Annotated in this window: 92 protein-coding genes, 1 tRNA gene and 3 pseudogenes (2 of these 96 cut by a window edge); 66 read left to right on the top strand and 30 right to left on the bottom strand. The window is 43.3% G+C overall.

Annotated features, from left to right (window positions below):
* The 9 genes from KSX81_RS11845 to KSX81_RS11805 form a co-directional block, all read left to right on the top strand.
* Nucleotides 1-809 carry the 3' end of a RagB/SusD family nutrient uptake outer membrane protein gene (locus KSX81_RS11845; RefSeq protein WP_004298770.1) on the top strand. Its footprint begins 1,003 nt before the window's first position, so 809 of the gene's 1,812 nt are visible here — the last part of the coding sequence; its start codon lies off the left edge, out of view; it ends in the stop codon at nt 807-809.
* Nucleotides 810-829: 20 nt separating this feature from the next.
* Nucleotides 830-2,644 carry a heparinase II/III family protein gene (locus KSX81_RS11840; RefSeq protein WP_004298772.1) on the top strand — a complete coding sequence of 605 codons (1,815 nt, stop codon included), beginning with the start codon at nt 830-832 and terminating at the stop codon, nt 2,642-2,644.
* A 24-nt stretch (nt 2,645-2,668) separates the two neighbouring features.
* Complete coding sequence (locus KSX81_RS11835; protein ID WP_217725587.1) at nt 2,669-4,600, top strand: heparinase II/III family protein; 1,932 nt, start codon at nt 2,669-2,671, stop codon at nt 4,598-4,600.
* 15 nt (nt 4,601-4,615) lie between these two features.
* A complete protein-coding gene (locus tag KSX81_RS11830) occupies nt 4,616-5,797 on the top strand; it encodes a glycoside hydrolase family 88 protein (protein ID WP_004322632.1) in 1,182 nt (393 codons plus the stop codon).
* A gap of 12 nt (nt 5,798-5,809) precedes the next feature.
* Entirely contained in the window at nt 5,810-6,283 is a 474-nt protein-coding gene (locus tag KSX81_RS11825; RefSeq protein ID WP_004316116.1) for a hypothetical protein, read from the top strand.
* A gap of 29 nt (nt 6,284-6,312) precedes the next feature.
* Entirely contained in the window at nt 6,313-8,352 is a 2,040-nt protein-coding gene (locus tag KSX81_RS11820) for a fimbrillin family protein (RefSeq protein WP_004322631.1), read from the top strand.
* A gap of 809 nt (nt 8,353-9,161) precedes the next feature.
* The gene (locus tag KSX81_RS11815) at nt 9,162-9,356 is read left to right on the top strand and encodes a helix-turn-helix domain-containing protein (protein WP_004298788.1); all 195 of its coding nucleotides are present in this window, start codon (nt 9,162-9,164) and stop codon (nt 9,354-9,356) included.
* An 11-nt stretch (nt 9,357-9,367) separates the two neighbouring features.
* A complete protein-coding gene (locus KSX81_RS11810) occupies nt 9,368-9,691 on the top strand; it encodes a HipA N-terminal domain-containing protein (protein ID WP_004298791.1) in 324 nt (107 codons plus the stop codon).
* Nucleotides 9,692-9,693: 2 nt separating this feature from the next.
* Nucleotides 9,694-10,704, top strand: a complete 1,011-nt coding sequence (locus KSX81_RS11805) for a type II toxin-antitoxin system HipA family toxin (RefSeq protein WP_004322628.1) — start codon at nt 9,694-9,696, stop codon at nt 10,702-10,704.
* Between the two features lie 87 nt (nt 10,705-10,791).
* Here the strand turns inward: KSX81_RS11805 and KSX81_RS11800 are convergent, their stop codons facing one another.
* Complete coding sequence (locus KSX81_RS11800) at nt 10,792-11,703, bottom strand: helix-turn-helix domain-containing protein (protein ID WP_004322625.1); 912 nt, start codon at nt 11,701-11,703, stop codon at nt 10,792-10,794.
* Between the two features lie 223 nt (nt 11,704-11,926).
* On the opposite strand from KSX81_RS11800, the gene KSX81_RS11795 reads away from it, so the two are divergent.
* The 3 genes and pseudogenes from KSX81_RS11795 (at nt 11,927) to KSX81_RS11785 (ending at nt 17,604) form a co-directional block, all read left to right on the top strand.
* Nucleotides 11,927-13,033 (top strand): efflux RND transporter periplasmic adaptor subunit, encoded by a 1,107-nt coding sequence (locus tag KSX81_RS11795; RefSeq protein WP_004313771.1) that lies wholly within the window; start codon nt 11,927-11,929, stop codon nt 13,031-13,033.
* A gap of 14 nt (nt 13,034-13,047) precedes the next feature.
* A pseudogene (locus tag KSX81_RS11790) lies at nt 13,048-16,227 on the top strand (efflux RND transporter permease subunit).
* 12 nt (nt 16,228-16,239) lie between these two features.
* A complete protein-coding gene (locus KSX81_RS11785) occupies nt 16,240-17,604 on the top strand; it encodes an efflux transporter outer membrane subunit (RefSeq protein WP_004322621.1) in 1,365 nt (454 codons plus the stop codon).
* Between the two features lie 158 nt (nt 17,605-17,762).
* On the opposite strand, the gene KSX81_RS11780 is transcribed toward KSX81_RS11785, so the two are convergent.
* Nucleotides 17,763-19,442, bottom strand: a complete 1,680-nt coding sequence (locus KSX81_RS11780) for a SulP family inorganic anion transporter (RefSeq protein WP_004298804.1) — start codon at nt 19,440-19,442, stop codon at nt 17,763-17,765.
* 249 nt (nt 19,443-19,691) lie between these two features.
* Here KSX81_RS11780 and rbr point away from each other — a divergent pair, with 249 nt between their 5' ends.
* The 4 genes from rbr to KSX81_RS11760 all read left to right on the top strand — a co-directional run bounded on the left by rbr (nt 19,692) and on the right by KSX81_RS11760 (nt 23,424).
* Nucleotides 19,692-20,270: a rubrerythrin gene (rbr, locus tag KSX81_RS11775; protein WP_004298806.1), complete on the top strand. Its 579-nt coding sequence runs from the start codon at nt 19,692-19,694 to the stop codon at nt 20,268-20,270.
* A 153-nt stretch (nt 20,271-20,423) separates the two neighbouring features.
* Nucleotides 20,424-21,269 carry a DNA adenine methylase gene (locus KSX81_RS11770; RefSeq protein WP_004298811.1) on the top strand — a complete coding sequence of 282 codons (846 nt, stop codon included), beginning with the start codon at nt 20,424-20,426 and terminating at the stop codon, nt 21,267-21,269.
* A complete protein-coding gene (locus tag KSX81_RS11765) occupies nt 21,262-22,575 on the top strand; it encodes a type II restriction enzyme (RefSeq protein WP_004298814.1) in 1,314 nt (437 codons plus the stop codon). Before KSX81_RS11770 ends, KSX81_RS11765 begins: the two co-directional genes overlap by 8 nt.
* A gap of 9 nt (nt 22,576-22,584) precedes the next feature.
* On the top strand, nt 22,585-23,424 hold the full coding sequence (locus KSX81_RS11760; RefSeq protein WP_004298816.1) for a DNA-methyltransferase: 840 nt from the start codon (nt 22,585-22,587) through the stop codon (nt 23,422-23,424).
* A 200-nt stretch (nt 23,425-23,624) separates the two neighbouring features.
* Here KSX81_RS11760 and KSX81_RS11755 read toward each other — a convergent pair whose 3' ends face one another.
* From KSX81_RS11755 to nadB, 8 genes are all read right to left on the bottom strand, one after another.
* Nucleotides 23,625-27,578, bottom strand: a complete 3,954-nt coding sequence (locus KSX81_RS11755) for a hybrid sensor histidine kinase/response regulator transcription factor (protein WP_004298818.1) — start codon at nt 27,576-27,578, stop codon at nt 23,625-23,627.
* Nucleotides 27,579-27,692: 114 nt separating this feature from the next.
* Nucleotides 27,693-29,396: a hypothetical protein gene (locus KSX81_RS11750; RefSeq protein ID WP_004322616.1), complete on the bottom strand. Its 1,704-nt coding sequence runs from the start codon at nt 29,394-29,396 to the stop codon at nt 27,693-27,695.
* Nucleotides 29,397-29,455: 59 nt separating this feature from the next.
* The gene (locus KSX81_RS11745; RefSeq protein WP_004322614.1) at nt 29,456-31,009 is read right to left on the bottom strand and encodes a RagB/SusD family nutrient uptake outer membrane protein; all 1,554 of its coding nucleotides are present in this window, start codon (nt 31,007-31,009) and stop codon (nt 29,456-29,458) included.
* Nucleotides 31,010-31,033: 24 nt separating this feature from the next.
* A complete protein-coding gene (locus KSX81_RS11740; RefSeq protein WP_004322613.1) occupies nt 31,034-34,099 on the bottom strand; it encodes a SusC/RagA family TonB-linked outer membrane protein in 3,066 nt (1,021 codons plus the stop codon).
* A 17-nt stretch (nt 34,100-34,116) separates the two neighbouring features.
* Nucleotides 34,117-35,850 (bottom strand): hypothetical protein, encoded by a 1,734-nt coding sequence (locus tag KSX81_RS11735; protein ID WP_004298826.1) that lies wholly within the window; start codon nt 35,848-35,850, stop codon nt 34,117-34,119.
* Nucleotides 35,834-37,096 (bottom strand): MFS transporter, encoded by a 1,263-nt coding sequence (locus tag KSX81_RS11730; RefSeq protein ID WP_004298829.1) that lies wholly within the window; start codon nt 37,094-37,096, stop codon nt 35,834-35,836. Before KSX81_RS11730 ends, KSX81_RS11735 begins: the two co-directional genes overlap by 17 nt.
* Entirely contained in the window at nt 37,096-38,154 is a 1,059-nt protein-coding gene (locus KSX81_RS11725) for a glycoside hydrolase family 130 protein (RefSeq protein ID WP_217725588.1), read from the bottom strand. The genes KSX81_RS11730 and KSX81_RS11725 overlap by 1 nt, the downstream gene beginning before the upstream one ends.
* A gap of 364 nt (nt 38,155-38,518) precedes the next feature.
* Nucleotides 38,519-40,090: an L-aspartate oxidase gene (nadB, locus tag KSX81_RS11720; RefSeq protein WP_004298834.1), complete on the bottom strand. Its 1,572-nt coding sequence runs from the start codon at nt 40,088-40,090 to the stop codon at nt 38,519-38,521.
* A gap of 106 nt (nt 40,091-40,196) precedes the next feature.
* Here nadB and KSX81_RS11715 point away from each other — a divergent pair, with 106 nt between their 5' ends.
* The 4 genes from KSX81_RS11715 to dacB all read left to right on the top strand — a co-directional run bounded on the left by KSX81_RS11715 (nt 40,197) and on the right by dacB (nt 44,686).
* Complete coding sequence (locus KSX81_RS11715) at nt 40,197-40,607, top strand: PH domain-containing protein (protein ID WP_004298836.1); 411 nt, start codon at nt 40,197-40,199, stop codon at nt 40,605-40,607.
* A 13-nt stretch (nt 40,608-40,620) separates the two neighbouring features.
* The gene (gene lpdA / locus KSX81_RS11710) at nt 40,621-41,964 is read left to right on the top strand and encodes a dihydrolipoyl dehydrogenase (protein WP_004298839.1); all 1,344 of its coding nucleotides are present in this window, start codon (nt 40,621-40,623) and stop codon (nt 41,962-41,964) included.
* Between the two features lie 64 nt (nt 41,965-42,028).
* Nucleotides 42,029-43,231: a TlpA family protein disulfide reductase gene (locus KSX81_RS11705; RefSeq protein WP_052587931.1), complete on the top strand. Its 1,203-nt coding sequence runs from the start codon at nt 42,029-42,031 to the stop codon at nt 43,229-43,231.
* Between the two features lie 48 nt (nt 43,232-43,279).
* The gene (gene dacB / locus KSX81_RS11700) at nt 43,280-44,686 is read left to right on the top strand and encodes a D-alanyl-D-alanine carboxypeptidase/D-alanyl-D-alanine-endopeptidase (protein WP_004298842.1); all 1,407 of its coding nucleotides are present in this window, start codon (nt 43,280-43,282) and stop codon (nt 44,684-44,686) included.
* A 315-nt stretch (nt 44,687-45,001) separates the two neighbouring features.
* On the opposite strand, the gene KSX81_RS11695 is transcribed toward dacB, so the two are convergent.
* Together KSX81_RS11695 and KSX81_RS11690 are read right to left on the bottom strand one after the other, a co-directional pair.
* Nucleotides 45,002-46,501, bottom strand: a complete 1,500-nt coding sequence (locus tag KSX81_RS11695; RefSeq protein WP_004298843.1) for an acetyl-CoA hydrolase/transferase family protein — start codon at nt 46,499-46,501, stop codon at nt 45,002-45,004.
* A 136-nt stretch (nt 46,502-46,637) separates the two neighbouring features.
* Entirely contained in the window at nt 46,638-47,099 is a 462-nt protein-coding gene (locus KSX81_RS11690; protein WP_049701489.1) for a hypothetical protein, read from the bottom strand.
* A gap of 336 nt (nt 47,100-47,435) precedes the next feature.
* Between KSX81_RS11690 and miaB the strand changes: the two genes are divergently transcribed.
* Entirely contained in the window at nt 47,436-48,809 is a 1,374-nt protein-coding gene (miaB, locus tag KSX81_RS11685; protein WP_004298847.1) for a tRNA (N6-isopentenyl adenosine(37)-C2)-methylthiotransferase MiaB, read from the top strand.
* 173 nt (nt 48,810-48,982) lie between these two features.
* On the opposite strand, the gene KSX81_RS11680 is transcribed toward miaB, so the two are convergent.
* Entirely contained in the window at nt 48,983-49,696 is a 714-nt protein-coding gene (locus KSX81_RS11680; RefSeq protein WP_004298849.1) for a S24 family peptidase, read from the bottom strand.
* A gap of 464 nt (nt 49,697-50,160) precedes the next feature.
* Between KSX81_RS11680 and KSX81_RS11675 the strand changes: the two genes are divergently transcribed.
* The 20 genes from KSX81_RS11675 to folK all read left to right on the top strand — a co-directional run bounded on the left by KSX81_RS11675 (nt 50,161) and on the right by folK (nt 67,860).
* Entirely contained in the window at nt 50,161-50,481 is a 321-nt protein-coding gene (locus KSX81_RS11675; protein WP_004298851.1) for a hypothetical protein, read from the top strand.
* Nucleotides 50,469-51,359: a DUF4373 domain-containing protein gene (locus tag KSX81_RS11670; protein WP_004298853.1), complete on the top strand. Its 891-nt coding sequence runs from the start codon at nt 50,469-50,471 to the stop codon at nt 51,357-51,359. Before KSX81_RS11675 ends, KSX81_RS11670 begins: the two co-directional genes overlap by 13 nt.
* Nucleotides 51,360-51,481: 122 nt before the next feature.
* Complete coding sequence (locus KSX81_RS11665) at nt 51,482-52,000, top strand: HU family DNA-binding protein (RefSeq protein WP_217725589.1); 519 nt, start codon at nt 51,482-51,484, stop codon at nt 51,998-52,000.
* Nucleotides 52,001-52,090: 90 nt separating this feature from the next.
* On the top strand, nt 52,091-52,558 hold the full coding sequence (locus KSX81_RS11660) for an N-acetylmuramoyl-L-alanine amidase (protein WP_004298857.1): 468 nt from the start codon (nt 52,091-52,093) through the stop codon (nt 52,556-52,558).
* Between the two features lie 144 nt (nt 52,559-52,702).
* Nucleotides 52,703-52,798 carry a smalltalk protein gene (locus KSX81_RS11655; protein ID WP_005681936.1) on the top strand — a complete coding sequence of 32 codons (96 nt, stop codon included), beginning with the start codon at nt 52,703-52,705 and terminating at the stop codon, nt 52,796-52,798.
* 123 nt (nt 52,799-52,921) lie between these two features.
* On the top strand, nt 52,922-54,880 hold the full coding sequence (locus tag KSX81_RS11650; protein ID WP_052587932.1) for a hypothetical protein: 1,959 nt from the start codon (nt 52,922-52,924) through the stop codon (nt 54,878-54,880).
* 13 nt (nt 54,881-54,893) lie between these two features.
* Nucleotides 54,894-56,054 (top strand): hypothetical protein, encoded by a 1,161-nt coding sequence (locus tag KSX81_RS11645; protein ID WP_138274374.1) that lies wholly within the window; start codon nt 54,894-54,896, stop codon nt 56,052-56,054.
* A complete protein-coding gene (locus KSX81_RS11640) occupies nt 56,023-58,662 on the top strand; it encodes an RHS repeat domain-containing protein (RefSeq protein WP_105096231.1) in 2,640 nt (879 codons plus the stop codon). The genes KSX81_RS11645 and KSX81_RS11640 overlap by 32 nt, the downstream gene beginning before the upstream one ends.
* Nucleotides 58,659-58,937 (top strand): JAB-like toxin 1 domain-containing protein, encoded by a 279-nt coding sequence (locus KSX81_RS11635; RefSeq protein ID WP_004298867.1) that lies wholly within the window; start codon nt 58,659-58,661, stop codon nt 58,935-58,937. Before KSX81_RS11640 ends, KSX81_RS11635 begins: the two co-directional genes overlap by 4 nt.
* A 15-nt stretch (nt 58,938-58,952) precedes the next feature.
* Nucleotides 58,953-59,513, top strand: a complete 561-nt coding sequence (locus KSX81_RS11630) for a hypothetical protein (protein ID WP_004298868.1) — start codon at nt 58,953-58,955, stop codon at nt 59,511-59,513.
* Nucleotides 59,514-59,550: 37 nt separating this feature from the next.
* A complete protein-coding gene (locus KSX81_RS11625; RefSeq protein ID WP_004298870.1) occupies nt 59,551-60,150 on the top strand; it encodes a JAB-like toxin 1 domain-containing protein in 600 nt (199 codons plus the stop codon).
* Nucleotides 60,150-61,310 carry an Imm65 family immunity protein gene (locus tag KSX81_RS11620; protein ID WP_004298872.1) on the top strand — a complete coding sequence of 387 codons (1,161 nt, stop codon included), beginning with the start codon at nt 60,150-60,152 and terminating at the stop codon, nt 61,308-61,310. The genes KSX81_RS11625 and KSX81_RS11620 overlap by 1 nt, the downstream gene beginning before the upstream one ends.
* A 327-nt stretch (nt 61,311-61,637) precedes the next feature.
* Nucleotides 61,638-62,363 carry a hypothetical protein gene (locus KSX81_RS11615; protein ID WP_217725590.1) on the top strand — a complete coding sequence of 242 codons (726 nt, stop codon included), beginning with the start codon at nt 61,638-61,640 and terminating at the stop codon, nt 62,361-62,363.
* Nucleotides 62,364-62,579: 216 nt separating this feature from the next.
* Entirely contained in the window at nt 62,580-63,479 is a 900-nt protein-coding gene (locus tag KSX81_RS11610; protein ID WP_004298876.1) for a methyltransferase domain-containing protein, read from the top strand.
* A gap of 3 nt (nt 63,480-63,482) precedes the next feature.
* Nucleotides 63,483-64,364, top strand: coding sequence for a cell division protein FtsX (locus tag KSX81_RS11605; RefSeq protein WP_117513332.1), 882 nt, complete (start codon nt 63,483-63,485; stop codon nt 64,362-64,364).
* Between the two features lie 113 nt (nt 64,365-64,477).
* A complete protein-coding gene (locus KSX81_RS11600) occupies nt 64,478-64,720 on the top strand; it encodes a DUF3098 domain-containing protein (RefSeq protein ID WP_004298881.1) in 243 nt (80 codons plus the stop codon).
* A gap of 2 nt (nt 64,721-64,722) precedes the next feature.
* Complete coding sequence (locus KSX81_RS11595) at nt 64,723-65,577, top strand: undecaprenyl-diphosphate phosphatase (protein WP_004322592.1); 855 nt, start codon at nt 64,723-64,725, stop codon at nt 65,575-65,577.
* Complete coding sequence (gene truB / locus KSX81_RS11590) at nt 65,577-66,299, top strand: tRNA pseudouridine(55) synthase TruB (RefSeq protein ID WP_004298886.1); 723 nt, start codon at nt 65,577-65,579, stop codon at nt 66,297-66,299. Before KSX81_RS11595 ends, truB begins: the two co-directional genes overlap by 1 nt.
* Before the next feature lie 17 nt (nt 66,300-66,316).
* On the top strand, nt 66,317-67,375 hold the full coding sequence (gene queA, locus KSX81_RS11585; protein ID WP_004298889.1) for a tRNA preQ1(34) S-adenosylmethionine ribosyltransferase-isomerase QueA: 1,059 nt from the start codon (nt 66,317-66,319) through the stop codon (nt 67,373-67,375).
* Nucleotides 67,375-67,860 carry a 2-amino-4-hydroxy-6-hydroxymethyldihydropteridine diphosphokinase gene (gene folK, locus KSX81_RS11580; RefSeq protein ID WP_004298891.1) on the top strand — a complete coding sequence of 162 codons (486 nt, stop codon included), beginning with the start codon at nt 67,375-67,377 and terminating at the stop codon, nt 67,858-67,860. The genes queA and folK overlap by 1 nt, the downstream gene beginning before the upstream one ends.
* On the opposite strand, the gene KSX81_RS11575 is transcribed toward folK, so the two are convergent.
* Nucleotides 67,835-68,023 (bottom strand): hypothetical protein, encoded by a 189-nt coding sequence (locus tag KSX81_RS11575; protein ID WP_004302899.1) that lies wholly within the window; start codon nt 68,021-68,023, stop codon nt 67,835-67,837. The two genes, folK and KSX81_RS11575, sit on opposite strands and share 26 nt — an antisense overlap.
* Nucleotides 68,024-68,253: 230 nt before the next feature.
* On the opposite strand from KSX81_RS11575, the gene metK reads away from it, so the two are divergent.
* The 11 genes and pseudogenes from metK to KSX81_RS11520 all read left to right on the top strand — a co-directional run bounded on the left by metK (nt 68,254) and on the right by KSX81_RS11520 (nt 77,503).
* Nucleotides 68,254-69,546 (top strand): methionine adenosyltransferase, encoded by a 1,293-nt coding sequence (metK, locus tag KSX81_RS11570; RefSeq protein WP_004298895.1) that lies wholly within the window; start codon nt 68,254-68,256, stop codon nt 69,544-69,546.
* Between the two features lie 180 nt (nt 69,547-69,726).
* Nucleotides 69,727-71,392, top strand: a pseudogene (locus KSX81_RS11565) (tetratricopeptide repeat protein).
* Between the two features lie 126 nt (nt 71,393-71,518).
* Complete coding sequence (locus tag KSX81_RS11560) at nt 71,519-71,890, top strand: DUF3244 domain-containing protein (RefSeq protein WP_004298899.1); 372 nt, start codon at nt 71,519-71,521, stop codon at nt 71,888-71,890.
* Between the two features lie 503 nt (nt 71,891-72,393).
* Nucleotides 72,394-72,981 carry a TIGR00730 family Rossman fold protein gene (locus KSX81_RS11555; protein ID WP_008646994.1) on the top strand — a complete coding sequence of 196 codons (588 nt, stop codon included), beginning with the start codon at nt 72,394-72,396 and terminating at the stop codon, nt 72,979-72,981.
* Nucleotides 72,978-73,811, top strand: coding sequence for a DUF4271 domain-containing protein (locus KSX81_RS11550; RefSeq protein WP_004298903.1), 834 nt, complete (start codon nt 72,978-72,980; stop codon nt 73,809-73,811). The genes KSX81_RS11555 and KSX81_RS11550 overlap by 4 nt, the downstream gene beginning before the upstream one ends.
* 4 nt (nt 73,812-73,815) lie before the next feature.
* Nucleotides 73,816-74,562 (top strand): uroporphyrinogen-III synthase, encoded by a 747-nt coding sequence (locus KSX81_RS11545; RefSeq protein WP_004298905.1) that lies wholly within the window; start codon nt 73,816-73,818, stop codon nt 74,560-74,562.
* A 5-nt stretch (nt 74,563-74,567) separates the two neighbouring features.
* On the top strand, nt 74,568-74,957 hold the full coding sequence (gene rnpA / locus KSX81_RS11540; RefSeq protein WP_004298908.1) for a ribonuclease P protein component: 390 nt from the start codon (nt 74,568-74,570) through the stop codon (nt 74,955-74,957).
* A complete protein-coding gene (gene yidD / locus KSX81_RS11535) occupies nt 74,954-75,229 on the top strand; it encodes a membrane protein insertion efficiency factor YidD (protein WP_004298909.1) in 276 nt (91 codons plus the stop codon). The genes rnpA and yidD overlap by 4 nt, the downstream gene beginning before the upstream one ends.
* Before the next feature lie 24 nt (nt 75,230-75,253).
* Complete coding sequence (locus KSX81_RS11530; RefSeq protein WP_004298911.1) at nt 75,254-75,946, top strand: TatD family hydrolase; 693 nt, start codon at nt 75,254-75,256, stop codon at nt 75,944-75,946.
* A gap of 86 nt (nt 75,947-76,032) precedes the next feature.
* Complete coding sequence (tyrS, locus tag KSX81_RS11525; protein WP_004298913.1) at nt 76,033-77,325, top strand: tyrosine--tRNA ligase; 1,293 nt, start codon at nt 76,033-76,035, stop codon at nt 77,323-77,325.
* Nucleotides 77,326-77,432: 107 nt separating this feature from the next.
* Nucleotides 77,433-77,503: transfer RNA gene (locus KSX81_RS11520), tRNA-Gln, on the top strand.
* Between the two features lie 572 nt (nt 77,504-78,075).
* On the opposite strand, the gene KSX81_RS11515 is transcribed toward KSX81_RS11520, so the two are convergent.
* Genes KSX81_RS11515 through KSX81_RS11505 form a run of 3 tightly spaced genes read right to left on the bottom strand, consistent with a single transcriptional unit; the run spans nt 78,076 to nt 85,165 of the window.
* A complete protein-coding gene (locus KSX81_RS11515; protein ID WP_004296868.1) occupies nt 78,076-80,181 on the bottom strand; it encodes a sensor histidine kinase in 2,106 nt (701 codons plus the stop codon).
* 27 nt (nt 80,182-80,208) lie between these two features.
* Entirely contained in the window at nt 80,209-81,798 is a 1,590-nt protein-coding gene (locus KSX81_RS11510) for a RagB/SusD family nutrient uptake outer membrane protein (protein WP_004296869.1), read from the bottom strand.
* 4 nt (nt 81,799-81,802) lie between these two features.
* On the bottom strand, nt 81,803-85,165 hold the full coding sequence (locus tag KSX81_RS11505) for a SusC/RagA family TonB-linked outer membrane protein (protein ID WP_004296870.1): 3,363 nt from the start codon (nt 85,163-85,165) through the stop codon (nt 81,803-81,805).
* 429 nt (nt 85,166-85,594) lie between these two features.
* On the opposite strand from KSX81_RS11505, the gene kduI reads away from it, so the two are divergent.
* From kduI to KSX81_RS11490, 3 genes are all read left to right on the top strand, one after another.
* The gene (gene kduI / locus KSX81_RS11500) at nt 85,595-86,437 is read left to right on the top strand and encodes a 5-dehydro-4-deoxy-D-glucuronate isomerase (protein ID WP_004324192.1); all 843 of its coding nucleotides are present in this window, start codon (nt 85,595-85,597) and stop codon (nt 86,435-86,437) included.
* A gap of 40 nt (nt 86,438-86,477) precedes the next feature.
* Complete coding sequence (locus KSX81_RS11495) at nt 86,478-87,281, top strand: gluconate 5-dehydrogenase (protein WP_004296873.1); 804 nt, start codon at nt 86,478-86,480, stop codon at nt 87,279-87,281.
* Between the two features lie 258 nt (nt 87,282-87,539).
* Nucleotides 87,540-88,781: a DUF4861 domain-containing protein gene (locus KSX81_RS11490; RefSeq protein WP_217725591.1), complete on the top strand. Its 1,242-nt coding sequence runs from the start codon at nt 87,540-87,542 to the stop codon at nt 88,779-88,781.
* 241 nt (nt 88,782-89,022) lie between these two features.
* Here KSX81_RS11490 and KSX81_RS11485 read toward each other — a convergent pair whose 3' ends face one another.
* The 7 genes from KSX81_RS11485 to KSX81_RS11455 all read right to left on the bottom strand — a co-directional run bounded on the left by KSX81_RS11485 (nt 89,023) and on the right by KSX81_RS11455 (nt 96,667).
* Complete coding sequence (locus tag KSX81_RS11485) at nt 89,023-89,493, bottom strand: lipocalin family protein (protein WP_004307810.1); 471 nt, start codon at nt 89,491-89,493, stop codon at nt 89,023-89,025.
* Nucleotides 89,494-89,542: 49 nt separating this feature from the next.
* A complete protein-coding gene (locus KSX81_RS11480) occupies nt 89,543-90,262 on the bottom strand; it encodes a hypothetical protein (protein ID WP_004302923.1) in 720 nt (239 codons plus the stop codon).
* Between the two features lie 105 nt (nt 90,263-90,367).
* Entirely contained in the window at nt 90,368-91,003 is a 636-nt protein-coding gene (locus tag KSX81_RS11475; protein WP_004296878.1) for an outer membrane beta-barrel protein, read from the bottom strand.
* Nucleotides 91,004-91,023: 20 nt separating this feature from the next.
* A complete protein-coding gene (locus tag KSX81_RS11470; protein ID WP_004296879.1) occupies nt 91,024-91,515 on the bottom strand; it encodes a hypothetical protein in 492 nt (163 codons plus the stop codon).
* Between the two features lie 99 nt (nt 91,516-91,614).
* Entirely contained in the window at nt 91,615-91,845 is a 231-nt protein-coding gene (locus KSX81_RS11465; RefSeq protein WP_004296881.1) for a hypothetical protein, read from the bottom strand.
* 685 nt (nt 91,846-92,530) lie between these two features.
* Nucleotides 92,531-93,145, bottom strand: coding sequence for a polysaccharide deacetylase family protein (locus KSX81_RS11460; RefSeq protein ID WP_004296883.1), 615 nt, complete (start codon nt 93,143-93,145; stop codon nt 92,531-92,533).
* Nucleotides 93,146-93,253: 108 nt separating this feature from the next.
* The gene (locus KSX81_RS11455) at nt 93,254-96,667 is read right to left on the bottom strand and encodes a DUF2723 domain-containing protein (RefSeq protein ID WP_217725592.1); all 3,414 of its coding nucleotides are present in this window, start codon (nt 96,665-96,667) and stop codon (nt 93,254-93,256) included.
* Nucleotides 96,668-96,918: 251 nt separating this feature from the next.
* Between KSX81_RS11455 and KSX81_RS11450 the strand changes: the two genes are divergently transcribed.
* From KSX81_RS11450 to KSX81_RS11400, 11 genes and pseudogenes are all read left to right on the top strand, one after another.
* Entirely contained in the window at nt 96,919-97,461 is a 543-nt protein-coding gene (locus KSX81_RS11450; RefSeq protein WP_004296886.1) for an RNA polymerase sigma-70 factor, read from the top strand.
* Between the two features lie 57 nt (nt 97,462-97,518).
* Nucleotides 97,519-98,532 carry a FecR family protein gene (locus KSX81_RS11445; RefSeq protein WP_217725593.1) on the top strand — a complete coding sequence of 338 codons (1,014 nt, stop codon included), beginning with the start codon at nt 97,519-97,521 and terminating at the stop codon, nt 98,530-98,532.
* Between the two features lie 221 nt (nt 98,533-98,753).
* Nucleotides 98,754-102,098 (top strand): TonB-dependent receptor, encoded by a 3,345-nt coding sequence (locus tag KSX81_RS11440; protein ID WP_217725594.1) that lies wholly within the window; start codon nt 98,754-98,756, stop codon nt 102,096-102,098.
* An 18-nt stretch (nt 102,099-102,116) separates the two neighbouring features.
* Nucleotides 102,117-103,718 (top strand): RagB/SusD family nutrient uptake outer membrane protein, encoded by a 1,602-nt coding sequence (locus KSX81_RS11435; protein WP_217725595.1) that lies wholly within the window; start codon nt 102,117-102,119, stop codon nt 103,716-103,718.
* 64 nt (nt 103,719-103,782) lie between these two features.
* Nucleotides 103,783-104,736 carry a glycoside hydrolase family 18 gene (locus tag KSX81_RS11430; protein ID WP_217725596.1) on the top strand — a complete coding sequence of 318 codons (954 nt, stop codon included), beginning with the start codon at nt 103,783-103,785 and terminating at the stop codon, nt 104,734-104,736.
* Between the two features lie 53 nt (nt 104,737-104,789).
* The gene (locus KSX81_RS11425) at nt 104,790-106,430 is read left to right on the top strand and encodes a BT_3987 domain-containing protein (protein WP_052587858.1); all 1,641 of its coding nucleotides are present in this window, start codon (nt 104,790-104,792) and stop codon (nt 106,428-106,430) included.
* Nucleotides 106,431-106,634: 204 nt separating this feature from the next.
* A pseudogene (locus KSX81_RS11420) lies at nt 106,635-106,933 on the top strand (ORF6N domain-containing protein); the annotation flags it as partial.
* Between the two features lie 125 nt (nt 106,934-107,058).
* Nucleotides 107,059-108,324 (top strand): DUF1735 and LamG domain-containing protein, encoded by a 1,266-nt coding sequence (locus KSX81_RS11415; RefSeq protein WP_217725597.1) that lies wholly within the window; start codon nt 107,059-107,061, stop codon nt 108,322-108,324.
* 536 nt (nt 108,325-108,860) lie between these two features.
* Nucleotides 108,861-109,178 (top strand): helix-turn-helix domain-containing protein, encoded by a 318-nt coding sequence (locus KSX81_RS11410; protein WP_217725600.1) that lies wholly within the window; start codon nt 108,861-108,863, stop codon nt 109,176-109,178.
* A 35-nt stretch (nt 109,179-109,213) separates the two neighbouring features.
* Nucleotides 109,214-109,546, top strand: a complete 333-nt coding sequence (locus tag KSX81_RS11405; protein WP_004296693.1) for a hypothetical protein — start codon at nt 109,214-109,216, stop codon at nt 109,544-109,546.
* Complete coding sequence (locus KSX81_RS11400) at nt 109,543-110,181, top strand: nucleotidyl transferase AbiEii/AbiGii toxin family protein (RefSeq protein ID WP_004296694.1); 639 nt, start codon at nt 109,543-109,545, stop codon at nt 110,179-110,181. The genes KSX81_RS11405 and KSX81_RS11400 overlap by 4 nt, the downstream gene beginning before the upstream one ends.
* 73 nt (nt 110,182-110,254) lie before the next feature.
* On the opposite strand, the gene KSX81_RS11395 is transcribed toward KSX81_RS11400, so the two are convergent.
* From KSX81_RS11395 to purD, 6 genes are all read right to left on the bottom strand, one after another.
* Nucleotides 110,255-111,028, bottom strand: a complete 774-nt coding sequence (locus KSX81_RS11395) for a metal ABC transporter ATP-binding protein (protein ID WP_004324203.1) — start codon at nt 111,026-111,028, stop codon at nt 110,255-110,257.
* 37 nt (nt 111,029-111,065) lie between these two features.
* Entirely contained in the window at nt 111,066-111,995 is a 930-nt protein-coding gene (locus tag KSX81_RS11390) for a metal ABC transporter solute-binding protein, Zn/Mn family (RefSeq protein ID WP_004324204.1), read from the bottom strand.
* A 44-nt stretch (nt 111,996-112,039) separates the two neighbouring features.
* Nucleotides 112,040-112,786 (bottom strand): tRNA (5-methylaminomethyl-2-thiouridine)(34)-methyltransferase MnmD, encoded by a 747-nt coding sequence (gene mnmD, locus KSX81_RS11385; RefSeq protein WP_032842846.1) that lies wholly within the window; start codon nt 112,784-112,786, stop codon nt 112,040-112,042.
* Nucleotides 112,787-112,847: 61 nt separating this feature from the next.
* Nucleotides 112,848-113,327, bottom strand: a complete 480-nt coding sequence (locus KSX81_RS11380; RefSeq protein ID WP_004296698.1) for a YqaA family protein — start codon at nt 113,325-113,327, stop codon at nt 112,848-112,850.
* Nucleotides 113,312-114,322 (bottom strand): hypothetical protein, encoded by a 1,011-nt coding sequence (locus KSX81_RS11375; RefSeq protein WP_217725598.1) that lies wholly within the window; start codon nt 114,320-114,322, stop codon nt 113,312-113,314. The genes KSX81_RS11380 and KSX81_RS11375 overlap by 16 nt, the downstream gene beginning before the upstream one ends.
* A 235-nt stretch (nt 114,323-114,557) precedes the next feature.
* Nucleotides 114,558-115,343 carry the 3' portion of a phosphoribosylamine--glycine ligase gene (gene purD, locus KSX81_RS11370; RefSeq protein ID WP_004296700.1) on the bottom strand. 489 nt of this gene lie beyond the right edge of the window, so 786 of the gene's 1,275 nt are visible here — the last part of the coding sequence; the start codon falls outside the window, past its right edge — the gene reads right to left on this strand; the stop codon is at nt 114,558-114,560.

The raw sequence follows: 115,343 nt of genomic DNA, 5'->3' as shown, positions 1-115,343 counted from the left end.
GTGAAATCTTTTTCTGCCGTGACGGATTGGAATCCATGTCCTCACAAAAAAATGCCCTTATCAAACGGGTAGGCGAAGATATCTATCAGAAATATTACCTCAACAGTGGTAATGAAGCCCGTATCAAAAAGGCGTATGACAACCGTGACCCGCGTCTGCAACAGACCGTCGTCACTCCTTATGTGCCGGTGGACTGCTACAAGCCTAATTATGCAGGAGATGCCAACCAGATCGGTAAACAACTCCGTTGGCCGTTGAAGGAACAGGGAACGAATGGCGGAGACTTCTGGCTCGATAAACGTACTTCTGCTTTCTACTGCTATCGCAAGTACAATGAGTTTGAGAAAGGCCGTTTGATTAGCCGGAGCCGTTGCCATACCGACTGGCCGTTGATTCGCTATACCGATGTACTGTTGCAGTATGCCGAAGCATTGGCACAGACCGATCAGCTGGGAGAAGCCATCCGCCTGGTGAATAAAGTACGTACCCGTGCCCACATGCCCGCACTGACAGAGGGCGGAAGTGGTCCGTGCGCAGTGAACGGAAAAGAAGACATGCTCGAAAGGATACGTTACGAACGTCGCGTGGAATTCTGCCTGGAGGGAATTAACTTCTTCGACGAAGTACGTTGGGGAACCTACAAAGAAACCAAATTCCAGGGAAAAGACGTGAATGGCGGCAAGTCCTGGTGGGGCGATATGGTAGAGTATAACTGGTATTATGCCGATTATATATGGCCGTGGACTGCTCCTATCGTTGAAACGCAAAAGAACCCGAACCTGACTAAACGAAGCGGTTGGGCGTATTAATCATAAAGATTTGAATAAGGATGAAGAAAATACTTTTACTATTACTCATTTTTGTATCCGGTTGCACGGGTGTAGTTGCGCAACAGTTTGATTATGGCAAGATAGCGCCTCATCCCCGGTTGTTATTGCCGGCGGGAGGAGAAGAAGCCATCAGGAAAGCCATTGCGGAGTATCCCCCGTTGGCCACTGTTCACCAGCGGATCATGGAACTTTGCGACCGGACACTTACGGAACCACCTGTGGAACGTATCAAGGAGGGCAAACGCCTGCTGGCGATTTCGCGCATCGCATTGAAGCGTATCTATTACCTCTCATACGCTTACCGTATGACGGGAGATAAGAAATATGCTCACCGTGCGGAACAGGAGATGCTGGCCGTCAGTCGTTTCACCGACTGGAACCCCACTCATTTCCTGGATGTGGGTGAGATGGTAATGGCATTGGCTATCGGTTATGACTGGCTGTACGATTCTTTGCAGCCCGACACCCGCCGGGTAGTGCGCGAAGCAATCATCGCGAAAGGCTTCGACGCGGCAAAGAACACCCGTCATGCCTGGTTCTATACAGCTAAGAACAACTGGAATTCCGTATGTAATAGTGGATTGGCGTATGGCGCGCTGGCTCTTTTTGAAGAGGTTCCGGAAGTATCGAAAGGCATCATTGAGAAATGCATGGAGACAAATCCGAAAGCGATGGTAGGTTATGGCCCCGACGGAGGTTATCCCGAAGGGTTCGGATATTGGGGGTACGGAACAAGTTTTCAGGTAATGCTCATTGCTGCGCTCGAAAGTGCTTTCGGCACAGACAATGGGCTCTCCCAAGCCCCCGGCTTCATGGAGTCTGCCCGTTTCATGCAGTATATGACGGCTCCGGGTGGAGACTGTTTCTGTTTCTCGGATTCTCCGGTAGAGGCGGAGTGCAACATGATGATGTTTTGGTTTGCAGGCAAAGCGAAAGACCTTTCCCTGTTGTGGATCGAACGTCAGTATCTCGACCGGCCGGATATGCCGTTTGCCGAAGACCGTTTACTGCCCAGCCTGATGGTGTTCTGTTCGCAGCTCGATTTGAAGAATATCGGCAAGCCGAAGAAAAACTTCTGGTTCAGTCGCGGAGATACACCTGTGTTTATCTACCGTGGCGGATGGGACAGCAAGGAAGATACCTATCTGGGAGTGAAAGGCGGTTCGCCCTCTACCTCTCATGCGCACATGGATGCCGGTTCATTTATCTTCGAGAGAGACGGGGTGCGTTGGGCGATGGACTTGGGTATGCAGAGTTACATCACGCTCGAAAGTAAGGGAGTAGACCTGTGGAATATGTCGCAGAACGGACAACGCTGGGAAGTATTCCGGCTAAGCAATATCGCTCACAACACCCTGACGATTAACGGCGAACGCCATTTGGTAAAGAGTAATGCTCCGATCACCCGTACTTTCGAGTCGAAGAAACAGAAAGGGGCGGAAGTAGACCTGTCGAGTGTGTTTGCCAACAGCGTAAAGAAAGTCGTCCGCACCGTGATATTGGATCAGAAAGACCATCTGGAAGTAACCGACCGGTTGGAGACGGGGGACAAGGAAGCTGCCGTATCCTGGATAATGGTCACTCCGGCGGAAGCCAAAATAACGGGCAAGAACCGGATGGAATTAACCAAAGACGGACAACGGATGCTATTGACGGTAGATGCCGATACGGAAGTAGAAATGAAAACCTGGTCGAACGTGCCCCCGCATGAATATGATTTCCGCAATCCGGGAACCATCCGCGTGGGCTTTGAGACGGTGATTCCTGCCAATCGTGCCTCGCAACTGAAAGTACGACTTATTCCTTTGAAGTAGTAATACAAATAAATTCATTGAACCATGAAAACGATTCTTTTTAAAACAATCATCATAGCTTTCTTTGTAGGAACAGCCGTTAGTTGTTCCGATGAAGATGAGAACAGATTCCGTCCGGGATCTACCCATGAGAAACCGAATCCCACGGAGCCGGAGGGCGGACTGGATTATTCCAAACTGACTGCGGACAATCATCCCCGCCTGTTGATGAACGCCGAGGCCTTCACTGCGTTGAAAGCCAAAGTGGATGCCAATTCGAGTGCCAATCTGACCTTGCTCCATAATACCATTATGGGAGTGTGCAACAGCAAAGGGATGAACGCCACGGCACTGACTTATAAATTGGATGCCAGCAACAAACGTATTCTCGATGTATCCCGCGATGCGTTACTGCGTATTTTCACCTGTGCTTATGCCTACCGGATGACCGGCGATACCAAATACCTGACTAAAGCGGAAACGGATATGAACGCTGTCTGCAACTTTCCCGACTGGAATTCGAAACGTCACTTTCTCGATGTGGGCGAAATGGCTACGGCTGTTGCGTTCGGCTACGACTGGCTCTACAACGAACTAAGTGCAGCCACCCGTACGAAAGCGGCCAACGCACTGTTGAAGTTTGCCTTCCAACAGGCGCAGAACAAGAACTGGAACCTCAACTTCTACGAAGCCACCAACAACTGGAACCAGGTTTGTAATGGCGGACTGGTCTGTGCGGCACTGGCTTCTTATGAAAACAATCCTTCCGAAGCAAAGGACATGATTGAAAAGGCATTGGAATCCAACAAACCTGCATTGGAAGTGATGTATTCTCCCGACGGCAACTATCCGGAGGGCAGCGGTTACTGGTGTTACGGCACGCTCTATCAGGTATTGATGCTTGCCGCCCTCAACAGTACGCTCGGTACGGATAACGGGCTTTCCGATACACCGGGATTCTCCAAGACGGCAGAATATATGCTGTATATGACAGGCTTGAACAGCAAGTTCTTTAATTATTCCGACTGTGCTCCCTCCTCTACTGCGGCATTGGCTTCGTGGTGGTTTGCCGATAAATACAGTAATCCATCCTTATTATATAATGAACTGAAAATGCTGAAGAACGGTGAATACGCTTCCTGTGCCGAAAACCGCCTGTTGCCGATGATTATGGCGTTTGCCAATAATCTGAATCTGGACGCAATCTCCGCTCCTTCCAATAAACTATGGAGTGGAAAAGGGGAAACGCCCGTGGTGATGGTACATACCGACTGGACATACACCGATACGGACAAATACCTCGGAATCAAAGGCGGCAAGGCAGGTTCGAGCCACGGACACATGGATGCCGGTTCGTTTGTATACGACGCGTATGGAGTGCGCTGGTCGATGGATTTCGGTCTGCAAAGTTATACAACGCTTGAGTCGGTATTAGCCGGCTTAGGTGGTAATCTTTGGGATATGGGACAGAACTCGATGCGTTGGGATGTATTTCGTTTGAATAACTTGAATCATAGCACGATTTCAATCAATGACGCCCGTCACCGGGTAAATGGGGCGGCTACGCTGATTACTACTATCAATACCGCTACGGAATTGGGAGCCACTTTCGATCTGACAGAAGTTGTGTCCGATCAGGCTGCGTCCGCTACCCGTACCGTGAAAATCGTGAACGATAAAGATTTAGTGGTTATGGATGAGGTCAAGGCGAGAACGGATAAATCCGCCAAAGTGCGTTGGTGTATGGTGACGCCTGCCGTTCCGACGGTGGAAAGTAACCGCATCGTACTAACGAACGGAAGCAAAGTGATGTATCTCACAGCCAGCGGAAGCGTGAAGCCTACCTACAAGCAATGGAGTACCACCAGTGAGAACTCTTATGATCAGGCTAATCCGGGCACCTATATGGTCGGCTTTGAAGCAACGGTCACCGCCAATCAGACCGCCACATTTACCACAACCCTGTCCCCTAAATAAAAAAGAATGGAACGTATGAGAATCCTATTAATATCTATACTCGGACTTTTGACATTGGCCTCCTGCACGAAGCAGGAGCCGATGGAGGCGTTGATTGACCGTGTATTTACCGTTGCGGAGCAACAATACACGGCTATGGACACCCGCCTGACAGAAAAGACACTTCCCCGCACGCTCTCTGCCGACGGTGAGTTTGTTCCCTCGAATATCTATTGGTGGTGTAGCGGCTTCTATCCCGGTTCCCTCTGGTATATCTACGAATATACCCGGAAGGATGCAGTGAAAACACTGGCCGAGAAGAACACGCTGAAACTCGACTCTATACAATACGTGACCAGGGATCACGATGTCGGTTTCCAGTTGAATTGCAGTTACGGCAATGCTTTCCGGCTGACAGGTAATGAGGCTTATAAACAAGTGCTCTATCAGGGTGCCAAATCCTTGTCAACCCGCTTCAATCCTGCTGCCGGTGTGATCCGTAGCTGGGACTTTGTACGCAAAGGCTGCGACTGGAAGTTTCCGGTGATTATTGACAATATGATGAACCTTGAATTGCTGTTGTCCATGTCGAAAGCCTACGCCGACGACTCTTTGCAGAACATTGCCTGTACGCATGCCAATACCACTATCCAGCATCACTTCCGGGATGATTATTCCACCTATCATCTGGTGGATTATGATCCTGAAACGGGTGCGGTGCGCGGCAAGCAAACGGTGCAGGGCTTCTCGGACGACTCCTCCTGGAGCCGCGGACAAGCATGGGCTTTGTATAGTTATACGATGATGTTCCGTCTGACGGGATATCAGAATTATCTGTTGCAAGCTGGGCATATCGCTGATATGCTGCTTCGCCGTTTGCCGGCCGATGGTATTCCTTACTGGGATTTCGACGCTCCGGTAGAAGAGCAGACCTATCGGGATGCTTCCGCTGCGGCTATCATGGCCTCCGCCTTTATCGAACTAAGCCGTTATATCCCCGGCACGGAAGCCAAGGAATCTTATCTTGCCATGGCAGAAAAGCAACTCCGTACGCTTGCCTCGAAAGAGTATCTGGCAGAACCGGGTACAAACGAATGTTTTATCCTGAAGCACAGCGTGGGTGCACTTCCTGATAAAAGCGAAGTAGATGTCCCCCTGACGTATGCCGATTATTACTTTTTAGAAGCATTGCTACGGTATAAGAATCTACAAAAATAAAACTAATACAATATGATTATGAAGAACTTACATATAAGCATGGCATTTATCTTCGTATTACTGCTGATAACTGCCTCCTGTTCGGACAAGGATGATTCGGCTCCACGTGTCATCCCCACCATGAACCTAACAGTTTCGGAGATTGCAGACAATACGGCTCTGATTACTTCCGAACAGCAAACAGGTACTACATTCGGAGCGAAAGTCATTGAATTCTATCCGGTGGCCGATATCGGTTTTGATTATAACATTGAAGTGAAGCTGGTGAAATTCGTAGAAGAGAACGGAGAACCCGTATCTCTGCCCTATACGCGCAAAATCACCGAAGGATTGCGTCCGGGAGTGAATTACATCAGTGCGATCATCGCCTATAATGCCGAAGGACGTGCCGTGTGTTCCGCTTTCCAGACCTGGAAAGCTTCAGGAACGGAAGGAGCATGGAGTGACGGCGGTTCTGCCGGTGATCTGGAAGAGAATGAATGGTAAAAATGGTGTAACTCAAAAGAATGAATGGTATGAAAAATAGATTATTTGCAATAGGTGCAATGATTCTTATGATGACAAGTTGCACGCAGGACGAACTTATTTCGTCCGATAAGGGCAAAGAACCGGCAACGGCAGGTTCATGTCTGACATTGGTTGGACTCTCGTCTCCGCAGACGCGTGTTTCTATCGGTGACAAAACAGGGGACGTTTATCCGGTGCTCTGGAGCGAAGGGGATGCCTTGGGTGTGTTCTCTCGTACGGCAGGGACCGACATCAATAATGTGCAGTCTTTATTAAGTGATGAGTCGATCGGGCAAAACTCCGGTGTCTTTACTTCGGACGACGTGAAGATGGCGGAAGAAGGAGCTACGGAACTTCTTATTTACTATCCTTACCGGGCAAGTACGGAACTGGCCGAAAATGGCAACAAGATAACTTCTACCCTGTCTGTTGAGCAGGAACAAAGCCGTCCCGGCGATAGCCGTCATATTGGAAAGTATGGTTTTGCGTTTGCCAAGGCTACGGTCAGCAGTCCGGATATGCTTGCTAAGTTTACGTTGAACCATGCGATGGCGTATGTGAAGTTCAGTATCTCGTCCCAGGAGCTTTCTACGTACAAACTCAAGAGTGTCTCTTTATATGACAAGGAGACAAAAACTCCTCTTTCCGGTGTATTCACAGCAGATTTGGATACGGACGAACTGACCTACGGTACGGATGTGAAACCGTATGCCACTGTTTCACTGACTACTCCCGAACTGCTCGCTTCCGCACAGGATATATACCTGACTACGTATCCTGCTGATTTGAGCGGCAAAGAAGTGTACATTGTCATCACTCTGGAGAATGACCAGCAGACTGTTACAATTCCTATTCTCAAAGAAGGAAAGCAACTGAAAGCCAATGCTGTCAATACGATTGCTGTCAACAACCTGAAACTTTCGGATAATTCCTGCGAATGGTACGAGCCGGTAGAGACACGTCTGCTGGCAGGAGGATGGGCTTATGGCGAGTCCAACTGTCTGTTGACGAATATTTCTACCAGTGGCGTGAGCAATACGATGAGTGTGAAAGCACGTGGTAACTTTATGGAAGTGGAAGAACCCAAGTATGCCAAAACTATTCTGGGTTGCGATTTGAACGTTAATCATAAGATGATTGCCGTGAATGGCTCTACTACGGACATCTCTCCTATTGGCAGTGATTACAATATTACGATCAACACCTATAAAGTAAGTGGAGGCTATGACGGCGGTTGCGGTCAGGTGGCTATCTATGGAGCGGATCAGACTACCGTCATCTGGAGTTTTATTATCTGGATGACCCCTACTCCGGCAGAACACCCTTATGGTAATACGGGATATGTAGTGTTGGATCGTAATCTGGGTACTTATATGACGTGCGAAGGAGACAACTGGAAGCAAAACGGTGTTTACTTCCAATGGGGACGTCCTACGCCGGTCGGCTGGTCGGGAACCGTGGGTACTAATATACCTACCGAAGCCACCAACGTCCGATTCTCTATAGAAAATCCCCGTGCATTGCTTTATACCAATAATGTAGAGAATACAAAATCCGACTGGTATCTGGGCGCATGGACCGGTGCACGTACCGATCGTAAAGATGACTTCTGGGGTAACCCGAATGAATCGAGCACTTATCTCAATCCTTCTGACGGTCATAAATCTATTTATGATCCTTGTCCGAAAGGTTACCGGGTTGTATCTCCCCGCGTATTGGATGAGATAGAACAGAAAGGTGAATTTGTGAAACAGAGCGCAACTGCGGTATTTAAATATTGCTATGACGGTACGAATTACGCATATTGGCCGTTGGCAGGTTGTAAGTGGGGTTCCAACGGCGGTAATAATGGCAACAATACAGGATTGGATACCGCTAAGGGGGCCGCTTGTTATTGGTCTAACTCATCGGCAAGCAGTTATGGAAATGACAAGGATCAGGGAGCTACTTCTCTGTATTATAAAGTCTCCGATAAGACTTGGACACATTCCTCCGGTCGTTCCCATGCGTTCTCCGTGCGTTGTATGAAGGATGCCGAGAATCGTTGATTCTCTTCGTTGATTCTCTTCATTGAGAATATGAAATAGAATTCCCCGCTATATGAAAGTTTCTGCCTGTCTCCGGATACAAGGAACTTTCATATAACGGGGAATCTGTTCTGTTTTTAAGATATTCACGAAAAAAGGAAAGAAAGAAAAGAGCCAAACAGAAAATAAACTGCATGAACAATTGCAAGAATATACATTATATCTCTCTATTTTGTATTTATTTCCTTGAAATATGCACGATATGGTGTAATTAAACGCTCTGTTTGCCGTAATCAAACCCTCTGTTTGGTTTAAACAAACCGTCCGTTTGCTATAATCAAACCCTTCGTTTCTTTTAAAGGAAGCTAAACTTGGTTTTTGAAGAGGATATATTGAGCTACTTTGTCTTTTTCTATTGTTTCTTTATAAATAGCAATCTGATGCATCTCTTGTGAAATGATAGCTGTTTGTGCTTTTGAATGGCTACTTTTATTGCAACTTGTTTGCTAATAGTACCTATCTGGTGTTATTTGCGAAATCTGTAACTCTAAATGGAGGGCGTTTTTCATGAAGTGCAAGGAAACGGCTCGAATGATGAAGAGCAGGACAGATAAAATATACAATTCTTCATGTTGGCACTTTTTTCAGCGATCAATGTCTTTCCTCTATAAGTATGTATCTCTCTTAAATCACCATATATGGTGAAAAGCATGATAGTATGCTTTTATACTATGCTATTTATGCGTAAATTCACTGTATATGGTGAATTAGCTTGTTTTTCTACTAAAAAGATTCTATCTTTGTGAGAAAGTCACTATATATGGTGAATTATGGATTTAATAGAGATAGGAAAACATATTCGCGAAAGGCGTAAAGAGTTGGGCTTGGATCAGGCTACGTTGGCAACTCTTGCAGGAATAGGGATTAACGCTTTGGTCCGCTTGGAACGTGGAAGTGGTAATCCCCGCTTCGATGTCCTTTTTAATGTCCTGAAAACTTTAGGACTTAGTATTCATATTCAATAATAGACACGCATATGAGTCGATCTGCCAAAGTCTATATAAAAGGTATTTATGCCGGTCTGTTAACAGAAATAGATCGTGAACACTATTCATTCTGTTATGATACGGACTATTATAATAATCCACAACTCCCAGCTGTCTCACTGACCATGCCCAAGACACAGCAGGAATATACCTCTTCCTATCTTTTCCCTGTCTTTTTTAATATGACATCTGAAGGGGATAATCGTATTATTCAAGCTAGAAACCTGCATATTGATGAAGAGGATGATTTTGGTATTCTTCTGGCTACTGCCCATACAGATACAATCGGAGCAATAACAGTTAAAAGAATATGATAATGGAAACAGATACTCATATTTGTCCCTCACTTTTACGGGAGACTGGCGGAGAAAGCGGATACTCACCCAAAGCCTTGAAACAGCTTTTTGACGGAGAAAATATATCTTGTGAATTGCCTTATAAGCATTTTGATGATAATGTCGGCATTGATATCTTCAATAACAATAGCAAACGCATATCTGTTTCAGGAGTCCAGATTAAGTATTCTTTAGTTGCCGATGACGGGATATTGCGATTAACCAAAGAGGGAGAACAGGGCGAATTCATATTAAAGCCTGTCCCTAATAATCTTCGTAACAAGGAGTTTTGCCCTGCCAACGAACATTTGACAATGCAGATAGCTGCGCAAGTATATGGGATTCCGACAGCTCCTAATGGATTATGCTTTTTTCAGGACGGAACCCCTGCTTATTTTGTACGACGTTTTGATTTGTCGGAGAAAGGAAAGTTACAAAAGGAGGATTTTGCTTCTTTAGCCGGGCTTACCAGGAAAAATGGAGGTTCCGATTATAAATATGATAATCTGGCTTATGAAGAGTTCGCAGGAATTATAGATAAATACAGTTCTGTGCCACAAGTAGATAAACTACGTTTCTTTGAACTTGTTTTATTCAATTTTGTCTATTCTAACGGCGACGCTCATTTAAAGAACTTTTCTTTATTGGAAGAGAAAAAAGGAAGATTCCGCCTATCTCCTGCATACGATTTATTGAATACTCATCTCCATATAAACGATGGTATCTTTGCCATGAGCAAAGGTCTGTTTGTTAATCCTGAATCGGATTATTTCGGTGCTGCATCGGCGGTTACAGGAAAAACATTCTATTATTTTGGTTTGAAAATAGGCCTACCCGAACGTTTGGTAAACTCTTGTCTGGAGAAATATACTAAGGTATATGAATTAACAGATAAACTGATTGAACATTCTTTCCTTTCTAAAGAACTGAAACAGCAATATAGACTTATGTATAAGTCAAGAATCGGGAGTTATCTTAGTGTTATTGAGTAATAATGTGCACATTATTACTCATTTTTTATAGTAAGATGAGCAAGACTCCCAAAAAGATTTTTCTAACATAAGAATCTATTCTTTTTGTCATTCTTCTTTTCTGTTCCGATAATTGGCCGGTGATGTTCCCAAATGCGCTTTTACGTATTTCCCGAAAAAGGACTGATTGGGGAAGTTGAACTCTTCCGCAATTTCCTTGATAGACTTTTCCGAACGTTTTAATCGGTATTTGATATGCTCCACGGCAGTTTCATTAATCAAATCCAACGGAGTCCTGCCACACGCCTGTTTGATGACTTTCGAGAAATGCTTCGGAGTGTAGCAAAGCTCGTTGGCAAAATAGCTCACCGAACGGTGCATGCCCTTGTCCTTCGATAACAGTTCCATGAACTTCCGCAAAATGTAATTCACCTGTTTGATACCTTCTTTCGAACCTTCCGTGTTGCCGGCAGCTTCCATTTCCTTGTGAAGCTGTCCCAGCATTTCGCAAAAGATAGCGGAAAAGAGATATTGCATCACTTCTTTGTGGTAGCAATGAGGCTCATCGTTTATCTTGGCTATAATTAAGTCCCGGTAGAATCCGAAGAAAGTTTTATCCTCCCCGTTGCCAACCGACTTCACCGGATTGTTATGGATATGAATGGCAGTATTCCACGTTTCCTTTTCCATTTTAATAATACGTTGCAGGAAACGGGTAGAGAATCCGGCAAGCCTGACCTTATATTTAGGACTAAGCATCGTATGGCTGATAATCGTATTGGGCAGACCGAGCAGCAGCTCGCCCGCCTGCAACTTGTAGGTCCGGTAGTTGACGTCCAGCTGGATGCACCCTTCTATGCAAACCGCGATGAGAAAACAATTCAGTTTGATTGTATCATTACTATAAGGAGTCCCCTCCAGACTGTTGACTATCGCAAAGTCATCATCTATATAATCAAGGACGTGCTGACTGTCCTTAAAATCCTCTATATCCACCGTAATAATGTTCTCTTTTTCCATGTTCTTTCCTTTCTTACTTTTTGCAAAGTTGGTGAATAATCGGGAAAACAGAATGTCCCATACTTCTTCAGATTTGTTTGATATGTCGTTTATTGCCAAATAGTTAGATGTAATAAACGTAAATGGCGAGAATGGGACATTTATGGAGGGAAATTGGTCACTGTTGCCTTGTTCTTTTCTCCTACTTTTGTCCAGGATTTAACAAAAGACCAAAAGAGAAAGTATGATTACAGTAAGCAAAAAATGGATACGGCTGATAGGGATTGTCGGTTGTACAGTGTGGATGGCATCTTGCAAGCAGGCATCGGATGCGGGAGTGAAATCTTCTTCTTATGCAGTAATGCAGATAGAAGCGGTGGATAAGGAATTTTCTTCTTCCTATTCGGCGAGCATACGTGGGCGACAGGATATTGATATTTATCCGCAGGTGTCGGGAACGATTGAGAAACTCTGTGTGACCGAAGGGCAAAAAGTACGCCGCGGGCAATCGCTTTTCATTATCGACCAAGTGCCTTACAAGGCCGCACTGAAAACCGCCACTGCCAATGTGGAAGCAGCACGTGCCGCGCTGGGTACTGCCGAACTGACCTACAAAAGCAACAAAGAACTGTATGCGCAGAAAGTAGTTTCGGAATTCAGTCTGAAAACGGCCGAGAATTCTTATCTCACCGCCAAAGCTCAACTGTCGCAGGCCGAAGCCCAGGAGATCAGTGCCCGCAACAATCTCTCTTATACCGAAGTGAAAAGTCCCAGTGACGGAGTCGTAGGTGCATTGCCTTATCGTGCAGGCGCATTGGTAAGTGCCAATATGCCCTATCCGCTTACTACGGTCAGCGACAATTCAGATATGTATGTCTATTTCTCCATGACCGAGAATCAGTTGCTTGCCCTCACCCGCCAGTATGGTGACATGGACGAAGCCTTGAAGAACATGCCGGAAGTGGAATTGCGCCTCAATGATAATTCGGTTTATGATAAGAAAGGTGTCATCGAATCCATCAGCGGCGTCATCGACCGGCAAACGGGTACTGTGGTGGCGCGCGTGGTGTTTCCCAACGAATCGCGGTTGCTTCATAGCGGAGCCTCGGGCACGGTGGTAGTGCCGAGCATTTATAAAGACTGTATCGCCATCCCGCAGACGGCCACCGTGAAGATGCAGGATAAGACGATTGTATATAAGGTAGTGGACGGGAAGGCTGTCTCTACCCTGATAACAGTGGCCGAAAACAATGACGGGCGCGAATATGTGGTGCTGGACGGACTGAAAGCAGGTGATGAAATCGTATCGGAAGGCGCCGGACTGGTGCGCGAAGGCACGCAAGTTAAATAAGAAGGAGATTGATTATGAAAGGAAATGTGTTTATAAAACGGCCGGTGATGGCTATCTCCATCTCTGTCCTGATTCTGGCCATAGGGCTTATTTCGCTCTTCACGCTGCCGGTGGAGCAATATCCTGACATTGCGCCTCCAACGGTATATGTAACTGCCAGTTATACGGGTGCCGATGCCGAGGCAGTGATGAACAGTGTCATCATGCCACTGGAGGAGAGTATCAACGGTGTGGAAGACATGATGTATATCAGTTCCAGTGCTTCCAATGCAGGTTTGGCTATTATACAAGTTTATTTCAAGCAGGGCACAGACCCCGATATGGCGGCAGTCAACGTGCAAAACCGTGTGGCGAAAGCACAGGGATTGCTTCCGGCTGAAGTAACGAAAGTCGGCGTCAGCACGATGAAGCGGCAGACCAGCTTCTTGCAGATTGGTGCTTTGGTCTGCACGGACGGTCGATACGATCAGACGTTCCTCGCCAATTATCTGGACATCAATGTCATTCCCCAGATTAAACGTATCGAGGGAGTGGGAGACGTGATGGAGCTGGGCGATACGTACAGTATGCGTATCTGGCTGAAACCGGAACGGATGGCGCAATACGGACTGGTTCCGTCGGACATTACCGCCATATTGGGTGAACAGAACATCGAAGCTCCCACCGGTTCACTGGGCGAGAGTTCGAAGAATGTTTTCCAGTTTACAATGAAATATCGCGGACGCCTCAAAAGCGTGGAAGAATTCCGGAACACGGTTGTCCGTTCGCGGGAAGACGGTTCCATACTTCGCCTGCAAGATGTGGCAGAGGTGGAGTTGGGTACGATGACGTATAGTTTCCGCAGTGAAATGGACAGTCAGCCGGCCGTTCTTTATATGATATTCCAGACAGCCGGTTCCAATGCTACCGCTGTCAACAAAGAAATCACTGCGCAGATAGAGCGGATGGAGAAGAATCTGCCGGCAGGAACGGAGTTCGTCACGATGATGAGTTCCAATGACTTCCTTTTCGCTTCCATACACAACGTGGTGGAGACGCTGATTATCGCCATCATTCTGGTCATCCTCGTGGTCTATTTCTTCTTGCAGGATCTGAAGAGTACGCTGATTCCCTCCATCTCTATCATTGTGTCGTTGGTGGGTACGTTTGCCTGTCTGGTAGCTGCGGGCTTCAGTCTGAACATCCTGACACTGTTTGCGCTGGTGCTTGCCATCGGTACGGTGGTGGATGATGCCATTGTGGTGGTGGAGGCCGTGCAATCCAAGTTCGATGCCGGGTATAAGTCTCCTTACCTTGCCACGAAAGATGCAATGGGCGACGTGACGATGGCTATTGTCTCCTGTACCTGTGTATTTATGGCTGTGTTTATTCCTGTAACCTTCATGGGAGGTACTTCGGGCGTGTTTTATACGCAATTCGGTATCACGATGGCAACTGCCGTAGGTATTTCGATGATTTCGGCTTTGACGCTCTGTCCCGCTTTGTGCGCCATCATGATGCGTCCGTCGGACGGAACCAAGAGTGCCAAGAGCATCAACGGACGGGTACGTGCAGCTTACAATGCTTCGTTCAATGCCGTATTGGGTAAATATAAGAGAGGTGTGATGTTCTTCATCCGCCATCGCTGGATGGTGTGGACTTCACTGGCTGTTGCCGTTGCCTTGCTGGTTTACCTGATGAGTACCACTAAAACGGGACTTGTGCCGCAGGAAGACTAGGGTGTCATTATGGTGAATGTCAGCATTTCACCGGGAAGCACGCTCGAAGAAACCACGAAAGTGATGGACCGCCTGGAAAATATCCTGAAAGATACGCCCGAAATAGAACACTATGCCCGCGTAGCAGGATACGGACTGATATCCGGTCAGGGAACTTCGTACGGTACGATGATTATCCGCCTGAAAGACTGGAGCGAACGAAAGGGCAAGGAGCATAGCTCGGATGCTGTGGTGTCCCGCCTCAACGGACAATTCCAGTCTATAAAGGAAGCACAGATATTCAGCTTCCAGCCTGCCATGATTCCGGGTTACGGTATGGGTAACTCCCTCGAACTGAACCTTCAGGACATGACGGGTGGAGAACTGGCTACGTTCTATGAAGCGGCTATACAGTTCCTCGGTGCTTTGAACGAGCGTCCGGAGGTAGCGATGGCTTATACATCGTATGCTATCAACTTCCCGCAGATATCGGTGGAAGTGGACGCTGCCAAATGCAAGCGTGCGGGAATTTCGCCGAGTGCGGTGCTCGATGCGGTGGGCAGTTATTGCGGTGGCGCGTATATCTCCAACTATAACCAGTATGGTAAAGTATATCGTGTGATGATGCAGGCTTCGCCTGAATATCGTCTCGACGAGCAGGCGCTGAATAATATGTTTGTACGCAATGGTACGCAGATGGCTCCGGTGAGCCAGTTCGTGACGCTGAAGCAAGTGCTGGGACCGGAAACGGCCAACCGTTTCAATCTTTACAGCACCATCACCGCCAATGTGAATCCTGCCGACGGTTACTCCTCCGGCGAGGTGCAGAAAGTGATTGAAGAAGTGGCTGCACAGTCTTTGCCGGCAGGCTACGGCTATGAATATGGTGGTATGGCGCGCGAAGAAGCAAGTAGCGGCGGTGCGCAGACGGTTTTCATTTACGCCATCTGTATCTTCCTTATCTATCTGATTCTGGCCTGTCTTTACGAGAGTTTCCTCATACCGTTTGCCGTTATCTTCTCCGTGCCGTTCGGGCTGATGGGGTCGTTCCTTTTCGCCAAAATACTCGGGTTGGAGAATAATATCTATCTGCAGACGGGTGTGATTATGTTGATCGGTTTGCTGGCTAAGACGGCCATTCTGATTACGGAGTACGCCATAGAACGTCGCCGCAAGGGAATGGGTATCGTGGAGTCTGCCTACTCTGCCGCACAAGTCCGCTTGCGTCCTATCCTGATGACGGTGTTGACGATGATCTTCGGTATGCTTCCGCTGATGTTCTCCTCCGGTGCAGGTGCCAATGGTAACAGTTCGCTGGGTACGGGCGTCGTGGGCGGTATGGCAGTCGGGACACTGGCATTGCTCTTTGTCGTTCCGGTTTTCTACATCATCTTTGAGTTTTTGCAGGAGAAAATCCGTAAACCGATGGAAGAGGAACCAGATGTGCAGGTGCTTTTAGAGAAAGAAAAGAGTGAAGTTGAACGCGAACGTAAATAAATGAAAGAAAGAATGAAGAAGAATATCATCACATTAGTTGCCATCAGTCTGTCGTTGAGCGGTTGTGGCATCTATACCAAATATGAACCCGCCACTGTCGTTCCCGACGATCTGTACGGCGGGGAAGTGGTGACCGAAGACACTGCCGGTCTGGGTAATATGGACTGGCGGGAACTCTTCACCGACCCTTATCTGCAATCCCTCATCGAAGTGGGATTGCAGACCAATACCGATTATCAGTCCGCCCAGCTCCGTGTGGAAGAAGCACAGGCCGTACTTATGTCCGCCAAACTTGCTTTTCTGCCCGCTTTTGCTCTTGCTCCGCAGGGAACAGTGAGCAGTTTCGATACGCAGAAGGCTACGCAGGCTTATTCGTTGCCCGTTACTGCCAGTTGGGAGCTGGACGTTTTCGGGCGTATGCGCAACTCCAAGAAACAGGCGAAAGCACTTTATGCTCAAAGCGAAGATTACCGTCAGGCAGTCCGTACACAGTTGATAGCAGGTATAGCCAATACCTATTATACCCTATTGATGCTGGACGAACAACTCGACATCTCCCGTCAGACGGAAGAGGCATGGAAAGAAACCGTTGCGTCTACCCGTGCATTGATGAATGCGGGACTGGCAAACGAATCGGCTGTATCGCAGATGGAGGCTGCCTATTATCAGGTGCAGGGTTCGGTCCTCGATTTGCAGCAGCAGATCAGTCAGGTGGAGAATAGTCTTGCCTTATTATTGGCGGAGACGCCACGCAACTATGAGCGCGGTATATTGGCAAAGCAACAGTTTCCTGCTGACTTCTCGATAGGGATTCCTGTCCGGATGCTTTCTTCCCGTCCGGACGTCCGCTCGGCAGAGCGGACGCTGGAAGCGGCGTTCTATGGCACCAATGCGGCACGTTCGGCTTTCTATCCTTCCATCACTTTGAGCGGGAGTGCCGGATGGACAAACTCCGCCGGGGCGATGATTATCAATCCGGGCAAGTTTCTCGCGTCGGCGGTAGGTTCGCTTACGCAGCCGCTCTTTAACAGAGGACAGGTGGTGGCACAATACCGCATTGCCCGTGCGCAACAGGAAGAAGCGGCGCTCGGTTTTCAGCAAACGTTGCTCAATGCCGGTAGTGAGGTGAATGATGCGTTGATTGCCTATCAAACCAGTCAGGGAAAAAGAATCTTGCTGGATAAACAGATCACTTCCCTGCAAACGGCTCTGCGAAGCACTACTCTGTTGATGGAGCATGGTAATACAACCTATCTGGAAGTGCTTACCTCCCGGCAGTCGTTGCTTAGTGCGCAACTGTCGCAGACGGCCAATCATTTTACTGAAATACAAAGTTTAATTAACCTATACCGTGCTTTAGGAGGAGGTCAGGAATAAACTGTATCATACTCTCTGTTTTCTAATTTAATGAAAGAAGGGCTGCCGGAGAAGTGATTCTGTGGCAGCCCGTTTGTTGGTCATATATGCCCAACACATTGAATCTATATGTCCAATACACACGGTATATATAGCTTGCAAGTAGCTGATAAACAGCGTTATTCTACCAGACTTTTCGCTCTTTCCAATGCTACGTTGATATTCGGGCAGATATTCTCTTTTCCCAGCAACTCGTAGAATCCGGCTTTTTCCAGTACATTATGCACGTTCTCGTTGACTCCCGAAAGAATAATGGTAGTCTTTTCCTTCTGCGACATTTCGCAGAGAGCAGTCAGGTTATGAATACCTGTGGAGTCGATAAACGGAACTTTGCGCATACGGATGATACGTACTTTCGGGCGGTCTCCCAGTTGTGTCATTGTTTCTTCAAACTTGGTAGCGATGCCGAAGAAATAAGGGCCGTTGATTTCGTATACCTCTATACCTTTGGGAATCATCAGGTTTTCTTCGTGTACGGTAATATCCGATTCTTTGTTCGGGTCAATCTCATCGGTAATCACCGAGATTTCGGTAGTCTCCATGACACGTTTCATAAAGAGGACGCAGGCAATCACCAATCCTACCTCGATAGCGACAGTCAGGTCGAAGATAACGGTCAGGAAGAACGTGATAAGCAGTACGGTAACGTCCGATTTCGGATTCTTCAGTAAAGCTCTGAATACACGCCATCCGCTCATGTTGTAAGATACGATGACCAGTACTCCGGCAAGGCATGCCATCGGGATATATTGTGCGAGTGGCATCAGGAAGAGCAGAATCAACAGTAATACTACTGCATGAATGATTCCGGCTATCGGTGTCTTACCTCCGTTGTTGATATTCGTCATGGTACGGGCGATAGCTCCGGTGGCAGGAATACCTCCGAACAGAGGAGCTATGATATTGGCAGCTCCCTGTGCAATCAGTTCTGTATTGGAATCGTGGCGGTCGCCTATCACACCGTCGGCTACCGTGGCAGACAGCAGCGACTCGATAGCTCCCAATACGGCAATGGTGATAGCCACCGGAAACAGTTCCCTGATAGCTTCCCAATCCAACGCAGGCACAACGGCATCGGGCAACTCCGATTTGATGGTGAAGCGGTCGCCGATTGTCTGGATGCAGTCGATCCCTCCGAAAGTTTTCATCAGGTAAACGGCTACCGTGACTACGATGATGGCAATCAGCGAGCCGGGAATTTTCTTTGAGAACTTCGGAGTGATGGCGATAATAATAATGCTGACAATACTAACGATGGTATTCCACCAGTTGATCGTGTCGAAGTGTCGGAAATAAATCAGCCACTTCCCGACGAAGTCTCCCGGCACTTTCTCGTCTCCGAAAGATAAACCGAAAATATCGGCAATCTGGGTCGTGAAAATAGTGACGGCGATACCGCTGGTAAATCCGACGATGATAGGATAAGGAATGAATTTGATGACAGCTCCCAGCTTGAACACTCCTAATAATACAAGGAGTACGCCCGCCATTAGCGTGGCTACAATCAGTCCGGCCTCGCCGTATTGTTGTATGATGCCATAGATAATGACGATAAATGCTCCCGTAGGACCGCCGATCTGGACTTTGCTGCCTCCCAACAGGGAAATGATGAATCCCGCAATGATAGCGGTGATAATACCTTTTTCGGGCGAAACTCCCGAAGCGATACCGAAAGCGATAGCCAGTGGAAGCGCTACGATACCTACGATGATGCCGGCCATCAGGTCCGCCATAAACGTTTCTTTCGAATAATTCTTTAGACAAGAAACCAGTTTGGGTTTAAATTCAAATAGCTTCATTTTTAGATGTTATTATACGTGTACTCTGTACTTTTTTGCAAAGTAGAGGTTGCAAAATTAGATAAAATAATCGAAATAAGTATGTTTTTGAACATACTATTTGTCTGTTGATAGATTTCATCAATGAGGTGATAGTTTTTATTCATTAAGAAAAGGTGGTTTATTGTGAACAAATCGTTTATATTTGCGTTATAAATAGTACGACAAGTTACGTTTGGTAATCAACCAATTTAAAATATATATAGAATTATGGCTAAGAGTATTAAAGGAACTCAAACAGAGAAAAATCTGTTGACTTCATTCGCAGGAGAATCACAGGCTAGAATGCGTTACACTTATTTCGCAAGTGCAGCTAAAAAAGAAGGCTACGAACAAATTGCGGCTATTTTCACTGAAACTGCCGATCAGGAAAAAGAACATGCAAAACGTATGTTTAAGTTCCTCGAAGGCGGTATGGTAGAAATCACTGCCAGCTATCCGGCCGGTGTAATTGGTAATACACTTGAAAATCTTCGCGCTGCCGCAGCGGGTGAACATGAAGAATGGTCACTGGATTATCCTCACTTTGCCGACGTGGCAGAACAGGAAGGTTTCCCGATGATTGCTGCTATGTACCGCAATATCTCCATCGCAGAAAAAGGTCACGAAGAAAGATATCTTGCCTTCGTAAATAACATCGAAAATATGACTGTATTCGCTAAAGAAGGCGAAGTGGTATGGCAATGCCGTAACTGCGGTTACATTGAAATCGGTAAGGAAGCTCCTGAAGTTTGCCCGGCATGTCTGCATCCACAGGCTTATTTCGAGGTGAAGAAGGAAAACTATTAATCTACGGATGAATTAGATAGAGGGGATATATCCATTAGGTATATCCTCTTTATATGTTACTATGGAAATCATATTATACGATTCAGAAATAAAAAGATTAAAACTCTCCAAGTTTCAAATGGATTATCTATCTTTGCTACAAATTGCAGTTGTATGTCATCAAGAAGAACTAATAAACTTGTAGTTCCCTTTGTAAAGTGGGTTGGAGGAAAGAGGCAGATACTTTCAGAAATTGAAAAGTATTTGCCTTCAAAATTTGCAACTTACTACGAGCCTTTTATTGGTGGAGGAGCGTTACTTTTTCATATACAGCCAAAAAATGCCATTATCAATGATTTTAATGCTGAATTAATAAACCTTTATACTGTAATAAAAGAAAATCCATTAGAACTGATAGCGGATTTGAAAAAACATAAAAATGAAGCAGACTATTTTTATGAGATTCGGAGTCTGGATAGAGATAGAGAGAAATTTTCGGCATTAACAAACATAGAAAGAGCTTCGCGAATTATATTTCTAAATAAAACTTGTTATAATGGTTTATTTCGAGTGAATAGCTCTGGGGAATTTAATACTCCTTTTGGTAGATATAAGAATCCTAATATAGTCAATGAGATAACTATAAAAGCTGTCTCCTTATATTTGAATAATTCCAATGTCTTAATAATGAATGGTGATTTCGAGGAGGCTTTACATAACGTTTCTAAAGGTGATTTCGTTTATCTCGATCCTCCTTATGATCCGTTATCAAACAGTTCTTCATTTACGGGATATACTCAGGGAGGATTTGATCGTACAGAACAAGAACGGTTGAGAAATGTTTGTGATTGGCTGCATGCAAAGAAGGCAAAGTTTCTCTTATCAAACTCATGTACTGATTTGATTCTTGATTTATATAAGAACTATAACATAACTGAAATAAAGGCCATTCGATCCATCAATTCAGATGCTGAAAAGAGGGGACAGGTCTCTGAAGTATTAATAAGAAATTATGAATAATGCAAGTAAGATAGACACTAATTGGACGAAAATTTTTAATAAATATCCTATTCTGCAAACTATAAAAGATGAAGGAAAGTATATTATAACAGCACAACAAATTAAAGAATTTTGGGAGCCTCGTTTGATGACTAAACACGATCATAGTGTCAATAGACCCCAGATATTTATAGATAATTCTTTGTCTATTTTGCCAATTACACGAGGAAGCTATATTATTGGTGCAATGGACTTGTATCATGATTTTGCATTATCTGATAGAGAGAAAGTCTTTGATAGTACAGATAGTATGCCTGTTTCTTCACCTGCATTTATTGAGTCTATTGATTTTAATAATATCACAAGTGAGGCTACGGCTATTAATAGCATATATGTTTCGGATATTCTCAGGGATTTCTTGAATGAACCGACCTTGTTGCCTACGGTAAATGGGCGAATGGGAGCTGGAAGTTTCTCATTTAGTGTCAATTGTTTGTCAGGTGAAGATACTTCTCTTTTAGTGGATGTAAGTAACTCACAGATAGAGATTGATGGAGGTTATGAAGGAACAAATTCTTTGTGTTTGATTGAAGCTAAAAGTTCTCTTTCTACAGATTTTTTGGTACGCCAACTTTACTATCCTTTTAGATTATGGACTAATAAGATAACTAAGCCTATCAGACCTGTATTTTTATTGTATAGTAATGGTACATATTATTTATTTGAATATGCTTTTGAAGAAATAGGTAATTATAATTCCTTAAAGAGAGTGCAATATAAAAAATATCGTATTGAGAACGATGTGATAACCTTACAGGATATACTTGAGATACCAAAGCGTATTCCAGTTGTCAAGGAACCGCAAATTCAATTCCCACAAGCAGATTCGTTGGAACGCATTATCAACCTTTGTGAAATTATGAATTCGGATAATAAAGCGTTTAATAAATATGGTATAGCAAAAATATATAGTTTTGATGAGCGCCAGTCAGATTATTATGCGAATGCAGGTGTTTATTTGGGTTTAATTCAGCGGTATAAAAAAGGGAGTATCTACAATTATAAACTATCGAATTTAGGGAAACAAATTTTTAAATTGCCATTGCGAAGCCGACATCTTCGGGTGGCAGAATTGATTCTTAGCCATAGTCCTTTTAGACAGACATTGAAGAGTTATATTGATAATGCTAATATCCCATCTAAAGAGGAGGTAATAGATATCATGAGGCATTGCGAACTTTACCGCATGTCTGAAAATTTATATTATCGCCGTTCCAGTACAGTGATTAGTTGGATAAATTGGGTACTTAATTTACGTACTGAATAAATTCGTATAATGCCCTTAAAATCATATTATAAATCATCGGATGGAGCATTTACTCTTTTACTTGGCGATTGTCGACAACTTTTGTCACAGTTTGATTTTCAATTTGATATGATTTTTGCTGATCCTCCTTATTTTCTTTCGAATGGAGGGATTTCTGTACAATCTGGTAAAATTGTTTGTGTAGATAAAGGAGATTGGGATCGTAGTTTTGGCAAAGAATCCATTGATAATTTTAATTATAAATGGATTGCTGATTGTCGTGACAAACTTAAAGATAATGGTACAATTTGGATATCAGGGACTTATCATAATATTTTTTCTGTAGCTAATCAGTTAACTGAACTTGGGTTTAAAATTCTTAACTGCATTACGTGGGTGAAAACTAACCCTCCTCCTAATATCTCGTGTCGTTATTTTACATACTCGGCAGAATACATTATTTGGGCTCGTAAAAATAATAATGTTTCTCATTATTATAATTATGATTTTATGAAAATGAGTAATGCTAATCATCAGATGACAGATGTTTGGAATTTGTCTGCTATTGAGGGATGGGAAAAGATACACGGTAAACATCCTACTCAAAAACCGATAAATTTATTAGCTAGGGTTATTGCAGCTAGTACTAGGCCTGGGGCATGGATATTAGATCCTTTTGCCGGTAGTAGTACTACTGGTGTCACGGCTAATCTTTTGAAACGTCGATTTCTTGGTATTGATATTGAACAAAAGTACCTTGAACTTAGTATTCTACGGAGAAAAGACTTGGATTTTCCTAAGGTTCGTGCAGATTTTCTTTCTAGGATTTACAGCATTAATGTTCATGCTATCTCTTTAGAAGATAAATAAAATTGAAGTAAAATACTTGAATTTACAATATTAGAAAAATAAATAGGATGGATAGTTCTTATATGGAAAAGGTACATTTACTGAATATCCCTGCTTAAAGATACAAAAAAGGCAACTGACTTGCAATGAGTTAGTTGCCTTAAATTTTCTTATTTTAGGAATATCCCTACCTATTTTTCGGATAGCCTTTTTTGTATTATCTATTGATTCCGGTAATCTTTGGGAGATACACCGTATTGCTTTAAAAACTCCCGATAGAAATAAGATTTATTAGAGAATCCACATTTAAACATAATCTCGGATACGGTCAACTTGGTTGTCCTTAATAACTTGGCTGCATATTCCAGTCTGATGCCTCGTACAAATTCACTCGGAGTCTTATCTATTATTTCTTTGAACTTCCGATATAAGGTAGCTTTGCTCACTCCTACAAATTCGGCAATAGAAGAAGGGCTTAATAACTCATCATCTATATTATTCTTTATGAAGTCTGTTACATTCTGTATTAACTCTTCGTCTTCCGGATGAAGAACAATCCCGTCTTTCACTTTCACAGAAGACATGCTGGAATTGAAATAGTCCTTTAAAAGCATTTGTCTCGACAGCAGATTCTCTATGGTGGATATCACCTGCCTCGGGTGAAATGGTTTGACGATATAAGCATCCGCACCATGGTTAAAGGCATTAATCTGGTCTTCTACAGAAGCCTTTGCCGATATTCCTATGATCGGAATATAACTTGTTTTCAAATCGGATTTCAATTTATTAATCAAGCTCAAGCCGTCCATATTGGGCATGACAATATCACTTATAATAATATCAGGATGATTATGTTCTATCTCTTTCAAAGCCTCCACGCCGTCTTTTGCTTCGTGTATCACATAATCAAAGAGGACATCTTTCAGCAGGTCTCTGATATTCTTTTCATCTTCCACTATCAGTATGACAGTATCTTTGCGAGGGGATAAGTGATCCTGCCCGTTCTTTTCTTTCTGCAACGAATCTTTTTCATCCGTTACAACAAGTGAATGATCGGATGGTAGAGAAGGAATCACGACTGAAAATTCAACACTTTTTCCCAGTTCACTATTTACACTTATCTGCCCGCCTAATAATTCAACCAGACTCTTGGTTAGATTTAAACCTATGCCATTGCTTACAGAGTTACCCAATTTGGGAGTATCAAATATCTTATACTTATCAAATATCTCTGCCATCTGTTGCTCGGTTAACCCCTTGCCGGAATTTCTTACGAGCAAGTATAAGGTTTTATCAGGCTCATTTTGTGATATTTCAACATGAATATATCCATAACGAGGAGTATATTTGAACGCATTCGACAGTAAATTGAATATAATTTTTTCCAAAGCATTGCGGTCGGAATAGATCTCTGACGTATCATGAGTCTCTACCTTGAAGTCTATTTTATTCTCTTTCAGGATATCCACATAATTGTTGGAAGCATATTCCATCAATGATTTTACGTTCACATTTTCAGGATGCAAATCCATATTGCTCGATTTAGTTTTACGAAACTCCATCAACTCACTAATCAGCTTCTGCATCCTTTCGGCATTATTCTTTATTATTTGGAGATATTTCTTTGTACTACCATCTACACCGTCCTGTTCCAACAAGTGCTGTGCAGGTGTATAAATCAAAGTTAGGGGGGTAAAGAATTCATGTGCCACATTGGTGAAGAAATTGAGCCGGGATTCATAAATCTTCTGTTCATGCCGTTTCTCTACCTGGGCTATAAGAACCTGGCGGCTTAACCGTATGCGATTTTTGATAACAGACTTTGTGATGTAGAAGATAATAATGCACAATATGGCATAGATAATCAATGCAGGAACACTAAGCCACCACGGATAACCTACTTTTATAGTTAAGCGATAAATGTTATTTCCCCATACTTTGTCGCCATTCGTGCTCTTCACTTCAAGCTGGTACTCACCCGGAGGAAGTTGGGTAAAGATAATATTCGGGTTATTACCCATCCCCACCCAATCATCCGAGTGGTTTTTCAAGCGATAAGCATATTCACAGTTTTCATTATTAATAAAGTCTTTGGCTATGAAATTGAAAGTCATGAATCTTTCTTCATAGCTAAGTTTTAACACTCCTTTTCTGATACGTTCATTAATGTCCTGTACCGTATTATATATCTTCAAACTACTTAATATAAGTGGAGGATTAAACTTGCGCAAATGTATATTTCGAGGATTGAAATAACTAAACCCGCTTACTCCTCCAAAGTACAAGAAATCACGATGATCCTTGAAGAAAGCTCCATCCGAGAATTCATCATTCTGCAATCCGTCATTCAAGGTATAATTATCTATTTTATTGTTTTTTACATTCAGGCTAGACAATCCCTGGTTGGTACTGATCCATATCTTTTCTTCGTGGTCTTTTAATATTCCATGAATTGTTTTATTATTCAATTTCTCGTCGGCATATTGTATCAGGCGAAAATCATTCTCCTCCTTTTTCAATTCGTTCAGTCCATAACTTGTTCCTATCCATATATTGGCATCATCACGCAGTAAGCACAATACATCATTATTGGTCAGTAAAATCCGACTGTCCATATCCTCCAATGATTTTATGCTGTTATCTTTCATGTTGATACAGTTCAAGCCTCCGCCACGTGTGCCAAACCATAACATATTGTTTTCCGGATCGGATGTAATGGCATAAACAACATCGTTATTCAATGAGATATTCTTATCCGACGAATTATATTGCCTGAATCCTTTAACGTGATAACGACCTTGCTCTCTGGAAATATTTATTTTGATTAAACCATATCCTGATGTTCCCACCCATAAAAGAGAATCATTGTTCGTAAAATAAATGTTGTACACAGCCTTGAAAGGCGGGTATTTGTCAGGTATCTCTAGCTTTTCCAATCGTCCCGTAGCAGCATTCAATATATTGATTCCGGTTCCTTCCGTTCCGATAAAAATGTCATTCGCTTTATTTCTCCTCAAGGCATAGACAGAATTGGAAATCAATCCTTTACTCTCATTCAGATAATCTGTCAATTCTTTCGTTGCAGGATTCAACAGTTTTATTCCGCTTCCTTTTGTTCCTATCAGAATATTACCATCTTCATCTTCACAAAAACATCTCACAGGGTGACTGGTGTGAACGGTTTCAAATAAAGAGTCGTAATGATAAAGTTGAATTAATCCTTGTCCGTCCGTTCCTATCCACAATATGTTCTGACTACCGGAATAAAGAGTGAAGACTGATAACTGACTGGATAGTTCGTTCAGGTAGGTAAAAGTATTCTTTTTTAAATCATAATGAATACATCCCCCTTCTATAAAGCTGACGTACATCTTGTTCTCTGCTAAAATAACCTGCGATACAGGTTTGCTACTATCCAGCTCAATGCATTGGGAAACTGTAAAGTCGGGATTTAAAAGGAAAAGTTTGTTGTCTTTGTTTAAGATAAATCTGTCTTTCGACAGAAATATCTTATCTACAGGCGTCTGTATGTCGACTGTGCGTAAATCACTCTGTTTTCCTCCGTTAACGAGTAGATTGTAAGTCAGATGCACGGTATTTCCATTATTTAAAAGGAAAAGCATACGATCGGAATCACTCACGGAATAATCCTTTATATGACTTGCAAAGTCTGTGTTAATCGGATTAAACTCATCTTCAGAATCATTGTAGACAAAGAACCCCAGCCCCTTTATGAGGCAGATAATATCTCCTGCCGCACTCTTTCCTAAAATAAAAGACTTTTCCTGATTGGGTACTTTATTATCTGTTCTTAAATAATACCTTGTTATCTGACGGGTTCGTTTATCTAACCGATTGATTCCATTATCTGTTGCTATCCATAAACTGCCCTTACATTCGATAATCTGGCGGATAACGTTATTACTTATAGAATTCGGATTGTTTTTGCTATATCTGAATGTCGTAATTTCTCTTCCATTATATGCATTCAGTCCATCCCATGTCCCAATCCAGATTGTATGTTCTGCATCTTCCAAAATACAGTTTACTGAATTATTTGTCAGTCCGTTAACATTTGATATGTGTTTTGCCACATTAAAAGCATAAGACTTTGTGGAAGTGACAAATGCAATAATCAGAATAAAAAATAATTGTGCGTATAAGATGTTTCTCATGTAAATGAATGTTATTTATACGGTTAGGATAATAGCAAATATAAGGAATTTATTTTATTCCGCGCATATTTTCATCGGTAACGGAGGACTTATACAATTGTGGAATAGTCAAAATTACAAACGATAATCTACGATTTCACCGTCAACAATCAATTTACCATGTTTCTTTGTTTTTTTAGCGGAAGCAGGAATACAAACAATAGTTACGGCATTGTCCGGGTTCAGGATAATGCTTGTTTCGCCGGTACAATTTTTCTTTATGTATTTTTTGGATACCAGATCGTACAAGTCCGTAGGTTCCGTAAAGTGTTGATTCAAGGTTACCTCTTTGGCTTCAAAGTAAGGATTGAATAAAAGGTAAGTAGGATATTTTCTTGTGGAATAAAAATCTGTGGCATTACAATCCAGTTGAAGAATACATTCCACATTAGTAGTATCTACAATAGAGGCTAGCATACCCACCCAGGCCGAGCCATACAAGCAAATATCTGTAGCTGAAGACATGGTTTTTACTTGATCCCCAATAGCATAGGGACCCTCATCGGACAATAATCCCTGGAACGGTTCAAAGTGATTGCCATGATACAAATCCTTCCTCAATCCTTCATAACAAATGACGTGTTGAGGATCACCTTCCCAGATAGAACTTGACTGACGGTTGCGGGGGTGCTCGTCTGCATAAAATAAGCGGCAGGCGTTTGCCAGGTTCAGCATCCACTTGCCTATTGTGGAAGCATAAGCCGGGTTGTATTTTACAATTGGGACAAGTGCGGCAGCTTGTGAAAAGGTGTTCATGGCAAAAGCATATTGTTCATCCTTTTTTTGTCCTACCAATCCGTGTACGTCGTATTTGTTCCAACGCTCACACATCACTCCCCATCCGTCACGGTCTGAATTATTACCGTCGAAGCACCAGTTCAGCATTTTCAGCTCATCATAAGCAGTTCCAAGTTCTGCATTCATGCGCACTGCCAGATAAGCCCCATAGGGCATCATTATCTCATAGAAAGTACCTTCTTTCTGGGGACGGTTTTGCAAGAATGCCATGCATTGGCGTGTAGCATTCAGATACTTTTTATCTCCGTATTTAATCCAGGAGATGTATTGCAACCAAGCAAGTCCTGCGGCTGCATCCGGTTCACGCCATACTTTATTATAGTACCCTTTACGGTTCTTAAAGTTGAAGGCGGTGAAGTTGAAGTCCGGATATTCTCTACCTTCACTCAAGTCTTGAATAGCAGCATACCAATTGTCGACAGTGATCTTCATCGGCTCCTGCATCTCTGTTTTTTGAGGATATAAATCTACCAGCATCGAATAAGCCATTGCCGGCCATATCTCATACCAGAAACTTTCTCCGGCTTTCCTGTCGAGTCCGTTCAATATAAGATTGGTTCCATTCTTCTTGTTGAAGAATTGCCGTATCATTGATACATAATCTTTTCCGTCATCATTGCTTTTGTCTACTCCTATCAGACTTGCACTAATGAGTGAGCCCATAGTGGGAAGAGATTCATAAGAATTTCCTCCTAACCGTCTTTTATCTACGTAGCTTGGAAGTCCGAAAGTGCGGAATGGAAAGTTTACTTGCGAATCGTCCCACCAGATAAGAGGTAAGTTCTGTCCTTTGGCGTTGAAATCGTAAAATAGTCTGTCCTGTTTCGTGGCTATATCTTTCCAGTTTTTCATTTTATAGGGGAAAGGTACATTGGGCATATACTGTACTAAGCGGATCTCTTTTTGTTCTATCGGCTTTTGTGCCGGCAGGTTGTTGAGAAAGAAAAAACCTGCTACGAGAAATAATAATGTCTTTTTCATGGTCAGTTGGTTGTTAAAAAAGGGCGGATTATAAAATCCGCCCCCTCATTTTATTCATATTAAAAACCCGGATTTTGGGAAAGAATATTGTTGCTCTTATCCCTTTCACCTTGCGGTATCGGAAACAGATAATCTCTGTCGTCCCTAAAATTGGCACCTTTCGATGTATTATATTTGGTTGCATAAGCACGCATAACGGTTCCGAAACGTTTTTGTCTCATCAGGTCATCCCGTCTCCATCCTTCCATTGCCAATTCACAACGACGTTCCTTCCAGATGATTTCTTTCAGGCGCTCTTGGTCGGTTTCTGTTATGTCGGGCAGTGTATTAGTTGTTGTAGCAGGAATATACGCCTGTTGATCTCTTCTCGGATCTATCGGATTAGTTTTGCGGGCTCTTTCTCTTACATCATTCAGGTAAGGAAGTGCAAGCCCTGGTTTTCCATTTTCGTTTAATACTTCGGCATACATCAAGAGAACATCGGAATAACGGATTAAACGAATGTTGTAACTAATCATCCAGACGTCGAAACCTGTTTTTTCTACTGCTGGCACAGTCATCTTGTAATCATGATAACCGCTTGGAGATTCAGCATTGTCCTGCGCTTCAGTATCACCTTTATATCTATCACCAGTTTGTGTGAATACATAAGTAATACGTGGGTCATCTGCGTCAAAGGCATCATGGAGATCTTGGGTTGGTACGTGAAATCCATATCCTTGATAACCGGAGATGCGTCTGCTTGTGAAGAAGTGAGGGACATTGGTACCTGTGGCTATGTTTTTGTCATATACTTTGTTGGCAATCTCAAATACTGATTCCGAACTGTTTTCATATTCAGTGCGCCAGTTCATGCCGTAATCACTCAACAATGTATAGTCTTTGTCCACTTCAATAATATCATGAAGTACCGTTTCGGCAGAGGTAAAATCACCTTTGAACATGTATGTTTTAGCAAGCATTGTTTTAGCAAAGCCACGTGTTGCACGATAAGCATCACCTTCAGAGTAATCTCCTTTTGCAGGAAGTGCGGAGGCATCGGTTAAATCATTCACAATACATTCATATACCTTCTCCAATGGGGAGCGGGGTATTTGCAGTATTTCAGCGGGTTGCATCGGCGTAGTGATTAGAGGCACTTCTCCGAATGTAGTGACCAGACAATAGTACCCGAATGCTCTCAATGCTTTAGCCTCGTTTGCATAACGTTTCAATAGTTCTTCGTTTCCTATTGCATCAGGAGCATAATAAATCACATCGTTACAGCGATTGATTAATCTGTACAGAATCTCCCAACGACGTCCTACTTCACCATTGGTTGTGTAGATCGTAAAGTCGGACAAGTCGCGTACTTCGGCACGGTCACCGTCATTTCCTCCTCCTTTTAGAGCATCATCGGTGCTGCAATCACCCACAAAATAATGATTTAATGCATATTCATTCCAAGTTGTACGTAATTGAAGATAAGCTCCAGTCAAGGCTTGTTCAATATCGCTTTCCTTCTGATAATAATTATCGCTTGTGGTTTTACCATAACTTGGTTCGTCGAGAGAGCAGCTATACAACCCCACTCCGGCAAGAGCCCAGCATATTATAAATAATATTTTTCTCATAATGTAATGTCTTTTTAGCTAGATTTAAAATTGCAAATTAACTCCAAAAGTGAATGTACGTGAAGACGGATAACGTGTAGTATCCACTCCCATATCCAATGGGTTATTGATACCCAGTTCCGGATCAAGTCCGGAATAACCGGTTAAAGTAAATATATTCTGACCGCTCACATAGAATCTACAACTTGAAAACAGTTTGCTCTTCTGGCAAATGTGACTCGGCAGTGTATAACCTATTTGCATATTCTGCAAACGCAGGTAAGAACCGTTCTCCACATAGAAAGAAGAACCTCTCATATTATTGTTAGAGTCAGAGTTGGTTATGCGTGGATATACAGCATCCAAATCCCCGTCTTTTGTCCATGCTTTTGTGTAAGCATCCGCCAACGCATTCTGGCGTCCTGCTGAAGCAAGGCTTCCTTTAGCAACGTTCCAGATGTCATTTCCAATAGTTCCCTGGAATGCCATACTTACATCAAAGTTCTTATAACTGAATCCTAAGTTGAAACCATAAATGAGGTCCGGATTAGGATCACCGATAAAAGTACGGTCATCATCATCATTCAATTCGCCTGATTCTCCTAATTTGGCAAACTTAAAATCACCCGGTTGTGCATTAGGCTGAATCTTGGTACCATTCTTATCCACATAATTGTCTATCTCTTCCTGATTCTGGAATATTCCTATTTGTTTGTACCCCCAGAAACGTCCGATAGGACCTCCTACATACGTACGGCTAGTATTTCCACTCAAATATTCCGATGTAAGTTTGGTTACCTCTGTCTTATAAGTAGACATGTTCAGCCCTACATTGTAATTAAAGTCTTTTCCTATCTGGTTACGGTAGTTGACTACTATTTCGAAACCGGTATTCTTCAAGTCTCCTGCATTGAAGAAGGGGCTGTTAGGGAAGGCGCCAAAAGAAGGAATAGGCATATTCAGCAACATGTCACTTGTTTTCTTTACATAAAAGTCCATACTTACATCAAGGCTGTTTTTAAAGAAAGACATATCTAAACCGACATTGGTTTGCTGGCTGGTTTCCCATTTAATATCTGCATTTCCCACATAAGTCGGGACGTAACCTTGTGAGTATCCGTTTCCAAAGTACCATTGATTTTCATTATTGGTACCAATCAACGTAAGAGGTGCGTCTCTGTCGATTCGTTGGTTACCATTCTGTCCCCAACCTACACGCAGTTTTAAATTGGAAATTGTATTTTCAATGTTCAGGTTCTTAAAGAATTCTTCATTGCTCACTCTCCAACCTAATGAAACTGATGGGAAATAGCCCCAACGGTTACGTTTGGCAAATCTTGAAGAACCATCGGCACGGAAATTGACTGTAGCAAGGTATCTGTCATCATATACATAGTTGATACGTCCCAGGTACGACAACATAGAAGATGTTTCTTTACCTCCCGAGGTGTTATCTCCGGCTGTTTGTGCATCAAGTATCTGATAGATTTCATCGTTACCTAAAGCCTTTCTCTTAAATGCATTAATGCCTTCGCTGCTGTTCTTCTCATAAGTCATGGCAACCATTGCATCCAATTTATGCCTGCCTATTGTCGTGTTGTAATTAAGGCGTTGTTCCACCTGATAATTAGAAGTAACAGCGCTATTATTATTCAATTGAGTTTCTTTATTATATTTACTTTCCTGATTCGCTAAGTTATCTTCCGAAAAAGTAGACGAATAGACAGGACGGAAGTCTTTGAAAGTATCATGGTATCTTTCGAAACTATACTGTACCCGATAGCTCAATCCTTTATACAATTTGATTTGGGCAAACACATTACCAAATACATTGAATATGTCATTGTATCTATTAGGAAGTTCGAGCATGGCTACCGGATTAGGGTCGTAAGACCACTCGGTAGGCGCATATTTGTTATATTCGTAATTTTCAGAAGACGGATCTACCAACGGGCTGATAACAGGGGTAAAAGGATCAGCTTTTTGAATGAAATCGAATGAAGGAATTGCTCCTGCGTCACGTTTTCTTATCTTTGCCAGATTGACATTGGCGCCAACAGTGATAAATTTGTTAATATCATATTCAAGATTCGCTTTAAGTGAAAGTCTTTTGAATTCAGTAGTGATGATTGCACCCTGATCGTCTACATATCCTAAACTTAAAGAAGATCTCGAATTATCTGTCCCCTTACGGATGCTTAGATTATAGTTCTGGTTGAAAGCTGTACGGGTTACTTCATTCCACCAGTTGGTATTATAACCTTTCTGATACTGATTGGTAAACTTATCCTTCATTGAGTTTTGAAAGCTTGCATCATTTTCATACGCTTTCATGATGAAGTTGTAGTATTGGTCGCTGTTCATCATGTTCAATGCTTTATAACTGTTTTTTACACCTACATAAGCATCCAATGTTACAGTCGTTTCACCTTTCACCCCTCCCTTGGTAGTAATGAGGATTACTCCATTAGAACCTCTCGAACCATAGATAGCGCAGGCTGAAGCATCTTTTAATACTTCCATACGTTCAATATCAGATGGATTCAGGCTGCTGATGTTATCCATGAACTGTCCATCAACTACATACAATGGATTGTTGTCATTGACGGTCCCTAAACCTCTCACGCGGATCACTGCATCCGATCCCGGCTGGCCGGAACTGGCGGCAACAAATACGCCGGCTGCCTTACCTGTTAGTAGTTCGGATGCATTGGACACTGCATAGTTCTTAATATCCTTACTACTTATAGAAGCCAAAGCACCGGTAAGGTCACTCTTTCTTTGAGTACCGTAACCAATAACTACAACCTCATCCAATTTATTATCAGACACTAGATTTACATTGTACGTTCCGCTATTTGTTACGTTTACAATTTCAGTTTTAAAACCGACATACGAGAATGAAACTTTATTTGACGATACTTTTAATGTATATTTACCGTCAAAATCAGTGATAGTACCATTGGTCGTTCCCACTTCAAGAACAGAAACTCCAATTAAAGCCTCTCCGGTATTACTGTCGTATACCACACCCGAAATACTCTTGGTTTGCTGTGCAAAGACATTTGTGCAAACAGCAAGAATAAGAATGAATAATAAATGCTTACTCATAGTTTATACACTTAGATTTAATTATATGAAATGATATTTTGTTTATTCGCAATAATCTTACCATCTTTCAGTTCTAATTCTGTTCCGGCGGGAAGTTCCACAATTACTCTTGCGTCGTTGGCCGGGATCTCAACGGAGCCATTTGTCTTTATATTTTTTGCTATATATTCTTTGGCAACAATATCAAACAAATCGCATGGTTGGGTAGCTTGATAAGTAATGGTTTTGGTCTCTTTATGAGGGTTATAATAGAGATAGACCGGATAAGGTTTCTCTGTATAGAAGTCTGTGACATTACAATCCAGCCGGAGGATACCCTCCACATTCGTTTGACAAACAATGGCCCCTAAAATACCAACAGGAGAAGAACTGTAAACGCTGAACATGCTCTCCGTCGGATTACCTTTTATCCATTTGGGACCATCGCCGATTGCAACCGGATTAACCCCTTTTAATGATGCTTTTCCATAGTCATCCGTTTTTCGTAAACCTTCATAAGAAACATTATCATAAGTAATGTCCTTCAATTCAGGAGCCCATTGATGTGTTTCATCTATTTCCCCCGGATAGAACAAACGACATGCACTTGCATTGTTCAACATCCACTTGCCGATAGCTTTTGCATATTGAGGCTGATATTTCACCATCGGAATGAAAGGCCAGGCAGGTTTGATACTGTTCATGAGGAATGCATATCCTCCGCCGTCTGTGATACTTCCTTGCAGACCACTTACATCATAGTCACCCCATTTTCCTACAATAATTCCCCAACCGGTTCTTCCTGTAGGGCTTTTACATCCGTCAAATACCCAATCAAGAAGTTTGGCTACATCATAGTTGGCTCCTTCTACTGCATTCAAATAGGCTGCCGTATAAACTCCGAGTGGTAAAAGGGCCTCGTAAAAACGGCTTTCTTTTTGGGCAAGCAGGGCTTCGATGGCACTTTTACTATGTTGCAGATAACGTGGATCACCAAACTTATGATAAGCACACAACAATACATAAGCATGCCCACCGGCGGCGTCTTGTTGCAATGGAATATTATTAACCATTCCTTTCATTTGTGCATAGTCAAAATAAGAATAGTCGTAATTTCCATTCAATACAGAATCTGCTTTAACAAACTGCTCCGCAATACTTTTTTGTATCTTCTCTGCCCCGTCTACATTGGGGAAAACATCGCAAATAGCATAATATAAGGCATTGGGTAATACATCATACCACCAGTCGCGGCCATAGCCTCCTCCTAAAAGGGCTACTGACGGAGTCGTATTGTTCATGACTATATTCCAGCCGTTATCAGAGTTGAAATAATTCTGCACCATTTTTACATAGTTATATCCGTCTTGATTCGTCTTGTCAATCCCTACAAGGCCGGCACCAAGAATAGCTGCCAATGAGTTCAGACTTTCATGGAACTCTCCGTTATTGGCATTTTTTCCCTGACGAATATCTTTAATGGCAGTATATAAGCCAAATGTAGTCTGGTCCATATTTCTGCGGGCGTCATCTAACCAGATTAATGGTCCGACTTCGCTTTTATTATTCCAGTCAAAGATAAACTGGTCATACTTTTGGGCTTTTTGCTTCCAGTCCAGCATTTTATAAGTTTCAGGCATATCAGGCATAGAGTCTACCCTATGGATGGAAACCTGCTTTACCTTTTCACCAAAGTTATTTTCGTTGCCCGAGCAAGATGCCAGGAGACAAACGGTCATAAGTACAAAAACACCTTTACTTGTCATTTTCATGTTCAATAGTATCAGTTTGATTAGTAATATTCTTAGCTAAAGGATATGCCGCTAATTGTAATCCGGCAACAATCACCAGCGCATATTTCAATGCAAAATCCTGCGATACACAATAAGCAAGGAAGATAAACAGTAGTAAACCGAAAGCTCTTCCAAGGAAAAGGCCGAACTCATGGCTTAGGATATATGCATATTCGTTTCTATTCTCAATCTTTGCAACTGCATCAATTGTTCTCATCATAATGGGGAAGTAAGCCAGGTCGAACAAAGGCTGGAATATCACTTTGCAAAGGACGAAAAGGATCACTCCTGTAGCAGAGAAGAGAATACCGTTGAATAGTGTACCGACAAAGAATACGATTAGTCCTCCTACAAATATTTTCAAACGGTCTTGCGGGCGGGCCATACGTCCTAATACATACACCAGGACAGCAGTCAGTGCCCCGCTAACTCCCTGAATCAATCCTAACGCTCCTTCATCTCCTACCAGCTTCAATACTAATATAGCCGGTGCCGTTACTAAAAAACCTTGAACCATTCCTTTCAATCCGGCTAGCCAAAGCATCTTTTTCCAAAGTATGTTGAAGCGGAAATAGAGGAAGTTCGTTTCTTTGGGGTTCTCGAATTTACCTTTCCACAGTGTCATGCAGGCGATAACGGTAATGACTACTGCTGCCATCGTAACTACACAGTAAGAGGTATTGATATTGAAGAGGAATCCGAAAACTTCTTTTCCATCTATCTGGCTGATAAATGCGCCTATAATTAAAGGAACACCGATGGAGGTAATAGAAAAGAAGAAAGACTCTAGTCCGAAGAAATAGTTACGGCTGTTGTCGTTGGTATTATAGAGAGCCAGTAGGTATCGGTTGGTCCAGAAGAAACCAGAAGCTGCTCCCATTAAAAAGCCGGCCAGACCAAGTTCGACGAAGCCAAGTGACTTGATAGTCATCATACCGAACATGGAAATGCCACTTACCAGGATTCCTACCGAATAAAGTGTCTTCACACTGTATTTCTTTAGCAGATAACCGTTAACAAGAGAGGTAGTAATGATGCCTATATACATTGCCAGCTGATAAAAAGCAACCATCACGGGGTCACTCGTGTTTCTCATGATATAGGCTCCCACAAAGATTTCTACTATCGGTAGTACCAATGCATAAAGCATATTGGTAACCAACAGTGTTCTCATGTTAGGTTCCTGTTGCTTAAAGAACAGATATTCTTTTTTCAGTTTATTCATTACTTCTCTTGTGTCTGTTTTAATACGTTTAATATCTCTGAAATGGAAAGCTCTGCCTTACAAATCACTTCATCGCTTGCTCCATAATACATGGTTATCGTATCGCCGTCCACTAAATGCCCATTAGTGAAAACTACATTTCCGAAGAAACCTGTTTGCTCATAAGCGGCGATAGGTTCCATGATAGGTTCTTCGCTTCTTGCAATGACTTTCGACGGGTCATTTAAATCGAGTAATAAAGCCCCCAAGCAATAACGGTGATTAAAATCGGCTCCATGATAAATCTCCAGCCAGCCTTCTTCTGTCTTTATTGGAGCTGCCCCTGCCCCTACACGTGCGCAATTCCACATTCCGTCACGAGTGGTTGCCACACATTTGTGGTTTCCCCAATGCAAGCGGTCGGGCGATTCTGCCAACCATATATAATTGCCGCCAAGTTCGGGACTGCTCGGGCGATGAAGAGCGAAATACTTGTCACCTATCTTCTGTTCGAACAATGCACAATCTTTATTATGCGGTGGGAATATCATTCCATGCCGTGTATAGTTTTTCCAATCATTGGTGTGAATCAGTCCAACCCCTACAGCTACCGACGATACTTCTGTGAAAGTAAGGTAAAAACCATCTTCGGTTGTTGCAACACGGCAATCCTCAATGCCGAATGCTTCCAGCTCTCCTTTTCCGAAAATAGGTGGAAATTCCGGTTCATCTTTGAAGTGAATACCGTCGGTACTTGAAACCAATCGTAAGTAAGACATCGTAGTCAGATAATTCTTTCCTTTGTAACCGATAACGCGTGGGTCTGAAGCATCTAAATCGGGATCATTCTTTAAAAACGAAACCACTTCTATTTTTCCTTTTTCATTATATATAGGAAAACTGATAATTCCTTCTTTCTGTATAGGTCTCTCTGCGACGCGCAAAAGTAACCAAATTTTGCCTTGATATTTGAAAACTCCGGGATTTAACAAACATGTAATTTCCATTCCGTTGATTCCCGCTTTTAAATCTTTTGGAGCCAGTAGGGGGTTCTGCTCACATCTTTTAGCTATATCCATAATATTTCGATTAGTGATTATTTCTGTGAACAAAAGTATGAGATGAAAGACAGGAAAGCGTTTACTATATTCTCAAAGAGGTGTACACATGCTCAAGAACATGTTTTTAAGAGGATGATATTAGGGAATGATTTTAGAAGAGGCAGAGATATTCGTATTTATATGCTGTACTATTTAAAAGCTTGATTTATAGATGGATGTGCACTTCGTTGAAGTGTATTATATTCTCATAAGTGTATAGTATAGTTTCTTTGAGGAGTGCAAAAGAAACATATAAAGATAAAAAAATAAGAGGCCAAACTCAAAAATATAATTTGAGGAAGCCTCTTGTTTTTTCTTTTTAATAAGAATAATACTGTAAATCCTATTTCTTCACGTGCGGATAATCTATCGTATAATGTAATCCGCGGCTTTCCTTACGCTCCATTGCTTGGCGCATAATCAGATAACCCACATTCACCATATTACGCAATTCGCAGATTTCTCTGGACGCTACGCTACGTTTGAACAGGCTTTCAGTCTCTTCGTAGATAATATCGAGTCTGTCCCAAGCACGTTTCAGACGGAGGTCGCTGCGGACAATACCTACATACGTACTCATAATCTGGTTCACTTCCTTCATACTTTGCGTAATGAGCACCATTTCTTCCGGCGAACGGGTTCCTTCGTCATTCCATTCGGGAATATCTTCATTATAAGAATACTGATCGACCACTTGTAGACTGTGCTTGGCGGCAGCGTCGGCATATACGACTGCTTCTATCAGTGAGTTGGAAGCCAGACGATTGCCTCCATGCAATCCTGTGCAGGAACATTCTCCCACGGCATAAAGACGTTCGATGGAAGATTGTCCGTCCAGGTCGACAAGGATACCTCCGCAGAGATAATGGGCGGCCGGGGCTACCGGGATATAATCTTTCGTGATGTCGATGCCCAGGCTAAGACATTTCTCGTAGATATTGGGGAAGTGTTTCTTTGTTTCTTCGGGATCTTTGTGGGTGACGTCCAGATATACATGGTCGTCTCCACGGTTCTTCATCTCGTTGTCGATGGCGCGTGCCACGATGTCACGGGGAGCGAGTGAAAGACGGGGATCATATTTCTGCATGAACTCTTTGCCGTCCATTGTACGCAGTACGCCTCCGTAGCCGCGCATCGCTTCTGTTATCAGGAAAGAAGGGCGGTCTCCCGGATGATACAGGGCGGTAGGGTGGAATTGTACAAACTCCATATCCTTCACCGTACCTTTGGCACGGTAAACCATGGCGATACCGTCTCCGGTAGCGACTAGCGGGTTAGTGGTTGTTTTATAAACGGCTCCTACTCCACCGGTAGCCATTAGCGTCACTTTAGCAAGATAGGTATCTACTTTTCCCGTTTTCGGATCGAGGATATAAGCACCATAACATTTGATGTCCGGTGTCTGGCGGGTTACGGTTACACCCAAATGATGCTGTGTCAGGATTTCAATGGCAAACTGGTTTTCGATGACCGTGATATTCGGATGGCGTTGTACGGCTTTAATCAGACTGTCCTGAATTTCCGCTCCCGTATTATCTTTATGGTGAAGAATACGGAACTCCGAGTGTCCGCCTTCGCGGTGCAAGTCAAATTCGCCTTTCTCGTTCTTGTCAAAATCCACTCCCCACTTAATCAGTTCTTCAATTTGTGCGGGAGCTTCGCGCACTACTTTTTCTACTGCGGCACGGTTACTGATCCAGTCGCCGGCAATCATTGTGTCTTCAATGTGCTTGTCGAAATTATCCACCAGAAGGTTGGTGACGGAGGCTACACCTCCCTGGGCGAAGTACGTATTGGCTTCTTCCAGCCCGCTTTTACAGATAAGAGCAACTTTACCTTTGTGCGCCACTTTCAGCGCAAAACTCATACCGGCAATTCCGGAACCGATAACGAGGAAATCGAATTTTCTTACCATAATCTTGTTATTTCTCACCGCAAAGCTACAAAATAAGTTACTTCGTTGTACTTTTCGTTGTCACTAATTCATAAAATTGCTACCTTGCAGGCAAAAATCTGACAAAATGAATCGAATTTTTCATGCCCGCATCGCCTGGTACCAATATTTCCTGTTGGTGGTGCTTACTGTAAATGCTGTTGGCGCATTGTGGTGCAAATATATCTTGGTAGCGGTACTGTTTATGCTGATGCTGATTGTAGTGATCGAACAGATTATACATACTACTTATACGTTGACTACAGACGGTAACCTGGAGGTTTCACGCGGCCGTTTTATTCGTAAGAAGGTTATTCCGCTTTCCGAAATCACCACAGTCAGGAAATACCATTCCATGAAGTTCGGTAGTTTCTCGGTGACGGATTATATCTTGATAGAATACGGAAAAGGGAAGTTTGTTTCGGTGATGCCTGTCAAGGAACAGGAATTTGCAGAACTACTCGAAAAGAGAATGTTTGAAAAGAAGATAAAAGAGTAACTGATTATATACTATGAAATATCAAGTGATTATCATCGGTGGCGGTCCTGCGGGATATACGGCTGCCGAAGCTGCTGGTAAAGGCGGTTTGAGCGTATTGCTTATCGAAAAGAATAGTCTGGGTGGCGTCTGCCTGAATGAAGGCTGTATTCCTACGAAAACGTTGCTGTATTCGGCAAAGACTTATGACAGTGCAAAACATGCATCAAAGTATGCAGTCAATATCCCGGAAGTCTCTTTCGATTTGCCTAAGATAATAGCTCGTAAGAGTAAGGTAGTGCGTAAACTGGTGCTGGGAGTGAAAGCGAAGCTGACTGCCAACAATGTTACAATCGTATCGGGAGAAGCGCAGATCATTGATAAAAATACGGTTCGCTGCGGGGAGGAAATTTACGAAGGGGAGAACCTGATACTTTGTACAGGCTCGGAAACTTTCATTCCCCCTATTCCGGGAGTGGATGCGGTGAACTACTGGACGCACAGGGATGCTTTGGACAGTAAAGAATTGCCGGCCTCTCTGGCTATTGTAGGTGGCGGAGTGATCGGGATGGAGTTTGCATCGTTCTTCAACAGTTTGGGAGTACAAGTGGCGGTGGTTGAGATGATGGACGAAATCCTGGGTGGAATGGATAAAGAGCTTTCCGCTTTGCTCCGTGCGGAATATGCAAAACGAGGTATTAAATTCCTGCTTGGTACGAAAGTGGTCGACTTGTCGCAAACGGGAGAAGGGGCTGTTGTTTCTTATGAGAACGCGGAGGGAAACGGCAGTGTCATTGCAGAAAAGCTGTTGATGAGCGTCGGTCGCCGTCCTGTGACGAAAGGTTTCGGGCTCGAAAACCTGAATTTGGAGCAGACGGAGCGTGGTGCTATCAGAGTTAATGAAAAGATGCAGACTTCTGTGCCGGACGTGTATGTTTGTGGTGACCTGACAGGATTCTCTTTGCTCGCCCATACGGCTGTTCGTGAAGCGGAAGTTGCCGTACATTCCATCTTGGGAAAGGAAGATGCCATGAGTTATCGGGCTATTCCGGGCGTAGTCTATACCAATCCGGAGATTGCCGGAGTGGGTGAAACGGAGGAGTCGGCCTCAACGAAAGGAATCAATTATCAGGTTATCAAACTTCCGATGGCTTACTCCGGCCGTTTTGTGGCGGAGAATGAAGGCGTGAACGGAGTCTGCAAAGTATTGCTGGATGAACAGCAGCGGGTGATTGGCGCTCATGTATTGGGCAATCCGGCTTCGGAGATTATCACTCTTGCGGGCACTGCCATTGAGCTCGGATTGACGGCAGCGCAATGGAAAAAGATTGTTTTCCCACATCCTACGGTAGGAGAGATTTTCCGGGAAGTGTTATAAACGGATTCTGATATCTGCGATCGTTCATTGATGTGGGTATCTTACTGATAAAATCAAATATATGATGAGAAAATATATAATCACTCCGGTCTTATTGGCAATAGTTTGTATGGTGATGTGTCATTGTACATTTAATCGTAAAGCGTCAGTTGCCGCCAATGAATATTTGATTCAGGGCGAATTGGCCAATCTTCCCGACAGCATTGTGATCGGCCTGTATGAAGAAGACGGAAATATTCTTAACTGTGTCTTGAGAGATACGCTTATGAATGGACAGTTCTCTTTTCGCGACACGGTTTCTACCACACGGAAAATGCTGATAATGTCTGATAATCGGGGCTTCCCGGGTACATGGCTGGAAGTGTGGATCGCACCGGGAGAATACATCGAAATCAAGGGACAGGACAAACTAGTGAAAACATGGGAAGTAGTAAGCGATGTGCCGGAACAGCAGGAAGAAAACCGCTTTACGGCTTGTACGATGGCTCAACAGAAAGAACTGATGCAATACATGGCAGCGGAATATGACTGGCAACGGATGATGTTCATAGACCATCCGGGCGACCGGGAGTTTGAAAGTCAGGCCTGGGCCAAAATAGATTCTATCCGGAAACTGTCAATGCCGTTGCAGCAGGAAATCTGGAAAAAGGAAATGGAATACATGGAAGAAGCTCCCGTCTCCCCGGTGTGGATGGATAGATTATTGTTTTTTGCTTCCATGATGAAATATAAAACCATCATGCCTTATAAAGAAGAGGTGAAAAACCTCTATGCTCGAATGTCCGAATCCGATAAACAAACAGATGACGGACAGGAGATTACAGCCTATGTTTATCCTCCCACTACCGTAGGAGTTGGAGATATGATGGTGGATGGAGACTTGTATGATGCGAATGATTCTCTCCGTCATATTTCCGAATTCAAAGGAAAATTCATCTTACTCGATTTCTGGAGTAGCGGGTGTGGTCCTTGCGTGGAGTCGATACCCGAAATGGAGAAGGTGATGGATCTGTATAAGGATAAAATGACTGTAATTAGTATTAGTGAGGACCCGAAAGCACGTTGGAAAGAGTATATCAAGACGAAAGGAATGGGCGGTAACCAGTGGAACGAACTTCGTAAAGGACGCACCGGTCTTGCCCTAAACTATCAGGTACGGGGTATCCCTCATTATGTATTGATTGCCCCTGATGGAAAAATTCAGGATGTATGGTCCGGCTATGGCTCCGGTTCGCTTTTTGGACAGGTAGAGAAAAACTTGAAATAGATATAGAGGTAAGATACTATCATTTGTTGATGTCATAAACTGTATTGTATGAAAAAAAGTCTTTTGTTGGTCGCCCTTTCAGTTTGTTTGTTGCCACTTTGGGGACAACAAAATTTCTCCCGGATAGATTCGCTTATCAAGAAGATGCTCCCCGAAGCATCCGAGGTCGGCATATCCGTCTACGATCTGACGGCTAAGAAATCGCTTTATAACTATCGTGCGGAGAAACTTTCCCGTCCTGCCTCTACCATGAAGCTGCTGACGGCTATTACCGCACTCTCCCGCCCCGAAGCCAACGAGCCTTTCCGCACGGAAGTATGGCACGATGGCGTGATAGAGCATGATACCTTGCAAGGCAACCTGTATGTAGTGGGCGGATTCGATCCTGAATTTAACAGCCAGTCGATGGATTCATTGATAGAAGAGGTAATCACTTTCCCTTTTTCGGTGATTAACGGACAGGTATATGGTGACGTTTCGATGAAAGACTCCCTTTATTGGGGTAGTGGATGGGCATGGGACGATACTCCTGCGGGCTATCAGCCCTATTTGTCTCCACTGATGTTTTGCAAGGGGACTGTACAGGTTTCTGTTGTTCCCTCTACGGTGCAGGGAGATACCGCGAGTGTTTCCTGTCAACCTGTATCCTCCTATTATACAGTGACGAATCAGACGAAAACACGTACCTCTTCTGCCGGAAGATTCTCTTTCACGAGAGACTGGCTGACGAATGGCAATAATCTCCTCGTTTCGGGCAATGTCACTTCGATCAGAAAGGACGATGTAAACATCTATGACTCTCCCCGTTTCTTTATGCATACTTTCCTGGAGCGTCTTCGTGGGAAAGGAATCACGACTCCCCAGTCGTATGGCTTTGCCGAATTGCCTCGTGATAGTGTGACTGTAGAACGGATGGCTTGCTGGAATACTCCCGTGCAGAAAGCGCTGAACCAGTTGATGAAAGAGAGTGATAATCTCAATGCGGAAGCATTGCTCTGTCGCTTAGGGGCGCAGGCTACGGGAAAGAAGCAGGTAGCTGCCGAAGATGGTATTGTCGAGATTATGAAATTGATCCGTCGCCTGGGGCATGACCCGAAAGACTATAAGATTGCCGACGGTTGCGGACTGTCCAATTATAATTACCTCTCTCCTGCCCTGCTGGTGGACTTTCTGAAATATGCGTACTCGCAAACAGAGGTGTTTCAGATGTTATATAAATCTCTTCCCGTTGGCGGGGTGGACGGAACATTGAAATTCCGGATGAAAGGTACTCCTGCCTTCCGGAATGTTCATGCCAAAACAGGCTCGTTTACGGCAATAAATGCGCTCGCGGGCTATCTGAAGATGAAAAACGGACATGAAGTAGCCTTTGCCATTATGAACCAGAATGTGCTTTCGGCAGCTAAGGCACGGGCGTTTCAGGATAAGGTGTGTGAGGTGATTATCGGGAAATAGATGGTGTCATAATACCCAAATTGAAAGACTTACCCCTGCTACAGCTATGTACAGCAGAAGCACTTTCCTAAAGAAAAGAGTTTTGACACCCCCAAAAACAACCCAAGTGGAATTTCGTTGTTGAATCCGATTTCTATGTTGTCATAGGTTAAGTTTCTACTCTTTATGGAGGGCTTATTGATTCTTCTATAACTTATTGATTTTTCTATAAAAAGATAATTGTATTCTCTAATAAGCAAAAATCGTTGGATTTTGTTTACCAGAGAATACAATTATACTTGTTTAGAATCGAATATTGTAAATCCTATATTCTATTTACTTGGCGTATTCAGCCCAATTGGTATTCTTCATATCGCCGCTTTTAGCCAACTCTGCGTGCATACCAAGTGCAGCCTGAATAGCGTGTGGAGTCTGCGCGCGGTTGCCGGCCAGTTTGAGGTAATCCCAAAGAAGCTCTTTGTAGTCAGGATGAGCACAGTTTTCGATGATGGCTTGTGCACGTTCTTTCGGACTCTTGCCACGAAGATCGGCAACACCTTGCTCGGTGATAACGATGTTAACATCGTGCTCCGTGTGGTCGTGGTGGGATACCATCGGTACGATTGCACTGATCTTACCTTCCTTAGCCACAGACGGACAAGTGAAGATAGAAATGTAAGCGTTGCGGGTAAAGTCTCCCGAACCACCGATACCGTTCATCATTTTTGTTCCGCCGATATGGGTAGAGTTTACGTTGCCGTACAGGTCGACTTCGATGGCTGTATTGATAGAAATGATACCGAGACGACGTACTATTTCCGGGCTGTTTGAGATTTCCGACGGACGGAGAACCAATTTATCGCGGAAGAAATCCATATCGTTGTAAATGCCTTCCAGACAGTCGTTTGTTACAGTCAGTGAGCAGGCACTACCAAATTTGATACGTCCTTCGCGAATCAGTCCGATCACGGAGTTCTGTATTACCTCTGTGTACATTTCGAATGGAGGAATCGTTTTATCACGTCCCAATGCACCGAGTACGGCGTTGGCGATGTTTCCTACACCCGATTGCAAGGGTAAGAAAGTAGACGGAATGATGCCGCGTTTCATGTCGGCAGCGAGGAAGTCGGCAACATTCTGTCCGATTTTGTCGGTCAACGGATCGGCAGCGGCGAAAGAACGGGCTTCGTCCGGCCAGTTGGTTTCTACTACGCCAATAATCTTTTTCGGGTCTACCTGAACGTAAGGCAGTCCGATGCGGTCACTCGGTTTATAGATAGGGATCTCGCGGCGGTAAGGCGGGTCGAGCGGTTCGTACACGTCATGCAGACCCATACAGGATTTGCTGTGTGCGCTGTTCAACTCTACGATGATCTGGTCGGCCAGACGGCAGATGGTCGGAGCGATACCACCGGCAGCAGTCAGATAAATCTTTCCGTCCGGAGTCACTTCACAGGCTTCGATGATGGCTACGTTCACTTTGCCCATGAATCCGTAGCGTACTTCCTGTGCCATTTGTGAGAGGTGTATGTCGTTGTAGGCAATCTCTCCGTTGTTCACAGCTTTGCGGAAATCAGAGTTGGTAGTATAAGGGGCGCGGTAGCGGATCGCTTTGGCACGTGACAGTACGCCGTCGCAGGACTCTCCTGTCGATGCTCCTGTAAAAATTCCTACTTGAAACGGGTTTCCTTTCGCATGTTCTGCTTCAGCAATTTTTGCGAGTTCGGCTGTTACAGCCTTGGCCGTTCCGGCGGGAGTAAATCCGCTTAGGCCGATGTTGTAGCCATGTTTAATCAGGCTTGCAGCTTCCGCTGCCGAAATACGATTGAGTGACATAAATAGTAAATTTCGTGTTAAATACAGTTGATATCTAATTAGTTGAAAATTCGCTCAAAATGTATGTATACAGGTTGACACCTGATACTCCATGTTTAATACTTAATACTTAAAAGAAGTCTCCTCCGACTGTCGGTCAGTATTTCCGTTGAAGTATTTCTCCCCAGATAATGGCTCGGCGTGCTTCTTCTGCCGAATGAATCGTAAAGTCTTCTTTATTGTCGGGTGAATCGTGAGGAGTATTATAGTGAGCACCTTGCCGACTGTTTTGTTCATCCTGTGCGACACTGTTCGCGAGGGATGCAGCCACGGATACTTCTTCTTTTTTCTTTTTCTGTTTCGAAGTTTGCTGTTTGGAAGGTTGTTTGGCGACCGGTTGCTCGCGAAGAATCGGCTGGAACAGTTCTTCCAGGGATTTGGGCCTGCCCCAAGCTTCGGGCATAGGAGCGGTATCGGGGTTTACTTCAACCGGAGATGGCATTGGGGGAACGGGGTGCTTGGCTTTAGCCTTTTTTGCCTTGCTGTTTTTATTCACCTCTTTGAATATTCCCACAAGAATGACGCCTGCTATCAAGAGAAATTTCAAAAAATCTTCCATTGTGCTTCACATCTAAATAGTTATCCGCCAAAGGTAGGCATTTTATCTGGTTTGAACTAACATTTGGGCATGAAAAAAGGGCAGCTTCACAGCTCCCCTTAATTTTTTTAACCTAAACCTTAACTATGAAAAAATCTAATGTTTCTTTCATTGCACAAATGTGAAAAATAAATTTAAATTTGCCAAGTATATGGATGGAAAATGTTTATCCTCTTAACATAAATTACAAATTTGCTTGCCAAATCATCAATTTTTGCGTTATTTCTGTGTCAATTAACTACTTATTGAAAGTGAAGCCGTATCTTTGCATCCGAATTTTTAAACTAAGATTTGAGTATGAACGAATTAACGGGAGCGGACTTTAAATCCGCAACTGAAATGACTGATGACAACAAGAAGTTGTTTATCGAAACATACGGCTGCCAGATGAATGTGGCCGACAGTGAGGTGATTGCATCGGTGATGCAAATGGCGGGATATTCCGTAGCTGAAACGCTGGAAGAGGCTGACGCTGTGTTTATGAACACTTGTTCTATCCGCGACAATGCGGAGCAGAAGATCCTGAACCGCCTGGAGTTTTTCCACTCGCTGAAGAAAAAGAAAAAGCGCCTGATTGTGGGTGTACTGGGCTGTATGGCCGAACGGGTAAAGGATGATCTGATAACGAATCATCATGTCGATCTGGTAGTCGGTCCGGATGCTTACCTGACGTTGCCCGATTTGATTGCTGCCGTAGAGACTGGCGAGAAAGCAATCAATGTGGAGCTTTCTACTACCGAAACTTATCGGGATGTGATTCCGTCGCGTATCTGTGGCAATCATATTTCCGGCTTTGTGTCCATTATGCGTGGTTGCAACAATTTCTGCACTTATTGCATCGTTCCCTATACTCGCGGACGTGAGCGTAGCCGTGACGTGGAAAGCATCCTCAATGAAGTGGCGGACTTGGTGGCAAAAGGTTATAAAGAAGTCACCCTGTTGGGGCAAAATGTCAACTCATACCGTTTTGAGAGACCGACAGGAGAAGTGGTTACCTTCCCGATGTTGCTCCGAACAGTGGCCGAAGCCGCTCCGGGGGTACGTATTCGTTTCACGACTTCCCATCCGAAGGATATGAGTGACGAAACGTTGGAGGTGATTGCGCAAGTGCCGAATGTATGTAAACATATTCATCTGCCTGTGCAGAGCGGTAGTTCCCGCATCCTGAAACTGATGAACCGTAAGTATACCCGTGAATGGTATCTGGACCGGGTGGCAGCTATCAAACGCATCATCCCCGATTGCGGACTGACTACCGATATTTTCTCCGGTTTTCATTCTGAAACGGAAGAAGATCATGCCATGTCGCTTTCGCTGATGGAAGCGTGTGGGTACGATGCTGCTTTCATGTTTAAATATTCCGAGCGTCCGGGAACGTATGCTTCCAAACATCTTGAAGATAATGTGCCCGAAGAGGTGAAAGTCCGCCGCCTGAATGAGATTATCGCTTTACAGAACCGTCTGTCTGCCGAATCCAACCAGCGTTGCATCGGAAAGACGTATGAAGTGCTTGTGGAAGGTGTTTCCAAGCGTTCGCGCGATCAACTGTTCGGCCGTACGGAACAAAACCGTGTGGTGGTGTTCGACAGAGGTACGCATCGTGTCGGTGATTTCGTCAATGTGCGTGTCACGGAGGCTAGTTCGGCTACGCTGAAAGGGGAAGAAATCTGATTCACCACAGAGGACGCAGAGGTCTTATTCTCATAGTCGTGGCTGTCTTGTAGTTGTGACTGCCTGTACGGTATGTGGCAACTGCGCTTATACAACACATCCTGTGGGGGCTTTGAGGATTAATATAAAAAAACAGTGTTCCTCTGTGTCCTCTGCGTCCTCGGTGGTGAAACTTACATCATCATGTGTCTCCTGATGGAGAACTTCACAATCGCCATTGCGTTGATGGACGCGAATGGAATATCCATCGGTTCGTGGTGTGTGTTGTAACTCACCAGTTTGAGATGACCTTCTTGCTCCGAACGGTTTACGTATTTTACTGCCAGATACTCGTCTCCGTCAATCATAAACGACACCAGGTATATTTCCCCGTAAATGACGTTGTCGAAACTGCTGATTTCTTTATATCCGATAATGTCTCCCGATTTCAATATAGGGTACATGCTGTCTCCGTTGACGTAGACCGCCCCGTCGCAGACGGATATATTGGGAATCAATATCTTCCCCAGTGCATACTGCTGTTTGTTGGTGAATAATGTTTTCAGATTGGCTGCCGCTGTGATATCGTACAACATGACGCTGCGGTCATCTGTCGGTTCCGCTGTTTTCGGATTGTGTATAATCTCCACTTCTCCTTTTACCAGTTCGCTTTCGCAATGTCTCGGCTGATGTTTCGGATTCCCTTTTCCTAATAATAGCCAGTTGTAGTCCACCTTGTCCCCGAATTTGTCGAGTAACAGGCGGAAATCAATGCTGTTTCGTGCACCCCAGTTGGATACTGTGGCACGTGAGACTCCTAAATATTCAGCTAATTCGCTGTCGTTCTTGAAGTTTAGCACCTGTTTGGCACGCTTCACGATTCCTGTGACATCTAAAAATGTATCCATTCTATGATCGTTTATTTTTGATGTAAAAATTCATAAACTCGTTAATTGCTCATTGATAATCTGTTATCTACTTTTTGAAAGTTAATTTCCAAAATCTTTTGTTTTCTTTATGAAAACTGTTTTATATTTGTAGCAACGAAATCACAAATATGTTTCAAAAATATAAATATTAAATAGGAAAACCATGAGAAACAGCAAAAAGTTTACGAAAGGTTGCAAAATACCTCATTCACCGCCTTTTTAAGGAAACCGTGCCGGACGCGCGAAAGTAATAGTAAGTCTGCTTGCAGCGTCTATATATCTTGCATATAAGATCTATATATCCTGCGTGTAGCATCTATATACCCAATGTGCAGCCGATATATCTCCAATATACAGCAACTATATGTCCTGCGCGCCAGCGATATATCTTCAATATACAAACAAATATTTAAATATGAAAACTATAAAAATGGAAAAGCAATATGGAAACCATTATGAACAAATCTCTATGCATCTGCGGATGTTGCAAGCGGGAGCTTCCACAGGAAGCCTTTTATATGAATCAGCGTACCCGTACTACGGATAGTTACTGCAAAGAATGTCGTAAGGCAAACGCACGCAGACATCGCAATCAGGATAAAAGTACATTATTTGAAAACAAATCTGTTTCCTATCCGGTGATAACCGAGGTGAAGGACTACGCTTTGCGAATGTTCCTTATCCGCCATGCCCGGCAAGTGGTGTCGGACAGTATCCGCCGGAAGCAGGAAAAGGAAAAACTACGCGCACTATGGGAAGAATAAAACAGGGGTTGGATTATTTCCCCATGAGCACCAGTTTCATGCACGACCGTATAGTGCGTCGTGTCATGAAACGGGAAGGTGATGCCGCTTTTGCCACATTGGTAGAAACGCTGTCGTACATCTATGCCGGAAAAGGATATTATATCCCTGCCAGTGATGAGTTTTACGACGAACTGACGGACAGCCTTTACAATACGGATCTTGATGACGTGAAACGTATCATCGCCCTGGCCGTGGAGTGTGGACTGTTTGATGCCGGACTTTTCCGGCAATACGGCATCTTGACTTCCGCCGATATCCAACGGCAGTATCTTTTTATCACCAAGCGGCGCAGCAGCTCGTTGATAGACCCCGCCTACTGCCTGTTGGAAGCGGAAGAGCTTGCATCGTACCACACTTCTCCAAACAGCAAAAACAGTGCGGAGGATGCTGATAACAAAACAGGCTGTGATGTAACACCAACTGCTGATACTGTAACATCAACCACCGATTCTGCAACATCGGAAGCCGGAATGTCGACATTGGGTACACAAAACAAAGAAAAACAAATTAAAACAAACCAAAACAAAATAAACCACCTCTCTGACTCTCCTCAAGGAGAGAACGGAGGAGGAAAAATTTTGAAAAGCAGGAAGGTGATGACACAGGAGGATATCAACAATCTGCAACCACCGCCCGACGGCATGCAGCGTAACTTCGAAGGGTTGCTGGAGAACCTTCACTCTTACAAGATTCCGCCTTCCGAGCAATACGCCATTATCCTGAAAAGCAACTTCGGAGCTATCGGACACCCGGTGTGGAAGGGATTCAGCAGCATCCGCGGGAGCAATGGGAAGATCAAATTGCCGGGACATTATCTTTTGAGCGTAATTAATTAATTGATGAACGCACTTTGAAAAAATGGTTGGGTCAGTCTGAATAATACCCGTATCTTTACAGTGTCATTAAGCTTAAGGACAAAACTAAACTAATTTATTAACACGTAAAAACTATTACAATTATGCCAGTATTGTACAAACCCTTCCAGTCCATTCTGGAAGACAAAAACAAAAAGGAATTATTTCATCCCCGTGTGATTTACACGGCCAATGTGTCAACCACCCAACTCGCCAAAGAGATAGCCGCTTACTCGTCTCTCTCCACGGGTGACGTAAAGAACACGCTTGATAACCTGGTGACAGTGGCTGCCCAGCATCTGCAAGCATCGGAAAGTGTAACGCTCGACGGCTTCGGTACTTTCCGCATGGTGATGAAGTCCAACGGTAAAGGTGTGGAACTGCCGGAGAAAGTATCGGCTGCCCAGGCTTCCCTTACCGTCCGCTTCCTGCCCAACTACACCAAGAATCCCGACCGTACCACCGCCACCCGTTCTTTGGTGACAGGCGCCAAGTGTGTCCGTTTCGACCTTGCCGATACTTCGGCTTCCGGTGGCGGAGATAGTGGTAAACCTGATGGTGGTGGCTCCGGCAGCGGTGGTTCCGGCGATGGCGGTGGAGAAGCACCGGATCCGGCAGCATAGCCTGCACGTAGGTCGCAACACAAACACAAATGGCTGACTAAACGGAGTTTTTTAACTAGACTAGTAAACTAAAACTAATTATCCACTAACATGCGAATTATTAACTTAATCGTGGTGCACTGCAGTGCCACGCGGGGGGATTGTACACTCTCTCCGGAAGATTTGGACCGGTTGCACCGACGACGTGGATTCAACGGAACAGGTTATCACTACTACATCCGCAAGGATGGAACAGTGCACCTCACCCGCTCCATCGAACGCATCGGAGCACATGCAAAAGGTTTCAACGCTCACTCAATAGGTATCTGCTATGAAGGTGGTCTGGACTGCCGGGGACGCCCGGCAGATACCCGGACTCCGGCACAGCGAGCTACACTTCGACAACTCGTCGGGCAGCTACAAGAGAAATTCCCCGGCTGTCGGGTATGCGGACATCGGGATCTTTCGCCCGATCTCAATGGAAACGGTGAGATAGAACCGGAAGAGTGGATTAAACAGTGCCCGTGTTTTGAGGTGAGGGCTGAAAATTTCATCAGTGAGGACACTGGGAATTTATAAGATAATTAGTACATAAATAACCATAGAGTATTTAGAAATAAGCTTTTGAGAGAGTAGATATAAGAGGAAGAAGATCCTTTCTCTTATGCCCTCTGCATCCTCTGTGGTGAAATTAAAGAAACGGAAAGGAGGTAAATTATGGCAATGAAGAAATCAGTATGGGATATGATCCTGAAAGTGGTTATCGCAGTGGCTTCGGCTTTGGCTGGCGTTTTGGGCGCTAATGCGATGAATCTGTAAGAGAGCATTAAATACCCTCGCGCGATGTGTCGACAATCTCGTGAGGGTTAGAATTTAACTTCGGTTTCTATAGAAGAACCGGATGAATACTATTATCGTTTGCCTGATAAACAGGGCATGTTTATGTATGCTATGGAGCCGGTTGACAAAAGCCGGAATTTTTTGCCTATACCTTACGAAAATATTCGTATTGATTGGACGGGGGATTATTTTCAGATTACGGATGACGATGGCGCAGTTTATAAATTCGCTGGAGGTAGAGAAACAGGAGAGGGAAATTCAAACCCTATTGGCTGGAAAGCATCGGCTATTGTTGCGTCCAATAAAAGAGACTCTATTTCATTTGTATATGATAATAGGAAAGTAGCTTATCGAGTGAATGTGCACGATGACTATATTATAGTGAGAGATGGGTTTAGTATAAAAAAAGAGATTTATACGAATCGAAAAGCCATGCTGCAACTGATGGATTATACGCCTGATGAATGTATGCAAGACCCGATTATAATTAGTAGGCAAAATAATGTGACATACGGTTTCCAAAGTAACGCTGATGGGGAACTATTTTCAGATGGGACAGAACCCGACAGATCTACTTCCGGTCGTCACATAAGCACTCAAAGCCAATTATTGAGCGAGATCTGTTTTGATCAGGGGAAAGTGATATTCACAAAAGATTCTAAGTTTCCGAGAATTCAAAAGATTACAGTTTACGACTGTAATGGAAATTTCGTCAAAGACATCCGCTTCAACTATTACACACCCAATGATCGTGTTATTCAGCGTTATTTTCTAGAAAGTCTTGTCATGGTAGACAAGAATGGAGAAGTGAAGGAAACGTATCTTTTCGGGTATGAACATCCTAATCGTTTGCCTGATCCGGGAAATCGTTCTATTGACTATTGGGGGTACTTCAATGGGGTATACCGCCCGGACAGTGTGACTTTGGTACCACGTCAAACGATTGAAGTGACACGTTGGAAATATAGGTATGTGAACGGTTATATATATCCTCTTGGTATTGAATCTGCTGGTGGTCTGAATGTGACTTTTGGCTCCGAACTTTCTCGGGAGCCTGATGAAGAATATATGAAATATGGAACATTGAGTAGTATCACCTATCCGGCCGGTTCTACTGATGAGTTCATTTATGAAGCACATCGTTATAGAGATGAAGAAGGAAATATAAAACAAGCCGGTGGTTTACGTATTAAGCAAATCCAAACTAGGAGTGCAGAAGGCAGAAATACAAAAGTACGAACATTTACTTATAGCTGGAGAGAAGACGGGTGTGGGACACCATTGACTGCTTCTGTTTTGGATTATTTTCGGCTGGTTCAAGGGGTGTACCTTTGTGAACTATTTAACGAACAAGGCGGACGCTATGCTCCTATTGCTAATGAATACGGTACTGCCAGGCATCGTACTTTCTTCAGCAATCCGACACGCCCCATTACTAACCTGTCATATCCTCAAGATTATGGTGATATATTCCCATATACGGAAATGGTCGAACGTAATATCTTAAGCCCTGTTGTGAAAAAGGAGCATATCCGTAATGGACAATATTTGGAAGTTGAGACACCCTATTCCGTCCCTTTCATCAATGTCTATAAACCGGAGAACGTGGTTATTCGTCGTTCTGCTTCAGAAAAAGGTGACACTCGCTTTACTTACATCTATGATGACTACGGACGTAAATGTCAGGAGACAAAGGGTGGTAAAGAAAATGTGGTCTATCTATATGGATATAGTAATCAGTACGTCATTGCTTTAATTGAAAATGCGACTTATGAAGAAGTTGTCGCGAAATTGGGTGGAAAAGAGGTTGTGAAAAATATTGCTGCTGCTAAGTCACCGTCAATGTACAATATTGATAAATTACGTCAGTCCCTGCCTTCAGCGCATGTGACGACTTATGCATACAAGCCGTTGGTAGGCGTGGCGTCAGTAACCAATCCTATGGGGTTGACCACCTGTTATGAGTATGATGATTTGGGACGATTAATTAAGACGTATATCATAAATGGTAACAGGCATGAATTAATTGAGAGAAGTGAATACAATTATGCGAACCAATAAATGCAGAATAAATATGAAAAAAAGGATATTACTTTTATTTGCTCTTTGTTTTATGACCATCGGTAATACATTTGGGCAGACATCGGATGATATTGAAAATCTGGGTAGCTTTTCAGCTCCCTTCTCTACCAAGTGGGGACTTTATCCGCCGAACTATACAGATATTTCTACTCGTTACTCCTTTACGCTGACTCGTCCGCTGGACATAGTCGTCTCACATTGTGAATCTACATTGGAGGGTGGTACTGGTATCTTTTTGCTAGATAAAGATTATATGGTACTTGCTGCGAACGTTGGTGATTATGAGCATTGTGTAGATGGACATGCTTATGTTGTCGCTCCTTGCCTTCTTCCCGGAACCTATATGATAGAAATGGACTGGAGTCCTAATGTAAGGGGAAGTGTATACACTCAATTGCAAGGCTTGTCACCTAATGTTATCAGATCTGCTAAAAACATTGGCGAGTACAACAGTTATTTCAATTACATAGACACTAAAGACACCAGCGACCCATATATCGGCTATCGAAGTGATGATATTTATAGAAATAGCGTCTGTTATGGTTTCTATTTGTTGTGCAATATGGATATTACCGTTTCGCATTGTGGTTCGGAAATGGATGAGACTTCTCTTTATCTGTTGGATGAAAACGGTAACGATATACGCAGTACGGTAGGAGTTGCGGTAGAAGGAGCGTGTGACAATCTGGGTCAAGCATACTCGAAAAGACTGAATATGCCACCCGGTATGTATTATGTGGTGTCCAAAGGAGCAACAAGAAATGGAAGAATTACAACCCGTATCATGGGGACAAAAACGGTAGAAATACCTTTTGTCACAGAATTTGCGGAAAGCATTGGAAATATTGGTCTTTATGACCCTCTTTTTATCTATGAGAACACAAAAGACACCAATAATCCTGAAGTCGGATATCAGGGATATGATGACTACAGAAGTGGAGTTTGCTACCGTTTCACACTTCCTCGCGTAATGGATGCGGAAATTTTCCATTGCGGTTCGGAAGTGGAGGATACTGAAGTGTACTTGTTAGATAAAAATGGAAATCGATTGGCTTATAACGATAATTATTCAGGAACTAATGCTTGCGATTTCCTAAGTGCTCATTTAGAGATGCCTTCACTTGCGGCCGGAACTAAAAGGAAAAGCCGTTGAAACAATATATCAGTTGACGAATGTGGTGGGAAATGATTCGCTTAATTGTATCCGTTATCAAATAAAGGATGTGACGGAAAATGCTGATACTTTAGTCGCCATCTCTCCGGCAGGTAATTATCCGACAGGTAGTCTTCACGTAACCCGTCGGACGGATGAAGAAGGAAACGCTGTTCTTGAGTTCAAAAACCGTTTTGGGCAAATAGTTTTAAACAGACAAATAGTCCGTGCTCCCTATCATGAGTTCTATGATACAAACTACATCTATGATGAATGGGGAAATTTACATGTAGTATTGCCACCTAGAGCATCGGATTATATAAAATCTGGAAATCTGTGGAACAATGCCTCTTCGTTCATTCTTCGCGATTACGCCTATCTCTATAAGTATGACAAGCGCTTCCGAATAACAGCAAAACGACTTCCGGGACAGGATTGGATACGTTATGTGTATGACAAAGCAGATTATCCTGTATTTACCCAGGATGGAGAACAGCGTAAACGGGGTGAGTGGAGTTTTTCCATTACTGACGGTTTGGGAAGAGTGTGTCTTACAGGAGTTTGTAAGAATACTTTTGAGCTTTCTCAAAGTGCCCTTGATACAGTGGTGAATGTTGTCTGCAATGATTATACGGGGCTTTACAAAGGTTATTCTTTATCCGGAACATCGTTGATAGATGCGGAAATACTAACCGTGAACTATTACGATAACTATGCTTTCATGGGAATGAATGGCTTTCTTTCCTTCGCGAATTCGGACTACGAATACACGCCGCTTTCCGGTTATGGAGAACGATCTGAAGATAGTGCTCAATCTTTGTTGACCGGAACACTAACAGCCTATCGTGACAGTGCTAATCTGAATATTCTTGGATATATTCCATCAGTAATGTACTATGATTATCGTGGACGGATGATACAGAGTAAAAGTGGTAATCATTTAACTGAAGGCTTTGAAAAAGAATATATAGCTTATGACTTTACCAGTAATCCTTTGAAGCGGAAGCATGTCCATTCCGCCGCAGGAAAAGGTACACAGACAGAAGAATATACTTATACGTACGATCATGCAGGACGCCAGCTACTTGCGAAGCACAGTTTGAATGGAGGAAACCCTGTTATTTTAACGGATAAATATTACGATGCTCTCGGGCGCTTGTCGGATGTATGCCGCCATGGCAACTGTGGACGTCTTGAAAGCTGGTATGATTATAATGTACGTTCTTGGATAACAGCCATTAACGGTCCCCTGTTTAGCCAGAAGTTGTATTATAATGACAAACGTTCGAACGGGACTAACAGTGTTTGTTATAGTGGTAATATTTCCGGTATGGATTGGAAAGTGACTTCAGACAATATCCAAAGAGGGTATGATTTTACGTATGATGCCTTGTCGCGGTTGAAGACGGCAAATTATCTGGAGAGTAATAATAGAAAAATGAACTGTTTTGATACTTCTTATCGTTATGACAAACACGGGAATATAACTTTTTTAGGACGTTATGGACAGACAGGGATTGATACTTATGAAATTATTGATAGTCTGTATATGGTTTACAATGGCAATCAATTGGAGGCTGTTGAAGATATGGCTACTGCATCAGTTTACAATAACGGTTTTGAGTTTAGAAATGGTGTTTCCAGTGAAGTTGAGTACTTTTATGACGCGAATGGTAATTTGACGAAAGATTTGAATAAGAATATTCTTGATATTCAATATAATTTCTTAAATTTACCTCGCCGGATAACTTTTGGTGATGGTAGTAATATTTCATATAGTTATGATGCAACAGGGAAAAAACTTCGGACAGTTCATCAGGCAGGTGATACGAATACTACCACTGACTATTGCGGCAATGTGATCTATGAAAATGGTATAGCTAAAACGTTGCTTGTGGAAGGCGGCTATGTTTCTTTTTCGGACAACAAGTATCATTATTATATTCAGGACCATCAAGGAAATAATCGTGTGGTTGCTGATGAAAATGGAAACATAGAGGAGGTGAATCATTATTATCCTTTCGGTGGTACGTTTGCTTCGTCTTCTTCCTCTGTTCAGGCTTATAAGTATAATGGTAAGGAGTTGGATAGGAAGAATGGTTTGGATTGGTACGATTACGGGGCAAGGCACTATAATGCTGCGTTAGGTAGATGGCATGTGGTGGATCCTATGGCGGAGAAGTATTATTCATTAAGTTCTTATGGGTATTGCAATAACAATCCTATAAGATATATTGATCCAACAGGTATGCTTTATACGGGTTATGCAGTTGATACGAATGGATATATTTCAAAAGTAAATAATGAAGGGGGCAATAGTTATGATGTATTGTATAGTAAAGAAAAGTATTCATCTAATACTGTAAAAGACTATGATAAAACTGGCAATAAGACAGGGATACAGATAAGTAAAGGAATACTTTCGGGTACAGAAATGAAGAATATGAGTTCTAAACAAATTACAGGTGTTATGCAGAGTCAAGAGGGAAGAGCTACTGGAAAAACAATAAAAAGCCACGCGTATGAAGTGAAAAGTGATAATGAATCATTGAGTATCATGAACTTTTTAGATAAAAATACTGACGTGGAATGGAGTAATACTTTATGAATGATAATCAGGGGAATAGTGTTAACCTGATAACTACAAGTCATGAAAATAGTACAATAGGATTAGGAAGTTACCAGATTGGGAAATATACTCGGTTAGGTTTTCAAGTTATCAGAGCGGATCATATTCATCCAGGAATTGGACGTACTACGCCATCAAAAGATAATGCTGACATAGGAAACGCTAAAAATATATTAGAAGATTCTCCTAAAGCTGTTTTTAGAATATTAAACAATGGAAAATATTATGACTATACAAATAAAGTACGTAAATAATGAAATAAAAAAGTTATGAAAGTATTAGTTTATTTCTCATTTGTCATGTTGTTAATTCTGCTATTTGTTAGATGCAGGTCTAGCGAAGAAATTGTTAAGTTTAAACCTTACAAAGCAAAAGATTATATAACTAAGGAAATAAAAGTGTATGAAGTAAAGGAATGTTTATATCCAATATTAGATTCTATTATAACGAAAACAGAAGGCTGTCCTATGTATCAAGGATTAAAAAATAAAATAGCTTTTTCTTTTGACATATTGTCCGATTCGACAGAATTCTCAATTGGAGTTGAATATTTGCCTAGGTTTAAAAATCATGCAAGGTACACGGATGCTATATTCTATTACAAAGGATATGATTTCTATTGCGGAGAGACTTTTCTTGACTATTTTTTTAAGAAGACGGATCGAACTATATTCATCAATTGCATTGATTCTAAAAAGTTTCAGTTTGAGATGCATTTTAGGGGTGATATGGATATGTTTTGGTGGTATAACTATATTAATGGGCAAATAATTAATACGACATATGGATATTGTAGTGAAGAGCCTGGAGGGTTAATACTTAATAAATAAAAAATCTTATCCGTATAGCTACTGTAAGAATAATCCAGTGTTGAGAGTAGATATTGATGGAAAAACTGATTATACAGTAAACAGTGCAGGTAGGCTTTTCAAAACTGTTGTAGAGGGTTCTACTGATGATAGATTGATGAGCACTAGATCAGGTGTTGAATCGATAACTGTGAATGATAAAAAAATACTTTCTGGAATGTATAATATGCAAGATGGTAAATCAGGAGGTCTTGAAACTTATAATTCAACATCAAGCCTTGAGGATGCAGCCGAAGTTTTCAAATTTGGAGCTGATAACACTTCTGTTGAATGGAAGTTGGATATATATAATGATAAGGGAGATAAAACGGCTATTATCGGAACTTCGGGTAGAGAAGATAGTGTATTCTCTGATAAACAGAGTGAATTGAATGTAAAAGGAGATAAAGTGATAGATATGCATTCACATCCATATAATGCCCAAGCTTCTGACCAAGACATGAAAAATTTGAAAATAAAGACAGGTGCTGTCTATCACAGGGATAGTAAAGTATTATTCTTCTACAATAGTGAAGATTCACGTATTGGTAATAATGCATATAAAATAGATACGGGTAAAACGTTGTTAGATAAGTTAAATGATAAATTTATGAAGTAATGAGAACTACGTTTCTAAATTTGATATTATTATTTGTTATAGTAGGCTGTAAACAGCCTACTATAAACAAAGTTCAGCAAGCGGTGGAAGCGCAAACCAAATTGCTTGTGGATAGTGGCTTGATTGCTAATGAATATGTAGTATTATATGAGTTGGCTATTAATGATTCCAATCATATATACAGTATTCAAGCAGCTGATTGTCCGGCAGATTTAAAATTTGAATATCCTTCAAAGATCATTAAGTACAAGGATAAGTATCTCTGTTTTATAGAATTGGATGAGGCACCAATGTCTGTAAAGGAAATGATAGAGGCGTCTGGTTATTCGGGCAATTTTGTGGTAGAAGGAGGCGGGGGAAAGAGTTGGCTTTTGGTTGTTTCCAAACTTGGAGAGAAGAAAATATTAATAGATACTTCATTGCTTAGGGAATGGGACACATATTTTAATATTACGGAATTGTGGCCCTATTTTTCGGGATATGTGAAAGGATGCCCAGTACAGATGGGGATTATGTCTCATGATGTTGAGTTGAGCGATTCCTATTTAAGTTGTAATGTGGATAGTATAAAACGGAATTTGCTTTGGAATGAAAACCAGAATACTACAATGATAAAGAACGTATATGGACAAATGTATCTGAAAAACAATACAGATTCCATTGTTTACTTGTCGTCAAGTACTAAAAAACATTATGCTGTTGTAGATGGTCAGGATAGCCTTTATTTGTCACTTGGTGATTCTTTGTCCATTATTTTGGGACCGAATGAAAAAAAAATTTTAGAATATAAAAGCCTGCCTCATCAAGATGAGTTCTTTAGAAATCTGACGTTGAAAGAAGATCCTTGGGAGTATTTCTATAATCTATTTTGCAGATCAACATACAGCCTTATAAATGTAAATGGGAAAGATTCTCAAACAAAAGTGATGTTTCATGATATTGATAATTATGGATTTAATGTTTCTATGACGTCTCCTAGTATTCAATTTCAGATATTAAACCACGGTATATATGATAAGAAGGATGGGGAAATGTCGAGATTCAGATTTTGGTCTGATAAATGGGATGCTATGAGTAATACTGACAAGCAGAGACTATCAGATGATGCAGATGAGAGATTTCAAAGAAACGTGAATCTAGTAAAGGATAATAGTAAGTAAACGAATCTACTTGCCTATGTGTCTTACCCTGGCATAAGCTGACTAGAAAATATTCAATTTGTATCAGGGTATTATGTATTCTCTGTTGTCGGTACTCTTCACCAGAATAGCCAAGCACCTAGTTTCTCTGTTTTAGGGAAGATTACAAACTTGAAAATCAAGTATACGATGCTCATAGCCATACAGGTACGAATCCTAATGTGGACTTTGTTCCATCAACACCTGATATTAATGCTGCAAGAAGTTTAATAATGGCGTCACCAAATGCTAAAGTTTATATATATGCACCTTGGAAGTCTGGTAACCAATGGATAAATTTAAATAGTTATGCGAAATAGAAAAGTAGCTTGTTTATTAATCCTGTTGTTTTTTTCAATTATATATGGAATTAAACTAATAGTTGATGCAAAATCTCATCCTAAAATAGTTTTTACTGATTTACCTGGACTAATTCGTACTGGCTATGATTTTGTGGACGACAGTCATGCTTTCCCTAAATTATGTACATTATTAAATGATTCTTTGTTGCTTAAAAAAGGTGGCGTGAAAATGGCGGTATTTACTAATATTAATTTGTCAGATAGTATAATCGACTGGTGTTTGTCGTGCTATAACGATGAAACTGAACTGTTAAGAGCAACTGATAGGTGTTTTTTTAATATTGATCTGTATGAAGGGGGACATATAAAAGTACAAAACACCCCTACTCAATTATCTGATATCCGCGGTTTAGCTGTAGATTATATTTTTTATCTTGATAGTGCAAGTAGAAGATGTATTTTTACTAGGCGTAATATCAATCAGGAAGAAGAATTAGAAATATCAGGTGCCGGAGTGTATATGAAAGTACATATAGAAGATAATAATGGTTTCTCGATTTCTGATTGGCGGGTCTTTTATAATTGCTTGTATGACTTAATAAAGTTATTCGAAGATGAAAGAAATAAAATATCGTTGAAAATATGGGATAAGGACTATGATTCGCTTTCGTTTCAGGAAAAGGAAAAAATTGTAGATTTAGCTGGTTATCGTATTAATATAGAATTTAAATAGTTTCTGTTAACCTGACTTTTTGATCTTTCTTCAAAAAGATATCTTGTCCCGATATGAGCTGTAAAAACTACTCCCACTTCATACCGGGACAACTCTTCTATTAAAAGTCCTTAACAAAACCCCAATCCATCACTTTTTATTTGTTTCTTTGCACCAAATTCGGGTATAGTGTTGTCTTGTCATTCGAGGCAGCACTTAATTTTGCTTAGATAGTTAATGGAGAAACTCAGTATAAATGCTTGTCCGGTGTGTGGCGGTGCGCACTTGAAACGCGTCATGACTTGTACGGATTTTTATGCTTCGGGCGAACAGTTTGAACTGTATTCGTGTGAGGACTGTGGATTTACATTCACACAAGGAGTCCCCGTGGAAGCAGAGATAGGCAAGTATTATGAGACTCCCGACTATATCTCTCACACTGATACGCGCAAAGGCGCGATGAATAATATCTACCATTATGTACGTTCCTATATGCTGGGCCGCAAAGCGCGCCTGGTAGCCAAGGAAGCGCATCGTAAAACAGGGCGTTTGCTTGATATAGGTACGGGAACCGGTTACTTTTCCGATACGATGGTTCGCCGGGGCTGGAAAGTGGAGGCGGTGGAGAAAAGTCCGCAGGCACGTGAGTTTGCGAAGCTGCATTTCGATTTGGACGTAAAGCCCGAATCGGCTCTGAAAGAGTTTGCTCCCGGCAGTTTTGATGTCATCACCCTTTGGCATGTGATGGAACATCTGGAACACCTTGGTGAAGTGTGGCAGCGACTTCATGAGTTGCTGACAGAAAAAGGAGTATTGATTGTAGCCGTACCCAACTGCTCTTCTTATGATGCTCAACGTTATGGCGAGTATTGGGCGGCATACGACGTTCCCCGTCATCTCTGGCATTTTACTCCGGGCACTATACAACAATTGGCTTCCCGTCATGGCTTTATTATGGCGGCGCGTCATCCGATGCCGTTCGATGCGTTCTACGTATCCATGTTGAGCGAAAAACATCGTGGCAGTTCATGCAGTTTCCTGAAAGGGATGTTTGCCGGAACGTTAGCGTGGTTTAATGCTTTAGGACGGAAAGAACGCAGTAGTTCCATGATTTATGTATTCCGAAAAAAGAGATAACGCATGGGAAATCAAAACAAATATAAGTCAGGTTCAATCTTCGACATGCAGTTCATCACGTCGAGTATCAGTACGACACTGGTGTTGCTGTTGTTAGGACTGGTTGTCTTTTTCGTATTGACGGCGCACAATCTTTCCGTATATGTCCGCGAGAATATCAGTTTCTCCGTTCTTATCAGTGACGATATGAAAGAAGCGGATATACTGAAACTTCAGAAAAAACTGAATCAGGAACCTTTCGTGAAACAATCCGAATACATCTCTAAAAAACAAGCATTGAAAGAGCAGACGGAGGCAATGGGAACTGACCCGGAAGAATTCCTGGGCTATAACCCCTTTACCGCTTCCATCGAAATCAAGCTTCATTCCGACTATGCCAATTCCGACAGCATCGCAAAGATAGAGAAAATGATTAAAAAGAACACCAATATTCAAGACGTGCTCTATCGAAAGGAACTGATTGACGCTGTGAATGATAACATACGAAATATCAGCCTGGTGCTGCTCGCTCTGGCAGTGGTGCTCACTTTTATTTCTTTTGCTCTGATAAACAATACGATAAGACTGGCTATCTACTCGAAACGCTTCCTCATTCATACGATGAAACTGGTAGGGGCGAGTTGGGGATTCATCCGAGGGCCATTCCTTCGAAAGAATGTATGGAGCGGAATACTGGCAGCCATCGTTGCCGATTCCATATTGATGGGGACCGCTTATTGGGCCGTGACGTACGAACAGGAATTGCTTCAGGTCATCACGCCTGAAGTCATGTTGATAGTCTGTGCAAGCGTATTGGCGTTTGGAATTGTAATAACGTGGCTATGCGCCTATTTCTCCATGAATAAATACTTGAGAATGAAAGCAAACAGCCTGTACTATATTTAGCGGATGGCGAATGGCTGACGGCAAACCTGTGTTTGCGTGTGATTAGCATCCGTAACAACCGACTGATAGATTAAGGGAATGATTGAAATTAGTAATTTGTAATTAAATAAACTATGTCTGACAAGCAGAAATTTGCCTTTGATAAAGTGAACTTTATCTTGCTCGCGATAGGGATGGCGATTGTTATTATCGGCTTTCTATTGATGACGGGACCTACATCGTCCGAAACCTCTTTTGAACCCGATATTTTCAGTGTACGCAGAATCAAGGTAGCGCCAGTCGTTTGCCTGTTTGGCTTCTTGTCTATGATTTACGCTGTATTACGCAAACCTAAAACACAAAAAACAGAAGAATAAAGATGGGGGATTTAACAACATTTGAGACGATTATTATTGCTATTGTAGAAGGGTTGACAGAGTTTCTACCGGTTTCTTCTACAGGACACATGATTATTACACAAAACATATTAGGAGTAGAAAGTACAGAATTTGTAAAAGCATTTACTGTAATTATTCAGTTTGGCGCGATTCTTTCAGTGGTTTGTCTTTATTGGAAGCGTTTTTTCCGGTTGAACCATACGCCGGCTCCTGCGGGAGCTTCCGCTTTGAAGTGTTTTCTGCATAAATTTGATTTCTACTGGAAATTACTGGTAGCTTTTATTCCTGCCGCCATTTTGGGATTCCTGTTCAGCGATAAGATAGACGAGATGCTGGAGAGTGTAGCAATAGTGGCAGTGATGTTGGTGATCGGTGGTATATTCATGTTGTTCTGCGATAAGATCTTTTCGAAAGGAAGCGAAGATACGGTGCTGACTGAAAAAAAGGCATTCAATATCGGTTTGTTTCAGTGTATTGCTATGATACCGGGAGTATCCCGTTCGATGGCTACCATTGTCGGAGGTATGGCCCAGAAGCTGACTCGTAAGGATGCTGCCGAATTTTCATTCTTTCTTGCCGTGCCAACTATGTTTGCGGCAACCGGTTACAAGGTGTTGAAACTCTTCCTGGATGGTGGCACCGAGATTCTTGTCAACAACATGCCGGCACTTATTATCGGTAATGTGGTGGCTTTTGTCGTTGCTTTGCTGGCTATCAAGTTCTTTATTAGCTTTGTTACGAAATATGGCTTTAAGGCGTTTGGCTGGTATAGAATTATTGTTGGCGGAACCATTCTGGTAATGCTGCTGCTTGGATACAACTTAGAAATTGGCTGATGAATTTTAAAAAGGGAGAAGTACTGTTTTTCAATAAACCTTTCGGATGGACTTCATTTAAAGTAGTAGGGCACGCCCGCTATCATATTTGCCGTCGGATCGGAGTGAAAAAACTAAAAGTCGGGCATGCCGGAACACTGGACCCTCTTGCAACAGGGGTGATGATTGTATGTACAGGCAAGGCAACCAAACGAATAGAAGAGTTTCAATATCATACGAAGGAGTACGTAGCAACGTTGCGCTTGGGCGCTACTACCCCGTCATACGATTTGGAACATGAAATAGATGCCACCTACCCTACCGAGCATATCACAAGGGAACTGGTGGAAGAAGTGCTGACGCACTTTATCGGTGCCATCGATCAGGTCCCCCCTGCCTTCTCTGCCTGTATGGTAGACGGCAAGCGTGCTTATGAACTGGCCCGGAAAGGAGAAGAAGTCGAACTAAAAGCAAAACAGCTTGTTATCGACGAGATTGAATTGCTGGAATGTCGCCTGGATGATCCGGAACCGATGATTCAAATCCGTGTCGTATGCAGCAAAGGGACTTATATCCGCGCCTTGGCCCGCGACATCGGCGAAGCACTCCATAGCGGAGCTCACCTGACAGGATTGATCCGTACCCGTGTAGGTGATGTCCGGTTGGAAGACTGTCTGAATCCCGAACACTTTAAAGAGTGGATCGACGGACAGGAGATAGAAAATGAGGAAGAAAATAATTAACGTAATAAGGAATAGATATGAAATTATCACAATTCAAATTTAAGTTACCCGAGGATAAGATCGCTCTACATCCTATGAAATATAGGGATGAGTCTCGTTTGATGGTATTGCATCGTAATACAGGTAAGATTGAGCACAAGATGTTCAAAGATGTGTTGGACTACTTTGATGATAAAGATGTGTTTATATTCAACGATACAAAGGTATTCCCTGCCCGCTTGTATGGTAACAAGGAAAAGACAGGTGCTCGTATCGAAGTATTCTTGTTGCGTGAGTTGAATGAAGAGCTTCGTTTGTGGGACGTATTGGTCGATCCGGCACGTAAGATACGTATCGGTAACAAGCTGTATTTCGGGCCGGACGATTCAATGGTGGCTGAAGTGATTGATAACACCACTTCTCGCGGACGTACGCTCCGTTTTCTTTATGACGGACCTCATGACGAGTTCAAAAAGGCACTGTATTCTCTGGGTGAAACTCCACTCCCCCATTCTATTATCAACCGTCCCGTAGAACCGGAAGATGCTGAACGCTTCCAGTCTATTTTTGCAAAGAACGAGGGTGCGGTGACTGCTCCGACTGCTAGTTTGCACTTCAGCCGTGAGTTGATGAAACGTCTGGAAATCAAAGGTGTGGACTTTGCATATATCACTTTGCACGCTGGTCTGGGTAACTTCCGCGACATCGACGTAGAGGACTTGACGAAGCATAAGATGGATTCGGAACAAATGTTTGTAAACGAAATGGCGGTGAAAACCGTGAATCGTGCCAAAGATAACGGTAGAAATGTATGTGCGGTAGGTACGACAGTGATGCGTGCTATTGAAAGCGCAGTCAGCACTGACGGACATCTCAAGGAATTTGAAGGATGGACTAACAAGTTTATCTTCCCTCCGTATGAATTTACCGTAGCCAATTCAATGATTTCCAATTTCCACATGCCGCTTTCTACCTTACTGATGATTGTAGCTGCTTTTGGTGGTTATGACCAGGTGATGGATGCTTATCATGTAGCATTGAAAGAAGGTTACCGTTTCGGCACGTATGGAGATGCAATGCTGATTTTGGACAAATAATGGCAAAAGTTTATCTGGGACTCGGCACTAACCTTGGGGATAAAGAACAAAATCTTCGGGATGCCGTGCAGAAAATAGAAGAGCAGGTAGGGAAAATCGTTTCCCTGTCTGCTTTTTACATAACTGCCCCTTGGGGATTTTCTTCCGATAACAGTTTCCTGAATGCAGCGGTTTGTGTAGATACCGAATTGGCTCCCATAGACGTTTTACAGAGAACGCAGGCGATTGAACAGAAATTGGGACGTACGAAGAAATCCGTTAACGGCATATATAGCGACCGCCTGATTGATATTGACTTGTTGCTTTATGATGATTTGATACTTTCCACCACTTCTCCTTCAGGAGCAAAGTTGATCCTCCCACATCCGTTGATGGCAGAACGTGACTTCGTCATGAAACCACTGGCGGAAATTGCTCCCGGATTAGTGCATCCGGTACTTGGAAAAACGATAAAGGAGCTTACTTCTTCTTTTTCTCCGCAATAAAGACCGGTAAATAGGCAATGCATCCTATCAATACTGCATACAGCAAATGAATCTCCTGAAACGGCTTGTCGATGAAATGGCAAACAATGGCGTAGATAGCAATCGTGAAGCCTATATAAAGAGCCAGCACCAAAAGCGTTTTTAATTTCTTATTTAGAATCATTATAAATCTATTTATGTGTTAAATACAGGGCAAAGATACTCATTATCTCCGAAATCTCTTTATCTTTGCAACCGAAATGAAAGTGTGGACAGATTTGAGTAGCTTGCAACCACGGAAAAAAATGCTAAAACACGTCTGATTGACGCCTTTCGGTTTATCCTTTGCAGCACTCGCCTCTCCTACTCTCTCTCATTTTTTAATTTTCAATTTTTAATTCTTAATTTAAAAAGATGGGATACTTATTTACATCCGAATCGGTGTCAGAAGGACACCCCGACAAGGTAGCCGATCAAATATCGGATGCTGTGCTTGACAAACTGTTGGCTTACGACCCCAGTTCGAAAGTAGCTTGCGAAACACTAGTGACTACCGGACAAGTGGTGCTAGCGGGTGAAGTGAAAACAAAAGCGTACGTTGACCTCCAGCTCATCGCGCGCGAAGTGATTAAGAAAATCGGTTATACCAAAGGAGAGTACATGTTCGAAAGTAACTCTTGTGGCGTACTTTCCGCTATTCATGAGCAAAGTCCCGATATCAACCGTGGTGTAGAGCGTCAGGACCCGATGGAACAGGGTGCAGGCGACCAGGGTATGATGTTTGGCTACGCTACCAATGAAACGGAAAACTATATGCCGCTTTCTCTTGATCTGGCACACCGCATTCTGCAAGTGCTGGCCGACATTCGTCGTGAAGGAAAGGTGATGACTTACCTCCGCCCCGATGCCAAAAGCCAGGTTACTATCGAATATGATGACAACGGAACTCCTGTTCGCATCGATACAATCGTTGTTTCTACGCAACATGATGACTTTATCCAACCGGAAGATGATTCTCAAGCCGCCCAGCTGAAAGCTGACGAAGAAATGCTGTCTATCATCCGCCGTGATGTGATTGAAATTCTGATGCCTCGTGTCATTGCTTCTATCCATCACGATAAAGTGTTGGCACTGTTTAATGATAAAATCATTTATCATGTGAATCCTACGGGCAAGTTCGTAATTGGTGGTCCTCACGGAGATACCGGTTTGACAGGTCGTAAGATTATCGTTGATACTTATGGTGGTAAAGGTGCTCACGGTGGTGGTGCTTTCTCCGGAAAAGATCCTAGCAAGGTAGACCGTAGTGCAGCTTATGCAGCACGCCATATCGCAAAGAATATGGTTGCGGCAGGTGTAGCAGATGAAATGCTTGTACAGGTGAGCTATGCTATCGGTGTGGCTCGTCCGATCAATATTTTTGTAGATACTTATGGCCGTTCCCACGTTAACATGACGGATGGTGAGATTGCCCGCGTTATCGATCAGTTGTTCGATCTTCGCCCGAAAGCAATCGAAGAACGTCTGAAACTTCGTAATCCTATTTATCAGGAAACAGCCGCTTATGGTCACATGGGACGTGAACCGCAAGTGATAACGAAGAAGTTTTCTTCTCGTTACGAAGGAGATAAAACAGTGGAAGTGGAACTCTTTACATGGGAGAAACTCGACTACGTAGATAAAATTAAAGCTGCTTTTGGTCTGTAAAACAGTCTGAAAGCGAGCTTAGCTCATTCGATAAGAGCCACAATCTCAACTCCTTCTAGTAGGATATGAGGTTGTGGCTCTTGATTTTAAATAAGTTATATTTAAATAAATATCTTTTGGATATTAAACTTCTTTTGCCGGAATTTGCTACTTTTGACCTGTAAATAAACGGACTGCCTAATGAAAACAAGATGTTGTTATCCTAAACGCTATTTATTGTTGTTCTTTAGTTTACTTGTCAGCGTAGGTAGCATTCTGATGTCTGTCTCTCTATCTTCCTGCTCTTCTTCGGTGAAGAGTCCATTGCTACTATCTGCTGACTCATTGATGGAAATATATCCTGATAGTGCATTATCCATTTTGGAATCAATTTCCTCCCCACAGAAATTACCACGTGCTGACAGAGCACTTTATGCGCTATTGCTTACGCAAGCAAGGCATAAAAATTATATTGCTTTAGGAGATGACTCGCTGATAAAAATGGCTGTTGAATACTATGGTGATAAGAAGAAAAGTGTACGTGCTGCAAAAGCTCATTATTATTGGGGAGCTACTTATTTAGAGAAAGGGTATACTTCATTTGCTGTAGACGAGTATTTGACGGCAATTCGGTTGATGCCTGTTAGGGATGAGTTCTTGGCAATGATATATGATAATCTTGCGGACTGTTATGAAAAAGATGATTTGTATGATATAGCGATTGAGGCTTATCGCCAAGCTTATCAGATATTAGAGGGGGGGAAGTCAGCAGACATATCCATTGAGAGGTATTGCACGTATCTGTTTATTACAAAATAAAAAGGATAGCGCATTGTTGTATTATCAAAAAGCTCTTGATTATGCATTAGCAGAGCAAGACTCTAGTTTGATAGGAGCTCTTTATCATGACCTCGCTATGGTTTACAATGAAAAAAAAGATTATGTTCAAGCCGATAAATATGTATCGAAAGCAATGATTATGCAAGGGGATGATGCTGTTAATGTCTGTTTGTCAAAAGCTCAAATTATGTTGAATTTGAATAAACTTGATTCTGCCAGTTATTTCTTTAGTAAGAATATAGACCAACTTAATATTTATGGAAAGGCTGTTTGCTATGATGGAATGCATCAAATAGCAAAGAAAAGAGGTGAATGGAAGATTGCGACAGAAAATATGGATGCATATAGAGTGCTTTATGATTCTATGCAGATTATGAATGACAATGAAGAACTCAATCGACTTATGGATAAACATCAATTAGAAGAACATAAGAGGCTATTGTCAGAACATACTAAAATGCTGGTTTTTACTTTGGTTTCTGTATTCTTTTTCTTAATGATTATTTGTGTCTTTTGTTTTATGTGGAATGATAGGAAAAGGAAAAAGCGTTATATAGCATTACAACGTGAATTGACCCAAAATCGGGTAGATACTATGCTGCTCAAAGAGGAAGAGATTTCGGAAACTAATAAAGAAGATCTAGATAAGAAAAGGTCGAAGTTAACAGAGCAGCAAATTCAATTATGTATATCTGTACTTAAAACAACTAATTGTTACGATCAATTGGAAGCATTAGAGAAAGCGACTCCTAAACAACTATTGGTGATGCGTAGTTTGAGAAAAGAGATACGTTCTGAAATTTCTAGTGCATTTGTTGATGTGATGATGAATTTGAAGGAGCGTTATCCGGCTTTAACTGGTGATGATATATTTTATTGTGTTCTTTCATTGCTTTGTTGCTCGAAAACTGTCATGATGGAGTTGATGGATGCTACATCAGATGCTCTTAAAACCCGTAAAAATCGTATAAAGAACAAAATGGATGCTCAAATTTTCGATCGCGTGTTTGGTGTTGATATTCAGTGAGATATGCTGATTTCTCTAGGCTTGTTTTGCTTCTAAATGAAAGGCTGTTACCATTGTTACCGCATAAAAATCGTTTCTTTTGCTTCATCTGTGTATTTTTGGAGCGAAATTTTAAACCCATTTATTATGAAAGCTAAATTTTTACCTTTTTTGTTGTTGACTGTCTTACTTCAAGTAAGTATGTTTTCTTTTGCACATGAAATGATATCTGCACGTCAAATCAGGCTAAAGAATAAAACTGAGGTACAACATCGGTCTATCCCTGTTACTCCTGATGCTTTTATTGAAAACTCATTGTTATCTATTGACCTTCTTTCTACTGTTCCCACTGTAACTGTTACCATCAAGGATGCAGAGACGGGAGAAGTGGTTTATACATCTACTGATTTAAATGTAGATAAGGTTTATATTGATCTTGCAGGTGAGGAAAAAGGTAAATATACTTTGGAGATACAACTTCCGAAGGAAGCCTTTATCGGAGATTTTGAATTAGATTAAATCTTTGGAATATATATTATTTGCAACTAACATAAGATGATATACCTAAATCATTAACTGTTGAAGCCCCGCTGCTGAAATATATGGCGCATTGCTGAAATGACGATTTAGATGACCGAAAGGGGAAAGAGTCGGTTAACTTTTATTCGTGGGCTTAATAAGCCTTGTGAAAGGCTCATTAAGGTATATTGAAACGTAAAATTAAAATCACTTTTTAATTGTGTGCTGGATTACTACTGGTAGGGTATTTGAACAATTTTATGGTTCAGATAATGAAGTTTATTCAGCAACAATGTGATACACCTGTTAGTAGATGAGAAATCTGTGATAGATGTATTCTCTGTGAGAAAAGCTCTTGGACTTCTAAAAAGTAAGAAGTCCAAGATTTTTTTATGAAGATAGATAAATGCGGAGATAAAAATGATCTCTGATTAAGTTGAATATGAATAACGGAATTTTTTCGTAATTTTGCCTTCTCGATATAATAATGGATAGTGATGAAGATGAACCAGATAAATTCCGTATGCGTATATAGCGCTTCCAGTACCAAGATAGATGCTGTTTACTTTCAAGCAGCCGAGACTCTCGGCCGTCTGCTTGCCGAACACCATATCCGTTTGATAAACGGAGCTGGAAGTATCGGTCTGATGTGCTCTGTGGCAGATGCTGTGTTGAAAAATGGCGGTGAAGTGACCGGAGTGATTCCCCGCTTCATGGTGGAACAAAACTGGCATCATACTGGACTGACAGAGCTGATCGAGGTAGAATCCATGCACGAACGCAAACAGAAGATGGCCAATTTGAGTGATGGTATCATCGCTTTGCCGGGTGGATGCGGTACCCTTGAAGAATTGCTGGAAATTATCACTTGGAAACAATTGGGGTTGTATCTCAATCCGATTATAATTCTCAATACAAACAGATTTTTCGATCCATTGCTCGAAATGCTTGAAAAAGCAATCGATGAAAACTTTATGCGACGCCAACACGGTGATATATGGAAAGTGGCGCAGACACCGGAAGAAGCTGTTCAGCTGCTTTATGAGACTCCTGTATGGGATATTTCCATTCGTAAATTTGCAGCGATATGATAGGTGATACACTAAGTTCCCAGAACACGGATACCTTGTCTCTTCTCCAGCAGAAACAGATTAGTCCGGCAAAGGCAGACAGTGATAGCCTGCAGTTGGCCGATCTTCATGCTGTACAAGAGGTTGATTCTGGCTTTGAAGGAACCCCTATCTCCTACTCTCCCCGTACGGATGATGCTATTGCGCTGACATTGCTGGCTTGCTTCTTTCTCTCCTCCATTGCCTTGGCACGTGGAAAGAAATTTCTCTCCCAACAGGTGAAAGACTTTGTATTGCATCGCGAACGGACGAGCATTTTTGATAGCTCTACGGCGGCTGATGTGCGTTATCTCCTTGTGCTTGTATTGCAGACCTGTGTCTTGTCGGGCATCACATTTCTCAATTATTTTCATGATACATGTCCCGCTCTGATGGACCATGTATCCTCTCTCCTTTTGCTGGGTATTTACGTTGGTTTTTGCCTCGCTTATTTCTTACTAAAATGGTTGCTTTATATGTTTCTGGGGTGGACGTTTTTTGATAAAAATAAGACAAATATATGGCTGGAATCGTATTCTGCGCTCATATATTATGTCGGATTTGCCCTTTTTCCGTTCGTTCTTTTCCTGGTTTATTTTGATTTGAGTCTAACGAATTTGGTTATAATTGGGTCTATTATTTTAATTTTCACTAAAATATTGATGTTTTATAAGTGGATAAAGCTTTTTTTTCATCAATTTAGCGGGCTTTTCCTATTAATTTTGTACTTTTGCGCTCTTGAAATAGTACCTTGTCTTTTACTGTATCAGGGTATGATTCAAATGAACAATATTTTGCTAATAAAATTTTAGGACGTTGAAAATTAGAAAAGTACTAGTGTCGCAGCCTAAGCCTGCGTCAGAGAAATCTCCCTATTACGACATAGCTGAAAAGTATGGCGTTAAAATAGATTTCCGGCCCTTTATTAAGGTTGAAAGTCTTTCGGCGAAAGAATTTCGGCAACAGAAAATTTCGATTCTCGACCACACTGCCGTAATATTCACTTCGCGCCATGCTATTGACCATTTTTTCACTTTGTGTACTGAATTGCGCGTGACAATTCCCGAAACTATGAAGTATTTCTGTGTGACGGAAGCTGTTGCATTGTATATTCAAAAATATGTGCAATATCGTAAGCGTAAGATCTTCTTTGGAGCTACTGGAAAGATTGAAGACCTGATTCCTTCCATCGTAAAGCATAAAACGGAGAAGTATCTCGTTCCGATGTCAGACGTACATAATGACGATGTGAAAAACCTGCTCGACAAGAACAGCATTCAGCATACGGAAGCTGTGATGTATCGCACGGTGAGCAACGACTTTACACCGGACGAGGAGTTTGATTATGATATGTTAGTGTTCTTCAGCCCTGCCGGAGTGACTTCTTTGAAGAAGAACTTCCCGGATTTTAATCAGAAAGAGATTAAGATCGGAACGTTCGGATCTACTACCGCACAGGCTGTACGTGACGCAGGTCTCCGTCTGGACCTTGAGGCTCCTACGGTGCAGGCTCCGTCAATGACTGCCGCACTTGACATGTTTATCAAGGAAAACAATAAATAAACAGAGTGGGTATATATACTTTGTGTAAAGCCGAAAGGCTGAATAGTAAAATTTTGATCGGAAAGATGTTTGAAGGCGGTGTTTCTAAATCGTTTTCCATCTTTCCGATACGCGTTGTATATATGCCTGTCGAGCAGGGCGAGGCTCCTGCTTCCATATTAATCAGTGTATCGAAACGTCGTTTTAAACGGGCGGTGAAACGCAACCGGGTGAAACGCCAGATACGTGAAGCCTACCGGAAGAACAAGTCTCTTCTGGTGGATGAACTGCAACGCCGGGAGCAACGGTTAGCCGTTGCCTTTATCTATCTGTCGGACGAGCTTGTTGCTACTGCCGAGCTGGAAGAGAAAATGAAAATAGCGCTTGCGCGCATCTCCGAAAAACTATTCTCATGAAACCTCATAACTCCCGGATATCTACCGCGTGGGTATTCGTTACGGGAATTTTGAGAAAGGTATTTTCCTTCTTCCTGCTTGTTCCCATCTATTTTTACCGGATTTGTATTTCACCCCTTACTCCTCCCTCTTGTCGGTTCACGCCTACTTGTTCAGCGTATGCGCTCGAAGCAATTAAGAAACATGGTCCTATAAAGGGGCTTTATCTTGCTGTGCGGCGTATTCTGCGATGCCATCCCTGGGGTGGTTCCGGTTATGATCCCGTGCCTTGAGACAACTGAAACGAGAAATAGAAAATGAAAAAGAATGTGACTGATATTTTAGATATCCATACTCATAAACAGGAAATTGATACCCAAGGAAAATCCATCATCAATTATCCGTTATTGGCAGACCCTCCATTGTATATGCCTCTGGCAGAGAATGTGGAAGTGGCTGTGGGTAGAGGATCTTATTATTCTATTGGTATTCATCCTTGGGAGGTGAGAGAGAGTAATGTCAGTCAGCAATTGAGCTTTCTTCAACAGCAGCTACAGAGAAAGCAGTTTGTAGCTGTAGGAGAGGCGGGGCTGGATAAATTGGCAAAAGCTCCGATGGAGCTTCAGTTAGCGGTGTTTAAGGAACAGGTAAAGTTGTCGGAAAAGCTCGGTTTGCCGTTGATTATTCACTGCGTGAAAGCAATGGAAGAACTGCTGGGTGTGAAAAAAGAATCTCGCCCCCAACAACCTTGGATATGGCATGGCTTTCGTGGAAAACCGGAGCAGGCGGTACAGTTGTTGAAGAAAGGGTTTTATCTTTCTTTTGGGGAATATTATCCCGATGAAACGATGCAGATAGTCCCCGATGAACGCCTATTTTTGGAAACGGATGACAGCTTGCTTGATATTGAAGATATCCTGTGTCAGGCAGCCAGGGTGCGTGGGGTAGAAGTGGAAGCGTTGTGTGAGGTGATTCGCCGGAATATCCAAAATGTCTTTTTTAAGGCGTAAGAGTTGTATCTTCCGAGAAAGAGTCGTACTTTTGTCGCACATGGAATTGAAATACAATAAAAACCAAATAATTAAAGAGTAATACGATGAATTTTGTAGAAGAATTGAGATGGCGTGGCATGTTGCAGGACATCATGCCGGGAACAGAAGAGTTGTTAAGCAAAGAGCAGGTGACTGCCTACTTGGGTATCGACCCGACTGCCGATTCGCTACACATTGGTCACCTTTGTGGAGTGATGATCCTTCGTCATTTCCAACGCTGCGGTCATAAGCCGTTGGCACTGATCGGTGGCGCTACAGGTATGATTGGTGACCCTTCCGGTAAATCGGCAGAACGTAACCTGCTGGACGAAGAAACATTGCGTCACAATCAGGCATGTATCAAGAATCAGCTTGCCAAGTTCCTCGACTTCGAGTCGGATGTACCTAACCGTGCCGAGCTGGTGAACAATTACGACTGGATGAAAGACTTCACTTTCCTCGATTTTGTTCGCGAAGTAGGTAAGCACATCACTGTAAACTATATGATGGCGAAAGACTCTGTGAAACGTCGTCTGAATGGTGAAGCACGTGATGGATTGTCATTTACTGAGTTCACTTACCAATTGCTTCAAGGATATGATTTTCTTCATTTGTATGAAACAAAGGGGTGTAAGCTCCAAATGGGTGGTTCTGACCAGTGGGGAAACATCACTACCGGTGCCGAATTGATCCGCCGTACCAATGGGGGAGAGGTGTTCGCATTGACTTGCCCGCTGATTACAAAGGCTGATGGTGGTAAGTTTGGTAAAACAGAATCCGGAAATATCTGGCTGGACCCTCGCTATACTTCACCATACAAGTTCTATCAGTTCTGGTTGAACGTAAGCGACTCCGATGCCGAACGTTATATTAAAATCTTCACCTCCATCGAGAAAGAAGAAATTGAAGCATTGATTGCCGAACATCAGAAAGCTCCGCATTTGCGTCTTCTCCAGAAACGTCTGGCTAAGGAAGTGACTGTGATGGTTCATTCTGAAGATGATTATAACGCAGCAGTAGACGCATCGAACATTTTATTCGGTAATGCGACTTCGGAAGCTTTGCGCAAACTGGATGAAGATACGCTGCTTGCTGTATTCGAAGGAGTGCCTCAATTTGAGATTTCCCGTGATGTATTGGCAGAAGGAGTAAAGGCTGTTGATCTATTCGTTGATAATGCGGCCGTATTTGCGTCGAAAGGTGAAATGCGTAAATTGGTTCAGGGCGGTGGCGTTTCGCTGAATAAGGAGAAGCTGGCAGCCTTTGATCAGGTAGTTACGACTGCTGACCTGCTCGACGAGAAATATCTGCTTGTTCAGCGCGGCAAAAAGAACTATTATCTGCTGATTGCAAAGTAATAATGCATGATTCATTCGATAGAATATAAAAAAGTGAACGAAATATTTGGAGGTTTGCTTGCAAACCTCTATCTTTGCACCGCTTTTTAAGAGAAAGCACATAAGTTTGGACTATGGTGTAATGGTAGCACAACAGGTTTTGGTTCTGTTTGTCCAAGTTCGAATCTTGGTAGTCCAACGAAGAAAAGCCCTGAAAGAGATATCTTTCGGGGCTTTTTCTTTTTTTGTGGATGCAAAGTCACTTCTTAAGTCATTAGAACGTTCACATACGGAACAACAACATGATGATTTCTATAGTTTGGTTGCAAAAGCGGAGGAAGATGCCTTGAAGAAGTATCTCTCTATTAGGATGTAAGAAATTTGTTATAGCTTATTTGTACGTAATATTGACTGTTTCGATGTTTGCCTTACTCATCTTTGAATAGACTTCTATATTGTTAGCAACAATATATTTACATTTCTATAATAAATCCAAATACCGTTTTTAATAAATAGTGAGAGAGTTTATTAAGAACGGTATCTGAGTTTATTAGAAACTATTTTCAGAGAATTATTGGAATATGTGGGATTTATATATACAAAATGGGAGAAAATCAATACTGATTTTCTCCCATTCGGTTCTTCCATATATGGAAATATATGTTTTGATAATGTGTTATTATGTCTTGATTTTTATATAACTCATATTGCTTTTTTCTTTTTCTGTTCCTCAAAGATACAAAATAAAAAGAGGAAAGTCAATAGCTAATCTTATTTTAATGGAAGTATAAGCAGAAAACGTGCGCCATTGGTGTAGCTCTTGTCTACTTTGACTTCTCCATGTAATCGTTCGGCTATGGTGCGGCATATATTCAGTCCCAGTCCTGATCCCTGTTTGAACTCATCCAACTTCTTGAAGCGTTCGAATACACTATCCATCTTGTCGGCAGGGATGCCCGGCCCGGTGTCGCTGACAGAGAACGTGATTCTGTCGGGATACTCGGTCAGTGAACAATGCAGATGGATTTCCCCTTTTTCTGTGTGCTTCTCTGCGTTGGTAAGGAAGTTGATAAGCACTTGTTGCAGGCGTTGTTCATCTGTGGTGATCTGGAAATCGTCTGCCACTTCGGAGGTATAATAAAGCTTCACTCCTTCCGCTTTTCGATCCATTACGGTAGAGAGTATGAGCCTGCACATTTCGTTGCAATGGCAGGAAGTCAGGTTCATGGTGTATTTGCCGCTTTCCAGTGCGGAAAGGTCAAGAATATCGTTGACAAGCGTGGTGAGCAGTTCGGAGTTGTGTTGGACGAGCGAGCTGAATTCTAGCTTTTCCTCATCTTCCAATGGCAGATCCGGGTTGGATAATAATTGTGAGAATCCTACGATGGCATTGAGCGGGGTACGGATTTCGTGGCTCATGTTCTGCATGAAATGAGTCTTCATCTTGTCTGCCTGTTCGGCACGGTCGCGGGCAATCGTCAGTTCTTCGTTCTTCTCTTGCAGTTGTCTGATTGATTTTCTGCGTAGATAAAGGTAGAGCGTGAGGGCTATGGCAAAGAAACAGAAGAATATCAGGATGAATTTCAATATCATCAGCTGGCGTTCGGATTCTGCCTGTTTAGCTACCATAAGACTCTGTGTACGTTCGGTTTCCGCTTTGAATTGTGCGAGCTCCAGGTTACGGTTTTTTAGTAGTAGCTCGTTATTTTCGGCGTTCATCTTCTCGATTTCCACTTGCGATTTCGTTTGCTGCAGTTCGAGCGTTGTCTTTTGCAGGTTTAATTGTGTGTTTTCCAGCTGCAAGGCTTGCGCTTTTCTTTTCAGTTGTTCGTTGCCGATACGCACATTCAGTTCCGACAGGTCGGCAGTCTGTATGAGTTGGTTCAGAGAATCCTGTAAACTCTGGAGCTTCTGAAGCGCTTGGTAAGCGTCTTTGTACTTCTGCTCTTTTGCGTAAATATTTGCCTGAAAAGCTATTCTCTCATGTAAGATAGAGGTGGAGTCGGCGAGAGCATGCGCTTTATCATATTGTTGGTTGAGTATATAATTGTATATCTTCAACTTATTCAGTTCATTCCTTCTGGTTTCACCATGTTTTTCGGTCGCTTTTAAACATTCCTGATAATAGCTTTTGAATTCCTCCTCCCTGTCGAGCGCGTATAAAAGTGTGCATTTACGCAGCATACAGGCATATTTGTTGGTTGAAGTCTTGGCACACTTGATTCCTTTCTCGGCATTTTCGTAGGCTGCTTCATATTGTTTCAGGTTTTGTTGGAGCATGGATATGTTCCAGTATATATAAGATATATCCTGCTCAGGGAGCTTCTCCTGTGTGTATACCAGCGATTGTTGGTAGTAATCCAGTGCCGTCCGGTTTTCCCTGCGCGCAAAGTAAATGTTTCCCATCATTCGCAGGCAAGTGGAGATACCGTAGGGATAGTCGTCGGCAAATGCCTGTTCTTTAGTCAATTCAGCCTCCTGGAGCGCACGCAGGGTATTACCTGTGTTCATCAGGTAATTAACTTTGTAGATGCTGCCAAAGTAGTAATATTGCAGGTAGTTGTTCTTTCGGGATATCTCCTGAAGCCTGCTGATTGCTTTCTCCAGTAATTCCGTTTTCCCATTATTGAAATAGTAGATTACCGGAATGGTAAGAGCGAGGCATTGTGCCTTTTTATCGTTGATCCGGATGGCTTTGGTATAGATAGTATCAGCTATTTCCAGTCCGGTTGCGTTGTTACGGTGTTTAGTTGCCTCCTCATAAAGTAGATAAAGAGAGTGGTCTATCTTGTACGGATTGTCCTGCGCCTTGGTTGGAAGGAGAGATCCGATAAAGGTGAACAACAAACATATACTGATATACCTGACTATTTTCATCTTGATTACTATGGATTTACAGTGTTCTTATTGTTTATTTATGGCATTGTTATATTCGTATTCTTTGGCGGGAATCACCCACATCCAGTTGTTGGCGTCTTCCGGGTTGATAGTTACGGCTGCGTTGGTCATGTAGTTTCCTCCGTCTTCGAAGGTGTGGCGTACGATGGTGTCTTTGCGCCGTTTGAAGTCAAACCAGCTGAATCCTTCGCCCCATAGTTCGATGCGGCGGTAGAACTTTATTTCGTCGAGCAGTGCCTGACCGCTCTTGTCGCAAGTATATTGAGGGTCGCGTCCGCTGTCGCGGATCAGTTCTTTCAGTAATTGCCTTGCTTCCGCTTCTTTTGAAGGCGTCAGGTGGCAGTTGGCTTCTGCTTCGATGAGATACATCTCCGAACTGCGGAAAAGATTGAAAGGCATGGCACCTACTTTGTCGATACACTTAAATTTGAACGACATATAAGCGTATATTTTTGCCGAAGTATTCAGGTCGGGATGCAACCCTTGGGCGTAACTGGTGAGTGCACTTCCGCCCAGACCATTGTTTGTTATACCACCCGTGTTATAAGTATATTCGAGCGGATCGAGAAAAAGTCCCCTGCGGATATCACTTTCCGGTAATGCATCGTACAGTTCACGGTTGATACAGGCCGGATAAGTGCATACAAGAGTAGAGGAGGAGTTGTATGCAAGGCGTGCGGCGAGGGATGAGTTTCCCAGCGATTCTTCTTCACTGTCATAGATACTCCATATCCATTCGCGGTTGACGGTACTGAATCCGTCGAAATATTCATCGGCATTCATAAGCGGATAACCGGCACGTGCTAGTGCAGCGTAATGGGCGGCAGTACTCCAATCCTCACGGGTGAGTGCGGCACGGGCATAGGTGGCGTAAGCGGCATTCACATTGATTTTGTGATTCTCGTCTTCTTTGCGGGCAATTCCGGATGCCTGATAATAGGTGATGGCCTGGTTAAGGTCGTTGTAAATCTGTTCGTAACAGGCCAGCATAGAAGAAAGAGGACAGTCGCCGGTAGAAGATGTATTGAGCCGGAGAACCACCCCTTCAGCACTGCCGTTTTGCGAATCGCACCAGCGTGGCGAGTAGAACTGCAGCAGTTGCAGGTAACAATAGGCACGGTAGGTTAGTGCCTGCGCATAAATATATTTGAATTTATGACTACCTTCGGGGTCGACATAATTTATAATAGCGTTGGCATTACTGATTACTTTGTAGTAATAATGCCACATATACTCCGTGTAACTACTGGTAGGTATGGCATGAGAAGCCCCGTTGAATATCGTATAGAAATTGTTGCGGGGACAATACATGTCAGCCCCCTGATACTCGGCATACATCAGTTTGACAGATCCTTCACCGTTGAATGACACGCCATCGAGTTTATTAGTGGGGTAAGTGGTTTTCATCAACTTCTCCAATCCGCTGACAGCATAGGCAGCGTACGCTTCATCCTTGAATAAATCGGCAGGAGATACCTGATTGGTAGGGGCGGTATCCAGATAGTCGCTGGCGCAGGAGTAACACAACAGCGTCAGGAGCAGGCAGAATCCTATGGAGTGATTCAGGAATTTCATGTGTATGGCTTTTTTCTTCATAAGGCTATAAGTTAATGTTGACTCCGAACGAGAAAACACGGGCGATACTCGTATAATTGTTGACGATTCCGTCAAAAGTCTGTACCGGGTTCAGCCCTTTGCGTTTGCTGAACAGGGCGACATTCTCTATGGCAGCATGCAAACGGATGCCGCCGAGTGTCAATCGTTTGCTCCATGTGGCGGGCAGGCGATAGGAGAGGGTGATGTTCTTGATGCTTAGATAGTCACCGCTTACAATATAGCGTGTAGATGCTTTCTGGCTGTTATATCCATTGATCGTTGCATCCAGATTCACTTGCGGAATACCCGATGGATCGAGACGGTTGGGCGATGTGGGCGTCATGCCTTCGGGGATTGCTGTCCATGCATTCAGTAAATCGGGAGTCAATGAATGTACGCCTACCGATGTCAGAGTCTGATAAGGCTGGTCGAAGACTTTGGAACCGCAACTGAAAATCATCAGGGCGGACAGAGTCAGGTCTTTCCAGCGGAGAGAGGTGGTGACCGAGCCGTTTATCTTCGGTAATGAACTGCCCGACCAGTCTTTGCGTGCATATCTCGGGTCGCCTGTATAATATTGTCCGTTGATGTCTACCCAACTGTCTGTCGGAATCGGATTTTTACCTTCGGTGCTCTCTTCTCCGTTTACGGGTGTTTTTCCATCCTCTCCGGCAATGTAATAAGCGTTGAAGTCCGGCAGATATACACTGCGACCTGTCATCTGGTCTACGCCAGCATACTGGTACAGCCAGAATTCATAAATGCTGTGTCCCTCTTTGAACTTCTGGAAATCTCCGTTCGTAATTCCCTCTTCCCGATCTTTATCCGGCAGTTTTCCGATCTTGTTTTTCACTTTGGAAAGGTTCAAACCTACATTCCATTCCCATTCCCGGTTGCGGATGATATCCCCGTCGGCAGAGAATTCCCATCCTTTATTGGAAACGTCTCCAATGTTTCGCCAGACGGTGGAAAGGCCTGTCGATGAGTCAGTGGCACCGGCAGATAGTGGTTGGATAAACTTGAACAGCAAGTCGTCCGAATGCTTGTTATAGTATTCGAAACTTAGGTTCACACGGTTGAAAAGACGAGTTTCCAGACCGATATTCAGCGAAGAATTCGTTTCCCATTTTAGTTCCGGGTTTTCGTTCTGCACTTTGTAGTAAGCGGCTTCTCCACCGTTGACGGCAGAGCCGTAGAGAGACATCCACTGGTACAGGCCATTACTGCTTCCGAAGTTATCGTTTCCCACTTGCCCGTAAGAAACCCGTAACTTGAGGCGGTTCAGCCACGACACGTTTTTCAGGAACGCTTCGTTGGAAAGCATCCAGCCGATACCTACGCTCCAAAAGTTACCCCAGCGATGGTCTGTATGGAAGATGGAGGAACCGTCGCGCCGGAAAGAAGCTTCGGCAAAATAAGTTTCGTTGTAGTCATACCGGGCCCGTGTGAAGTGACCCTCTGTACGATAGGTGTCTTTATATCCCTCACTGTAAGTTGTGGTGGTGAAATTTGAAAGTTCGTCTATTCCGGGAAAGCTCTCATTCTTTTTCTGTATGGCGTCGAAATTAAGCTTGTAATCATAGTTCTCGTGCCCCACCATCCATTCTACGAAATGCCTGCCGAACTGGTGTTTCCATGCCAGTAGCTGTTGCAGGGTGTATTCCTTATATTCCTGATCGATCTTGCTGATAAAACCAGTGTCCTTGTAAGCGCCTATTTCCGCATTTCCGTATTGGCTGTCCTCGATATTGCGCAGGCTGATATTGCCTTTCAATGAGAATGTAAAATCGCGTAGGAAAGAAACGTCCACATAGGCATTTCCTTGCAAGGTATTGGCAGCGTTCCACAACTTGTTCTTTTCGCTTTCCCACAGTAGATGGCGTCCATTGCTGGCGGCATCCGATTCCGAACGGCTTTCCGAACCGTCATCATATTGTTTTCCGCCTTCTTCGTTCAGGATATAATCTCCTTTGGAATGAAGCAATGAGCCGTCGCTGGCAAATACATCCTCTGTATAGTGGAGGTGCACCGGATAGATAGGTGCTATTCTCCGTGCAAAGTAAAATGCATTCGACAGGTTATTGGATTGCGCACTTCCGGCGGCTCCTATATCCCAGTTCGTTTTCTGGTGAGTGCCTCCGAGCGACAAGCCCGTTTTTAGCCATGGGCGTGGGGTGAAGTCAGCGTTGAGTGAGCCGCTAAGACGATTGAAATCACTTTTCCTGGTATATCCGTCTTCATTAAGATAGCCTAGCGAGAAACGGATCCGGTTCTTTTCATTGCCGGATTCTCCGCTTAGGTTGTATTCCTGGCGGTGACCGTTACGTGTGTAGGGAGAATACCAGTCGAGATCGTCCTTATATCCGTCCAGTATCCGGGCGTCGGATGCCAGATGACCGTTTGCATCGAAAAGGGCATTATCGGCTTTGTTATAGATGTTGATTCCTACTTTGCTGATAATGTCATTGTTGGTGGCGATGGTCGCTTCTTCGGGACTACTGCCGTTGCTGATAAGCTGGTTGCGATACCCCTGCCACATCGTTTCCATGAATTGATTGGCATTCATACGTTCGTAATCACCCTGTCCACGCGCGCTGAAGCCGTGGCGAATGTCCAGTTGAAGAGAAACTCCCTGTTTCTTCGCCTTTTTGGTGGTAATTAAAATCACACCATTCGAAGCCCGGCTACCGTACAATGCGCATGAAGCAGCATCTTTCAGTACGCTGACGCTTTCTATGTCTGCCGGATTAAGATCGGTGATCCATCCCGTATAGGGCATACCGTCTACCACGTAAAGCGGCTTATTGCTTCCGTTCACCGAACTGTATCCCCGGATCCGGACTTCCGCTTCGATACCAGGCTGCCCCACTCCGTCAATTGTCTGTAGCCCCGGTACTGCTCCGTTGAGCACGGAGATAACAGAACTGACCGGACGCATTTCGATTTGCTTACTGTCCACTACGGAAACAGCCCCGGTAATTGATCTTTTGAGGACAGTGCCATACGCTACCTGCACTACTACTTCATCCAGTTCGTTCACGTTCGGACGCAACCGGATTTCCATCATATTATGCCGGGCAGGCACTTCGATAGTTTGGTATCCTATGTAAGAAATAACCAGCATTTGCTGTCCGGGGAGGGTTGGTTGAAGACTAAACTTTCCATCCAGATCTGAAATACAGCCTTGCCGACTGCCTTTCACTGTGACAGAAGCACCTGTCAATGGTTCCCGGCTTTCCTCATCAATGATGATTCCTGTTATATTTTTTATTTGGGCATAAGTTAGGTTAATGGATAGAAGCATGTAAATGCATATCACTCCTATCTTTATTAAAGTATCTTCTGTCCGTCTTTTAATAATTGTCATAAGTTGTATATCTTGACGTATTTGTTGATTTTGCTTGCTATTTAAACATTTACAAAACTAATATATTATAATTAGTGTTATAATACATTGCCTCCTATTTATGCAATTTTAACGGTGTAGACTGCTAATTATTAGCTGAATTGGCAAATTAGATACTTTTTCTTGTTCTATATTTTATATTATTTGTTCTTGCGGCTCGAGAGATAGAGGCTTCTTTCTTTTTTTCATTGCATTAAGTAGAAATCTCTCCCAAAACGTATTATAGTTCGTTAAAAAAGTATACATTGCACGGATTCTGGACATTTTTGGTGGATAATTGGAACAAAATTGCAAGGTAAACCCGTTTTCTTTTGCTATTTTTGCATCGTGTACGTAAACGAAGTGCACGTAGAATAGAGAACTTATTCAATAACTATAAATAAATAAGGTATGAAAACGAACTATGAAATTCGCTATGCTGCGCATCCGGAAGATGCAAAAAGTTATGATACAACAAGAATTCGCAGAGATTTCTTAATCGAAAAGATATTTGTCCCCAATGAAGTAAATATGGTATATTCCATGTACGACCGTATGGTGGTAGGTGGTGCGCTTCCGGTAGGAGAGGTGCTGACGCTCGAAGCGATTGATCCGCTGAAAGCTCCGTTCTTCCTCACCCGTCGCGAAATGGGTATCTACAATGTTGGCGGTCCCGGTATTGTGAAAGCAGGCGACGCAGAGTTCGAACTGGACTATAAAGAAGCTCTTTATCTGGGTTCGGGCGACCGCGTAGTGACTTTCGAAAGCAAAGACGCTACTCATCCTGCTAAATTCTACTTCAACTCACTGACTGCACATCGCAATTATCCCGACCGTAAGGTGACGAAAGCCGATGCCGTAGTAGCTGAAATGGGTTCTTTGGAAGGTTCCAATCACCGCAACATCAATAAGATGCTGGTGAATCAGGTGTTGCCTACCTGCCAGTTGCAGATGGGTATGACGGAACTCGCTCCGGGAAGTGTGTGGAACACGATGCCGGCACACGTACACAGCCGTCGTATGGAAGCCTACTTCTATTTCGAAATTCCCGAAGATCATGCTATCTGCCACTTCATGGGTGAGGTAGGCGAGACGCGTCACGTATGGATGAAAGGCGATCAGGCCGTTCTTTCACCCGAATGGTCAATCCACTCGGCTGCTGCTACCCACAACTATACCTTTATCTGGGGAATGGGTGGCGAGAACCTCGACTACGGCGATCAGGACTTCTCGTTGATTACAGATTTGAAATAACAACTACAATAGTTTTCCTAATTTAATAACAAAAAGAATTATGAATCAGTTTTTGAATTTTTCTTTGGAAGGTAAAGTAGCTCTCGTTACAGGTGCTTCTTATGGTATCGGATTTGCTATTGCTTCTGCATTTGCAGAACAAGGCGCTAAAGTTTGTTTTAACGACATCAATCAAGAGTTGGTAGACAAAGGTATGGCTGCTTATGCTGCAAAAGGTATCAAAGCTCACGGTTATGTATGCGACGTGACAGACGAACCGGCTGTTCAGGCGATGGTTGCTACGATTGCAAAAGAAGTAGGTACAATTGATATCCTTGTAAATAACGCAGGTATTATCCGTCGTGTTCCTATGCACGAGATGGATGCTGCTGATTTCCGTCGTGTAATTGACATCGACTTGAATGCTCCATTCATCGTTGCTAAGGCTGTTTTGCCGGCTATGATGGAAAAACGTGCAGGTAAGATCATCAACATCTGTTCTATGATGTCTGAATTGGGTCGTGAAACTGTATCTGCTTACGCTGCCGCTAAGGGTGGTTTGAAGATGCTGACTCGCAATATCTGTTCTGAATATGGTGAATACAACATCCAGTGTAATGGTATCGGCCCGGGTTACATCGCTACTCCGCAAACTGCTCCTCTTCGTGAGCCGCAGGCAGACGGAAGCCGTCACCCATTCGATTCATTCATCTGCGCTAAGACTCCTGCCGGTCGTTGGTTGGATCCGGAAGAACTGACAGGTCCTGCCGTGTTCCTTGCTTCTGAAGCTTCTAACGCTGTTAACGGTCACATTCTCTACGTAGATGGTGGTATTCTTGCTTATATCGGAAAACAACCGAAATAATAGCTGATAGAAGAAATTCCGGTAAGGTGATAGAATGGCAAAGAGCATCCTCTTTTCATCTGTCACCTTATTTTTTATTATTCCCTTTGCAGGAGCTATATGGCCGATTTATTGGACATATATGCCCAACGTGTTGAACATATAGCTCCAACACGTTGGATATATATAGCTGACGCGTTGGAGCTATACATCCAACATGCCGGATATAATAGCCTCTGATTTGCAAAGTATATGTTATTCATTCAATGTAGACTAATTATGAGAAAGATATTAATTCTGTTTGTTGTAGCCTTGATTGGTTTTGCTTCTTGTGCCGACAGCAAGCAGTCAATGACAGTCACAGTGACCAATTCTTTGGCTCTTGAACGGGCAGGGGAGATGGTTGAAGTGCCGATGAGCGATGTGGTCGCTAAATTGAAACTGGCGGATACGGCACAGATTGTGGTGCTTGACGTCGACGGTCAGCAAGTGCCTTATCAGGTGACGTATGATGAGAAGGTGGTCTTCCCCGTTACGGTAGGGGGAAACAGTGTGGTTACTTATACCATTCAACCGGGCACACCGGCACCTTTTGATGTCATTGCTTGCGGTAAATACTACCCCGAACGTCTGGACGACGTAGCCTGGGAGAATGATCTTGGCGGATTCCGTGCTTATGGTCCTGCTTTGCAGGCTCGTGGAGAACGTGGTTTTGGCTATGATCTTTTTACGAAGTATAATACTACGGAGCCGATTTTGGAATCTCTGTATGCTGAAGAACTTAATCCTGAAAAGCGTGCCAAGATAGCCGAACTGAAAAAGACAGATCCGAAAGCCGCTTCCGAATTGCAGAATGCCATCTCTTACCATATCGATCATGGATACGGTATGGATTGCTATGCCGTAGGTCCCACGTTGGGCGCCGGCGTTGCCGCTTTGATGGCAGGTGACACTATTATCTATCCTTACTGCTATCGCACACAGGAAATCCTTGATAATGGTCCGCTGCGTTTCACGGTGAAGCTGGAGTTTTATCCGCTGGTGGTCCGTGGAGATTCTAACGTGGTGGAAACACGCGTCATCTCCTTGGATGCAGGTTCTTATCTAAATAAAACAGTTGTTTCATATACCAATTTGAAAGAAGCAATGCCGGTAACTACAGGACTTGTATTGCGTGAACCGGACGGTGCGGTTGTGGCAGATGCTGCAAATGGCTATATCACTTACGTAGATCCTACAACTGACCGTAGCGGTGCAAACGGTAAGATATTTGTGGGTGCTGCATTCCCTGCACAGGTAAAAGAGGCGAAAGTGGTTCTTCTTTCCGAAAAGGAAAAGAAAGATCGTGGTGGAGCCGACGGTCATGTGCTGGCTATCAGCGAATATGAGCCTGGTTCTGAATATACTTATTACTGGGGATCTGCCTGGGATAAGGCGGCTATCAAGACTCCGGATGCCTGGAATAAATATATGACTGAATATGCGCAGAAATTGCGTACTCCGTTGGCGGTGGCATATTAATTAATGTGCTGAATTGCTTATACAGTCAAAAAAGAAGGATTGTCGAGGTGTGACGAAACGCCCTCTTTAATTTCTTTTACTCACTGAATACGCGATTCATTATTGAATATCATGCGTCTTTTCTAATAGATGAAGCAAAGGTTTCTTTTTATCAAAGGAACCTTTGCTTATTTTTATCTTTCTGAAAAAGAAAGAGAATTAAGAATGTGTCTTTCTGGAAAAGAAAGATAATGTCCTTAAGCTATCTTGTAAAAGCGTGTTGTTCGTAATATTCGTATGTCGTTCCGTCTTCTTTCTCTTTCTCACGAAGTTCATAGACTAATTCATTCTCTGTCATTGTGGTCACTGTCCACACTTCTGTGTAATTATCCTCTTCAGTGTCGATGAGAGTCAGCTTATTACCGGAGTAGCTCCATGTACCGTGATAATAATTAGTACTTCCGGAGGAGTTGTAGACATCTTTTTCTACATACGTACCATCTTCCTTGAACTCTATGGAATAACGGTTGGTTCCATTTACAAAATCTTCTTTAGAGTCACTTACCTTTTCACCATCTTCCCATTCTTGTGAAAGATAATACACTCCATTCCATGTTCCTAACAATAAATCGCGTGAACCGACAGCGTCATCGTCGTCATCGCCACAGGAATAAATGCTGAACGACAGTAATACTGCAACTATGCAAACGGTTGCTTTCCAGATTGTTTTCATAATAAATTGTTTTAATTGTTTGATTTTGAGATGATTTGTTTTTATGGGATTATTTGATAATCGTTTCCACATGTCCATTCTTGAAGAATAGGTAGAACGAGCTGGAATACATCCATTGCACTTCTCCATTTGATTCTTGAATAGTCTGCGGTTTGCCGAAGGCCAGCAGACATTCATCTTCCGTCATGCCTTTCACCGGCTTGTTGATACTGATTTCATTCCAGTGAGTGATTGGTGAAAGTTGGTTCGTTACGATGAAGTCGAACATTTTATTCAATACTTGCGATTCCACCTGTACGAAGTCATCCATGATTTCTTTGTGAGATGCTTTCTTGTCCGGTTGCAGCTTCTCCATGGGAGTTATTTTTTTCATTATCACTGCTGATGATTCTATCCGTATATTGGAAAGATAGTAGACCAGCTTGCCGTCTTTTACTTGAAACAGGGCTTTGCAATAGTAAGTATTCTTCTGATTTGAATCTGCTTGCGAGGCAAGTATCAGATCGCAACTGAAGTTTTTAGCCGGTACGTTTACCTCTGTGATCCCTTCCCGTAGCTGCGGACAGACATTTTTGACGGTCCATAACAGTGCATTAGCGTAGATGTTCTCGTCATGCATGCTGCTGAAAGGGGTAAATCCGCTGACCACATATTTATTGCCGTCTGCACTGACGGGATAGCTCTTTTTCTGTTCGGTGAAAGTCTGTGCTATCAGCGGGATAACTCCCGTCAGCAGATACATGATTGCCAGAAATTGTCGTTTGGTCATCATATTCCGTTATTTTTAAGAAAACAGCATCCACGGCCCTTTTTGCGAAGAGAAAAGATCGTGGACGCTGAATAAATAATATGGTTTATTGAGGTTTGGTTGTCCTTAGAAGGCAATACCTAGACGAATCATAAAGTTACTGGTCTTGAATCCGTCGGCATCGCTGAATGTATCTATGAATCCGCGCTGATAGGTGAGATCCAGGTTGAAACGGTCGTACCAGACTCCTACACCGATATTCATACCGGCATCGAAATGATTGTAGTCAACTTCCATGTAATCTGCGTAATCTCCCCAACTGATGCTCTCTCCGTCTGCTTTCATTTTGCTCGTGTAATCGTAGCTGGCAAAGACTCCTACATGCGGGTCGATATGAACATTGTCCGCCACTGCAAATTTCCATCCGAATGTGAACGGAGAGTATTGTATATTATGAGCCATGCACTTCGTGTCTTCCACTTTGAAACCACGGGAGCCGAGTCCAAATTCCATTCCCCAGTATCCTCCTGTGCTGCCTAAAGGCTTCTGGTAGCCAAATGTTGCGTTATATCCGATGTTTGAGTCAGCTCCTTCGGCTCCGTCACCGGAGAAGTTCATGATATTCAAACCTGCACGCAAGAACCATTGTGTGCTGCTGGCTTGCTTCTCTGTTTTGACGATTGCACTTCTGGATGATACGATTTGCGCTTGAGTTCCTACGCACAATAAGAGTGCGGCAATCATTGATAGTACTTTTTTCATTGTTATTTATGTTTTAGTGATTAATTCTTATTCTTAACGACAGGTGCTATCTGGCTTTTTCCATCCGTGGGTGATAACTTCTGCAGACGTATCCATTCATAATCGTCCTGGGTGGCAGGATGCCAGTTGACAAAGATGCCGGGATAACCTACTACTGTAACCGTGTATCCCCCTGTTTTTTCATTATCTTCCACTTTGAAAGTGGCTCCCATGATGACATCGCAGTTGTATTTGATGGTGGACAGATACGTCCCCCATGCACGGATGTTGTCAAGTTCTCCTTTCATGGCGATCTCCACTTCCTCTTTGCTTAGTGTCCATTCATCCTTGATTCGTCCCTTATCTTCCAGTATTTTCACCTCGACAACTGTGGGTTTGACACAAACTTCAGTAACTGCATCGCCTGCACGTGCCTGTGCATCACGAAACTTGAAGACCGTCTTTTGCGCATGGGCTCCGACGGCACAACTGACAACCAGAGCAATAATCAGAAATAGTTTTTTCGTTTTCATGTCCTTTTGTGATTATATGTTAATATGCCTGCAAAGGTATGCGAAAGGAGTATACTACCGGGTGAAAGCATAGTTCCAAGAACGATACGGAATTGTATCCTATTTGGATACACTGGGGAAGTTTCCGGTATTGATGCTGTCGGAAAGATCGCGGAAAAAATCATGGCCGAGGATGCAGGAGATGCGCCAGAGCAGGTGGATGTCGATATTCTCTTTCCGGAATATCTTGTAAACATTGGGGCGTGTGCAGCATAATTGGGTAGCGAACCAGGTGACGGTGCGTCCCTGTTCGTGAAGCGTGCGTTCAATAAGTTGTCCCGCATGAATCATGTGCCTATTCTGCTTATGTGTGTCCCCCAGACTCCTGTTGGGCGGACAATTCAATCTATTGTTGACAGGAATATATAGAAAAGGCGTGGGAATCTCTCACCTTCGTCCGTTCCGTGTTCAAGGCCTTCGCAATGCCAACTATCGGGAACGAACAACGCAGAAAGCCCACGCCGATATGTACAACACCCGTAGCCTCCCTTTGTTTTCCAAAGTGAGGCACGGATGTATATAAATACACATCAGGAGGACGTCTTTGTTGCTGTTAGTCATTCCGATAGGTCAAAGTTTGCGAAGTTCTGAACACAAATGACAAACGCTTGTAAACGTCTTCTCAATATAAACGTCTCTCCCTCGCCACCCGGAGGCTTTCTGCGGAAGAGACCGTTGCAAATGTATAAAAAAATACGGTTGGAAATGGTAATGTGAATCAGAAACTTTTTGAATGCAGGTTGTTTTGCCCTCTTTTTGCCCTTTACCAGGCGAAATGCGGTTGCGCTGGCATCTTATAAGAAAGAGGAGGGATCTTTCAATTTTGGACACGAAACGGGCTTTAAACTACAAAAGCCGGGGCATAATACCTCGGCTTATATTTTTTTTCTTATCAGGGAGCTTTTTTATTCATCAGAAACCTTTTCTTTCTTATCAGGAAGCTCTGCTCTTTTCGAAGTTTCTGTTTTTTCAAAGATTATAACACCTTGAATTCATAACCTTCCTCTTTCAGGAACTCGATGGCACGGGGAAGTGCGTATTGCAGGTTACCGTTATTCCATGACTTCAGCGAATCGTGGAAAGTGATGATAGAACCGTTTCGCGCATAGCGTTTCACGTTGTTCAGCACTTGTTCCGGGCGCATCCGCTTACTGTAATCGCGGGTCACGAGATCCCACATAATGATGCGGTAATGATAGCGCAACGTATAATACTGCCTGAATCCCATGTGTCCGTGTGGTGGACGGAAGAGATCGGAATGAATAATATCATCTACCTTTCTGGCATTTGCCAGGTAATCCGGATTGGAATATTCAAATCCACGGATGTGGTTGAAAGTATGGTTACCGATGCGGTGTCCGTGCTCTACCACCATCCGGTATTCATCCGGGTGTTTGCGTATATTGTCGCCTACCATGAAAAAGGTAGCTTTAATATGATGCTTTTCCAGTATTTCCAGTACCCAGGGAGTTACTTCGGGGATGGGGCCGTCGTCGAAAGTCAGATAGACTGCCCGCTCATTCGGGTCCATCCGGAAGATAGCTTGTGGATACAACGCCCGGAAAAGCCAAGGTGGTTGTTCTATAAACATGAGAGTCTGTGTTTTGAAGTATTAGGAAATAAGTATTAAGTATTATACCTTACGGAAAACATGCCGGAAGCTACGTTAATACTTAATACTTATTACTTCATACCTAAATTATTTCCCTTTCATTCTCGTCACGTACTCGTTGTATAGCTGATCGAGTTGCGTAGAGTAATGTTTTGCGAGTTCTTCTGATTTGTATTTTTCCATTAGGCGGACTTCGGCGTCAAGCAAACTGGCGTTGTACACGAAGTTTTCGCTGGCAATGGCAAGCTGGTTATCGTTCAGGCTAAGATACCAGATCATGTATTCGAGCGACTTGTTGGCAAGCTCGTCGATAATCTTGTTGGCTTTCTCGTTCTGTCCCAGTTGATAATAAGACTCTGCCATTTGGAAGGCGCCATTTGCCCAGTCATACGGTACGTTGATTGCCGGAATCATCTTTTCGGCGTAATCGAGTGCAGCGAGTGCCTTGTCCTTCTTACCTTCTTTGATAAGCTGTCCTACGAGCTGCGTGAAGATACGGCGGTGCGTGTAGCACATACGCATCACGTTCTCGTCGATGTAGATACCCGGCTTGTCGATACCGCCGAACTTGAACTTGTTCATCAGGTTGTCGTACATCTTTTCACTGTCGATCTTGCTGTCCAGTTTGTCCGTATCGAACGGAGTGAAGCGGTAGGCGAGACCCTCCTGTGTGAAGTGGTTGCCCATGCCCAGATGGTTTTCGCTTCCTACGGTGATTGCCATATAGATAGGACGTTCCCAGTTAGCGTTGGCAAGCATTTCGAGCATCATCAGCTCACTCTTGTAGAGGGCGCGTTTCGGGTTGCCGTTGGCGTCTCTAAGGGTGATTGTCATGTATTCGGGGATAGAGTCGCCCAGAGCTTCCGGTATTTTCATGCCGGAGCGGCGTACGGCTTCCTTATCTATCTTCATGACGATGCTGTCCGTAGGGATGAGCGGAAGCTGTATCTCTTTTCCTGTCTTCTTGAGAAGTTCTTTCAATTGGTCGTTCTTGCCAAGCATCCAGCGGTTGATGATTTCCTTCAGTTCATAAGGATTCTCACCGAAGATGGAGTGAACGAGCGACAATATGGTAGTGTCTCCCTGTGCAGCCAGTTCGTTTGCCTGTTTGAAATAGCTGTCGATAAGAGCTTTCATTTCCGGACGGATAGAGATATATTCGTTTTGTCCTTCCACGTATTCCACACGGTCCCAAGTGATAGGGAGTGACGGAGAATCGTAGGCCGGACGTTTCATCTGGTCTATATACCAGTCTGTTTGCAGGTAACTTAAGTTACAGGTGCGGGCATCCGTACGGAAACCTTCCGTTTCCTGATTGTACCACAATGGGAAGGTATCGTTATCACCATTGGTGTAGATAATCGGGTTGCCTTCTTCCTGCAAAGTCATCAGGTAGTTCTGTCCGAAGTCGCGGGCAACGAAGCGTCCGCTGCGGTCGTGGTCATCCCATGTCTGTCCCGCCATCTGGATGGGGACGAACAAACAGAGCACTGAAGCCAGAACGGCTGCCGGAAGTTCCTGCATCTTGGCATAATCTCGCAACATGCGGATGATACCTGCCACTCCCATACCTACCCAGATGGCAAAGGCATAGAACGAACCGGCATACGCATAGTCTCGTTCACGGGGTTGTGCAGGAGTTTGGTTGAGGTAGAGCACGATAGCGATACCTGTCATAAAGAACAGGAAGAATACCACCCAGAATTGCTGGATACCTCGCTGGCTATGGTAAGCCTGCCAGAAGAGTCCGATTAAGCCGAGAATCAGCGGCAGACAGTAGAATACGTTGTGTCCTTTATTGTTTTTGAGATCTTGCGGAAGCAATTCCTGGTTACCTACCAGTAGGTTGTCGATAAACGGAATACCGGTGATCCAGTTGCCGTGCTCAATTTCTCCGCTACCCTGTATGTCATTCTGCCGTCCGGCAAAGTTCCACATGAAGTAACGCCAGTACATGAAGTTTAGCTGGTAGGAGAAGAAGAATTTGATATTTTCCCATTGGGTAGGCATGTTTACCATCACCATCTCTCCACACTGGTCGTAAGGAACGTCATATCCCTTGATGTCTACCCATTGTTTGTAGAGCGGTGCGTGTGACGAACTGTACATACGCGGGAAAAGCATATTCTGTGCATATTCGTATTCCACACGTCCGGGAAGTTCGATATAAGAGTCTTTTTCGTCGGGCGAAGTCTTTTCCTTGCGGACAAACTTACTTCCTGCTTCCGATTGGCGCGGAATACAATAGCCGTCTTTTACGTCAAGTGCCACTTTCGAAGAGAAAGCAGGGCCGTAGAAGAGCGGACGGGTTCCGTATTGTTCACGACCGAGGTATTCGCCCAGGGTGAATATATCCTCCGGTGAGTTTTGATCCATCGGAGTGTTGGCAGTAGAACGGATAACGATCAGTGCGTAAGAAGAATACCCGATTACGATCATCATGGTGCACAGTAATGCTGTGTTCATGGTGCGGGCGGTGATACGCCATCTCTCTTTGATTTTAGCCTGTACACTCGGAGCAAGATAAAGTCCCAGTGCGGCAATAACCAAAATACCGATGATGATACTGCTGGCTCCGTGTCCGTAGAATGGGATACCCAGCAAAGCGATCGTCAGGATAAAGGAGATAGCCATGCGTGTTTTGTTCTTTTCGGTATAGCTTTCGTATACGCCCCAGATCAGAGCCGCTGCAAGCAGAATAATATAAACCACTACACCTGAATTGAACGACATTCCGAGTCCGTTGACAAACAACAACTCGAACCAGCCGCCTACTTTCACAATACCCGGTACGATGCCGTAAAGCACGGCTGCAACAAGTACCATTGAGCCGAATAACGCAATTAACGAACCTTTGGCGGTAGCGTTTGGAGTTTTCTTGTAATAGTATACCAGTACGATGGCGGGCAGACAAAGCAAGTTCAGCAAGTGAACACCGATACTCAATCCCGTCAGATAGGCGATGAGGATAATCCAACGGTCGCTGTGCGGCTGGTCGGCTACGTCTTCCCATTTCAGAATCAACCAGAAAACAACAGCGGTAAACAGGGAGGAGAAGGCATATACTTCACCTTCCACGGCCGAGAACCAGAATGTGTCACTGAATGTATAAACCAGTGCACCGATCAGTCCGCTACCCATCACTGTGATAAGCTGTCCTTTGGTGATATTGTTTTCGTCAGTGATAATCAGTTTGCGTACCAGGTGGGTGATGCTCCAGAAAAGGAACAGGATACAGGCGCTACTCATGAGGGCACTCATGTAATTCACCATTTTAGCAACAGTTGTTACGTCGGAAGCAAATTGAGAAAACAGATTCGCCACTAGCATGAAGAAAGGCGCGCCGGGCGGGTGTCCGACTTCCAGTTTATAGCCGGTGGTTATGAACTCCGGGCAATCCCAGAAACTTGCGGTCGGTTCTATTGTCAGGCAGTAGACGGTTGCCGCAATGATGAATGTAAGCCAACCCATAAGGTTGTTTACGGTTCTGTACTGTTTCATTAGCACTATCGTAGTTTATTCGTTAAAAACAAATTATGAGGTCGCAAAGATAGTGATTTGTAAGGATAATGAGGAAGAAAGTAAGAAATATTAAGTAACAAAGGGGTGATTTACTATCTCTTTCACTCTTCCGGAAGGCGGGAACTTGTGTGTTGGCAAGTAAGGAATTTGTTTTTTCTTCTGTAAGACTGACCTAAAGTCTTGATTTATTTTTCTACTTTTGCTTACTGACAACAAATGCTTGTGAAGTAATGGACAAAGACATAACACTGGAACAAGAATTCGATCTGGTCTTCAAGGCACATTATTCGCTGGTGAAGAATTTCGCATTGATGCTCCTTAAATCGGGGCAGGACGCGGATGATATAGCACAGGACGTTTTCACGCGACTATGGGCCAAACCGCAGATTTGGCAGGATAACCCCGGGATAGATAAATATATCTATGCTATGACCAAACATGCCATTTTTGATTTTCTTAAGCATAAGCGCATAGAACGGTCTTACCAACAGGCACAGATGGAAGAAAGTCTTTTCAAGGATTTGTCTCCGTCGGGTGATACACTGGACGCTATCTATTATAAAGAAATACAATTAGCTCTGCAAATGGCTGTCGAACAGTTCCCCGAGCGTCGCCGATTGATTTTTGAAATGAGCCGCATCCAAGGAATGAGTCATCTGGAAATAGCGGAAAAGCTTGATATTTCAGTGCGTACCGTAGAGCGTCAAATCTATCTTTCCCTAGTTGAATTAAAAAAAATCGTATTTATTTTATTTTTTCTTCATTTCATTTGAGTAGTCTTCGCATTTGTGTCGTGCTATATATGTATTCACCACTAATAGCACAACTATATGAAGAATTATTTTCGGCAGATACTGACCTCGTTCACTAAGAATCATTATTCGGAAATGATCCGGCAGAATTTCTACGGATGGCTGACGGATAAGGAACATGCCGTAGAAAAAGACAAAGCTCTAAAAGAAATCTGGACGACAGCCCGCGCTATGGGCGAAGTGCCCCATGTGGAGAAGGAACTCGAACGGTGGAAACGGAACAACGGTCTTCACACGGCTTCTTCAGTCCCTGTAACCCCTAATCGCAAAATTCGTATATTGCGTCTTTGGCAATCCGTTGCGGCTGTGTTACTGGTGGTAGCCGTATCTCTTGGTTATCTGGTGATGCAGGCGGAGAGAACGCAGAATGACCTTATACAGGAATTCATTCCAGTGGCGGGGATGCGGCATCTTTCTCTTCCGGATGGCAGCCAGGTTCAGTTGAATTCAAAAAGTACTTTGTTATATCCGAAACAGTTTACCGGAAAAGAACGGTGCGTTTACTTGGTTGGTGAAGCCAATTTTAAAGTAAAGCCTGACAAGAAGCATCCTTTCATTGTGAAGTCGGATGATTTTCAGGTAACTGCTTTGGGAACGGAATTCAATGTCAGTGCCTATCCGGAGAATCAGGAAATCAGTACAGCATTGCTGTCGGGCAGTGTATTGGTAGAGTGGGGAAATCTGACCCAGCGGACCGTATTGCAGCCTGACGAACAGTTGACGTATGACAAAGAGAACCGTCAGTTTCGGGTAGTGCATCCCGATATGGCAGATGTCACCGCTTGGCAGCGGGGCGAACTGGTTTTCAACGAAATGACCGTAGAAGATATTATACGTGTATTGGAACGGAAATACAATTATACGTTTGTCTACAGCTTGAACCAGCTGAAAAAAGATCGTTTGAGTTTCCGGTTCAAGGATAAGGCACCTTTAGCAGAAGTCATGGATATCATTGTTGATGTGGCGGGCAATTTGAAATTCAAGATAGAAGGAGATAAGTGCTATATTACACGGAAAGGGAATAAGAAGTAAAGACCGGCGTGAAACCGGAATTGAAAATAGCCGAAGTGAATCATTCAATAAATCAATAACTTAAAAACACAATTACTGCCCATGAGAAAAAAGTATCCGGAACAGAGCGCCACTCCATCCCGGATATGAAATAATCAACTTTTCTGCATCAGAGTGTTATACTCTGTTGATCTGATCTACGTGAATAACAACCTAGTTAACAAACTAATACTTAAAAGTTAATGCTACAAAATTACACATTTATAGCGGATAAGCGAGGCGTAAGAAGAAGTTTTCTACTCTTTTTCAGCTTATTTTTGCTACAAGTAACAGCTTTTGCTCAAAATGACGTGCGGATTACCATCCGTGAGAACAATATTACCGTCATTGAAGCATTGAAGAAAGTGGAAAAGCAGTCGGGATTATCCATTGGGTACAATAACTCGCTGCTGCGTGACAAACCTGCCCTCAATCTCAATCTGGATAAAGCCGGATTGGATTATTCTCTCTCTACCATTCTGAAAGGTACAGGCTGCACCTACGAATTGAAAGGTAAATACATCAAGATTATTCCTCAACCGGCACAGGAAAAGCCATCTTCCGATAAACAAATCAAAGGAAAAGTGACAGACGAAACGGGTGAGCCGCTTATCGGTGTCAATATTCAGGTGCAGGGTTCTGCCAGTGGAGTTATTACGGACATTGAAGGACGTTATTCTATCGAAGCTCCGGTGGGTAGCACGCTCAATTTTACCTATATAGGCTATACTCCTCAAAATGTGAAAGTCACAGATAGAAGCGTGTATAATGTGACGCTTGCCACTGCCGTGGAGCAACTCAACGAAGTAGTCGTGACTGCCCTTGGTATCAAGCGTGAACAGAAAGCATTGAGCTACAATGTGCAACAGGTGAAAGCGGACGAAATCTCCGGCATTAAAGATGCTAATTTCATCAACAGCCTGAATGGTAAGGTGGCAGGTGTTACTATCAACAGCAGTTCCTCCGGTGTAGGTGGAGCCAGCAAGGTAGTGATGCGTGGTGCGAAATCTATCGAACAAAGCAGTAATGCGCTTTACGTCATCGACGGTATACCAATGTATAACTTCGGTGGCGGTGGTGGAATGGAATTCGACTCACGGGGTGCTACGGAGAGCATTGCCGACATTAATCCGGACGACATTGAAAGTATCTCCGTATTGACGGGTGCCGCAGCAGCTGCACTCTACGGTAGTAATGCTGCCAATGGTGCGATTGTTATTACTACCAGGCGCGGACAAGTAGGCAAGTTGCAAGTGACGGTGAACAGCAATACCGAGTTTGCCCGTCCTTTCGTGCTTCCTGAATTCCAAAACCGCTACGGGACGGGAAGCCGTGGGAAAGACGGAGGTTCTACCATCCTAAGCTGGGGAGCGAAGTTGAATGACGCTTCCCGCACCAATTATGAACCGAAAGATTTCTTTGATACAGGACTGATCTTCACCAATTCTGTCACCCTTTCTACCGGTACGGAGAAGAACCAGACCTTCTTTTCGGTGGCGTCGGTCAACTCCGAGGGCATTGTTCCCAACAATCGTTATAACCGTTTTAATTTTACTTTCCGCAATACGACGAATTTCCTGAACGATCGAATGAAACTTGACATAGGAGCCAGCTACATCATTCAGAACGACCGCAACATGACGAATCAGGGGATTTATTCCAATCCCATTGTGCCCGTTTATCTGTTCCCGCGTGGCGATGACTTCGGACTTGTCAAGGTGTTCGAACGTTGGGATCCGGCACGCAAAATCAATACGATGTTCTGGCCGCAAGGAGAAGGTGACTACCGTATGCAGAATCCTTATTGGATTGCTTACCGTAATCTGCGTCTGAATCAGAAGAAGCGTTATATGCTGTCTGCTCAATTGAGTTATGACATTACCGACTGGTTGAATATATCGGGACGTGTACGTGTGGATAACACACACACCAAGTATGAACAGAAGCTCTATGCCAGCTCTAACCTTACGATTACGGAAGAGAGTACGCAGGGACACTATACCATCTCCAAGCCCGACGAAACACAAACGTATGCCGACGTGCTTGCCAACATCAACAAGCGTTTTAATGACTTCTCACTGGTAGCAAACGTGGGTGCCAGCATTGTGAACAACCGGTACGAAGATTTGAGCTATCGTGGCCCGATTCGTGAAAAGGGAATACCGAACGTGTTTAATGTGTTCGACCTCGACAACACAAAGAAGAAAGCCCGTCAGGACGAATGGCAGGAACAGACGCAATCAGTCTTCGCCAGTGTGGAAGTGGGATGGAAGAGTATGCTCTATCTTACACTGACCGGGCGAAACGACTGGGCTTCGCAACTTGCCAATTCTTCTACACCTTGTTTCTTCTATCCGTCTGTAGGACTTTCGGGGGTTATCTCCGAAATGCTGACTTTGCCGGAATTTATCGACTATATGAAGGTTCGTGGCTCTTTCAGTTCCGTTGGTATGCCTTATCCCCGTAATCTGACATCGCCCACTTACGAATACGATGAGGCTAACCAGCAATGGAAGCCCAAGACACACTATCCTATCAAGGACTTGAAGCCCGAGCGTACCAACTCGTGGGAATTGGGACTGGATATGCGTCTTTTCAAGGATTTCAGCCTCGGCTTTTCATGGTACTTGGCAAATACTTTCAACCAAACCTTCGACCCGAAAGTTTCCGTATCTTCCGGTTATAGCAAGATTTATTTGCAGACAGGATATGTGCGTAATTCCGGTGTGGAACTCTCATTGGGTTATGGACATACCTGGAACAACCATTTGCACTGGGAAAGTAATTTCACTCTCTCTCACAACAAGAATACGATAAAAGACTTGGTGACCAGCTATATTCATCCCGAAACGGGATTGCCTATCACACAGAATCGCTTGGATGTAGGCGGACTGGGTAAAGCACGATTCATCCTGAAGAAAGGGGGTACGTTGGGTGATCTTTACACACAGAGTGACTTGAAACGGGACAATAGTGGCATGGTGGAGATTGATCCTTCCGGTGCGCTGACTACTGAAGACAACCTGCCGGACATTAAGCTGGGTAGTGTATTCCCGAAAGCTAATCTGGCATGGAATAACCGCTTCGAATGGCGTGGTATCAGTCTAAGCGCACTCTTTACAGCACGTATCGGAGGTATTGCTTATTCTGCCACACAGGCGGCAATGGATCAGTATGGAGTGTCCGAACGTTCGGCACAAGCCCGTGACAACGGTGGTGTACTGCTCAACGGACGTACTCTTGTGGATGCGCAAACGTATTACAGCCTCATCGGAAACAGTAGCGGATTGCCGCAGTATTACACTTACAGTGCTACGAACGTGCGTCTTCAAGAAGCCAGTGTGGGTTATACCATTCCCCGCAAATGGCTGGGAGGTGTGTGTGATATCAATGTCTCTGTGGTAGGTCGTAATCTTTGGATGATTTACTGTCGTGCACCTTTCGACCCTGAAGCGGTGGCGAATACCGGTAATTATTATCAAGGCATTGATAACTTCATGTTGCCGAGTACCCGTAATATCGGCGTGAATGTGAAAATAAACTTTTAACCCGTTAAATCAGATCGTATGAAACAAGTGAAATCTTTCTTAAAGATATTCTCCCTGGGACTTCTGCTGGTGGGCGGAGCAGCCTGTACGGGCAACTTCGATGAAATCAACCGCAAGGAATACGAAGTGACCAAGGATGAGCAGGGACGCGAAAACTACAATATAGGCTCTACCCTGCGAGGTTTGCAAGGGTTGGTGGTACCTACTAAAGAGCATCTTTATCAGTTTATCGAGGCTTTGGCGGCAGGTCCGTTTGCCGGGTATTATGGGACTACGCTCGTGCGTACCGATAAATTTGAAACTTATAACCCGTCTGTTGACTGGCAGGATAAGACGTATGGTGATATTTTTACCGAATCTTATCCGCTTTACCGCGATTTGCAGGATCAGAGCGATGATCCTGTAGCACTGGCTCTTGCCAAATTGCTGCGGGTAGCTATTATGCACCGTATGACGGATATGTATGGCCCCATTCCTTATAGCAAGGTGATAGACGAGCAGGGTAGTGTTTCGCTTAATGTGCCCTATGATTCGCAGGAAGCTGTTTACAAACAAATGCTGAAGGAACTTGATGAAGTGAGTTCCGTGTTGAAGGAAAATCTTACGATAGGTTCTGAAGCATTCCGTAAGTTTGACGATGTTTATTACGGTGACGTCAGCAAGTGGTATAAATTTGCCAATTCCCTGAAGTTGCGTATGGCTATCCGCATGGTGTATGTTGATCCTACTACGGCACAACAAGTGGGACAGGATGCCGTAGCAGCAGGGGTTATCACGGACAATGCCGATAATGCCGAAATGAAGGTGGAGGAAAACCGTGCCGCTATGGTTTTCAACGGCTGGTCCGACCATCGGATAGGTGCCGACTTGCTTTGTTACATGAACGGTTATCAGGATCCTCGGAGGGAGAAGATGTTCACTCAAGTGGAAATCACGGAAACAGTTGGTGGTAAGCCGATGAAAGTGTCCGGCTTTGCCGGTATTCGTATCGGTATTGATGTGGTGAACAAGGAAAGCGTGATAGACCGTTATAGCAAACCGATTATATCTACTGCCAGTCCTTATCCGTGGATGAATGCGGCAGAAGTCACTTTCCTGCGTGCCGAAGGTGCATTGCGTGGCTGGGCGATGGGAGGCGATGCCAAGAGCCTATATGAAGAAGCAATTGCTCTTTCTTTTGAACAGTACGGACTTCCTGCCACGGATGCTCTTTCTTATGCTGCCAATGCTTCCAACACACCGCAGGCTTACACTGACCCTGTGGATGGAACTTATTCAGCCGGAGCCGTTAGCAGCATTACTGTTGCCTGGCAAGAGGGTGATGAATATACCGAGAAGAATCTGGAGCGTATCATTACCCAGAAATGGATTGCTATGTTTCCTTCTACGGTAGAGGCATGGAGTGAATATCGTCGTACGGATTATCCTCACTTATTGCCTGTGGTAGTGAACAACAGTGGTGGTACTATTGACGATACGAAAGCTAAAATACGTCGCTTGTGGTATCCGCCCAGCGAATATTCCGGTAACCGGCAGTATATTCTGGAGGCCGTCGGTATGTTGGGTGGCCCTGATAACGGCGCTACTTCTCTTTGGTGGGACAAGAAACCGAGACCGTAGGGACATGAAACTGGAAATGTGAGAACTAGAAAACAAGAAGATATAGAAACTAAAACAAGAAGATATGAATATGAGAATTTCCATTGCTAACATCTTCACTCATCTGTTCCTGCTGCTGGCATTGCTTGCTACCGCTTCGTGCAGCGACTGGACGGATCAGAAAACTGTTGATATTGATCCGCAGCATGCCAAAGAACAGAATCCTGAACTTTGGGCTCGTTACATGGAGGCACTGCGTACGTATAGGCAAAGCAAACACTTTGTCACTTACGGTAGTTTCGACAATAGTGCCGAAAAGTCGAAGAATGAAGGTGATTACCTCCGTTCATTGCCCGACTCATTGGACATCGTAACTCCGGCGCATCCCGAAAGCCTGACCTCTTATGACTGTGAGGATATTCTCCTGTTACAGGAAAAGAGTATTAAGGTACTCTATTTTGTGGATTATACCGCTCAAATGCCTACCTTGACCGATGCTGGCAAACTGGGTGCTTGGTTGGATAAGGTCGTTGCTGCCGCTTCCCAGTTGGGTATGAATGGGTTTGCCATTAAAGGTACTCCTCTTTATGGAGGAACGGAGGCTGAACAGACTGCCCGTCGTGAAGCGGCCAAATTAATCGTTTCCAAGCTTTCTACTGCTGTAGGAGATGGCAAACTGTTGGTATTTGAAGGTGATCCTGCCTTTATGGATGCCGCAGATCTGAATAAGCTGGATTATGTAGTCTTGAACACTGCTACGATTACCTCTGCCGTAGATTTGAAACTCTATGTGGCAGGCGTGATAGAAAACTTCTCAATCCCTAAAGAGAAACTATTGCTCTCCGCCAAGATTAATGAAAAGCTAGTGGATGAAGAAGGTGAAAAACTGGACGCTGTTACCGAGATGACAAACCGTGTTGTTTCTTTGGGTCCTGTAGGCGGACTTGCTATCTATGCTTTGGGTGATGATTACTATCATACGAAGATGAATTATGAGACTAGTCGGCTAGCTATCCAAATAATGAACCCGTCCAAATAAGGGGCATAACTAAGAGATTATTTATTGTGAAACCTGTAAAACACTATAATGATATGAAAAATAACCCATTTAAATACTTCGTCTTTCTGATGCTGTCACTGCTGATGGTAGCAACGACGGGGTGTACTGAAGATGATATTTCCATGCCTGCCGGGCAGTTGCCGGACGAAACGCCGATGAATAGCGTCGGAGGGCAGTTATGCAGTGGAAAAACTTTTTCTAATAAGATTACTGTCAGTATGTACGAAGGTGATGGAGCTGTAACCGAAGAGATATGTTATGCACTGACAAAGCCTGCTATAACGGCTGTTACGGTAAAAGCCATTCCGTCTCCGGAGCTTGTGGCTCAATATAACAGTGATAACGAAACTGATATGAAGGAATTTCCTGTTGCTAACGTAACTTTGGGAAATGGCGGTTCGCTTACTGTGGCTGCTGGAAAGAAAGAATCCGGAACTATCAGCATAACTCTTTCTCCTGATGGATTGAAGCCTGAAACACTTTATTTGTTAGCGATTGCTTTGACACAAAATCCTGTAGGAGTAGATGCACAAGGGAATAAACAAGTAATTTATTACAGAGTGAATTTCAGGGAGAGGACTACTATGTGTGAGCCTGATGGAGAGGGGCAAACACAAGAAATCCCGCCACTAATGTCTGGTGTAACTACAGTGTTTTATGTGAATACAGAAACGTATAGTCCTTTAATAGCTGGCGTATTGGCAATTAGAGATGAGGGAGTACCCCCTTTTCCTCCCTATAGTCGCTTGGGCCATATAGTAAATCTGAAAAGAGCAACGATAGGTTACGATGCTGTTAGCCAGCGTGCTTTGCTTGCGCCAGGAAATGACCTGTCTTACGTATTGGAGCATAGAGATAAATACATTCGGCACCTTCAGGAAATTGGCAGCAAAGTTTGTATTTGTATTGAGAATGGTGGTAAAGGTGTCGGCTTCTGTAATATGAATGATGTGCAGATAGCAGATTTTGTCTATCAAGTGAAAAGTATAATAGAACGTTACTATTTGGACGGCGTAAATTTATGGGATGATGATAGTAAATATGGTAAGGCAGGGATGCCTGCAATGAATACTACTTCATACCCCAAACTGATAAAAGCTCTTCGCGAGGCTTTACCGGACAAGTTGTTAACGTTGGTTGATAAAGGAGAGGCTACGGAATATTTCTACGATGTAAACAAATGTGGGGGAATCGAAGCTGGTAGATATCTTGATTATGCATGGCATGGTTACTTTTCGCCAACAGAAGTGGTAGAAGCCATTACCCCTAATCCGGAGGGTACCCAAGTTTATAGCAAATATTCGCGTAAACCTATTGCCGGACTGGATCCTGCTTGTTATGGAAGTGTAAATATACCTTGTTATTCTGACAATAATCCCACTATAAGACCGCTTGCTGCAGAGAATATAGCAAAATGGAAGGCTGCAGGATATAAAAAGAGCAACATCATTGTTTATGGAGGTGACCTTATCGGTACTGAATATGGGGGCTATGAACAAGCTGTTAAGGTTATGTTGGCTGAGTATAGTTTTCAGTCATTTATGGATGAGGGTGATAGCTGGGATTTTGTAAATAATGAGCTTCTATGGGGAGATGCTCTTTATGGGGCAAATTTTCTGGACTATCAATTAAAGCTTGGTCCTGATAAGAATCCATATAGAAAAGACTGGTAAATCTTCCTTTGAATATTATCAATAAATACTTTTCCATAGATAAAGGAAAAATTCGTTCTTTGACATATTGAAATTACCGTTGATAGTTGTCATTTGCAGTGGATTCTTTTCGTAAAAATGTAACCGCAATCTAAACTTATTGATTACTTTTGACCCCGATATATAATATGAATAGTTCGAGGCTATTTATAACAGACATACAAGATGGATCAATTGCAGATAATTCAAAATAGAATATATGAGTTTAGAGGTCAGAAGGTGATGCTTGACCGTGATTTGGCAGAGATGTATGGAGTTCAGACAAAAGTGCTTAATCAGGCTGTCAAACGAAATATAGAACGTTTTCCTTCTGACGTTATGTTTCAGATTTCGAGTGAAGAAATCCAAGATTGGAGGTCACAATTTGTGACCTCCAATGCTATAAAAATGGAGTAAGACGTAATCCGTATGTATTCACAGAGTTGGGTGTAGCCATGCTTAGCAGTGTATTGTATAGTAAAAGCTTTAATGGTGTGTCAGACGGTAATTTCGATATGTAAATTTGCCGTCTTTTTTGTGTTCGGACGGCTATATAAATAGGGCACATAAGTGATTTATGTTTTTGATTAAACTTAATATACGAACTGGTATGAAAACAAAAAAAATACTTCGAGGTATGCTTACTATCATTTCACCGGCTATCATAACTACGGCCCTGTTGTTATGTGCCACCGGCTGTGATAATAAAGACTATAGCAATGCCTCCCCTTTCGATAATGTCGTCTATTTGGATGCAGCCAAGCTAAAGGACGTGTCCAACTTTACTTTTAACCGTACCATAGAGACGGGACAAAAGGAAATTTCCGCTTTGTTGGCACGTCCTGCAGGCGAGGATATCAATGTCGGTATTAAAGTAGACGCCTCGCTGGTGAATACTTATAACGCCCGCCTTGGTGCTAACTATACCATGCTTGATGCCAAGCATTACAAACTGTCGGCAGGTCAGACTGTTATCCCGCAAGGTGAAGTCAGCTCCAAACCTGTCACTATCGACTTCTCCGGTCTTACTGACCTTGAAATTGATGCAGGCTATTTGCTCCCCATCACTATCGACCAGGTGTCGGGTGGTATGGGTACACTAGGCGGTTCAAAGACTATTTGTTATGTGGTACGTCGTTCCAGTGCCATCACTACGGCTGTCAGTTTGAAAAATAATTTCTTTGAAGTGCCGGGCTTTGATAAAGGAAGTTCCACGGCTGATGTGGTAAACAACATGAAGCAGCTTACCTACGAGGCTATTATACGTGTGAATAACTTTAAGAATGGTGTAACTGCAAGAGAAATATCTACGATTATGGGTATCGAGCAATATTGCCTGTTCCGCTTGGGTGATGCAGGTTTTCCGGCGCAACAGTTGCAATTCTCGTGCAATGAGATTAAATTTCCGAACGCTGATAACAGCAAGCTTTTGCAAGAAGGCGAATGGTATCATGTAGCGGTGACGTTTGATACAGAAAAGAAAGTGGCGGTTATCTACGTAGACGGTCGTGAACAGAGCCGTATTGAGGATTATGGTAAAGGAGAACCTATTAATCTGGGTATGCAGAACCGTGGTAAGGATTTCATGTTCAAAATCGGCCATTCCTATGGCGAACCTACCGATTTCTCCCGCCAACTTGATGGTGAAATCTGTGAAGTACGTGTTTGGAACGTGATGCGAACCCAGCAGGAGATTTTCGATAATATGTATAACGTAGATCCTGCTACTACCGGACTTTGTGCTTACTGGAAGTTTAACGAAGGGCATGGCGACATTGCCGAGGATTACACCGGACATGGAAATGATGCTCATGTACATATATCGCCTGCTGTATGGCCGCAAGGCATTGAGGTGACGCAGAAGAACAAAGAATAGTTTTGGAATATAGAGAATAAAATGATAAAATGCCCCGTCAAGCAGAAATGTGAATTGCATTTCTATGACTTGACGGGGCATTTCTTTTCGGGCCTTAATAAATAAGCCCTGATGTATTAGAGATAAACTTCCTTTATCCTGTTAGTGAACTTCTTTTGCCTTAATAGCAAACTTCCTTTTCATTAGTCATAAACTATAATTGCAAGTTTTGTTTTTATAAACGCAACTTGCAATTATAAAAACAAAGCTTGCAATTTTATAAACGTAACTTGCGTTTATAGATTATCCTTAGTCAAGCATAACTTTGCTATTGGAGAAGCGGAAGTTTGCTATTAAGGCAGTGGAAGTTTGCTATTAATAGCTTGGCCGTTAGGTTTAACACTTGAGACATCAGCTGAAGTTAGAGATTGCTTGGTATTAGATAGGGAATGAACTAAAATACATGGGTTCTTGTTTCCAAAATAGGAACGTTTTTTGTATCTTTGCTATGTAAACACAAAGTCATGGAAGAGAAAGCAAGGTTTAATGTAAAATATATGGAGGAAATGAAACTTTATACTCATGAAGAAATGCTGGATAGAGTGATAGGTACAAAAGGTACTCCAGCACGCGAAAAATATGAGACTGATATTAATAACTTTCTTATAGGTGAGGCTATTAAACGGGCGAGAGAGGCCAAGAATCTTACCCAAGAACAATTAGGTGAGCTTATGGGGGTTAAAAGGGCACAAATCTCGAAAATAGAAAGTGGGAAAAGTATATCCTTTTCTACTATTGTAAGAGCATTCAAGGCAATGGGCGTGAAAACGGCAAGCTTGGAACTTGCTTCTTTGGGCAAAGTGGCTCTTTGGTAAATACTATTTTTGTCTTACCTAATAAACAGTAACCTATGTCTGTTGATGTTATAAAGCAGGAACTATTGTCGAAATTGAAGCAGGAACATTGCTTCTGGTCGTACAATGAAGATTCAATCAAAGATATTCCGGATGATATGCTGATTGAAAAAACGTTGTTGCATCTTGATTTAGAGGAAATTAATCAGCTTTTTTTGGTTTATCCTTTCAAGAAAATCAAGCAGGTATGGCTGGATTATCTCATTCCACAAGAGGAATATCTCTATACGTTGAACCGTTTTTTTGCATGGTACTATTTTAAAGCAAAGAAACCGGACGCTTATATAAAATCTATGGCTACTCGTCGCTTAAACAAAATACTTCTATGAAAGGATTAGCTCCACACACACTGCAGATTTTTGAAGCGGTTTCCCAATTGGATTGCATAAAACCTTATCTTCTGGTCGGTGGAACTGCCTTGTCTTTACAAATCGGAACTCGTCAGAGTGAGGATTTGGATTTTATGAAGTGGCGCACTTCCAAGATAGAGAAGATGGAGGTAGCTTGGTATCAGATAGAGAAAGAACTAGCTACGATTGGAGAGATTCAGCATAAAGATATTCTGGATATAGATCATGTGGAATATCTTGTGTCAGGAGTGAAATTTTCGTTTTATGCTTGCCCTAAATATTCTCCGGTAAGTGAGCCGGTAAGCTACCTGAATAATCTGAAACTGGCTGATGTGAAATCTATCGGAGCAATGAAGATGGAAGTGTTGTTGCGTAGAAGCAACTTTCGTGATTACTACGATATTTACTCCATTTTAAAATCCGGTGTGCCTGTCAATGATTTAATATCTTTGGCTTTAAGCTATTCCGGACACAGGCTGAAGTCTAAGAACCTTTTGGCAATGCTTACTAATAGCAACCGCTTTACGAGGGATTCCCATTTTGAGCAGCTTGAACCTGTTTATGATGTGACTGCACAAGAAATAGAGGGCTATATAAAGAATTGTTTGCTCTAATTTGTTTGCACGAATCTACCAATGAACTTTTTTGCACAAATAGATTCATGTAGGTCGTCTTTTGCAGATATCTTTAATGATGGTGATGATGCTCTCCTAAAACCCGGTGAGGCAATGTACCGTGTCCCAATAGCTCGATAGGGCAGTTGAAGTTCCTTTCCAGCCATTCGGTAGTAACGCCTGTATCCGGATGGTAATCCAGCGTTTCGTTGACGCAAGCGATAGATTTTACCTGTTGCAATACAGTGCCGATGTCGTGACTGACAAGGATAATGGCACATTCTTTATTGATTTCAGCCAATAACTCATAAAGGCGTGCTTCGAAACGCTTGTCGATATACGTGCTGGGTTCATCGAGAATCAATACCGCAGGGTCGGAGATGATGGCACGTCCCAACAGGGCACGTTGCAGCTGCCCGCCGCTTAATTGCCCGATAGAACGGTGTTCGAATCCTTCAAGCCCCATGCGGGAAATAATCTGTTTACCTTTCTCTTTCTGTTCGGGGGTAAATCGTGAAGTGAGCGATTTTTGTATGCTTAATCCGGATAGGATCACTTCTTCCACGGAAATAGGGAACTTCCGGTCTATACTGTTGTATTGAGGCAGATAACCCAGGAAAGTAGAAGTGGTTTTAGTAGATGCTTTTTCAGGAGTATGGAATATAATTTCCCCTCCGGTTGGCTTCAACAGACCGAGGATGCACTTTATAAGCGTCGTTTTGCCGCCTCCGTTCGGACCTATAATACCTAGAAAATCCCGTTCGTAGATGCTTAGATTAACATCGTGGAGAACAGTGCGACCGTCATATCCGGCGGAAAGATTCTTTATTTCGATTATTGGTTTCATCGTTGGAAATGGCTTGATGGGTTCTTTCTTTATACGTTTATTTTGTTGCAGCCTGTGGCGCGAGGGCTTTGGCTACATTCAGCATTTCTTCTTCCCAGTCGTAACTTAGCGGATTGATAGGGATCACTTTCGTTCCGGTTTGCTGCGCGATGGTTTCCGCATTGCGTTTGTCAAATTCCGGTTGAACAAAGATTACACGTACATCTTCTGCCTGACACAGGTCTATCAAGGCTTTCAGATGGGCGGGAGAAGGTTCTTTGCCCCCTTCTTCGATGGAAATCTGATGCAATCCGTAGTCGCGGGCGAAGTAGGAGAGAGCCGGATGATAAATCATGAAGGCTTTGGCTGCTTCGGGAGCGGAGAGTTGACGGCGAATCAGGCTGTCGGTGTGCTGGATACGCTGGCAGAGCGAATCGTAGCGGTTTCTATAGTATACCTCATTTGCCTTATCCAGTTGGCTAAGGGCTTTGTAGGTGTTTCCTGCAATGATTAAAGCATTACCGGTAGAATTCCATACGTGCGGCTCTACGGCGTGGATATGCCCGTCGTTACTGTTATGTCCGTGGGCATGGTCGTGGTCATCATTGTTGAGTATGAGGTCGATTCCTTTGGAGGTGTCGAACACTTGGATATGGGGGGTATTGTTCATCAAACGATCCATCCAGGTCTGTTCGAAGCCGATGTATCCGATGCGGAAATAGGCTTTGCTGTCTCCCAGAGACACAAGTTGTTGGGGGACAGGATCATAGGTTTCCGGGCTGGAACCTTTTGGGACCATGCTGACTACTTTAAATTTATCTCCGGCAATAGCTTCCGTGAAATAACGTTGCGGTTCCAGGGTGACGGTAATCACCGGTTTTGCTTCGTCATCGTTGCTTGCTTGGGAAGAGCGTCCTGTGCAGGCTGCCATTAGGAGGCAGGCACTAAGGAGGAAAAGGGTTCTCATATCTTTTAGTTGTTTTTTCATGACTTCTTCTATTTCGGGGTTTCTTTCTTATCTTGTTTCTATTCTTATTTTCGGGCCCGTAATATTTCCCGTTTACCACCCGGAGGTCCGGGCAGGCGTTCTACTGTGAATCCGGCTGTCTGTAACATCCGGCGGACGACACCTTTGGCGCAGTAAGTGGTCAGGATGCCGTCTCTATCTAATAAAACGTAGAGGCGGTTGAATAGTTCTTGCGACCACATTTCCGGTTGCTTTTCCGGTGCAAAGGCATCGAAGTAAATGAGGTTAAATGAAAGATTCAGGGCAGGTGATTCGGCGTTGGTTACGCTATCATTGATATTGCTCATTGTTCGTTCTCTGTTCTCAACCCATTTGTTTACGTCTGTCTCTACTTTCCGTAGGGTGAAGTGTGGAGTGAGTTGCACGTCTTTCTCCCAAGGTGATGTATGAAGTTGCTTAAACAATTCGATAGCCGGTTGCTGCCGGGCGGTCGTCGTTAATTGCTCATCATTGGAGATATATCCTAATTGCTCTATCGTCTGCCATTCCAGTGGATAGAGTTCCAATCCTGTATAGAGTATATTCCGTCTGCTTCTTTCTGCTTCTTCAAGGGTGAGCCAGGCGTTTAGCCCTGTCCCGAAGCCGATCTCAAGAATACGCGGAGTAGTGGCGGAAGAGGCTTTAAGTCCCATATCGATGAAAATATGTTGAGACTCCGTGCGTGCCCCTTTCGTTGAATGATAATGTTCATTCAATTCCGGAACAAACAGGGTAGCGCTCCCGTCGTCGGTTTTCTCAATAATCCTTTCCATCATACAATCTCTAATGCTTACTGTCTAACGTCTAATACTTTTTACCTGATATTTAAAATCCTTACCCTGCTATAGCGTCCCAGGCACTTTCGAGTGCATACAGGAGAAGAATATAACGTATCAGTTTGCCGACAAACATGGAAACTATGGTGAGCCATGTGTTGCTTCGCATAAATCCCAGTGCAATGGCTATCACTTCCCCAATAGCGGGAAGAAAGGTGAAGAAGGCCATCAATGCTCCTTTTCCTTGCAGGAATTTCACCATTTTGTCTACTTTCTCTTTCTTTACCTTGAAATATTTCTCGATCCAACTGATTTTGCCCAAACGCCCCATGTAGTAGCAAGTCATTCCGCCTACTGTGTTGCCCAGAGTGGCGGAGATCAGACAGGCTATCGGGGGCAGACCGAGTTTCACCAGTGCCACCAGTACCAGTTCGGAACTGAAAGGCACGATGCTCCCAGCCAGTAAAGCCGAGATGAATAATCCCGGGAGTCCCCATTCTATGAGGAGTTGTATCGTTGAATCTATAAAAGCGTCCATATATTAAAAGCGAATAAGAGGATGAGACCGACCAATGAAATGATGAAAAACACATTCGAACTTTTACTATTGGTCAGTACAAAGAAATGTCCGATCAGGATGCTGTTGCTTATGATAAGCAAAGGCAATAGGGCACTGCAATATATCGGTTGCAGGGCAATCAGCAGGAACAGGAAAATCGTCAGGTCTATCAGGAATTGGAGATAGGCGCGTGTGCGTATCTTATCCTCAAATCCGGCGGCGATGCAATGGACGGTACTGACGATGAACATCACCAACAGATAGCCGAGTATTGCCAGTTCCCAAGGCTGGAGGATTTGCAGGTTGAAGAATTCCCCGATAGTTAGTAGCTGATTGAAAGGGCGATAGAACAACTCCATCTCGTTGTAGAAGAAGGCGTGTCCGAACAGCATCCAGTATGGCAGCATCCATCCGAGCAGCGCACCGCAGAAACTACGCGGAGTGAGCGACTGGAAACGGTAGGCTTCGAGCAACCAAAGCACTGAGAGGATGGTGAACTGTGGGAACAGAATACTTCCCGCTCCGATAAAGAAGAAGGAGTAGAATAAATAACCCGCAGCTTGAGTTTGCTGATAGCTTTTAAACAGAAAATAAATGGAAATGAGAAAGCCCAGGGCAACAATATCTCCTGTATATAGGTAATGCATTTTCGGGCAGACGGTGACCAGCAGGAAATAGATAGCCGTCTGCATGGAAGCCCTCATACGGATAATGCTGAACTGATTGTTCAGCTCTATCAGAAAGTAACCGATGGTTGCATAAATCAGGAAGCTGACAATCCGGTCTGCCCACCCCGGAAGCAGAAAATCGCGGGCGGGTTGCCAGGCAGAAGGGCTGCCTTCGAGTACGGTTGAGGCTATGGAACCGGGAAATAAAAAGTAAGTCAACACCCAGCACAGGGCGCAGATAAAGATAACGGCAGGCAGGGTCCACCGTCCTGCCGTCACTTGACTTTGTAGTCTTTTATTTCTCATGAGTTTATTACTTGTTATCTCTTGATACTATAGGTACATTCGGTTGATATTCCGGATATTAATATCCTGCATGCTTGATGTTAACAACCATCCTGTCAGCTGTTAATACCTGATTCCTCAAGTATTAACAATTGTCGTCTAAACTATTAATACTTGATAACTCAACTATTAATGCTTGACAAGTCATGGTGTTCAACGCTATGCGGAATAGGGCTACTTGCGTGCGAAACTTGAATTACAAATCGAATCCGATATCGCGGCGGAAATACTTCTTGTCGAAGTCGATCATGTCTGCCACTTTGTAGCTCTGTGCCAGTGCCTCTTCTTTCGTTGCACCGTAAGAGCAAACGGCAATCACACGTCCTCCGTTCGTCACTACTTGTCCGTCTTTCATGGCTGTTCCGGCATGGAAAATGATGCTGTCGGTAGCGGCAGCCTGTTCCAGTCCGCTGATAGGGAATCCTTTTTCGTAGGCTTCGGGATAACCGCCGCTGACAAGGATGACACAGCCGGCTGAACGTGGGTCCATCACCAGTGTTTTTTCGTTCAGGTTGCCTGCGGCAGTACCTTCAAGCAGTTCTACGAAGTCGCTCTGGATACGGAGCATCACGCTTTCTGTTTCCGGGTCGCCCATGCGGACGTTGTATTCGATCACCATCGGTTCACCTTTCACCTTGATAAGACCGAGGAAGATGAAGCCTTTGTAAGTGATGTTTTCTTCTTTCAGGCCGTTGATGGTCGGTTCGATGATGCGTGTGCGTACTTTCTCCATAAATACTTCATCGGCAAACGGAACGGGGGTTACGCTACCCATACCGCCTGTATTTAGTCCTTTATCGCCTTCACCGATGCGTTTGTAGTCTTTGGCTACGGGGAGGACTTTATAGTGTTCTCCGTCTGTCAGTACGAATACAGAGCACTCGATACCGCTTAGGAACTCTTCGATTACAACGGTTGCCGATGCAGAGCCGAACATGCCACCCAGCATTTCTTTCAGTTCTACTTTAGCTTCGTCCAGTGT

This window comes from Bacteroides sp. MSK.18.37 (assembly GCF_019129155.2).
Classification (GTDB): domain Bacteria; phylum Bacteroidota; class Bacteroidia; order Bacteroidales; family Bacteroidaceae; genus Bacteroides; species Bacteroides ovatus.
This window is presented reverse-complemented; position numbering and strand designations above follow the sequence as displayed.

Excerpts from the sequence above, each read along its gene's own strand:
- KSX81_RS11730 (WP_004298829.1), bottom strand. The coding sequence starts at position 37,096 with ATGAATAAACTGAAAAAAGAATATCTGTTCTTTAAGCAACAGGAACCT.
- KSX81_RS11660 (WP_004298857.1), top strand. The coding sequence starts at position 52,091 with ATGCGAATTATTAACTTAATCGTGGTGCACTGCAGTGCCACGCGGGGG.
- KSX81_RS11805 (WP_004322628.1), top strand. The coding sequence starts at position 9,694 with ATGGAAACAGATACTCATATTTGTCCCTCACTTTTACGGGAGACTGGC.
- KSX81_RS11735 (WP_004298826.1), bottom strand. The coding sequence starts at position 35,850 with ATGAAAATGACAAGTAAAGGTGTTTTTGTACTTATGACCGTTTGTCTC.
- KSX81_RS11605 (WP_117513332.1), top strand. The coding sequence starts at position 63,483 with ATGGGAAATCAAAACAAATATAAGTCAGGTTCAATCTTCGACATGCAG.
- KSX81_RS11375 (WP_217725598.1), bottom strand. The coding sequence starts at position 114,322 with ATGAGAAATAAAAGACTACAAAGTCAAGTGACGGCAGGACGGTGGACC.
- KSX81_RS11390 (WP_004324204.1), bottom strand. The coding sequence starts at position 111,995 with ATGAAAAAACAACTAAAAGATATGAGAACCCTTTTCCTCCTTAGTGCC.
- KSX81_RS11435 (WP_217725595.1), top strand. The coding sequence starts at position 102,117 with ATGAAACAAGTGAAATCTTTCTTAAAGATATTCTCCCTGGGACTTCTG.
- queA (WP_004298889.1), top strand. The coding sequence starts at position 66,317 with ATGAAATTATCACAATTCAAATTTAAGTTACCCGAGGATAAGATCGCT.
- nadB (WP_004298834.1), bottom strand. The coding sequence starts at position 40,090 with ATGGTAAGAAAATTCGATTTCCTCGTTATCGGTTCCGGAATTGCCGGT.
- KSX81_RS11490 (WP_217725591.1), top strand. The coding sequence starts at position 87,540 with ATGAGAAAGATATTAATTCTGTTTGTTGTAGCCTTGATTGGTTTTGCT.
- KSX81_RS11840 (WP_004298772.1), top strand. The coding sequence starts at position 830 with ATGAAGAAAATACTTTTACTATTACTCATTTTTGTATCCGGTTGCACG.
- miaB (WP_004298847.1), top strand. The coding sequence starts at position 47,436 with ATGAACGAATTAACGGGAGCGGACTTTAAATCCGCAACTGAAATGACT.
- tyrS (WP_004298913.1), top strand. The coding sequence starts at position 76,033 with ATGAATTTTGTAGAAGAATTGAGATGGCGTGGCATGTTGCAGGACATC.
- KSX81_RS11695 (WP_004298843.1), bottom strand. The coding sequence starts at position 46,501 with ATGTCACTCAATCGTATTTCGGCAGCGGAAGCTGCAAGCCTGATTAAA.
- metK (WP_004298895.1), top strand. The coding sequence starts at position 68,254 with ATGGGATACTTATTTACATCCGAATCGGTGTCAGAAGGACACCCCGAC.
- mnmD (WP_032842846.1), bottom strand. The coding sequence starts at position 112,786 with ATGGAAAGGATTATTGAGAAAACCGACGACGGGAGCGCTACCCTGTTT.
- KSX81_RS11750 (WP_004322616.1), bottom strand. The coding sequence starts at position 29,396 with ATGAAAAAGACATTATTATTTCTCGTAGCAGGTTTTTTCTTTCTCAAC.
- lpdA (WP_004298839.1), top strand. The coding sequence starts at position 40,621 with ATGAAATATCAAGTGATTATCATCGGTGGCGGTCCTGCGGGATATACG.
- folK (WP_004298891.1), top strand. The coding sequence starts at position 67,375 with ATGGCAAAAGTTTATCTGGGACTCGGCACTAACCTTGGGGATAAAGAA.
- KSX81_RS11455 (WP_217725592.1), bottom strand. The coding sequence starts at position 96,667 with ATGAAACAGTACAGAACCGTAAACAACCTTATGGGTTGGCTTACATTC.
- KSX81_RS11795 (WP_004313771.1), top strand. The coding sequence starts at position 11,927 with ATGATTACAGTAAGCAAAAAATGGATACGGCTGATAGGGATTGTCGGT.
- KSX81_RS11810 (WP_004298791.1), top strand. The coding sequence starts at position 9,368 with ATGAGTCGATCTGCCAAAGTCTATATAAAAGGTATTTATGCCGGTCTG.
- KSX81_RS11680 (WP_004298849.1), bottom strand. The coding sequence starts at position 49,696 with ATGGATACATTTTTAGATGTCACAGGAATCGTGAAGCGTGCCAAACAG.
- KSX81_RS11630 (WP_004298868.1), top strand. The coding sequence starts at position 58,953 with ATGAAAGTATTAGTTTATTTCTCATTTGTCATGTTGTTAATTCTGCTA.
- KSX81_RS11560 (WP_004298899.1), top strand. The coding sequence starts at position 71,519 with ATGAAAGCTAAATTTTTACCTTTTTTGTTGTTGACTGTCTTACTTCAA.
- KSX81_RS11665 (WP_217725589.1), top strand. The coding sequence starts at position 51,482 with ATGCCAGTATTGTACAAACCCTTCCAGTCCATTCTGGAAGACAAAAAC.
- KSX81_RS11835 (WP_217725587.1), top strand. The coding sequence starts at position 2,669 with ATGAAAACGATTCTTTTTAAAACAATCATCATAGCTTTCTTTGTAGGA.
- KSX81_RS11480 (WP_004302923.1), bottom strand. The coding sequence starts at position 90,262 with ATGACCAAACGACAATTTCTGGCAATCATGTATCTGCTGACGGGAGTT.
- KSX81_RS11440 (WP_217725594.1), top strand. The coding sequence starts at position 98,754 with ATGCTACAAAATTACACATTTATAGCGGATAAGCGAGGCGTAAGAAGA.
- KSX81_RS11555 (WP_008646994.1), top strand. The coding sequence starts at position 72,394 with ATGAACCAGATAAATTCCGTATGCGTATATAGCGCTTCCAGTACCAAG.
- KSX81_RS11465 (WP_004296881.1), bottom strand. The coding sequence starts at position 91,845 with ATGATTCATGCGGGACAACTTATTGAACGCACGCTTCACGAACAGGGA.
- KSX81_RS11495 (WP_004296873.1), top strand. The coding sequence starts at position 86,478 with ATGAATCAGTTTTTGAATTTTTCTTTGGAAGGTAAAGTAGCTCTCGTT.
- KSX81_RS11415 (WP_217725597.1), top strand. The coding sequence starts at position 107,059 with ATGAAAACAAAAAAAATACTTCGAGGTATGCTTACTATCATTTCACCG.
- KSX81_RS11615 (WP_217725590.1), top strand. The coding sequence starts at position 61,638 with ATGCGAAATAGAAAAGTAGCTTGTTTATTAATCCTGTTGTTTTTTTCA.
- dacB (WP_004298842.1), top strand. The coding sequence starts at position 43,280 with ATGAAAAAAAGTCTTTTGTTGGTCGCCCTTTCAGTTTGTTTGTTGCCA.
- kduI (WP_004324192.1), top strand. The coding sequence starts at position 85,595 with ATGAAAACGAACTATGAAATTCGCTATGCTGCGCATCCGGAAGATGCA.
- KSX81_RS11635 (WP_004298867.1), top strand. The coding sequence starts at position 58,659 with ATGAATGATAATCAGGGGAATAGTGTTAACCTGATAACTACAAGTCAT.
- KSX81_RS11600 (WP_004298881.1), top strand. The coding sequence starts at position 64,478 with ATGTCTGACAAGCAGAAATTTGCCTTTGATAAAGTGAACTTTATCTTG.
- KSX81_RS11800 (WP_004322625.1), bottom strand. The coding sequence starts at position 11,703 with ATGGAAAAAGAGAACATTATTACGGTGGATATAGAGGATTTTAAGGAC.
- KSX81_RS11655 (WP_005681936.1), top strand. The coding sequence starts at position 52,703 with ATGAAGAAATCAGTATGGGATATGATCCTGAAAGTGGTTATCGCAGTG.
- KSX81_RS11690 (WP_049701489.1), bottom strand. The coding sequence starts at position 47,099 with ATGGAAGATTTTTTGAAATTTCTCTTGATAGCAGGCGTCATTCTTGTG.
- KSX81_RS11780 (WP_004298804.1), bottom strand. The coding sequence starts at position 19,442 with ATGAAGCTATTTGAATTTAAACCCAAACTGGTTTCTTGTCTAAAGAAT.
- KSX81_RS11550 (WP_004298903.1), top strand. The coding sequence starts at position 72,978 with ATGATAGGTGATACACTAAGTTCCCAGAACACGGATACCTTGTCTCTT.
- KSX81_RS11400 (WP_004296694.1), top strand. The coding sequence starts at position 109,543 with ATGAAAGGATTAGCTCCACACACACTGCAGATTTTTGAAGCGGTTTCC.
- KSX81_RS11820 (WP_004322631.1), top strand. The coding sequence starts at position 6,313 with ATGAAAAATAGATTATTTGCAATAGGTGCAATGATTCTTATGATGACA.
- KSX81_RS11410 (WP_217725600.1), top strand. The coding sequence starts at position 108,861 with ATGGAGGAAATGAAACTTTATACTCATGAAGAAATGCTGGATAGAGTG.
- KSX81_RS11620 (WP_004298872.1), top strand. The coding sequence starts at position 60,150 with ATGAGAACTACGTTTCTAAATTTGATATTATTATTTGTTATAGTAGGC.
- KSX81_RS11715 (WP_004298836.1), top strand. The coding sequence starts at position 40,197 with ATGAATCGAATTTTTCATGCCCGCATCGCCTGGTACCAATATTTCCTG.
- KSX81_RS11770 (WP_004298811.1), top strand. The coding sequence starts at position 20,424 with ATGTCATCAAGAAGAACTAATAAACTTGTAGTTCCCTTTGTAAAGTGG.
- KSX81_RS11510 (WP_004296869.1), bottom strand. The coding sequence starts at position 81,798 with ATGAAGAAAAAAGCCATACACATGAAATTCCTGAATCACTCCATAGGA.
- KSX81_RS11825 (WP_004316116.1), top strand. The coding sequence starts at position 5,810 with ATGATTATGAAGAACTTACATATAAGCATGGCATTTATCTTCGTATTA.
- KSX81_RS11725 (WP_217725588.1), bottom strand. The coding sequence starts at position 38,154 with ATGGATATAGCTAAAAGATGTGAGCAGAACCCCCTACTGGCTCCAAAA.
- KSX81_RS11515 (WP_004296868.1), bottom strand. The coding sequence starts at position 80,181 with ATGAAAATAGTCAGGTATATCAGTATATGTTTGTTGTTCACCTTTATC.
- KSX81_RS11670 (WP_004298853.1), top strand. The coding sequence starts at position 50,469 with ATGGGAAGAATAAAACAGGGGTTGGATTATTTCCCCATGAGCACCAGT.
- KSX81_RS11380 (WP_004296698.1), bottom strand. The coding sequence starts at position 113,327 with ATGGACGCTTTTATAGATTCAACGATACAACTCCTCATAGAATGGGGA.
- KSX81_RS11740 (WP_004322613.1), bottom strand. The coding sequence starts at position 34,099 with ATGAGTAAGCATTTATTATTCATTCTTATTCTTGCTGTTTGCACAAAT.
- yidD (WP_004298909.1), top strand. The coding sequence starts at position 74,954 with ATGAAACCTCATAACTCCCGGATATCTACCGCGTGGGTATTCGTTACG.
- KSX81_RS11610 (WP_004298876.1), top strand. The coding sequence starts at position 62,580 with ATGGAGAAACTCAGTATAAATGCTTGTCCGGTGTGTGGCGGTGCGCAC.
- KSX81_RS11450 (WP_004296886.1), top strand. The coding sequence starts at position 96,919 with ATGGACAAAGACATAACACTGGAACAAGAATTCGATCTGGTCTTCAAG.
- KSX81_RS11595 (WP_004322592.1), top strand. The coding sequence starts at position 64,723 with ATGGGGGATTTAACAACATTTGAGACGATTATTATTGCTATTGTAGAA.
- KSX81_RS11760 (WP_004298816.1), top strand. The coding sequence starts at position 22,585 with ATGCCCTTAAAATCATATTATAAATCATCGGATGGAGCATTTACTCTT.
- KSX81_RS11765 (WP_004298814.1), top strand. The coding sequence starts at position 21,262 with ATGAATAATGCAAGTAAGATAGACACTAATTGGACGAAAATTTTTAAT.
- KSX81_RS11815 (WP_004298788.1), top strand. The coding sequence starts at position 9,162 with ATGGATTTAATAGAGATAGGAAAACATATTCGCGAAAGGCGTAAAGAG.
- KSX81_RS11645 (WP_138274374.1), top strand. The coding sequence starts at position 54,894 with ATGAAAAAAAGGATATTACTTTTATTTGCTCTTTGTTTTATGACCATC.
- KSX81_RS11755 (WP_004298818.1), bottom strand. The coding sequence starts at position 27,578 with ATGAGAAACATCTTATACGCACAATTATTTTTTATTCTGATTATTGCA.
- KSX81_RS11445 (WP_217725593.1), top strand. The coding sequence starts at position 97,519 with ATGAAGAATTATTTTCGGCAGATACTGACCTCGTTCACTAAGAATCAT.
- KSX81_RS11405 (WP_004296693.1), top strand. The coding sequence starts at position 109,214 with ATGTCTGTTGATGTTATAAAGCAGGAACTATTGTCGAAATTGAAGCAG.
- KSX81_RS11425 (WP_052587858.1), top strand. The coding sequence starts at position 104,790 with ATGAAAAATAACCCATTTAAATACTTCGTCTTTCTGATGCTGTCACTG.
- KSX81_RS11830 (WP_004322632.1), top strand. The coding sequence starts at position 4,616 with ATGAGAATCCTATTAATATCTATACTCGGACTTTTGACATTGGCCTCC.
- KSX81_RS11470 (WP_004296879.1), bottom strand. The coding sequence starts at position 91,515 with ATGAAAACGAAAAAACTATTTCTGATTATTGCTCTGGTTGTCAGTTGT.
- KSX81_RS11460 (WP_004296883.1), bottom strand. The coding sequence starts at position 93,145 with ATGTTTATAGAACAACCACCTTGGCTTTTCCGGGCGTTGTATCCACAA.
- KSX81_RS11475 (WP_004296878.1), bottom strand. The coding sequence starts at position 91,003 with ATGAAAAAAGTACTATCAATGATTGCCGCACTCTTATTGTGCGTAGGA.
- KSX81_RS11530 (WP_004298911.1), top strand. The coding sequence starts at position 75,254 with ATGAAAAAGAATGTGACTGATATTTTAGATATCCATACTCATAAACAG.
- KSX81_RS11745 (WP_004322614.1), bottom strand. The coding sequence starts at position 31,009 with ATGAGAAAAATATTATTTATAATATGCTGGGCTCTTGCCGGAGTGGGG.
- KSX81_RS11485 (WP_004307810.1), bottom strand. The coding sequence starts at position 89,493 with ATGAAAACAATCTGGAAAGCAACCGTTTGCATAGTTGCAGTATTACTG.
- KSX81_RS11395 (WP_004324203.1), bottom strand. The coding sequence starts at position 111,028 with ATGAAACCAATAATCGAAATAAAGAATCTTTCCGCCGGATATGACGGT.
- truB (WP_004298886.1), top strand. The coding sequence starts at position 65,577 with ATGAATTTTAAAAAGGGAGAAGTACTGTTTTTCAATAAACCTTTCGGA.
- KSX81_RS11705 (WP_052587931.1), top strand. The coding sequence starts at position 42,029 with ATGAGAAAATATATAATCACTCCGGTCTTATTGGCAATAGTTTGTATG.
- KSX81_RS11575 (WP_004302899.1), bottom strand. The coding sequence starts at position 68,023 with ATGATTCTAAATAAGAAATTAAAAACGCTTTTGGTGCTGGCTCTTTAT.
- KSX81_RS11505 (WP_004296870.1), bottom strand. The coding sequence starts at position 85,165 with ATGACAATTATTAAAAGACGGACAGAAGATACTTTAATAAAGATAGGA.
- KSX81_RS11675 (WP_004298851.1), top strand. The coding sequence starts at position 50,161 with ATGGAAACCATTATGAACAAATCTCTATGCATCTGCGGATGTTGCAAG.
- KSX81_RS11430 (WP_217725596.1), top strand. The coding sequence starts at position 103,783 with ATGAATATGAGAATTTCCATTGCTAACATCTTCACTCATCTGTTCCTG.
- KSX81_RS11785 (WP_004322621.1), top strand. The coding sequence starts at position 16,240 with ATGAAGAAGAATATCATCACATTAGTTGCCATCAGTCTGTCGTTGAGC.
- rbr (WP_004298806.1), top strand. The coding sequence starts at position 19,692 with ATGGCTAAGAGTATTAAAGGAACTCAAACAGAGAAAAATCTGTTGACT.
- KSX81_RS11650 (WP_052587932.1), top strand. The coding sequence starts at position 52,922 with ATGTATGCTATGGAGCCGGTTGACAAAAGCCGGAATTTTTTGCCTATA.